Genomic DNA, 115,343 nt, shown 5'->3' on the forward strand with positions numbered 1-115,343 from the left:
AAAAATCAACTCCACCCAAACCGATTACGGAAGCGCCTATTACGACAACAAACTCGTATTTGCATCCGCCAGAGATACCGGAGGCATAGCCAAAAAAACATTCAAATGGACCAATAAATCCTTCACCAACCTATACACCGCCGAAATAAAAGCCGATGGAACACTAGGAACACCAGAGCGATTTCAAAAGAACATCAATTCCAAATTCAATGAATCCACACCCGTTTTCACCAAAGACGGAAAAACAATGTACTTTACAAGAAACAACTACCTGGAAGGAAAAAGAGGCAAAGACAACCAAAAAATCACCCTGTTAAAACTCTATAAAGCAGAACAAATCGATGGCAAATGGACCAACGTAAGCGAACTACCATTTAATAGTGACCAGTACAGCACCGCACATCCAGCACTAAGCAATGACGAGAAAAAACTATACTTCGCCTCCGATATGCCAGGAACCCTGGGCCAATCCGATTTGTATAGCGTAACGATAAACAGCGACAAAAGCTTTGGAAAACCAGAAAATCTAGGAAAAACAATCAATACCGAAGGCAGAGAAACCTTCTCGTTTATAGCAAACGACAACCAGCTATATTTTGCCAGCGACGGACGACCAGGACTAGGCGGACTCGATGTATACGTTACCAAAATCAATGATAACAACAGCGATAAGAACAACAACGATAACACCTTTACAACAGTACAAAACGTAGGCGCACCAATAAATAGCAAACAAGACGACTTTGCATTTATCATCGATAGCGAAACCCAAAAAGGATACTTTACCTCCAATCGAGAAGGAGGAAACGGCAACGATGATATTTACAAATTAACCCAAACCAGAAAACTAAACTGCGAGCAAACCCTAAAAGGAATAGTAATAGACAAAGAAACCAACGCCATATTAGAGAACGCCAAAGTAACCCTGCTCGACGAGCAATTTAAAACGATAGGCGAGATTACAACAGTAGCAAACGGAACATACAGCTTTAAGATAGATTGTAACAAAACCTATCATGTACGAGTAGCCAAAGAAGATTATGAAACGATAGAAACTCCAGTAATCATAAAAGAACAATCAGGAGAAACAGAGCTAAATATAAAATTAGAAAAACGCATCAAACCAATCACAGTAGGAACAGATTTAGCTAAAACACTAAACATACCTATCATCTATTTTGATTTAGATAAATCCATCATCCGCAAAGATGCCGCCTTCGAACTAGAGAAAATCCTGGCGGTAATGCAGCAATACCCAAAGATGAAAATCGATATCCGCTCCCATACCGATAGTCGTCAAACAGCCAAATACAACCTGGCATTATCAGACAGAAGAGCCAAATCAACCCAACAATGGTTGATAAAAAACGGAATTAAATCTAATCGATTAACCGCCAAAGGATATGGCGAGAGTCAGTTAGTAAATCACTGTTCCGATGGAGTTCCTTGCACAGAAGCAGAACACCAATTGAACAGAAGAAGTGAATTTATCATCATCTCGATGGAATAATATTCAGTACATCTAAATAATAAATACCATATTTAAAAGCAATGCTCTTTTTGAAATTTCAGAAAGGGCATTGTTTGTTTTATATTTAGATAGTTAGTGATGAGTAAATATTCGTTAAATGTGTTATAAAAACAAATAAAACTCTTTATTTTTCTGGTTTTGATAGCTAATTAAATAATTTTTTAAGTTAAAAAGATAAAATAATGTTATTCGTAACTTGTTTTTTTTTAAATTTATAGTTCTTAAAAATATCAGATATGACTGTTAATCAAATACTAAGCACGAAAGGAAAAGAAGTTTATTCAGTACTTTCATCGACTACCGTTTACGAGGCTTTAAAAGTAATGGGAGAAAAAAACATTGGTGCCATCTTAGTAATAGATGGAACAGAGCTAAAAGGTATATTGTCAGAAAGAGATTATGCACGAAAAATTGTCTTAAAGGATAAATCTTCAAAAGAGACATTTGTTCATGAAATCATGGAAAGCAATGTGATTACAATAAGTTTGTCTGATAATTTAGACTCCTGTATGGAGTTAATGAGTAGTAAAAGAATTAGACATTTGCCTGTTGTAGATAATGGTATTGTGGTAGGAATTATTTCTATAAGTGACGTTGTGAAATCAATAATAGAAATTCAAAAGGACACTATTAATCACTTAAATTCCTATATATCACAATAGAATATGGTGTGAAAGAATAGCAAAAAATAGCCTAATTAATTTCAGGTTATTTTTTTTGGATTAAAAATAAAGCTGGTTTTTTGAAAAAAGAGTAATATAAAAGAATAAAAGAATAATATAAAAGCTTCCTTTTTAAGCCAAGTCTTATATCTTTGTAAGCTAGAATAAAATCTAAAAACAATGAATAAAGATAGTAAAAGAAGCGAGGCGTTATTGTACCATTCAAAGCCTACTCCAGGTAAGATTCAAGTAGTTCCAACCAAAAAATATGCAACCCAAAGAGATTTATCTTTGGCATATTCACCAGGTGTTGCCGAACCATGTTTAGAAATTGCAAGAGATGTAAACGAAGTATATAAATACACTGCAAAAGGGAATCTTGTTGCTGTAATCACTAATGGAACCGCAGTTTTAGGCTTAGGAGATATTGGTCCTGAAGCATCAAAACCAGTAATGGAAGGGAAAGGATTGTTATTTAAAATATTTTCTGATATCGATGTTTTTGATATTGAAATTGGAACAAAAGATATTGAAGAATTCATTCAAACCGTAAAGAATATTGCTCCAACTTTTGGAGGTATTAACTTAGAAGATATTAAGGCACCAGAATCTTTTGAAATAGAAAGAAGATTGGTAGAAGAGCTTAATATTCCGGTAATGCATGATGATCAACACGGAACTGCAATTATATCTTCGGCAGCTTTGATAAATGCTTTAGAGTTAGCAGATAAAAAAGCAGAAGATGTAAAAATGGTAGTTTCAGGAGCAGGATCTGCTGCTTTGGCTTGTGCTGATTTGTATGTTTTATTAGGAGTGAAAATTGAGAATATCTTAATGTATAACAGTAAAGGGCTTTTAACTAAAAATAACCCTGCATTATCTGCTTTACAATTAAAATATGCTAAAGATATTGAACCAATTGGTTTAGAAGAAGCTTTAAAAGGAGCGGATATATTTTTAGGATTATCATCAGGGGATATCATGACAGCTGATATGTTATTAGGAATGGCTGAAAATCCAATCGTTTTTGCAATGGCAAATCCTGATCCGGAAATCAATTATAACCTAGCAATTGCAACTCGTAAGGATGTTATTATGGCTACGGGGCGTTCTGATTATCCTAACCAAGTAAATAATGTATTAGGATTTCCTTATATTTTTAGAGGAGCTCTTGATGTAAGAGCGACTAAAATTAACGAAGCAATGAAAATGGCTGCTGTTAGAGCGTTAGCTTCATTAGCAAAAGAGTCAGTTCCAGAGCAAGTAAATGTTGCTTACGGAGCGACTAAATTAGGATTCGGAAGAGAATATATAATTCCAAAACCTTTCGACCCAAGATTAATTACCGTAGTTGCGCCGGCAGTAGCCAAAGCAGCAATGGAGTCTGGAGTAGCTTTAAATCCAATAACTGATTGGGAAAAGTATGAAGAAGAACTTTTGGCTCGTTTAGGAAATGACAATAAAATGGTTCGTTTGATTACAAACAGAGCAAAAATGGATCCAAAAAGAATCGTTTTTGCCGAAGCAGACCATTTAAATGTATTAAAAGCGGCCCAAATTGTATATGAAGAAGGTATTGGTTTTCCAATCTTATTAGGAAATAAAGAAATCATTCTAGAGCTTAAAGCTGAATTAGGATTTGATGCAGATGTTGAGATTATTGATCCTAAAACGAAAGATCAAGAAGAAAGAAGAAACCAATTTGCATCTTCTTACTGGTCAACAAGAGAGAGACGTGGAATATCTTTGCTAGATGCTCAAAAATTAATGCGCGAAAGAAACTATTTTGCTGCAATGATGGTTAATGAAGGAGAGGCAGATGCATTGGTAACAGGTCATTCTAGAAGTTATCCATCGGTTGTAAAACCAATGTTACAACTTATAGAAAAAGCACCAGGAGCTTCACTTGTCGCTACGGCAAACATGATGATGACGAATCGTGGGCCAATGTTCTTATCAGATACTGCGATTAATATCAATCCATCAGCAGATGATTTGGCTAAAATAGCTGTTATGACAGCTAAAACAGCTAAAATGTTTGGAGTAGAGCCTGTAATTGCAATGGTTTCATATTCTAATTTTGGTTCTTCGACAAATCCAGGAGCTGCCAAAGTGAGAGAAGCAGTAGCTTACTTGCATAAAAATCATCCTGAATTAGTTATCGACGGAGAAATTCAAGCTGATTTTGCTTTGAACCCAGAAATGCTACAGGAAAAATTTCCTTTTTCTAAATTAGCAGGAAAGAAAGTTAATACACTTATTTTTCCTAACTTAGAATCGGCAAATATTACTTATAAATTATTGAAAGAATTGAATAAAGTAGATTCAATAGGACCAATAATGTTAGGTATGGGTAAACCAGTACATATTTTCCAATTAGGGGCAAGTGTAGAAGAAATGGTTAATATGGCAGCTATTGCTGTTATTGATGCTCAGGAAAAAGAAATTAAAAAGAATAATTTGATTAAATAATTTCAGGTAAAAAAGTATTGTTTAAAAATTGTGGTATTTTTACTTCAAATTTTACTATATTTGGCGCTGTTAACATTATATTATGATTGCACATTTGCAAGGAAAATTAGTTGAAAAGACGCCTACCGAAGTTGTTATCGATTGTGGTGGAGTAGGATATCATGTAAATATATCTTTACACACTTATTCGTTAATACCAAATAGTGATTTTATAAAATTGTATACGCATCTTCAAATAAAAGAAGATGCGCATACATTATTTGGTTTTATAGAAAAATCCGAAAGAGAAATTTTCAGGATGTTGTTATCGGTATCTGGAATTGGAGCTAATATTGCCAGAACTATGTTATCTTCATTAGATCCGAAACAAATTATTAATGCAATAGCATCGGGAGATGTGGGTGTAATTCAATCAATAAAAGGAATTGGGAACAAAACTGCCCAACGAGTTATCCTTGATTTGAAAGAAAAAATTGTTAAATTGTACGATTTAGATGAAGTTTCAATGCTTCAAAACAATACAAACAGAGATGAAGCGTTATCTGCTTTAGAAGTTTTAGGATTTGTCAGAAAAACATCTGAAAAAGTGGTTGAAAAAATCATAAAAGAAGATCCTGAAGCGACTGTTGAGTCAATAATTAAGAAGGCTTTAAAAAGTTTATAAAAAAAAAACGTACTTTAAAACACACGGACTATATGCATAAAATTTGTATTTTTTTGCTGGTTTTATTTTGTGGGTTTGTATCGGAGGCTCAGGTAAAACAGGAAGCTCAAGATACAACTAAAACAGGGTATTCTGTTGGTAAAATACAAATAAAAGATCCACAAAGTATTCTTTCCGCATATACTTACGACCCTATTACAGATCGCTATATTTATACCAATAGCGTAGATGATTTTTCGATTAATTATCCCATTATTTTAACGCCAGAAGAATACGAAGCTTTAATATTAAAAGAGTCTAGAAGAGATTATTTTAAGAAAAAAGCAGATGCTATTGATGGTAAAAAAGATGGAAGTGAATTAGCCAAAAAAGATTTACTACCTAGATATTATATTAGATCTGGACTTTTCGAATCTATTTTTGGAAGTAATACCATCGATGTAAAACCAACTGGTTCTGTCGAAATAGATTTAGGGGTTCGTTATACCAAACAAGACAATCCTTCCTTTTCTCCTAGAAACAGATCAAATCTTTCTTTTGATTTTGATCAGCGTATCAGTATGAGTTTACAAGGAAAAGTAGGTACTCGATTAAATGTAAATGCTAATTATGATACTCAATCAACATTTGCATTCCAAAATTTAATAAAATTAGAATACACACCATCAGAAGACGATATCATTCAGAAAATTGAAGTTGGTAACGTAAGTATGCCGCTTAATAGTACTTTAATAAGAGGAGCACAAAGTTTATTTGGGGTAAAAGCCCAATTACAATTTGGTAAAACTACAATTACGGGAGTTTTCTCAGAGCAAAAATCCCAAAGTAAAAGTGTAGTAGCCGAAGGAGGAGGTACAGTTCAGGATTTTGATTTGTATGCTTTAAATTATGATAATGACAGGCACTTCTTTTTATCTCAATACTTTAGAGGTAAATATGATTCGTCTTTAAGAAAATATCCTTTTATAGATAGTAGAGTTCAAATAACAAGATTAGAAGTTTGGATTACTAATAAACAAAATAGAGTAAGTACTACAAATAACAATTTAAGAAACGTTATAGCACTTCAGGATTTAGGTGAGGCACAATTATCAGGAGTCCCAGATAGTGAAGTTGTGGTGCTTAATCCTTCAGCGGGAATGTTTCTTAATCCAATAAATTCACCAGCGAATAATAGTAATAATAAATATGATCCAAAATTAATAGCAGGAGGAACAGGTTATTTGAATAGTAATATTCGTGAAATTGTTACTTCAAGCTCAGGATTTAATGGTATTACAGTAAGTGAAGGACAGGATTATTCGAAATTAGAAAATGCAAGAAAATTAAATTCTAATGAATATACTTTTAATCCACAATTAGGATATTTATCGTTACAACAACGATTGGCAAATGACGAGGTTTTGGCAGTTGCTTATGAATATACAATGGGAGATCAGGTATTCCAAGTAGGGGAATTTGGTAATGATGGTGTAGATGGTACAGTCGTAACAGGTAACAATCCTTCAAATCAAGCAATCATAACGCAAAGTTTGATTTTGAAAATGCTTAAAAGCAATTTGACAAATGTTAAGAATCCGGTTTGGAATTTGATGATGAAAAATATCTATCAAATCCCTGGAGCATATCAAATAAAACAAGAAGATTTCAGGTTTAATATTTTATATACAGATCCGTCTCCTATAAATTATATCACGCCAGTTTCAGGAACACCATTTCCTCCAAATCCTACACCAGATAATAAAGTAGAAGAAACACCTTTGCTTAAAGTGTTTAATTTGGATAAATTAAACTACAATAATGACCCACAAACGGGTGGTGATGGTTTTTTTGATTTCTTACCGGGATTAACAATGGATGCTCAAAATGGTAGAATTATATTTACAACCAAAGAGCCTTTTGGAGAATTGTTATTCTCTAAATTATCAAATAGTACAGGAGAGGACTATCGTAATACAAGTACTTATAATCCTAATCAAAGCAAGTATGTATTCCGTAATATGTATGCTAGTACACAATCTGCAGCTTTACAGGATAGTGATAAAAATAAATTCTTATTAAGAGGTAAATATAAATCAACAGGAGGTGACGGAATTCCTATTGGAGCTTTTAACGTTCCTCAAGGTTCTGTAGTTGTTACTGCTGGAGGACGTGTTTTGGTTGAGGGGATTGATTATAGTGTAAACTATCAATTAGGAAGAGTTCAGATTTTGGATCCTTCGCTTCAGGCATCAAATACACCAATAGAGATTTCATTAGAGAATAATTCTATTTTCGGACAACAAACCCGAAGATTTATGGGAATAGATGTGCAACATAAAATTTCAGAGAATTTTACTGTTGGAGGTACTTTTTTACAAATGACAGAGAAACCGTTTACACAAAAATCGAGTTATGGACAGGAATCTGTAAATAATATGATTTATGGTTTCAATACAAACTTCTCTACCGAGATTCCTTTCTTTACCCGATTAGTAAATAAGTTACCATTTATAGATACGGATGTTCCTTCTAATCTTTCGTTAAGAGGAGAAATAGCCTTCTTAAAACCAGGTACTCCAAAAGCAGATAATTTTGAAGGAGAATCAACTATTTACGTAGATGATTTTGAAGGGTCGCAATCAACAATAGATATGCGTTCGGCATATGCATGGAGTCTTGCATCTACGCCAGAGGAGAATGCTGTAAGTACCTATAATTTTAATGCCAAAGCCAATGATATGAGTTATGGTTTTAAAAGAGCAAAACTGGCATGGTACACAATTGATCCAGTTTTTTATTCTTCTAAACCATCAGGGATAAGTAATGATGATTTATCATTAAACTCGACCCGTAGAATTTATAGTGATGAGTTGTATCCATTAACTGATATTGCACAAGGACAATCGCAAGTGGTAAACACATTGGATTTAACTTACTACCCATCAGAAAGAGGACCTTATAATAATAATTTAAATTATGCCACAAACCCAAAAGATAATTTTGGAGGGATAATGCGTGCTTTGAGCTCAACCGATTTTGAACAAGGAAATGTCGAATATATTCAGTTTTGGGTATTAGATCCATTTGTGGGAGCAGGAGAAACAGATCAAACCAATACAGGTAAGGTTTACTTTAACTTAGGAGAGATTTCAGAAGATATTTTAAAAGATGGAAGAAAACAATATGAAAATGGTTTAGGGCCAGGTCAGATTGTGGTTAATCCCCAGCCTATGTGGGGAGATGTTCCAGCATCGCAATCTTTAATTTACGCATTTGACAACGATAGCGGTAATAGAGCCAATCAGGATGTAGGTCTTGATGGTTTACCAGACGCTAGAGAAGGGGCAGTTTATAATAATTTTGCCTCAACAAATGACCCAGCCGCGGATAATTATACCTATTACTTAAATGCTGATGGTGGTGTTTTAGATCGTTACAAGAATTATAACGGTGTTGAAGGAAACTCGAATGTAAATATAAACGATGCAAATAGAGCTTCGACAACACTTCCTGATGTTGAGGATATCAACAGAGATAATACCATGAATACGATTAATGCTTATTATGAGTATAGCATCGATATTAAGCCAAATATGGAAATAGGGCAAAATTATATTACAGATATAAAAAATACCCAAGTGACTATGGTAAATGGAGCAGTAACTGCTGCTAGATGGATTCAGTTTAAAATTCCAGTTTCGCAACCTCAGAATACAATTGGTAATATATCAGATTTTAGATCAATCCGTTTCATGAGAATGTTTATGACAGGATTTGAAAGTGATGTTACAGTTCGTTTTGGAGCATTAGATTTGGTAAGAGGAGAGTGGAGAAGATACACAAATACATTAGATCCTGCTGATGTTAATGTAGAAGACGATAATACGACTTTCGATGTTTCTGCTGTAAATATTGAAGAAAATAGTACTAGATGTCCAGTAAATTATGTTTCTCCTCCAGGAGTAGCGCGTGAGCAATTATATAATAATAATACCATTATTAATCAAAACGAACAGGCATTAGCATTACGAGTTTCTGGATATGGTTTGCAACCAAAAGATTCCAGAGCTGTATTTAAAAATGTAAGTGTTGATATGCGTCAATACAACAGATTAAAAATGTTTTTGCATGCTGAATCATTACCAAATGAGCAGGTGTTGCAAAATGGACAAATGGTAGGTTTTATCCGTTTTGGAAATGACTTTACTCAGAATTTCTATCAAATAGAAATTCCTTTAAAAGTTACTATTCCGGTTTCTACGTCAGGTTCAGATTGTTCTCCTTTAAGCCCTGAAGTTGTTTGGCCAGAAGAAAATAATATTGATTTGGCTTTGTCATTATTGACACAAATGAAAATTGAGGCGATGAAAATTGACCCAAATACACTTCCTCTTGATGGAATTTATTATCCAGATGATGATATAACCAAGCCAGATGGTGATGGAGATAGTACTTTGCGATTAGGGATAAAAGGAAATCCGAATTTTGGATTGGTTAGGAATTTAATGGTTGGTGTGAAAAATGCAGATACACATCAGGATATTAAAGGAGAAGTTTGGTTTAATGAATTGCGTCTTGCCGAGATGGACAATAAAGGAGGTATGGCCGCAATCTTAAATTTAGATACTAATTTTGCCGATTTTGCTACGGTTTCTGCAACAGGTAGAAAAAGTACTATAGGATTTGGGTCTCTGGAACAAGGACCGAATGAAAGAAGTAGAGAGGATATACAGCAATACAATATTGTAACTAATTTGAATTTAGGTAAGTTATTGCCGCCTAAGTGGGGAATTAATTTACCATTTAATTACGCTGTTGGAGAAGAAGTAATTACGCCAGAATATGATCCATTTAATGAAGATATTAAATTGAAACAGTTATTGGATGTAACGACAGATGCTGCCGAAAGAGATAATATAAAAAACCGTGCAATTGATTATACAAAGCGTAGAAGCATCAACTTTATTGGAGTTAGAAAAGATAGAGCGCCAGAGCAAAAACAACACGTTTATGACCCTGAAAACTTTACATTCTCGCAATCATATAATGAAGTGCAACGTCATGATTATGAAATTGCGAGTTACCGAGATCAACAGTCTAGTACAACTGTAAATTATGCATACAGCTTTCAGCCAAAGACAATTGAACCGCTTAAGAAAAATAAATTCTTTAAGAAGAGTGACTATTGGAAATTATTAAGCGATTTTAATTTTAATTATTTGCCATCTAATATCTCGTTTAATACTAATATTATAAGACAATATAATCGTCAGGAATTTAGACAAGTAGAAAATGTTGAAGGTATTGGATTGGATCCAATGTATAGAAGAAACTTTGCTTTTAATTATCAGTATGGTTTTAATTTTAATCTTACGAAATCATTAAAAATAAATTATACAGCATCATCTAATAATATAGTTAAAAATTATATGAATGCAGATAATGAGCCAATTGAGAACTTTAGTATTTGGGATAGCTATTGGGATATGGGTACGCCAAATCAGCATATGCAACAATTGATTTTAAATTACGAAATTCCATTATATAAGATTCCTGTATTAGGATTCTTAAAAGCAAATTATTCCTATACGGGAGATTATAGCTGGCAACGTACTTCAGAGGCATTGTCTAGTTATGAGGATGGAAGTGGTAATTTTTATGATTTAGGGAATACAGTTCAGAATGCAAATTCGAATACATTTACGGCGACCATGAATATGAATACGCTTTATAAATATTTGGGACTTAATAATAAGGGAGGTGCAAAAGTTCCTAAGGCTAAACCAACTGTACCAAAACCAGGAGAGAAAGTAGTAAATACAAACCAACCATTGGTTGTAAATAGTGCATTTCATGATGGTTTAATGGGAGTACTAACAAGTATAAAAAATATTCAGGTAAACTATACTGTTAACAGCGGAACTGTTTTACCAGGGTATACACCAAGCGTTGGATTCTTAGGTTCATCTCGACCATCTTTAGGTTTTATTTTCGGAAGTCAGGATGATGTACGTTATGAAGCTGCTAAAAATGGTTGGTTAACAAACTATCAGGATTTTAATCAGAACTTCTCGCAAGTAACAAACAAGATGTTTAAAGCTACTGCTAATATCGATTTATTGCCAGACTTAAAAATTGATTTGAGTGCAGATCGTGCTTATTCAGCAAATTTCTCTGAACAATATGATGTTGATGAAACTGGATTGTATCATGCGAGATCGCCGTATAATTATGGTATTTTCTCAATCTCGACGATTTTAATAAAAACATCATTTGCTACAAGCGATGAAAATTCATCATCTGCATTTGATGATTTTAGAAGTAATCGTTTGATAATTGCAAATCGTTTGGCAGAGGGGTATTATGGTTCAGGAGTTGAAATTCCAAGATATGGTGATGCAAATAATCCTATTCCAGGGCCAACAGATCCAAAATATAATTTATTTGTTTCAAATCAAGGGTATCCAATAGGATATACAAAAAGTAATCAGGCAGTTTTACTTCCTTCGTTTTTGGCAGCCTATTCAGGAGGTGATGCATCAAAAAGCTCGACAGGTATTTTTAGAAACTTTCCGCTTCCAAACTGGAGTATTAAATATAATGGATTGATGCGTTATAAATACTTTAAAGATAAATTTAAGCGTTTCTCTTTGCAGCATAATTATAGAGCATCTTATACGATTAACCAGTATCGTTCTAATTTTAAATATGATCAGAGTCCAGGAGGATTGGATCCGGATAGTGGTAATTTCTATAATGCGACAATCATGTCTAATGTCAATTTAGTAGAGCAATTTAGTCCGCTTATTAGAATGGATTTCGAGTTAAAAAGTTCGTTGAAAGTACTTACAGAAATTAAAAAAGACAGAGCATTGTCGATGAGTTTTGATAACAATCTATTGACGGAAGTTAAAGGGATGGAGTATATAATAGGTTTAGGATATCGTATTAAAGATGTGATTTTTTCATCGACATTAGCTGATAGTCCTACAGGAGTTATAAAAAGTGATATTAATATAAAAGGAGATTTATCATATCGAAATAACCAAACGATGGTGCGTTATCTAGATTATGATAATAATCAACTTGCTGCAGGACAGAATATTTGGTCTGTAAAAATTACAGCAGATTATTCATTTAGCAAGAATCTAACGGCAATTTTTTATTACGATCATTCATTTTCTAAAGCAGTTATTTCGACTACGTATCCTTTAACGAATATTCGATCAGGATTTACAATTAGATATAATTTTGGAAATTAAATTTCAGATTCTAAAGCGGATTTGATTAGAAGATTGTTACATTTGCCCTATTAAAATTCAATTATCAATTATCAATAAGTATTTATTATGAATATACCAACAAGTTTAAAGTACACAAAGGATCACGAATGGGTTAGCATTGAAGGTGACGTTGCAACAGTAGGAATTACTCATTTTGCTCAAAAAGAATTAGGAGACATTGTTTATGTTGAAGTAGAAACTTTAGATCAAACGCTTGATAAAGACGAAGTTTTTGGAACAGTTGAAGCTGTAAAAACAGTTTCGGATTTATTTTTGCCATTATCAGGAGAGATTATTGCTTTTAATGACAGTTTAGAAAGTGCTCCAGAAACAGTAAACTCAGATCCTTACGGGGCTGGATGGATGATTAAAATTAAAATTTCTAACACATCAGAATTAGATTCTCTATTATCTGATGAAGCTTATAAAGAATTAATAGGTGCTTAAACAAATATTTTTTTTATGTTTGGCTTTATTGTGGACAGGAATTATCGTTTTTCTTTGTTTAACTGAGTCAAGTAATATCCCAACAATAAAAATTCCTTACATAGATAAATTAGTTCATTTTTGTTTTCATTTTGGTTTTACAATACTATGGTTTTTGTTTTTTAAAAAACAATTTAATAGCATAGATAATTATAAGCCGTTACTTGTTTCTTTTGTTTTTTCGATTTTTTTCGGACTTGTAATAGAGATTTTGCAAAGTAGATATACTTTAACAAGAAGTGCCGACATGATGGATTTTTTAGCGAATGCAATAGGAGCAACATCAGCAATAATTGCGGTGCTACTATTTAATAAGCTAATCTCTAAAATAGTAAATTAATAAATCCCACTTCGGTGGGATTTTTTGTTTTTAATATTTTTGGTAATGTAATATTTATGTTAGTGATTGTACTTTGTTTAGGCTTAATTAAAAGTAACAGTTTATACCAAACTTATCTCAATATAAAATGTATTTTTGCCAACCAGGATTTAATACAATTAATTTATTATACCCATGAATATTAGACAATACTTAGATTCAACATATTTAAAAACTGCTGAGCAAGCTAATTTGACTGAAGCAGAAAATACACAGATAGTTAAAGATGCAATTGAAGAGGCTATAACTGAGCGTTTCAAATTGATAATGATTCGTCCGGATAAAGTTAGTTTGGCGAAAGAAATGATCTCGAAGGCAGAATCAAATCTCTTGATAGGTACTGTGATCGACTTTCCTGAAGGCAAATCAAATTTAGAGGCAAAGCTTGCGGAAGCAAATGTAGCAATACAAAACGGAGCTGATGATTTAGATTTTGTATGTAATTATGAAGCTTTTAAAAATGGGGAAATTGATTTAGTAAAAAATGAGATTTTGCAATGTACACGTTTGGGATTGACCAATAAAAAAGTTGTGAAATGGATTATAGAAGTTGCAGCACTTAACGATACAGAAATTATACAGCTGTCGGCATTAATAAAAAACATAATCATTCAAAATTTTGATGAAAATGATTATTCTTCTGTTTTTGTAAAATCATCAACGGGCTTTTATAAAACAGAAAATAATTTGCCAAATGGAGCAACAGTTCCAACAATTATAATGATGCTTGAAAATGCTTCGCCGCTTCCTATAAAAGCTGCTGGTGGGGTAAGGTCATATAATGAGGCTTTCGAAATGATTAATCTTGGAGTGAAGCGTATAGGAACTTCAAATGCCAAAGCAATTGCAAACGGAGAAACTTCACAAAACCAATATTAAATTCACAACCAAAACCACCGTATGAACAAAGGTTTTTTGACTTTTATTATAGCATTTTACTCTTTAATGGCTGCTTCTCAAGAAGCAAATAATTTAACTGTTAAGTCTAGTTTTACTTCTGAAGAATTTCCAATTTTTCCAACTTGCGAGAATTTAAAATCGAAAGCTTTGGAAAATTGTTTCTATAGCGAGGTTCAGGATTTTGTATTTAAAAATTTTCAAATTCCTTCAAATTCAAAACAGAATAATTATAAAGGTGATGTAAAAGTCCTTTTTGAAGTGGACAGAAATGGAGAATTTAAGGTTATATATGTTAATGCTAATAATGATGAATTAGTTCAGGAAACAAAACGTGTTTTTGCTACATTTCCTAAAATTAAGCCGTCTACTTATGATGGAAAGCCAACGTATTCTAAATATACGATAGTAATTAATATACCATTAAAAACGGCAGGGCAAATTTCTGAGGAAGCAATAGCAGCGTCAAAGATCATTAAACCTGATACTGCACCTATGACAGAATTGGATAGTATTGTTTATAAAAAATATACAAATCCAGAGTTTGAAAGTAATTTAAATATTCCTTTTTCTCATAGTTATTACGCCCAATTTGATGGTGCTTTAAATAAAGTGGGGAGTAATAATCACACAGCTTCAAAGCCATACACATATGCCGAAGTTTCAAAATATTATAATCTTAAAGCGGTGAACGAATCGCTTAAAAAGAATGTTTCTGGTTGGTGGGGGCGCAAGCTTTGGAATGAAAGTTTAGTCGAAATAGAAGGAGAGGGATATTGGTTTACATTAAATGCTATTGTAGATCTACAAGTAGGTAAGGATACAAAAAGTGATATTTCTTATACTTATGTAAATACAAGAGCGCTTAATTTTAGAGGTGGTCTAGGTAAGCATCTTAATTTTACTACGACAGTTTTTGAAAGTCAGGGAAGATTTGCAGATTATTATAATAGTTATGCTGAATCGATAAAACCTTCGGGTGGAAATCCTGCTGTAATTCCTGGAATTGGAATTGCTAAAGCTTTTAAAACAGATGGCTATGATTTTCCTTCTGCGGAAGCAAATTTGACTTATAAGCCAGGTAAAATTTTTGATTTTCAATTAGGTTATGGAAGAAATTTTATAGGAGATGGATATCGTTCTTTATTAGAGAGTGATGGAGCAAGTCCGTATCCGTATTTTAAAATGAATACTACTTTTTGGAAAATAAAGTACACCAATACTTATATGTTTCTTAAAGATGTTAGACCCGATGCAACAGTAGATAAAACTTATGCCAGTAAATATATGGCAAACCATTATTTAAGCTTAAATGTTACAAATAGATTAAACTTAGGTTTCTTTGAGTCAGTAATCTGGACCAATAGTAATGACCGAGGTTTTGATATGGCTTTTGCTAATCCTATTATTTTTTACAGATCGGTTGAGTTTGCTTCTTCTTCTAGAAGCGGTAATGCTTTACTTGGTTTAACTGCAAAGTATAAATGGAATAATCAAATTAATTTGTATGGACAATTTCTTCTGGATGAATTTTCAGTTGGTGATATGGGAAGTGGAGAAAAAAGCTGGAAGAATAAATTTGGATATCAGTTAGGAGCTAAGTATTATAATGCATTTCATGTGCCTAATTTATTGATGCAATTAGAGTATAATCATGTGCGCCCGTATGTGTATTCTCATAGCGCTGTTATAACAAATTATGGTCATAATAATCAAAGTATTGGACATCAATGGGGAGGTAATTTTAGCGAATTTATAGCTATAGCTCGTTATCATAAAGGAAGGTATTTTGCAGATGCAAAAATTACTGTTGGAACCAGAGGTTTGGATTTTGATACTGCGGAAGATTCATTTAATTATGGATCGGATATTTATAAGAGTTATGATGTAAAAAGACCTTATAATACAGGTGTAGAAGTTGGGCAAGGGAATAAAACATCGGTTTTTATTACCGACATTCAGGCGGGTTATTTAGTTAATCCAGCTACAAACTTAAAATTCTTTGGAAGTTTAATTTATAGAAACTTTGATCCGACTAAAGATACTGCGGCAAATTTTAAGCAAAGTACAACATGGTTTACTTTAGGATTAAGAGCAGATGTCTTTAATTGGTATTTTGATTATTAAAATATTTAGTAAGATTTTTTGCAGATGATTCGGTTTTATCGTGAAATTGAAGCATGTTTAGTGCTTTCTATTGAAAAAATGTAATTTTATCGTCCTAAATTCTGCAATCTAATTTGTACATTTGCACCAGTTTTGAAAAAACCAAAATAACAACGCATTGGACGCAACACAAAATACACTTTCACTCAAATCTATTTTTAATGATTTCAAAGAAATCACAAAAGCAGGACTCGCCGTAAGTGTTTTGTTCTCTTCGATAGCTGGTTACCTACTTGGTTTTGATGATCAACATCCATTTCAATGGTCGGTACTTTTAGTTTTAGCAATTGGAGGATATTGTATGGTAGGGGCTTCAAATGCTTATAACCAAGTTATCGAGAAAGACCTTGATGCTTTAATGGACAGAACAAAGAATCGTCCAGTTCCTTCAGGAAGAATGTCGCCTAAAGTTGCTTTGCTTGTAGCGTGTTTACTTACAATTATTGGATTAACTTTACTTTATACAATCAATCCTAAAACAGCAATGTTTGGTGCGATTTCAATTTTTTTATATACCAGTGTTTATACACCATTAAAAACAGTGACTTCTTTGTCTGTTTTTGTAGGTGCTTTTCCAGGAGCGATACCATTTATGTTAGGATGGGTTGCAGCTACAGGAGATTTCGGTATTGAAGCAGGAACATTATTTCTAATTCAGTTTTTTTGGCAATTTCCTCATTTTTGGGCTATTGGTTGGTTCTTGTATGAGGATTATGAAAAAGCAGGGTTTTTTATGCTTCCAACAGGAAAGAAAGACAAAGGAACTGCATTACAGGTTATATTATATACGATTTGGCTTATTATAGCATCGCTTTTGCCATCTTTAGGATATACAGGTAAATTGTTTATTACGCCAATAGCGGCAATTTTAGTGTTCTTATTAGGGCTTTGGATGTTGTTTTATGCAGTTCGTCTGTATAAATTAAGAACGGCTAAAGCAGCTAGAACATTGATGCTGGTGAGTGTTTCTTATATTACCTTGTTGCAGTTGATTTTTATATTTGATAAATTTTTAAGATAGTTATGGAAATGACAATGACAAAAGATGAAGATAGAGCAAGAAGCGCTAAGTCATCTAAATTGATTTTATTGTTCGCAATGGTTAGTATGACCATGATGTTTGCTGGGCTTACCAGTGCGTTTGTGGTTAGTAAGTCAAGAACCGACTGGTTGAAGGATTTTCAGCTGCCTTCAGCGTTTTATTATAGTACTTTAGTGATTATTGGTTGTAGTGTTACTTTTTATTTAGCTAAAAGAGCTATTCAAAAAGACAATAGAAAAGCGACAACTAACTTACTTTTGACTACTTTAGCATTAGGAATTTTATTTGTGGTTTTACAGTTTGCAGGATTTGAACAAATCGTTGCAGATGGCTATTATTTTACAGGAGCGGAGAGTTCTATAACGACTACTTTTCTTTATGTTGTAACGGTTACACACTTGTTTCACCTAGCTGGAGGGATTATTTCTCTTTTAGTTATTATTTATAATCATTTTAAACAGAAATACAATTCGACTCAAACTCTTGGAATAGAACTAGGTGCAATGTACTGGCACTTTCTTGATTTCTTGTGGGTCTATTTATTTTTATTTTTATATTTCTTTAAATAAGAAAAAAACGTAAATTTGGGAACTTTTTAACGAATATCTTTTATGGAAGCGACAGTTACTACTGCAAATAACGAAGAAAAAACTTGGGGAGGCGGCAATGAGCCATTAGGAGCAAGTTATGGTAAAATGATGATGTGGTTTTTTATCGTATCAGATGCCTTAACGTTCTCTGGATTTCTTGCGGCTTATGGTTTTTCTAGATTTAAATTTATTGAAACTTGGCCATTGGCTGATGAAGTGTTTACTCACTTCCCTTTTATGCATGGTGTTCCTGCACCTATGTATTATGTCGCATTAATGACATTTATTTTGATTTTCTCATCTGTAACAATGGTTTTGGCTGTTGATGCAGGACATCAAATGAAAAAAAGCAAAGTTGCAGTATATATGTTTTTAACTATTATTGGAGGTTTGATTTTCGTTGGGTCACAAGCTTGGGAATGGAAAAATTTTATCAAAGGTGAATACGGAGCTGTTGAAACAAAAGGAGGAAGTTTACTTCAGTTTGTTGATAAAGACGGGAAACGTGTTGCTCTTGCAGATTTTGCAGTAAAATTACCAGAAGGTAGAGAAGCATTAACTAGAGACAAAGGAAAATGGTTTATGAGCGATGCAGAAACATTGCCAACATATTCTGTTGCCGAAGTTCAAGCTGGTTTTAAAGCACATCCTGAATTGTTAGTAAGAACAGAAGTCCTTACTAAGGAAAAGAAAAAAACTGTTCTTTCTAGAGAAGAGTCTGAATTGAGATTAAGTCAGGCACATTACGTTGTAGAAGGTGCTAATTTGGTTAGAAACGAATACGGAAATAAATTATTTGCTGATTTCTTTTTCTTTATTACAGGTTTCCACGGATTTCACGTGATTTCTGGGATTATCATCAATATCATTATCTTTTTTAATGTGTTGTTAGGTACTTATGAAAAAAGAAAGAGCTACGAAATGGTAGAGAAAGTTGGTTTATACTGGCACTTTGTCGATTTAGTTTGGGTATTTGTATTCACGGTTTTCTACTTAGTTTAATTTTAGATCTATATTATTATGTCACACGAATATGTATCACATACAAAAAGAATCTGGTTTGTTTTTGCACTACTATCAGCTGTAACAACAGTAGAGGTTATTTTAGGAATCTACAAGCCAGGAGTATTAGAGTTTAATCATTTTATAGGTTTAAATTTATTGAATTGGATATTTTATATCTTAACAATATATAAAGCTTATTATATAGTATGGGCATTTATGCACATGGAAGGTGAAAAAAGCAGCCTTAGATGGTCTGTAGTTTCAACGGTTATTTTCCTAGTTTTATATTTATTGTTTATTCTTTTAACTGAAGGACATTATATTTATGGGGTTTTTAAAGATTCTACTATTAAATGGAATTTTTAACATGATATTAATTCAAAAAGAGGGTACGCATTGCGTACCTTTTTTTATTTTTGTACTTTAAATTTTTCCCTTCTATAATGAAAAAAAATATAGTCCTTTTCGTTCTCTTCGTTTTGCCTATAGTTGCTTATCTCTTTTTTGCTTCTGGCGTGAATGGTTTTACTACTTTGCCTGTTATAACACCTAAAGTTGCCGACTTAGGAAACTGGGAATCCTTGAGAGGTGAAAAAGTAAGTCTGGATAACAAAATAACAATACTCGGTTTTTCTGGAACTGAGATTTTAAAAAATCGTGGAAATTATTTTAATTTAAACGAAAAAATTTACCAACGCTATCACACTTTTCAAGATTTACAATTTGTTGTAATTTGTCCTTTGGGAACTGAAGAAGATACTCGTAAAGTAGTAGATGCTTTAGCTGCTTTTACAGACGTATCACAATGGCATTTTGTTTTTGCTTCACCAGACGAAATCAATACGTATTATAATCAATTGCATTTAGTTGGAAAACTAGATCAGCATCTAGGTACGCCTAATGTCTTTATTGTTGATAAGGGACGTAATTTAAGAGGTAGAAAAGAAAAGAAAGATTACAAGGAAGGATATAATACTTTTCATCCATCTGAACTAAGTAACGAAATGCTCGATGATTTTAAGATAATCCTTTACGAGTATCGTGCGGCCCTTAAGAAGAATCATAATGCAACCAAACAACTTTAAAATTATATTGCCATGTTTAAAAACAAATCATATATCGGAATCTCTTTTATAATATTGATTTTTGGTATTTATGCTATTCCTAAAATTATCGATAGAGTAAAAAATGATACTGTTGTAAAAGGGAGTCGTTTGGATAGTGTTAATGCAAAAGAAGCGAAGGATGATGGTAAATTAGTAAAAATTGGTCCAGCTCCTAAATTTGAATTAACAAATCAGGATAACGTTAAAATTTCAAATGAAACGTATAAAGGAAAAGTATATGTTTTAGAATTTTTCTTTACCACTTGTCCATCAATTTGCCCTAAGATGAATTTGAGTATGTTAGAAATCGAGAAAAAGTTTTTTGGGAATCCTAACTTCGGAATTGTATCTATAACTATTGACCCTGCTCATGATACGCCACAAGTATTAAAAGATCATGCTAAAATGCTAGGAGTTAAATCGTCTAATTGGAATTTTTTGACAGGAGATAAAAATGTTATCATGGATTTATCTAATAAAGGATTTAATCTATATGCTGGAGCAAATAGTAAAGTAAGCGGAGGATTTGAACATTCTGGTTTATTTGCTTTGATTGACAAAAATGGTAATATTCGTTGTCGTAAAGATGATTTTGGAAATCCAATTCTTTATTATGACGGATTAGATAAAAAAGGAGTTAGAGATATACAACAAGATATAAATATATTATTAGAAGAGTAAGATGGAGGATAATTCATTAGAAAAAAAATACAATAAGTACATCATGCTTGTTTCAATCGTAATTCCAGTTGTAGTTGCTATTTTATTTGGAGTTAAACTTAAAGATTTTGGATATAATGTTGAGCCGCTTTCTTTCTTGCCGCCTATTTATGCTACAATAAATGGTATTACAGCATTAGTTTTGATTATTGCTGTAATGGCTATCAAAAAAGGAAATCGTAAGCTTCACGAACGCTTAATGACTACGGCAATTGCACTTTCGTTAGCGTTTCTGGTAATGTATATTGCATATCATATGACATCAGATTCTACCAAATTTGGTGGAGAAGGTGCAATTCGATATGTATATTTCTTTATTCTGATCTCACATATTTTATTATCTATTGCAATTGTTCCATTGGTTTTAATAACGTATGTTCGTGCAATCGCAAATACATTTGACAAGCACAGAAAAATTGCAAGAATCACATACCCGCTTTGGTTATATGTTGCTATTACCGGAGTAATTGTTTATTTAATGATTTCCCCTTATTATGTTTAATATAAATACAAACAACAAGAAACAAGGTGTTTCTAGACTAGCAAAGATTAGTTTCTTGTTGGTTATTTTTTTCTTTAATTTATCTGTCAATGCACAATGCGCAATGTGTCGCGCTGCTCTGGGCGGAGATGAAAATACTAAGCAAGCCGAAGCTGTAAATGATGGAATTGTTTATCTTATGGTAGTTCCGTATTTGCTTGTTGCAGTAATTGGTTACTTGATCTACAGAATGTATCAGTCTAAAAAGAAGAACGCGTAAACTAGGATTTATTTCAATCCATTTACCGAAACATTCACTGTTCCATTAACTTTTATAAAAGCAATAATGGCTTGATTTGTCAATTCTACTTTTTGGAATTCTATGTCTTCCATTTTTCCATTTACATAAACGCCAGGCATAGGCGAATAGTTCTTAAGATAATTAAGCATACTTTGTTTTCCTTCTTCTAAATTAGGTTGAATAGAATAACGGCAGCTTTCTTTCATTTTGTTTAAAATAAATCCTTGTAATAGCCAGTTAGCAGTACGAGTTAGTCTGCTTTTTGTATCAAGAACATAGTCTAGTTGATCAAAATAAAGTTCTTTAGTTTGCGGGTTGTATTTAGGGAAACCATTTAGATATAAAGTTCCATTTACAGCACCTAGGACATCTAAGGCAATAATCATTTTACCATCTTTGTGCCAGATTTCAACATTCTTAACAGTTATTTTTTTGCTTCCAGTACCAAACTCTTGCCCTGCAAAATTTTTAGTCATTATTTTAGATGCGTCTTTGTAACTAGACACGGCAGCGATATTAGCTGTAATTTGTTTTGGGATTTTAGATACTGGTTTCAAAACTATTTTAGAAGCACTAAATTTGGTTTCAGGTTGTTTACCAATTATAGTCTCCATATTACATTTCATTCCCATTTCTAGTAAGAAAGAATCATTTTTTAATTTAGCATCAGAAGAGTATATTTCAATAGGTACAATTCTTAACCAGCTGTCATATTCTTGATTCATCTGGAATGGAGTACATATTTTTTCTAAGGCAGCCAAAACATTTGGTTTAAAGTCCATTGACTTTTCTATTGCAGCATCGATACTTTTTTCTAATTTTGATTTGAAAATAGAAATGGCTGGATTTATAAGATAAGTTACAGGCATATTCTTTCCAAAAACACTCATAGTTGGGCTCTCATTCCAATCTAATGATTTTAATTCGGTTTTAGTGTTCAATTTCCAATTGGTCAGCCCCACTGAGCTAACTAATGTGATTACTCCATTTAAATTAAATTCTCTGGTATCGTATAGCTCTACGCCTAATTGTTTGGTTCCTATTCTATATTTTACAAGTGCTTTTAGAGGTAGAATAGTCTTGATTTTCTTGTCAGGATTTGCAGGATCATTCTCAATTCTTATAGGAGCCAATTTCCATATTTTGATTTCGATATCGTCATCTTCAATATTGTTGTCTTCGTAAATTAAACCAGTAAGTAAAGTATTAGTTTGGTTTTCAATGTCTTTTAGCTTTACGGTAATAGGCAAGTTTATGAATGAAGGAGTGTTGTCGTATATTAATGGGCTAGCATCATCGGGCTCAGGCTTTAATGTTGCTAATTTTTGAGAAGAAGAACAGCTAGTTATAAAAGTGATAACTATTGAGAGGGCTAGAAACGATATTAATTTCTTCATTATATTTTTTTTAAGATGCAAAATTAAGAAAACAAATATATTTTAAGATTAAAGTGTAACATTTTGATAGAGATTTAGTCTTATTAGTGTAATAGGTTAAAACTATTAACATTTCATTATATTGAATTACTTGGCAAAATAAGTATTATTGTTTTAAAATTAACAAACCATGATTGAAATTAAAGACTTGCATAAATCCTACAAAATGGGAAAATCTGAATTACATGTGTTGAAAGGAATTAATTTCAATATTAAAGAAGGAGAGTTGGTTGCTATAATGGGGTCATCTGGTTCGGGGAAATCAACATTGCTAAATATTTTAGGAATATTGGATGAAGCCGATTCGGGAGAATATATTCTGGATAATGTGCCAATTAAAAATCTTAATGAAACAATTGCATCTAGATACAGAAATAAATTTTTAGGTTTTGTTTTTCAATCCTTTAATTTAATTAATTATAAAACGGCATTAGACAATGTTGCTATGCCATTATATTATCAGGGTATAAAAAGAAAAGAACGTTATGAAATTGCCTTGGCTTATTTAAAAAAAGTTGGTTTGGATTCGCATTCACACCATTTACCAAGCGAACTTTCAGGAGGGCAAAAACAGCGTGTGGCAATAGCCAGAGCATTGGCTTCAAACCCTAAAGTATTATTGGCAGATGAACCAACCGGAGCTTTGGATACAAAAACATCATATGAAGTAATGGAACTGATTCAGGGAATCAATGACGAAGGAAAAACAATTTTGATTGTAACACACGAGCCAGATATTGCAGCAATGTGTAAAAGGAATGTAGTCTTGAAAGATGGACTAATTATCGATGATAAATACGTAGAACAAGTAAGAGCATCAGCTTATGTTTAATATTGAGCGTTGGCAGGAAATATTTGAAGCAATTTCCAAAAACAAATTAAGAACCTTTCTTACAGGGATTTCTGTTGCTTCAGGAATTTTTATATTGGTTATTCTTCTAGGTGCGGGTAAAGGACTTCAGAACGGAATCGAAAAACAATTCGAACGTGATGCTGCAGGTATTATAGAGGTTTGGACAGGTGTTACTACAAAACAATATAAAGGACTAAACCCAGGGAGACAAATTCAGTTTAGAAATAGCGATTATTCACAATCAGTTCAAAAATTTGAAAATCAGTTAGATAAACGAGCTTCAACTTATAATTTTTGGGGTGCATCTGTAACTTATGGTAAAGAATCTTCAAGTTATCAGTTTAGAGGTGTAGATCCGGATTATTTAGGAATCGAAAATGCTACCATTGTAATGGGAAGATTCATAAATAGCAAAGATTTGGCTAATTATGAAAAAGTCGCAGTAATTGGGATGAAAATAAAAACAGACTTATTTAAGGATAAAAACCCGCTTGGAGAACAAATTTCTATAAACAATATCAATTTTAAAGTTGTTGGAGTTTTTACTGATCCGGCTGGAGAAAGAGAGGAAACCAGAGTTTATTTGCCAATGACTACAACTCAAAGAGCTTATGGAATTGGTGACAAAGTAAGTAATTTGTTTTTTACATTAAACAAAAAAGCTTCATATGAAGAAGCATTGGCAGAATCTGAAAAATTTACTGCGGATTTAAAGCAACTTTTAAAGACTAAAAATGTTGTAGCTCCAGATGATGATAATGGTATTGGGGTTTACAACTCAGTTAAAGATGCAAAACAAGTTTATGACTTGAATCTTTATATCAGACTGTTTTTTTGGTGGGTAGGGATTTGTACTATAATAGCAGGTGTTGTGGGAGTTAGTAATATTATGCTAATTATTGTAAAAGAAAGAACGAAAGAAATTGGGATAAGAAAAGCACTTGGAGCTTCGCCAATATCGATAGTTGGAATGATATTACATGAGTCTATTTTTATCACTACAATTGCAGGTTTTATTGGTTTATTGGCAAGTTTATTATTACTAGAAGTAGTAGGGCCAATGATAAAAAGTGAATTCTTTTTAAATCCAGAAGTTGATTTTAATGTGGCGTTGACCACTTTAGTTTTGCTCGTATTTGCGGGAGCAATGGCTGGTTTTTTTCCAGCATACAGAGCAGCAAAAATAAGACCTATTGTAGCACTTAGAGACGAATAATTATGTTTGATAGAGATAATTGGGAAGAGATTTTAGAAGCTTTAACGGCTAATGTGTTTAGAACAGTGCTTACCGCTTTTGGTGTGTTTTGGGGAATATTCATTTTAGTAATCTTACTCGCAGCAGGAAATGGTTTAGAGAATGGTGTTAAAAAAGGATTTGATGGTATTGCAACAAATACGATGTTTATGTGGAGTCAAACTACATCAAAACCTTACAAGGGATTGCCTAAAACACGACGTTATGATTTTAAAAATAGTGATGTTGCAGCTTTAAAAGAGGCTTTGCCAGACTTATTATATGTGTCTCCTCGTAACCAATTAGGAGATTCTAATGATGGTGTTAATAATGTTGTTCGAGGTACTAAAACTTCTGCGTTTACTATTTTTGGTGATTATCCGGAGCTTATTAAACAACAGCCTATGGATATTATAAAAGGGCGTTTTATAAACCAACAAGATATTAAAGAAAATAGAAAAGTTGCCGTTATCGGGAAAGGAGTTATAAGTGGACTTTATGGAAAAGCCGAAGAAGTTATAGGGACTTACATTAAAGTGAATGGTGTAAATTTTATGGTAGTAGGGGTTTATTATTCTAAAAATCAGAATAATGGAAACGCTGAAGCGGAACAAAAAAATATATTTGTTCCTTTTACAACCTTTCAGCAAGCCTTTAATTACGGAGATAAAGTAGGATGGATGGCGCTTACTGCAAATGATAAAGCCTCCATAACAGATTTAAAACCAAAGATCATAGAAATAATAAAAGAAAGACATTCTATTAATCCTATTGATGATAGAGCAGTTGGGAATTTCGATTTGTTTGAACGATTTAATCAAGTGCAAGGATTGTTTACAATCTTAACATTCATTGCTTATTTTGTAGGTACCTTAGTTTTAATTTCTGGAGTTATCGGAATTTCTAATATTATGCTTATCGTGGTAAAAGAGAGAACCAAAGAAATAGGAATTCGTAGAGCATTGGGAGCAACACCTGGAGCCATTCGCAGACAAATACTTTCGGAATCTATATTCTTAACTATTATATCTGGAATGTTAGGTATTGCTGTTGCAACTGGGGTTATTGCAATTCTTAATATGGTATTGGCTTCGATGCCTCAAGAAGGAGAAACGATGTTTGCGAATCCAACGGTAGACTTAAGAGTTGTTTTTGTAGCATTATTAATATTAGTAGGGTCAGGTTTGCTGGCAGGATTTATTCCGGCACAAACTGCAATAAATGTAAAGCCAGTAGATGCTTTGCGAGCAGAATAAATTATCAATCAATAAAATAATCGATTAAACAAAAAACAAAATGAAAAAAGGAGTAACCATAACCGTTTTAATTTTTATCGCAGTAGTTTTCTTCGGGGCTTTGTATTACTTGTATGCAAAAAATCAAGAGTCGCCAATTGTTTATCAAACAGAAAAAGCTGAGATAAAAACGATAGTTAAAAATACAATTGCGACAGGGAATATTCAGCCTGATGAAGAGGTACTTATCAAACCTAATATTTCGGGAATTATCGAAGCTGTTTATATAAAAGCAGGAGAGACTATAAAAGCAGGAGACATGATTGCTAAGATTAAAGTTGTTGCAAATGTTTCGAATGTAAGTAATACTCAAAATCAAGTTCAGACAGCTAAGATTGCATTAGATAATCAAGAAAAATTATATCAAAGACAAAAAACATTGTTTGATAAAGGGGTAATTTCTGCAAATGATTTTGATGCTGCACAAGTGGCTTACAAACAAGCAAAACAAACTTATTTATCTTCTAAACAAAGTTTTGATATTGTAAAAACAGGAACTACATCTGGATTAGGAAATTATGCTAATACTTTAATTCGTTCAACAGTAACGGGAATGGTACTAGATGTACCTGTAAAAGTAGGTAATCAGGTTATCGAAAGTAATAACTTTAACGAGGGAACTACAATTGCAAGTGTGGCAGATGTGGGAAGAATGATTTTTGTTGGAAAAATTGATGAATCTGAAGTTGGGAAAATCAAAGAAAAAATGCCAATTGAAATTACCGTTGGAGCCATAGAAAACAAAAAATTTGATGCAATTTTACGTTATATTGCACCAAAAGGAGTGGTAGAAAATGGAGCGATTCAGTTTCAAATAAAAGGGTCACTTGAAAATAGAGATGATACATTTATTAGAGCAGGTTTAAGTGCAAATGCATCGATTATATTAGATAAAGCAGAAAAAGTTTTGGCTATAAAAGAATCATTGGTACAATTTGATAAAAAAACTCAAAAGCCATATGTTGAAGTAGAAACTGCGCCACAAAAATTTCAGAGAAAAGACCTTGTTTTAGGCGTTAGTGATGGAATTTATGTTCAGGTGAAAAGTGGTATTACAGCTACAGATAAAATAAAAATTTGGAATCAAGGCTTGATAAAAGAAGAAGAGAAAAAATAAGTAGCAGTTAGAAAAAAAGAATTTTTGGTTTTTAAAGAATGTTAAATTTGTATAGTATCTTTGCTATGCTTTGATTCAAAGTTTATGAAAAATAATAAATATATTTATTTTGTTTTTGTCTTGCTATTTGGAGCGTCAATTCAGGCGCAATCTAAAAAATGGACGTTAGAAGAATGCGTAAAGTATGCATTGGATAACAATATTTCGATTAAACAATCGGAATTAGATACCAGAAGTGCTACTATTGATAAAAAATCTGCTATAGGAAATTATTTGCCTACGGTAAATGCCAATGCTTCACACTCCTGGAACGTTGGTTTAAATCAGAATATTACAACGGGATTACTTGAAAATCAAACCACACAATACTCTTCTGTTGGAGCAAGTGTAGGTGTTGATATCTATAAAGGATTACAAAATCAGAATACATTACGTAAAGCTAATTTATCTATTGTTGCATCAAAATATCAATTGCAAAAAATGCAAGAAGATATTTCGCTTAATGTAGCAAATGCATTTTTGCAAGTACTTTTTAATAAAGAAAATTTAAAAGTACAACAAGAACAACTTGCAATTAGTGAAAAACAATATACACGTTCAGACGAATTGGTAAAAGCAGGAACAATCCCAAGAGGAGATTTATTAGATATTAAAGCTACTGTTGCAACTGGTAAACAAAATGTTATCATTGCAGAGAATACGTTGCTAATTTCTAAATTAAGTTTGGCACAGTTGTTACAACTAAAACAATTTGAAGATTTTGATGTTGTTGACGATACCAATATAAATGATGGAAATTCTATTTTGTCACAGTCGGCAAGTACAATTTATGAAAAAGCAAAAGAAGAAAGAACAGATTTAAAAATTGCTAAAACGAATCTGGAAATTGCTGAGAAAAATGTCTCTATTGCCAGAGGTGCTTATCAGCCTACTTTAAGTGCATTTTATAATTTTAATACCAGAGCAAGTTACTCAGATATTGTTACAGGGGCAGTTCCAGATGCAAATAATCCTACTAAGCAAATTGGTTTTGTACAAGGGACAAATCAAAGTGTATTGCAAAATAATTTTTCGCCAGTTTTAGGAAATGCAGCGCCAATTTTGGATCAGTTTAAAGATAATAAAGGACAGTCGTTTGGTTTCCAGTTATCAGTGCCAGTTTTTAATGGTTTCTCTGCAAGAAATAACGTAGAACGTTCAAAAGTAAGTTTAGAGAAATCTAAGATCGAATTAGAACAAAAAAACTTAGATTTACAGCGTAATGTTTATACTGCTTTTACAGATGCAAAAGGAGCGTTAAATGCACATGAAGCATCGGTTGTGGCATTAGAATCAAGACAAGGAGCTTATGATTATGCTAAAGAAAAATTTGCAGTAGGATTAATGAATGCATTTGATTTTAATCAATCACAAACATTACTTACTAATGCACAGTCGGAAGTTATTAGAACGAAGTACGACTATATATTTAAAATTAAAATATTAGAATTCTATTTTGGAATTCCAATTGTTAAAAACTAGTTCATTATGTCAAAAAAAACAATTTATTTCTTATTAGGCGGCGTAATAGTTGTCATTGCAGCATTAGTTTGGTTTAAGAAAGAAGGTGTAATAGGAAATAAAGATGCTGGTACAGAAATAGAAGTTGCAAAAGTAATGGCATCGACTATTGTAGAAACTGTTTCGGCAACAGGAAAAATTCAGCCAGAAATTGAAGTGAAAATTTCATCAGAGGTTTCAGGAGAAATTATTGCACTAAATGTAAAAGAAGGGCAAGTTGTTAAAAAAGGAGATTTATTGGTAAAAATAAATCCGGATTTATATACATCCAGTTATGATCGTACCGTTTCTAATTTGTCTGGAGCCAAAGCTGGTTTAAGTCAATCAGATGCTTCTTTTAAAGAGGCAAAGGCTAGTTATGAAAGAAATAAAAAGTTATTTGAAAAAGGAATTATTTCCAAGTCAGATTGGGATAAAGCAATAGCTTCTTTTGAAGTTGCCAAAGCAACCAAGCAAAATTCTTATTTTGCTGTACAAAGTGCTTCAGCATCTGTAAATGAAGCTAAAGATAATTTAAGACGTACTACTATTTATGCTCCTGCAGATGGAACAATTTCTGTGCTTAATGTAGAGCTTGGAGAGCGTGTTTTAGGAACCCAACAAATGGCTGGAACTGAAATTTTAAGAGTTGCCAACCTGAACAATATGGAAGTTGAAGTTGATGTAAACGAAAATGATATTGTAAAAATAAAAGTTGGAGACGAAGCAAATGTTGAAGTAGATGCTTATTTAAAAAAGCAATTTAAAGGTATCGTAACAAGTATCTCTAATTCGGCAAGCAGTACATTAACATCTGATCAGGTAACAAACTTTAAAGTTAAAGTAAGAATTTTAAAAGAATCGTATCAGGATTTATTGGAAGGGAAGCCAGAAGCATATTCGCCTTTTAGACCAGGAATGACAGCAACAGTTGATATTATAACAAACACAAAAAAGAATGTGTTAGCGGTGCCAATAAGTGCCGTAGTTGTAAAATCTGATACTACAGCTGTAAAAGAAATTAAAATTGAAGATCCAAATGATAAAAAAGTAGCTCCTAAAAACGACAAAAAATTCGAATGTGTTTTTGTAAAAGTAGGAGATAAAGCTAAAATTAGAATTATCAAGACAGGAATTCAAGACGATACAAACATCGAAGTAATGTCTGGACTGAAAGCCGGAGATGTGGTAATTACAGGGCCATACACAACAGTTTCGAAAGATTTGAATTCAGGAGATAAGGTTAGCCTTAAATCCGATAAAGAGAAAAAATAATAATGACAAGACAATCTAGTTCTATAGTAGAATTAGATTGTTTTTTGTTTCCATAAAATATAAAATTAGTTTGGCTTACATTCTTAATATTGAAACCGCTACAAAGAACTGTTCTGTTGCTTTAGCAAAAGAAGGAAAAATTATTCTGCACAAAGAAATCTCTGAAGAAGGCTATTCTCACGCCGAAAGATTACATGTTTTTATCGAAGAATGTATTCTGGAAGCAGGAATTACTTATAAGGATTTATCTGCAATTGCAGTTAGTCAGGGACCTGGATCTTACACAGGATTGCGTATAGGGGTTTCGGCTGCAAAAGGGTTATGTTTTGCATTGAATATTCCATTAATAGCTGTAGATACATTACAAACATTAGCTTCTCAGGCAAATGTTACAAATGGCTTAATTGTTCCGATGCTGGATGCTAGACGAATGGAAGTGTATAGTGCTGTGTTTAACTCAAAGTTAGAAAAGCAAAGAGAAATTTTGGCTGAAATTATTACCGAAAACTCTTTTGAAGAATATACCGAAACAATTTATTTTGTTGGAGATTGTGCCGAAAAATGCAAACCAGTTTTAACAAAAGAAAATTTTATTTTTCTAGAAGAAGTTAAATACCCATCGGCAAAAGAAATGAGTACTATAAGTTTTGATAAATTCAAAATAAACGACATTGTGGATGTCGCTTATTTTGAACCTTACTATTTGAAAGATTTTATGGTTACAACTCCCAAAAAGCAATAAAAACTATTTTATTTTTGAAGAGTATAAGGCTGAACGGAAATTCCTGCTTCGTCTAAAGCAATTTTGCAATTTTCTAAAGTCTGAGAAATAACAGTTCCGAAATTTTCATTTTTTGCCCAAGGACGCACTGCAAATTCTACAGAACTAGTTGTTAGGTTTTTTACGAAAACTTCTGGCGCAGGATTCTTAAGCACATTAGGATTGTCTACTAATATTTTTTCAAGAATATCTTTTGCCTTTTTAATATCAGCATCATAAGCAATTGCAAATGTTAAGTCAGCTCTACGTTGACCTTGCATAGAATAATTAATAATTGTGCCATTAGATAAAGCTCCATTTGGTACAAATACAGTTTGATTGTTTGCGGTAAGCAACTTAGTTACAAATATTTGTATTTCAGAAACGGTTGCAATAATACCTTGTGCTTCAATTGTATCACCAACTTTAAAAGGTTTAAATACAATTATAAGCATACCTCCGGCAAAATTAGAAAGGGAACCTTGTAGTGACAAACCTACTGCAAGACCCATGGCACCAAGAATAGCTACAAATGAAGATGTTTCAATTCCTAGTTTGGAGATAAATGATACAAATAGTAATATGCGTAATGCCCACAATAAAATATCCGCAAGGAATTTAGATAAGGTAGGGTCGAGGTTACGTTTTACCATTATTCGACGCATTACTCTATTTACAACACGAATAATGTAGAGTCCTACAAATAAAATAAGAAAAGCTGAAATTAGTTTTGGAGAATAATCAACTAATATTTTTATAAATTGATTAACGTACTCACTAATTTGTTCTGGATTTAGATTCATTTTTTTTAATATAAAAAAACCTTCTCATAGAGAAGGTTTGAATTAGTTTGACAAAGATAAAAATTAATTATTTTATTAATTAAAAATCGAGATCATCTTTAACTATTTATTTAATGCTTTATCCGAAGCTTCATCGGCTGCGTCAGTTGCATCGGCTGCAAGAGATTTTGTTTCTTCTGTAACAGTTTCGGCTGTTGTTGAAGCAGTTTCTTTAACCGAATCAACTGCTTTTTCGATAGCATCCGAAGCTTTTCCAGCATATTCGCTCACGGTATCTTTTGCTTGATTTACATAATCTTCAGCGCTGTCTAGTATTGGGGCAGAAACTTCTTTAACCTTTTCGAAAGTTTCTCCAGCAAATGTTTCCGCTTTTTCAAGATATGGAGCCGATGCTTCTTTAACCTTGCCTATGGTTTCTTCGGCAAATGTTTCGGCTTTTTCAAGATAAGGAGCAGCAGCTTCTTTTGCTTGTTCAAATGTACTTTCGGCTTGGTCTGCTAATTCTGTAGCAGACTCCTTGGCAGTGCCGAACAAATTCTTAAAAAATGTTGATAATCCCATAATAGTTCTTGTTGATTAATTTAGATTACAATATTAATCTTTTTTTAAAGAAATATATTATTTACGGAGTAATAATTTATTGATAATAAGTAGTTTGTGTTTTAATTTTCGTTTTTTTACGACAATAAAAAAGCGCTCCGATTGAAGCGCTTTTTTAAATTTTTTATAGAAATGAAGGGTTATGCATTTACAGCTTCTACTTTTATGTTATCGTCATTTAGCATACTTTTTAGCATATTTTCGATACCACTTTTAAGTGTAAACGTTGATGACGGACAACCGCTACAAGCTCCTTGTAAAATCACTTTTACAGTTTTATCCGTTTCATTATAAGAATCAAAAGCAATATTTCCACCATCGGCAGCTACCGCAGGTTTTACATACTCTTCTAATATATTGATGATTTGTTGTGATGTTGTATCCAGTTTATCAAAAGCTTCATCTTTAGTAACATCATTTTTAGTTGCTACTTCGATTAGACTTTCGTCTAAAACAGTTCCTCCGTTTTCAATATATTGTTTAATGAAAGTTCTTAGCTCAAGAGTAATTTCTTGCCAATCATTAATCTCATATTTAGTTACCGAAATATAATTTTCATCTATAAAAATCTCTTTTACATAAGGAAATTTAAATAATTCTTGTGCTAATGGAGAAGATGCAGTTTGGTCAATATTTTTGTATTCTATTGCATTTTTAGTCAACATTCTGCTTACTACAAATTTTAGGGCTGCAGGATTAGGAGTCGATTCACCATAAACAGTTATTGGCTGCTTTTTAGGTTTATTTTCGTCAATACTTATTATTACTCCACCATCGTTTACAAAAGCTTCGATTTGTTCAGCTACAGCATCTTTTACATCATTCCATTCAACAATGCTATATCTTTCGATAGCAATAAAATTACCTGAGATATATACAGTTTTTACAAATGGTAAATGAAAAAGTTTTTGAGCTAATGGAGAGTTTTTAGCTTCATCAATATTTTTAAATTCAAAGCTCTCATTCTTAGTTATAAAGTCAGGAAATTCGAATTTTAGTATAGTAGGATTTTGTGTTTCTTTTATAGTGAGTTTTGTCATGATTTAGTAATTTTTTACAAATTTACTAAAGTTATTTTCTACTAATAGTTATATTTGATATTTAATATGAAAATAGCGTATTATTTCCTCAATCTTAGGAATTTTTACCATATTTTAATACTAAAATAAAATTTTAACACCTACTTTAATAAACCTGCCCCCAATGTATAGTAAAATTAAATATTCAGTTTTTCTATTATTTATATTTTCTTATTCATACTCTCAAGAAGGGATTCCTGTTTATTCAGATTATTTATCGGATAATTATTACTTGATACATCCTTCGATGGCTGGTGCGGCAAATTGTGCAAAACTTAGGCTAACAGCGCGTAAGCAATGGTTTGGTCAGGATGATGCGCCAACATTGCAAACTTTAAGTTTTAATGGTCGAATTGGAGATAGTAGGTCAGGAGCTGGAATTATAGTTTTTAATGATAAAAATGGTTACCATTCTCAAAAAGGAGTTAAACTTACTTATGCATATCATATTCTTTTTTCTAGAGATGAGATTGATTTAAATCAGCTTTCATTTGGTATGAATGTAGGTGTGATTCAGAATCAGTTAGACGAAACAGCTTTTGAAGCATTTGATCCAATTGTTGTTGGAGATATTCAAAAGGATACTTATTTTAATGTAGATTTTGGAGCATCATATAACTATCTTAACTTTTATGCCCATGCCACAGTTCAAGGAGCTGTTGAATCAAGACGAGAAATATATACAGAATTTGAAAGTGATAATCTGAGAAAATATCTTTTGAGTGCAGGATATGTCTTTGGAAATAAAAAGAAATTATTGTGGGAACCTTCAGTTCTTTTTCAATTATTTGATAAAACAAAAGAGAAGTTAGTCGATATTAACCTGAAAGCATATAAGAATATGGATTTTGGTAGTCTTTGGGCTGGGTTATCATATAGAAGAAGTTTTGATGGAGCCCAATATTATAATGGTTCCGGAATATCTACTCAAAAATTACAATACATAACTCCTATCTTAGGGGTTAATTATAAAAACTTCATGTTTGCTTATACATATTCGCAAGTTACGGGTAATGTAAAGTTTGATAACGGAGCATACCATCAGATTACTTTGGGACTTAACTTATTCTGTAAGCGTGAACGATATGATTGCGATTGTCCTGCAATAAACTAATTATAATTCATTTTAAAAATAAATTTCATGTTGATAAAATCTGTAAACGGAAAAACACCTAATATTCCAGAGGATTGTTATGTAGCCGAAAATGCAACGATTGTAGGAGATGTTTCTTTTGGGGATTCATGCAGCGTTTGGTTTAATGCTGTGATTAGAGGAGACGTAAATTTTATTAAAATCGGGAATAAAGTAAATATTCAGGATGGTGCTGTTATTCATTGTACTTACCAAAAGCATCCAACGATTATAGGAAATAATGTTTCAATAGGGCATAATGCAATTGTACATGGTTGTACGATACATGATAATGTATTAATAGGAATGGGAGCAATCGTAATGGATAATTGTGTTGTCGAGAGCAATGCTATTGTAGCTGCTGGCGCTGTAGTAACACAAAATACAGTTGTAACCTCTGGTAGTATTTATGCTGGAGTTCCTGCAAAGAAAGTAAAAGATATAGACCAATCTGATTTTGCTGGCGAAATAGAACGTATTTCTAATAATTACGTAATGTATTCCAGCTGGTTTAAAGAAGAGTAGAGGTAGTTACAAATTTATTTTTTCGAAGAAAGCATTTTTATAGCTTTCGCTGATAGGAATTCTTTTATCTCCAATCAAAGCTTTATTTTTTTGAATTGATTTTACGTGTTTGATATTAATAATGTACGATCGGTGAATTCTGGAAAAACCTTTATTCGAAAGTAAATTTTCAAGTTTTATAAGGCTTATTAATGTTAAGGTGTACTTATTGTCTGTAGTATAAATTTTTACATAATCTTTTAATCCTTCAATAAATAAAATATCCGAAAAGTTTAGTTTTATATTCTCATATTCGGCTCTTACAAACATGAAATCATGGTTGATTTCGGGAGCCGAAATAGGATTTACACTTGCAGGAATATGCAACGGATTAAATAATTGTTGTGCTCTTACAACCGATTTTAAAAAACGATGAAACGGAATTGGTTTTACTAAATAATCTACAGCACCAAGATTAAATCCTTCAACAGCATAATCAGAATAAGCTGTTGTAAAAATGACTAAAGGTTTCTTTTCGATAGCATTTAAAAAATCTATTCCTGAAAAATGAGGCATTTCAATATCCAGAAATATCAAATCAATACTCGTTTGATTTATAATAGAAATAGCATCAATTGCGTTATTGAAAGTACTTACTAACTCTAAAGAATCGACTTTACTCACAAAATCCTTAAGTAACTCGACTGCCAGAGGTTCATCATCTATAATTACACATTTCATTTGCCGTCTTTTTTAGATAAATTTATGATGCGAAAATATAACTTGACCACTAAAGACAAGTTAAAATTAGATTTTCAATAGTTAATTTCCTGTTATAGTATATTGCTATCTAGACTATTATTAACTTAATCTTAAGTGATAGCAGTTTGTATTTCGTCTAGTTTTAAGTTGAGATGTACGTTATAAAATTTCTTTGTTTCGGTTATTTTAAGTTCGTGTGCATCTGGATAAAGAAGGTTTAGGCGACTTTGAATATTAGTTAATCCAATTCCAGAATTTTCAGGGTCTTTTTTATAGTTTTCTACTTTGTTTTCTACCCAAAAATCCAAGCTGTTTTGTCCGATAACTATTCTAATTTTTACAAAAGAAGCTCCTTTATAATCTGTTCCATATTTAAAAGCATTCTCTACAAATGAGATTAACAATAATGGTTCTATAAATTTGTTTTTAGGTTCACCATGTACATTAATAGTAATGTTCTCGATGTTGTTTAGTCTTAATTTTTGTAACTCAATGTAATTCTGAATGTAGTTTATCTCTTTCTCGAGAGCTACCGTTTTATTGTCAGTCTCATACAACATATAGCGCATCAATTCAGACAATGTTACGATTGCATCTGGAACTAAATCAGATTTTTTATGTGCTAGAGAATAAATACTATTTAATGAATTGAACAAAAAATGAGGATTTGTCTGTTTTCGCAAATAAATCAACTCAGTAGTTGTACGATGTGTCTCGGCTATTAATTTATTTTGTTGGTTATTATAAAACTCTGATAATGTCTTAATAATGGCACTTATAGTTACTATTAAAATATAAAAAAACGAAGGAGCTATTTTAAAAAACAAGGGCTGAGTAACCATTGTAGTTCTAAATTTAATATTCTTAAAATGCACAGGAGGTCCTTCACTAGGAACTGTTTTCATCGGAGGCATTCTCCTGGCTAGTTGTATATCGGGTATGAAATAACTATCCCGAATGATTATAAAAGTGACAATTAGAGCTATAATAAATACGGAATAGAGCCAGTACCTTTTTTGTAAAAGCAATGCTGGAACTAAATAGAAATAGTTTAGATAAAATAATATAATTCCAGTAATCCATTGAACATAAAAATCAGGCGTTATCTGGAACGGGCTTTCGTAAAATTGAATCAATGAGGTTAAGATAAAGAAAGTCCATATAACACTATGAAATAGTATTTTGTTAGAACTAGTATTCTTGATTATTTCGACGTTCATTTAGATAGTTATATCTAATAAAATTAAATCTTTTTTTGTTACCGTTGGTGATAAATTAGCTTCAAGCTTTTTTACTACCAAATTCCCAGTTTTTAAGGCTTCTTTTTCGGTAGTAAAGCTCTTGTTATTATCAATAACAGGAATTATGGTTTGTTTGATTATGATTTTTTCATCATTAGCAATTGTGTATCCCCAACCAGTAGCGGTTTTTATAGATTCTACATGATATTTCTCTTTTTTATTGCAGGCTACAAGTAATAAAATAGTAATTACTGCAATGATTTTTGAGACCGAAGAATAAGAATTCTTCTGGATTTTTGCCCAGAAGAATCGATTTTTGATATTAATTGTCATCATCATTTTGTTCTTCCAGAGGTTTAAATTCCCATGCATCATCATAATAAGACGAACCAGATCTGCCTAATAAAACAAACCCTCTATCATTAATAGCGAAACCAACAGCGTCAGTTCTTGAGGCACCTTCTAGCGAGGTTCTTTCTTGCCATAAATCAGTAATTGGGTTGTATTCCCAGATTGTTTTTGAGCCTTCTCCACAAACAATATATCCTAAACCATTCATAGTAAAACTAGAGGAATTTGAGCGCATTATTGAGTATGTTTCATGGTCATCTTCGCTATCGTCGAGATTTCTTTTTTTAGTCCAAAGATCAGTGCCTGGATCAAACTGCCAGAAATCATTTTGATTCGAACCGCTATTTACTCCAGTTCCTAAATATGCTTTGTTATTAATTACAAAAACGGTTGCATTTCTTCTTTTGTTTCCACTAAAACCATTTACCTGAGTCCAGGTATTAGAGTTTTGATTATACTGATAAAAATCTTTTAGATAATTACCATCGTAACCTGTGCCGAAATAGGCTTTTCCGCCAACTTGAAATCCTACTGCCGAATAACGTGCCGTACCTGCAAATTCTGCTTTTTGTTCCCAAACATTCGTTGCGGGGTTGTACTCATAAAAGTCTTTTAATTTATTGGTACCATCATAACCAAGACCAATGTAGCCTTTTCCGTTTAACTCAAAAGCAGATGCAGAGCTTCTTGCAACTCCTGGAAATTGTGCTTTTTGCTCCCAATAATCTCCTATAGAATTGTACACCCAAAGATCTTTTAGATACTCATCTCCAGTATATCCTGTTGCCACATAAGCATATGCTCCAATTACAAAACTTGCAGCACTAGATCTTGCAGGACCATCAAAAGCAGATTTTTTGATCCAGTTTCCCATTAATTCGTCATCGGAATTATCATTACTACAGCCTACAAAAGAGAGACTCGTAATAAATGTTGCGAATAATATTCCTTTTTTTAAACTATTCATAATGTATTATATTTATTAGTGTTTGTATTTTATACCAATGTTAAGAATGTAGCTGTTGCCAATATTAAAATCATAAACGTTATCGTTATCATGATTTGATAATTGATATTTTTTATTAAAATCATACCCGGCTTTAAAATTTACAAACCAATTTCCATCCATGTTTCTCTCATATTCTAATGCAGTAGTAATTTGAGATAAACTCGCTTTTGTGGCTGTATTACCGTCTAAATATTTAGTGTTATCCAGATTAAAAAAATCTCCATTAAAACTATTTGTCAGCCTAAATACATTTCTTTCATTGTTAGAATATGTTATTGCTGAATTAGGAAAACCAATAGTCATTGTAGCAGCTTCACTTATTTTATGATAAAAAGAAAATGTTGGAGTTATTTTAGGTAATCCTAAGGCATTAGTCCTTTTTACTCCAATATTTATAGTGTTGTTTTTATCAATAATCTTATTAATCTCTAATCCTCCTAAAACCGATAAATCTGAAAGATTAAGGTTTTGCTGAAAATTTAATGTTGGTTCTATTTCTAGGTTCAACGTTGTTTTTTGTGTTAATAGATGTGTAACTATTAATGTGTTTTTAATACTGTTATATGGATTATAATTGTACTTAAAATCATAGTTTTCTATGTTATACTTAACTCCGATATTTTTGTATTGTAATGTATTTGTAATCTTGTTTTTGGTATCAATGTTTTTATAAGCCGAAATTCCGATGCTTGTTTCGTTTAATGTAATTTTATCTGCAGGTTCTGTCTTTATGTTCAAATCCACGTTATAGCCATTTTGAGCATAAATTGTAAATATCGGAACCATAATAAGTAAGGATAGTAAAGTTTTTATTTTCATTATTTATTTATTGGTTCAAAAGTAGTTATGATATTATTTTAAAAAAAAGAAGATATATATATCGGCACTTCCAATAGACTAAATGGCAAATTTTAGTGCCGAATGATGTATTTGTTATCGCTTAGTGCTTATAGATTGTTTTGTTCTATTTATAGATACAAAAGCCTAGACTGTATATGTTGTGATGTTCTCTAGAAAAGTGCATTTTATATTTGTTCAAAAAATATTTATGTACAAGTTATTGTTACCGTTGTTTCTGGGAGTTTTTATGACTTCCTGTAATTCGGATAGAGATGCCGGAGAATTTGTAGTTGGGTCGGATTATTTATCGATAGGGAATAAAGTAATTTTAATCGATACCTTGACTGTTGATATGTCTACTATCAATTTTGATTCATTGGTTACATCTAGTCAAAAAAGGATTTTGGTAGGAAACTATGTAGATCCTATTTTTGGGAAGGTAAAATCGGATAGTTACCTCCAATTAATTGCAAATAATTATAACTTAAATACAGGAGGTTCAGATACGAATTTGCCAAATTATGTATTTGATTCCATTGCAATGGTTCTGAGATATGATAATTATTTTTTTGGAGATACAACCCAAACTCAGACATTCGATATTCATCGATTAACTCAAAAAGTTAAGCCAAATAAGGAGGATAAAAATTTCTACAATAATTCGACTTTAACTTATGCTCCTGAAAGTTTGGGGATGATTTCATATAAACCTCGACCAACTGAAAAAGACTCTATTAATATAAGAATGAGTGATGTTTTTGGTTCAGAGCTCTTTCAGAAATTAAAGAAAAAGGAAGTTACCAATTTTGATGAATTTACAGAATACTTAAAAGGAATGGTTCTTACATCATCTACTGCAAATTCATCGAGTGTTATCGGGTTTAATCAAGCAACAAGTGTAGTGCGGCTTTATTACTCAATATATCAAGGGCAATCTGAAACTTCTCTAATAAAAGATTTCTCTATTCTGGATGCTTCCAAGCAGTTTAATAATATCTCATTAGACAGGACAGGTACACTTATTGAAAACTTGCCAGTTTCTTCAAGTAAATTGCCAAGTTCCCAAACGGAGAATAAGGGCTTTATTCAGTCAGGAACAGGAATTGCTTGTAGGATTGATTTTCCAGGTATAAAGAAACTTAAATATATAGCCGAAAAAGGAGCAATTGTAGACGCTCAATTGATAATAAAACCAGTTGCCAATTCTTATTCTAAGATATATCCACTGGCTGATTCATTACGTGTGTATGTAGGAGATAATTTAAACAGAATTAGTGGTACGCTTAATAATTCGTCGGGCGCGGCCATGTATGCCTTATTAAATAAAGCTAGTGATGAGTTTAATGAAAATGTAGCATACAAAATTGCGATAGGAGGTTTTTTACAAAAAGAAATGTTGAAACAGTCTGATCTGAAATCCTCATTAATCATTACGCTGCCTAATATAAATAAAGCAGTTAATCGACTTGTTTTGGGAAATCAGAAATTACAAAGCAATAAAATGGAATTGAAAATTTATTACATCACTTATTAAATGAAAAATAAAATAGCGTTTGCAAGTTTACTAGTTTTAATGTCGTTGACATCGTTTTCTCAAAGTATTTCTAGTTCTCCATATTCACTTTACGGATTGGGTAGTTTATATGATTCAGATTTTGGGTCAATTCCTTCTATTGGCTCTTTGGGAATTGCATTACCATCTAGTGAATTTATTAATAATCTTAATCCAGCTTCATTAGGATTTATGTATCAAAACCATTTTTTGTTTGATGTTGGAGGTAAATTTATCGAAACCACATATCAAAATAATTCAAAATCCGAGAATCGTAACAATGCTCAGTTTTCTCATATTGCATTTGCTTTTCCACTTACACAAAAGTCGGCTTTTAGTGTAGCTCTACGGCCTTATTCGAGTGGAGCATTTAAGATTTCAAATCTTAAAATTCCAATAGAAAATAGTCAGGATAAGTATAATTTAGATGTAACAGGAACAGGAGGTTTAAATAATTTTGATTTCTCGTATGCCTACAAAATCAATAAAAAACTGTCTTTGGGACTTTCTGCGGCTGTACTTTTTGGTAGCACTACAGATGATAGGTATTATACGGTAATGAACTCTATTACTAATATTAACAAAAAAACTAATTACAACGGGCTAAGGCCAACTCTTGGAGTTCAATATCAAATAGATTCTACATTAGCAATTGGGTCAACCTTTAAATCACCATCAAGAATAAAAGCTTCTAAAGTGCAAAGCGTAACAATTGTAGGAGATTCGGGTACAATAACCACAGATTCTGATACGGCTTCAGACGTTGATGATTTTTATTTGCCTACAGAAATTGGAGTAGGGGTTAGCAAGGTTTTTAAAAATAATTTGACCATGTCTTTTGATTATGAAAAGAGCCTTTGGAATGACACTAAGCAATCAGAATTGTATGGAGATTTTGTAAATCAAGACCGATTTGCATTCGGAGTTTCTTATAAGAGTAAAAAGAATGCTCGTAAATACGTAGATCGTATTGGGTATGGAACAGGAATAAATTATGATACCGGTTATCTGGAAGTCGACAATCAGAGGGTTAAAAACGTGTCTTTTTCGCTTGGATTAACGCTTCCTTTAGAGAGCAACTCTTTTTCTACTTTAAATATTTCGTACTCTTACGGACAAAAAGGGAAAATTGGCGATGGACTCATAAAAGAGAATTACCATAAAATATCTCTCAATTTATCATTGGATGGTTTATGGTTTGTTAAGAGAAAAATTGATTAATAGTTAAAAATCTTTCTCTTCAACTTTGTATTTATTCTCTAGTATATCCGATAAAACTTTTGGATTACCATTGGTATAAAATATAGGTTCATCTACAGGGCCATTATTAAATCCTGTTTTTTCGCGTAATATATTTTGCGTTTGTTTTGCAACAGCTTCACCTGAATCTATAATATGAATGTGTTCGGGTAATATTTTTTTTATCTGAGGTATTAAATATGGATAATGACTACATCCTAATACCAAATAATCAATATTAGCCTCAATCATTGGTCTGAGGTAAGATTCAAGAAGTTGAGCCATCTCAGGAGAATTTAAATCTCCATTTTCAATTAATTGTACTAAACCATGACCTACTTGTTCAATAATTTTGGTGTCTTGGTACATTTCGGTTGCTTTGTTAAAAAGCTCACTGTTTAAAGTACCTTGAGTAGCCAGGATTCCAATAGTCTGCGTTTTTGAATTTGTTGCAGCTGGTTTTATAGCAGGTTCTATTCCTATAAATGGAACAGTGTATTGTTCTCTTAATTCTTTAATGGCATTTGTAGTTGCGGTATTGCATGCAACAACAATTAGTTTACAACCCATATCTAGTAAAAAATCTACATTTTTTTTACTTAAGTCCACTATTTCCTGTTTAGTCTTTTGACCATAAGGAGCATTTTTAGTATCTGCTAAATAGATTGTCTTTTCGTTAGGGAGTAACTGATGAATTGCAGTCCAAATAGAAGTGCCACCAATGCCTGAATCGAAAACGCCTATGGGATTATTGTTTGTCATAAAAACAAAGTTAAGTATTTTTTGGAATCAAAAAAAAGCCTTTAACTAGGATTTTTGAGTGGAATAAAATTAATTTTTATGTATAAAAAAAAACTGCTCGAACCATTTTATTGGCGAGCAGCTTTTTATTTTTTATAAGACAGTTTTTTAGAAACCTAAGTCTTTTTTTACATCAGCAGTTACGTTTGGACCGTCAGCTAACAAAAGAGTAGAACCATCTAAAACATATTGGTATCCTTTTGCTTTTCCAACTTTTTGGATAGAAGCTCTCACTTTTTCCATTAATGGTTTAACGATATCAGATTCTTTTTGTTGTAATTCTTTTTGAGCGTTATCTCTAAAGTCTACAATTCTTTTTTGCATGTCTTGAACTTCTTTAGAACGTTCTCCGTTAACTGCATCAGTAACTGTAGCTGATTCTGCTTCGTATTTTTTTAATTTTGCTTGGTATTCTTCTACCATTTTTTTGTAATCTGCATCATATGTACCGCTTAATTTCTCAAGTTGTTTTTGTGCGTCTATCATTGCTGGCATTTTAGACATAATTTCGCTTACATCAACGTGAGCTACTTTTGCTTGAGCATTCATTTGGTTTGCTCCTAAAACTAGTATTGCAGCAATTAGTAAAGTTTTGATTTGTTTCATCATCATTTTAAAATATTAATTAATTATTGGTCGTATTTCCTTGTTTTTCTTTGTCCTCTTTAGCCTTTTGCTCTCTTGCTTTTTTGGCAGCTTCTCTTTCTTCTAAAATCTTATTTCTTCTTTCTTCTAAAGCTTTTTTGCGTTCGTCATACAGTTTTTGTCTGTCATCAACCATTTTCTGTTTGTCTTCGGCTAATCTTTGTTTGTCTTTAGCTTCATCAGTTGCAGCTGTTTTTGCTGCTTCCGTTGTAGGAGTCGCAGTTGTTGAAACACCTTCTTTTTTTACTGTTTCAGAAACCGTGCCATTTTTTTTAGCTTCTCTTGCGTCTCTAATTGCTTTCTTATTCTCTTCGTATACTCTTATCTTTTCTTCCTGAGCTGCTTTCCTGTCTTCCAGTATTTTATCTCTTGCAGCTTTTCTTTCATCTAAGACTTTTTGTCTTTCTTGTAAAGCTGGACTTTCATCGATTGCAGCTTCTTTATTTTCTTTCGCTTCTTCTATAGCGAGTTGTTTTTTCGTAAGCTGTTCTCTTTTGTCTGTTCTGGTAATAACTCGTAAAACCTGATCGCTAACATCGTATCGCTTTGCTGCAAAAAGCATCGTTAAATCAGATGATCTATCAAAGATAAAATCATATTTTTTTGCTTCAGCAATATCTTGAACAGCAGTAAAAACTTGATCTTGTATTGGTTTTGCCAACGACGATTTTTGTCTAATTAAATCACCATTAACACCAAATCGTTGTTGTTGATAATTTAACATTTCAGTTTCAAGAAACTTAATCTCTGTTTCTCTTTCGTCAATTAGCTCATTCGTTAATAAAGCTTTTTCGGCTTTCAAAGCATCTTTAAGTTTATTGATGTCTAATTTCTTAGTCTCAATTTCTTGCTTCCACTTTTCTGCTTTTTGCTCTAATTGCGTTTGAGCCTCTTTATAGTCAGGGACATTTTGTAAAATATACTCCATGTCGATGTACCCTATTTTTGTCGATTTGGTTTGTGCCTGACTTGTAATTCCTACAATCAGGGCCAAAAATATAAATAAAAATTGTTTTCTCATAACATTAATTTATTTGAAATTTTTAACCAATACGATTAAAATTGTTGTCCAATAATAAAGTGTGTGCGTAAACCGCTTGGTTTTGTTTGTCCTGGCAATTCATCAAATCCGTAACCAAAGTCAATTCCTAATAATCCAAATGCAGGCATGAATACACGTAAACCAGCACCGACAGAACGGTATAAATCAAATGGATTATAATCTCTAAAGGTTGGATAAGATGAACCCGCTTCTGCAAATGTAAGCACATAAATTGATGCCGATTGCTTCAGTGTTATTGGGTAACGTAATTCCATAGAGAATTTATTATATATCGTTGCTCCAATTTGTTCACCATATCTAGGATTGGTTCTGTCTTCAATTATAGGTGTTAATGAGTTATTTTCGTAACCTCTTAACGCTACTGTTTCTCTACCATCCATAGAGTAATTAGCCATTCCATCACCTCCCATATAGAATCTTTCAAAAGGAACTACACCTCTAGCTTGGTCATAAGCTCCTAAGAAACCAAATTCAGTTAGCGTTCGGAGTACTAATTTACCATAAATTTTCGTGTACCAGTCAGCTTTGAACTTAATTTTGTAGTATTCTAGCCAATTAAATTTCTTTTGATCCACTTTTCCTTGGTCTGTAGCGGCAAGAGTATAGTCGCTAACCTTGTTTCCGTTTGCATCAATATAGTCACCTATTTGTACAATGTTTCCATTTGCATCAGGAACATTTGATCTATCAACAGTATTTTGTAATTTGTATTCTTTCTCATTTCCTAAGTTAGCATAGTCAATTCCGTTGAATAAAGAATAAGGCGGAGTTACTTTTGCCGAAATACTAAATTCAGAACCGTATGTTGGGAATATTGGGTTAACCCCTTTATTACTTCTTGTTAGTCCAATAGTATATGCTAAGTTTCTTGATGTTCCATTACCGAAAGTAAATAATCCAGTGTTGTAATTATGTAAATCGTAATGTTGGTAACTAATCGATTGTGATAGTACAAAGAAGTCATCTGGTACAGATAATCTTTTGGCTTTACCAACAGATAACGTCAAGATGTTAAAACTCTTACTCTTATCTACTTTTTGTGTAACATAGTTATTTAAAAACTGTGTACTGTAAGATATCGATGTACTAAATTGTACTGGTTTTTTTCCTCCAAACCAAGGCTCAGAAAACGATACACTATAAGTCTGGAAATAAGTACTTCCTTGTAAACGAAGGGCTACTTTTTGTCCATCACCCATTGGTAGTGGTTTGTAAGCGCTTTTGTTAAATAAATTTCTAGCAGAGAAGTTGTTGAATGAAAGCCCTAAGGTTCCAATAAAACCTCCACCACCGTAACCTCCTTGAAGTTCTATCTGGCTAGATCCTTTTTCTACAAGATGATATTCAATATCTACAGTTCCTGCAGCAGCATCAACATTTTTGAATTTTGGGTCGATTGCTTCAGGATCAAAGAATCCTAATTGTCCAATCTCACGAATAGTTCTTACTAATAAGTCTTTACTGTATTTTTCACCTGGCTTAGTTCTTAGTTCACGGTAAATTACTTTATCGTTTGTTTTGTCGTTACCTACAACTGAGATTTTATTAAAATATGCAATTGGACCTTCAGTAACTCTAATTTCAAAATCAATGGTGTCATTTACGGTTTTTACCTCTACAGCATTAATGTTAGAAAATAAATACCCATTGTTTTGGTATAAATTGGTGATGTCTTCTGCATCAGGTTTCGTCTTATCAGCAATCCTTTTTTCTAAAAGGACACCATTATAAGTCTCTCCTTTTTTAATACCTAAATAACGATTTAATTGTTGGTCTGAGTAAACGGTATTTCCTAAGAATTTGATATCACCAAAGTAGTATTTGTTACCTTCTTCAATATCTACTTTTATCGCTAATGTGTTTTTCTTTTTATCGTACGTAATAGAGTCATGCAATATCCTTGCATCTCTATATCCTTTTTCTTTGTAGTTAGCGATAACTTTATCTAAATCAGCTTTGTATTTGTCTTTAATGAATTTTGAAGCTTTAAAAATACGGATAGGATTTTTTTGCTTGGTGTCTTTCATTGCACCACGTAAAGACGCATCAGATAATGCTTTATTGCCTTCAAATTCGATTTTGCTAATTTTCACCTTATCACCTTTATCTACACGCACCAGCATGTTTACTTGGTTTGTTGAGGTTGTATCGGCAGTAGTAGTAATAGTTACTTTTGTATTAAAGTAACCTTCTTTTTTGTATTTATTTTCAATATAATTCTTGGTTGTCGTAATTAAATTTTCGTTTACAATTTTGTTTTTTGTTAAACTGTTGTCTTTAATTAATGCTTCGACTTTACCTTTCTTAATACCAACAAATTTTACTTCGTTTAATTTAGGAAGCTCTACAATGTCTAAGTCCAGGTATATACTATCGTTTTCTATCCTATTTACATAGAATGAAATTTCATCGAAAAGACCAAGCTTTCCCAGTTTTTTGATGGCTCCACTTATTTCTTCTCCAGGAACTGTTATTTCTTGTCCTTTCTGTAGGCCAGAAAAGGTAACAACTGTTTGTTCATTGAAACTTATTTTACCAATTACAGATACGTCGGCAAGAATATATTTTTTCCCTTGGTCAAAAGGAATTCTTTCTTGCGCTTTTATTTGTGAAAAACTACCAAAAACCAATAGGGTAAGTACTATTTTTATTCTTTTTTGTAACACTAAAAAATCATTTAATTTGTTCACTTGTTTTTCCAAATCTACGTTCTCTTTTTTGATAACTAATGATAGCCTCATATAAATCCTTTTCTTTAAAGTCTGGCCATAAGACATTAGTAAAATATAATTCTGCATAGGCAATTTGCCACAACAAAAAGTTACTTATTCTATGTTCTCCACTTGTTCGTATTAATAAATCTACATCTGGTAAATTTTGCGTGTAAAGATGCTCATTTATAATTGAATCGTCAATAGTGTCTATTGAAATTATATTATTTTTAACTTTATTACTGATGATTCTAACAGCGTTTACAAGTTCTTCTCTAGAACCGTAACTCAAAGCTAATGTGAGCGTAAGCCTTGTGTTATTTTTTGTTTTATCAATAACATCCAAAAGTTCTTTTTGAGCAGATTGAGGTAACTTTTCTAAGTTTCCAATTGCATTAAGTTTGATGTCGTTTTTTTGTAATGTACCAAGTTCTTTCTTTAATGAGTTTATAAGTATCTTCATTAAAGTTTCGATCTCTAACTTAGGTCTGTTCCAATTTTCTGTAGAAAAGGCGTATAATGTTAAATATTCGATTCCTAGCTTGGCGCAAGATTCAATGGTTTCTTTTACTGATTTTGTTCCGTTTTCATGACCAAAAGCTCTTAGGAAACCTTGTTGTTTTGCCCAGCGTCCATTTCCATCCATAATAATGGCTAAATGTCGTGGTAAGTTTGTTTTATCTAATGTGTCTAAATTCATTTTTTTTAATAAGGGCAATAGCAAGGTTTGTTTCCAAAGGTATACGTTAAAGTTACTCCCGAGAAAACATACCAGTCATTATTATTTAAGTTTCCAAAACGTAATGATTTTAAATTATCATTATCTGGATTACTACCATCAAGGTTGTCTGTAAAGGTATATCGCGCTCCAACCTCTAATCCTAAGATAAAATTTGTGGTTAAATTTGTTTTTACACCTAATATCATAGGAATTGCAAATGAACCTGAATTCTTTTCTTTTTCTGTTTCGCCCGATTGAATGTATAACTGTTCGTATCTAAAATAGTTAATTCCTGAAAACACATACGGAGTAACCTTTCTTTTGGAATCATGTAAATTGAAGTCAAAAAAATTGAATTCAAGTCCCGCAGAAAGTTCTCGGATTGTGTTATCAAAACGATATCCTCTTTGTTTTCGACCACCTTCTTTTGAATCTGAATCATTTCCAGTGATTGTTGATTGTGTGTACGAAAAGCGATATGCATGTCTCGGACTTTGATTCCATCGGTACAATACGCCAAAGGCAAGCTTTTCTGGCGCAATATACGTCGTGCTTCCCACATCTCCAACATAGTTACTACCTCCTAAAAAAACACCTACCTCATGTATCTGAGCGTTCATGCTTACAAAGGAGAAGAAACATAACAATAAATTAAAAATTTTGTTCATTTAATTAAAAATTGCGTGCAAATATAATAATTATCAATACGAATCAATGCTGATTAAGTTAAATCTGTCTTTTTTTGAATTAAAGATGAAATATCTCAACAATTACTGGATATTCGATACTTGCAAAACGAGAAAAAAACTACAAAAGTATGTCGTATGTTTAAAAAGAACTTAATTTCTTTTGTCTTCGCCCCAAAGTAGTTTGTTACGTAAGGTCTTCAAAAAGGTTTCTCCTGGGATTTCGACCATATTTATTTTAAAATCTGTTTTCTTTATGGTTAAAATAGACTCGTTTTTAACTGATGCTATTCTTGAGTCTAAAGATATAAGATAATGATCTTCTCTTCCTGATATGCGAAGTTTAATTTCGGTATTATCTGGAATTATAAGCGGTCTAGCTGTTAAATTATGGGGTGCAATAGGTGTAATTACAAGACTATTTACATCTGGAGTTAATATCGGGCCACCACAACTTAGTGAATATCCCGTTGAACCTGTTGGTGTTGATATAATTAATCCGTCTGCCCAATAAGAATTTAAATATTCACCATTTAAATAAGTGTCTACTGTTATCATCGAAGTAGTGTCTTTTCTGCTTACTGTTACTTCATTCATTGCGAAATTAAGTTCTTCGATAGCTTCATTTCTTGGCTCGGTTGTTAAACTTAATAAAGTTCTTTCGGATACAGTGTATTTTTTGTCGATTACAAATTGCATAAATGCAGCTATGTTTTCTTTTTGTACAGTAGCAAGAAATCCTAATCGTCCTGCATTAATTCCTAAAATAGGAACTCCAGAATTACGAATTAAGGTTGCTGCTCTTAAAATAGTTCCATCACCACCAATGCTTATAAGCATTTCAAAGCTACTGTCTAATTCTGTATGAGATGAAAAAGTTTTGTATTCTTTTTCGATTATCTTTTTTTCGTGAAGCATCTTCAGGAAATTGGCTTCGATAACCATTTCGACATTATTAGAAGTAAAAAAAACAAATATGTCTTTAATAATTGGGTCTGTACTATTTAGATAGTATTGTCCGTAGATAGCTACTTTCATTTGTTGCGTGGTCTTTATTGTCTTATCGTAAACGATTTTAGGTCTAATTTTTTTGTGCAAATTTCTATTAAGTGATCTTGATTAGGGTCTAAATAAAAATTTAAATTATTGTAGACTAAGATATAGCTGTCAATCGCATAGTCAAAACCTCCATGAGATAAATCATCAATTAATTCGTAATCCGGTTTTCCGTGATACTTAATTATATTTTCTCGATTAAAATTAATTATTGGTTCAATATATTTTTTTGTTAATGTAAAATTTGAAATTTTTTGATCTTTAACACTGCAAGAAAGTCCGCCAGCAAAATGTATGTATCCGTTTAGTGTTTTGAGTTTTTCTAGTCTTTCTTTAAATGTAAGATTTGAATTTTCAAAATTATAACCTTCAATGCCAGGGTTATTAATGTAAATTTCGATGATTTCAAAGATGTCAATAGTACTGTAATGATTTCCTAGTTTTATAAAGTCAATTTCTAATTCTTCAACCGAAATTTCATTTTGCACTAGTTTTGTTAGTTGGCTATTGTCAAATGCTATCATCCCGCTTTTTTCTATAGCTATATATTAAGGTACTTGTCTAAATAATCAGAGCGTTCCTTTAAATTATTGATATATGTGTCTTCTTGGTGTTCTGATATAATTTCGTAATTGTATCTTCGGAAGGTTTGAATAATTTCATTCATCGCTCCTAAACTAATTTTAATGGTTATCTGAACACTATCTGCGCTAGCATCAGAAACAAATATACCTAAAAGCCTGCCGTTGTTACTTTCTACAATTTGAGTAATCTCACTCATAGAGTAATCCAGAAGTCCTTTTTTTACAATTATAATTCCTCCTGGTTCTTTTAAAAAAGGGGTTTCGTGAAAAAACTTAATGATATCGGTTATTTCATAAAAACCAAGATAGGTGTTGTTTTCGTCTAAAACAGGAATTAAATTGGTGTGGTTTTTAGCAAAAACTTCCAATACATCTAGCCAGATCATATTACTTCGAGCAAAAAAATGTTCGAGAGTATATTTATAATCAATTACTTTCTTGTCGCTATCAAAGGTTTCAATATCGTCGGATGCAATACTACCAATGTAAACACCATCTTCCAGAACTGGAAAATGAGAGAAACTCAAATCGGCAAAGAAATCCTGAACCGAAGCTATGGTTTCCTGGCTATTGATTGCTCTAAAGTCATTGGTAATATAATTTGTAATGTCTGTCATAAATTAATCAGCAATATTTGATGCAAAATAATCAAAAAATAGCAAAAACTCCTAAGTTTTACTTTGTATTTTTGTCGTAACAAATATAGTGTTACTAGAATTAATATCCATTTATATGACAAAGTTAAGTGTAAATATCAATAAAATTGCAACGTTGCGTAATGCGCGAGGAGGAAATGTACCTGATTTATTAAAAGTTGCTACCGATATTCAGAAGTTTGGAGGAGAAGGAATCACAATACATCCTCGTCCAGATGAACGCCATATCCGTTATCAGGATGCACGTGATTTAAAAGCGATTGTATATACCGAATATAATATTGAAGGGAATCCTCAACATAATTTTATCGATTTGGTTTTAGAATGTAAGCCAACACAGGTAACATTAGTTCCTGATGCTATTGGAGCAATTACATCTTCTGCAGGTTGGGATACTATAAAAAATCAATCATATTTAACCGAAGTTATTCAGGAATTTCAGCGTAACGGAATCAGAACGTCGATTTTTGTCGATCCAGTTTTAGAAATTATTGAAGGAGCTAAGAAAACAGGAACGGATAGAATTGAATTATATACCGAAGCTTTTGCACATCAATACAGTTTAGGTAATAAAAATGGAATAAATCCATATGTTGCTGCTGCAAAACTGGCAAACGAACTTAATTTAGGGATTAATGCAGGCCATGATTTAAGTTTGGATAATATTGAGTTTTTTAAACAAAATATCCAAGGTTTATTAGAAGTTTCTATTGGGCATGCTTTGATTTCTGAAGCTATTTATCTTGGTTTAGATAATGTAGTTAATATGTACTTACGTAAACTAAAATAACATAGTAATTAAAACAATTATAACCTGATGTAATTGGGTTATAATTGTTTACTTTCGCACTTTTCTTATTAAAATTAAGTGTTGAGACTAATTATTTTATTTTGTTTACTCTGTTTTTCTAACCTATTTTCACAATCTAAAGCTATAATAGCAGGAACTGTGAAAACATTAGAAAATGAAAGCCTAATTGGAGTAAACATTTCTTTTAAAGTTAATAATAAATACTACTATTCTACGAGTGATACTTTGGGTCACTTTACCCAAAATCTTCCATTGGGATTAGTTAAACTTACTGTTAGTCATTTTGGATATCTAGAAAAATCTATCAGTTTTGATTGTAAGAGTGATACAATAATCGCTATTGAGTTAAAAGAAGATATTTCTCTTTTAAAAGAAGTTGTGATCGCTAATGATAAAAAAAAGGCAATTACGAATCTTACCGGTAGTAAGCTATCTTTTAGTCCTAAAGAACTATCCACGGTTCCAACTGTTTTAGGAACAACCGATATAGTTAAGATTTTACAGCTAACACCCGGAGTGCAGAATTCTGGTGACGCAAATGGATATTTGTATGTAAGAGGAGGAGATCCTGGGCATAACTCTATGTTATATGATGGAACACCGATTTATGGAATGTCGCATTTATTAGGTGTTTTTCCGTTTTATAATACAGATCATATACAAGAAGTTGAATTTGATAAATCAAGTTCTAATTCAAAATATGGAGGGCGCTTAAGCTCGACAACTTTATTAATTCCTAATAAAACAATCCCTTCAAAATTTACAGTTCAAGGAAATGTTGGTTTGCTGGCATCACAAATTACATTAGGTATTCCGATTAGCGAAAAAACCGGAATTACTATCTCAGGAAGAAAAACGTATATCGACGAAATAATTGCTCCGCTGGTTAGTTCAAATTCTAAGGATGAAGATGTTCAGGATATGAAATACGGGTTTTCGGACGCTAACTTAACTTTTGTTACCGAGATTTCTAAAAACAACTTATTAACTGTTTCGGCTTTTACAAGTGCCGACAAATTACGAATAAATGACTCTAATCTGGCTTTGGATGCGAGTTTAAAATGGAGTAATTTTAATATATCGCCTACTTTAGTTTCTAAGTTATCTTCTGATGTAACAATGTCTAATGCTATTTATTATACGCGATATACAAATGAGTTAGATATGGAGCAATCGACGATACAAATGGAGATTTCATCATTTGTAGAAGATTTTGGATTTACCAATTCGGTTGATTATTCGATAAAAGGAATTCCTTTTGAATCAGGTCTACAATATGTTCATCATAATTTGCAGCCACAAAAAATTGAGATAGAAAATTTAAGTTCTGCGAATAATGCTAACCAAAATAATCTAATTAAAGCTAATGAACTGGCGGTTTTTACAACAGCAAAACCAAAGTTATTAGATAATTTAATTGCAGAATTAGGTTTAAGAATTAACTATTATAATTCGGGATCAAAATCGTATTTGCATTTTCAACCACGTGCTGTTCTTAATTATTATATGAATAAGAATCTCTCGTTTTATGCTTCTTATAATAGACAAAATCAATATTTAAATTTAATAACAACTTCGAGTGTAGGGATTCCTACTGATTTTTGGATTGCGAGTACCGATGGAATTCCTGCACAATCTTCAAACGAATTTGCTTTAGGTTCAAATCAAACAATTTCGAAAAGTTTTAGTTCTTCGTTTGGGGCATTTTATCGCTCGATGAAGCATTTGCTTGAATATCCTTATGGAGTTACACAGTTCAATCAAATTTCGACACTAAAAAATGATTTGTTAGAAGGGAATGGAAAAGCATACGGATTAGAGTTTATGCTCAAAAAAAGTAGTGGTAGGTTTAAAGGATGGATAAGTTATACCTTAAGTTGGTCTGATAGAAATTTTGATAAGCTTAATAATGGGAATACTTATTATGCAAAATATGACAGACGCCATAATTTGGCATTGGTAGGAACGTATGATTTAAGCACAAAATGGAATTTTGGAGTTACTCAAATTTTTAGTTCAGGTAATCGTTTTACTATGCCAACATCTTGGTACTTTATAAATAATAATCCGGTAAAGGAATATTCTGAGTATAATAATGCACAAATGCCAAATTATATTCGAACAGATTTTTCGGTTAATTATTATTTTACAAAAACTGCTAGAAAGGAAAGTGCTCTTAATTTTTCTGTATATAATACATTTAGTGTTGAGAATCCTGTTTATGTGGTGTTAAGTGTGATTATGAATGAAGATAAAAATAGTGTAATTGTTAAGCCAGAGAAAAAGGTTTTGTATCGAATACTTCCTTCTATAAGTTGGAGATTTAAATTTTAAACGATGAAAAAGTATATTTTATTTCTTTTGATAATTGTAGTGTGTAGTTGTAATAACGATACTTTTAGTGACGGAATTAAATTAGAATCGAAACTAGCCGTTGAAGGTTGGATTGAAGAAGGAGATGGGCCACAGGTAATATTATCGAGAACGATACCAATAAATGATGTTATTGATTCTACCAATGTTTTAGATCATGTAATACGTTCGGCTAAGATAACAGTATCGGATGGGGAAACAACAGAGGTTTTAAGAGTTAGGAATGATGATGACAGAGTTCCACCATTTGTATATTTTGGTAGCGATATAATTGGGAAAGCAGGAAAGACCTATACATTAAAGGTTGTATATTTAAATAGGGTATTAGAAGCTACTACAAGTATTCCTAAAACAGTACCAATAATAAGTGCAACATACGAGAAGAAGAATGTAAGTGATACTACAGGATATGCTTTTATAAAGTTTGATGATCCTGTAAATGAAAAGAATTATTATCAAATTGCCACAAGAATAGATAAGAAAGAGCCAATTTTTGTTCCTGCTTTTTATGGGAATCTAGATGATGAAAAATTTGAAACTCATTCTGTTTCTATGCAAATAAACAGAGGGATTTTACTTTTTCCTAAAACTAAATTCACGCCGTATTTTACCGATGGAGATTTAATTTTTGTAAAACTAAGAACGATGAACAAAGAGGCATTTGATTTCTGGAACAGTTGGCAAAACGAAATAGTAAACAGCAAAAACCCAATTTATCCCTCTAATACAAGTCTAAAATCGAATATTAAAGGAGGGGTAGGTATTTGGGCTGGTTACGGACAAAGTACCGTTCAGGTTAAAACGGTTCTAAAAAAATAAAGCCGATTTGAAAATTATTCAAATCGGCTTTAGATTAATTATTTTAAAGGTAAATTATCTTTTAAAGCTTCCTAAAAATTTATCGAAGTCCGCTTTTATATTTTCAAATCCTTCTGAGAAATAAACGCTCATTGCTACTTGAGTATTGTCATTGAATTTTAAATAAGATACTTCTTCGTATTCTTGATTAGTAAATATCTCTGGATTGTTTTCCCAGAATGACCAATATCCACCTTCAGGATAAGAATTGCCTGTACGAGCTACCCAAACAGGTAATTCTGAGGTGTAGCTATACCCTTTTTCAGAACGTTGAATAATGTCTGCAATCTTAGTTCCGTCTTTTTTAGATACTAAAATTAGTTTGGTGTTTTTATTTGAATTATTTACATTGCCTTCAGATAGCTTTTGACGGTATGTGTTCATTGCTATGCGATATCCTTTGTAATCACTATTACGTTTATAGCTGTCATTAGGATAGTCAGGATAAACTAAGCTTTTCTCTAAAGCTTCATCATCTTTTGCTTCTCCTTCGTTATCTGTATTGGCAACAATAATAAAATTATCCATTATTTTTGCTAATCCATTCGCTTTACCTCTGTATTGCGCAAGTGGTTCTTCTTTTAATAAACCATCAATATCTGCAGTACTTCCTGCAGTAAATTCTACTAAATTCTTTCCGTTATATGTAAATGAACCTTTACCAGTGTTGTCAGTAGCTTTTTTGTTACCAGTTACTTCAAGAGTATATCCATCGTTTAATACCATTTTGTAGCTAGCTTGGTCTGGAGCTACGATTCCGTTAGTGTATTTTGCATTAGTTACAAAAGTCGCTGCCTGATTACCACCAATTGTTAAAATTGCATCTGCAGATGTAGGTAAAAAGAAGTAATCATTTATTGTTGGAGTTTGAATCATTTCTTCTTTTATTGGGTCATATGACCAGCTTCCGTAAGTATCTGTAAACGCTACTTTTATGTCAGAAGAAACACTTTTAGCAGAAAATATTGCGTTGTTTTCTGTTCCATTTGCTTTAGCAGGGAAAACAAATTTTAACTCTGTACTTGAAGATGCTTTAGTCCAAATTTTGTCAGTGTTGTTCCAAGTATAAATACCGTAAACATCAGCTACTTTTAAAATGTCTTCTACTTCATTTCCATTTTTTCCGCCAAAAATATCAGCTGGGCTAAGACTTAGTAAATTTCCTAAATTTTGGATAGCTTCGATTGCACCAGAAGTTTTCGTTTTCTCCATTTGTACAAGCATTTCATTTGCTTCAACCTCAAGTTTTACTTTTTGGTCAGCAGGAGCTAAAGAAGAGTAAGGTAATTTGCTAATTCTAGCAATTTGTTCTTGTAATGTTTCTTCTTTTGTAATAGGATCTGGATCGGTAATAGTTTCGTCGTCATTACTTGAACACGAAATAGTAAGCTGCGAAAGAATCACAGAGGCTAAAAATAATTTTTTAATCATGGTAAAGGGTTTAAGTTAAGGGTGTCTAATTTATTAATTTTTAATAATCGACTTGGTAGAATTTAAAATTTAAACTTTTTGTTAAAAGAAATAAATTTCGTGCAAAATTACACTTATATAACGATGTCGCAATACCTGATTTTAGTGATTTTCGCTAGGTTAAATTAGTTTTTTACCTTTGTAATATGATTTAGTCAATTAAAAATAAAATTATATTAAATGTTATACTCAAAAATAGAAGGCGAAGGCAAGCCGTTATTGATTCTTCATGGATTTTTAGGGATGTCTGATAATTGGAAAACACTTGGAACGCAATTTGCAGCCGATGGTTTTCAGGTTCATATTTTAGATTTACGTAACCACGGGCGTAGCTTTCATTCGGATGTATTTACTTATGAGGCGATGGTGCAAGATGTTTTAGAATATTGTCAAGCCAACAATTTGGATAAAGTCGATATCATTGGGCATTCGATGGGAGGTAAAACGGCTATGTTTTTTGCAGCAACACATCCTGAAAAAGTAAATAAATTAATTGTTGCCGATATTGCGCCTAAATATTATTCGCAACATCATCAGGATATTTTGGCTGGATTAAATGCAGTCGATTTTTCGCTAAAACCAAGTCGTAATGATGTCGAAGCTATTCTGGCAGAGTATATATCTGATTTTGGAACAAGACAATTCTTAATGAAAAATTTGTATTGGCTCGAGCCGGGACAATTAGCATTTCGATTTAATTTACCAGTTTTTAATACAAACTTAGAGGCTATTGGTAAAGAACTAGATGCTAATTTGATTTTTAATAATCCTACTTTGTTTATTAGAGGAGGCGCTTCAAGATATATTTTAGATTCAGATTTTGAGAATATCAAACAGCATTTTCCAGACTCAAGTATCGAGACAATTCCTAATGTTGGACATTGGTTACATGCCGAAAATCCTAAGATGTTTTACGAACTATCCATTGAGTTTTTGAAGAAATAATTATTCTTTTGATGAAAATTTTATTACTTTTAAATGAATTTTAAAACGAAAAAATATGAAATTACTACTCAGAATATTGATTACCGCAGGTTTAGTATTGCTAATTGCTCATTTTATGCCAGGCGTTCACGTAGCTAGTTTTACTATTGCTTTAATTGTTGCTGTGGTATTAGGATTGCTTAACGTTTTTATAAAACCACTGTTGGTATTGTTCACGTTGCCAGTTACTTTACTTACGTTTGGGTTGTTTTTATTAGTTATCAATGCGCTAATTATTTTGCTGTGTACTAAAATTGTTGGCGGGTTTACAGTCGACTCATTTTGGACAGCATTAATTTTTAGTATCGTACTATCTATACTGCAGTCGATTACATATAAAGTGTTAGGAGAGGATAAATAAATGAGTAATAAGAAAGTGTATTAAAAAGCACTTCTTATCAATATATTAAAAAGCTTGGTTGGGTTGCAAAAATTTTATAATTTTGCAACCCAATTTTATTATGTAAATTAAAGAAGAAGATGGATATTAAAAGAGTCGCAATAAACGCAGTAAATGAGACAATTGTATTGAACGTTGTTCATATGGATTACAAAGGTCAAGTAGCAAAAAGAATAAACGAAAAAATGCCATTGGCAACTGTAAAAGGTTTTAGAAAAGGTCAGGTACCAAAAGACCTTGTTGAAAAACAATACGGGAAATCTATTAAACAAGAAGAAGTTAAAAAAGTAGTTGATTTGGCTTTGGAGCGTTATATTCAATCTGAAAGATTAAATCTTCTTGGAACTCCACTTGCTAAAGAAAACGAAAATTTTGATTGGGATGCTGAAGAATTAGTATTCGAATACGAAATTGGTTTAGTACCAAACTTTGAAATTAATCTTGAAGCTAAAAATGATATCGTAAAATATATCGTTACTGCAGATGATAAATTAATTGATGGTCAAGTTGAGCGTATCCAAAAACAATTTGGAAAAGCAATTCCTCAAGACGTAGTTGTAGCAGATTCTGATATTACAGGAACTTTTACAAACGAAGAAAAAGGAATCAACAATACTACAACAATTTCACTTTCTATCTTTAAAGACAAAAAAACTGCGGATAAATTCATCGGGAAAAAAGTTGGAGATATTGTAACTGTAAACACTAAAGGTTTATTTGAAGACGATCACCAATTAATGGATTACTTAAAAGTAAGTCATGATGACGTTCACGGTCTTGAAGTAGATGTTAATTTTACTATCGAAGCTATCAACGGTGCAGAATTGGCAGAATTAAACCAAGAATTGTTTGATAAACTTTTTGGTGAAGGTAAAGTAGCTTCATTAGAAGATTTGAAAGCAAAAATTAAAGAAGATGCAGAGCTTCAATTTGCACAACAAGCAGATCAAAAATTATTATTAGATGTTCAGGATTTCTTAATCGAGAGCACTAAATTTGAATTGCCAGCTGAATTCCTTAAAAAATGGTTGCAAACTGTAGGTGAGAAAAAATTATCTCCAGAAGAAGCAGAAGTTGAATACACAAGATCTGAAAAAGGATTGCGTTTTCAATTAATTGAAGGAAAAGCAATGGCTCAAAGTAATATCCAAATTACATTTGAAGACTTGAAAGCATTTACAACAAACGCTATCAAACAACAAATGGCTCAATTTGGACAAACAAATCCAACTGACGAAGAAGTTCAGGCAATTGTAGCAAGAGTATTATCAAACCAAGAAGAAGTAAAAAGACTTTCTGAGCAAGTTGTTGCAGAGAAGTTATTGGTATTGTTTAAAGAAAAAGCAAACCCAACAACTAAAGAAGTAACTTACGAAGAATTTATTGCAGCTTCTTACGGAGAATAATTTCTAAAAAAAATAAGTATATTTGAGCGTCAAAAGAATATTTTTCTTTGACGCTCTCTTTTTTTAGATTTCAAATTTAAAATAAGACATATTGGCATTGTTTATAAAGAGGTATGACCTTTGATGAAATAAAATATACAATATAGTAACGTACAACTTAGAACAAAAAAATATGAACTACGGTAAAGAATTTAAAAAATTTGCTACAAAGCACCAAGGAGTGAATGCTATGTATTACGATAAAATCGTAAGTGCAATGAATCCAACTAATATGACTCCATATATTATCGAAGAACGTCAGTTGAATATTTCACAGTTAGACGTTTTTTCAAGATTAATGATGGATAGAATCATTTTCCTGGGAACAGGAATCGATGATCAAATTGCAAATATCGTTCAGGCACAATTGTTATTTTTAGAAAGTGCAGATGCGTCTAAAGATATTCAGATTTACTTAAACTCTCCAGGAGGAAGCGTTTATGCAGGATTAGGAATTTATGACACAATGCAATACATCAAGCCAGATGTAGCTACAATTTGTACAGGAATGGCTGCTTCTATGGGAGCTGTTTTATTGTGTGCAGGAGCAGCAGGAAAACGTTCGGCTTTACCACATTCAAGAGTAATGATTCACCAACCATCAGGAGGAGCTCAAGGAGTTGCTACCGATATGGAAATCAATTTACGTGAAATGTTGAAATTGAAAGATGAATTATACAACATCATTTCTCAACATTCAGGACAAACTTTTGATAAAGTACATAAAGATAGCGAGCGCGATTACTGGATGATTGCTGATGAAGCTAAAGAGTACGGAATGATTGATGAAGTTTTGAGAAGAGGATAAATTTTTAAAGGTTCAAAGTTGCAAAGGCACTAAGTTACAAAGTGCATTATTTTGTGAATTTGAAGATGAAAATTTAGGTTAAATAAAATCAGTTTACAGTTTTACAGTCACAGTTTTCAAAACTGAGAACTGAGAACTGATACTGAAAACTAAATATAGATGGCAAAAGTAGTATTAGAGTGTTCGTTTTGTGGGAGAAAAAAGCCAGAGACCAATTTATTAATTGCTGGTATTAATGCACATATTTGTGATAAGTGTATCGAACAAGCACACGGAATTGTTTTAGAAGAATTAAAATCAAGCGGAAGCGCTAAACTAGTTGGTGATTTAATATTAAAGAAACCAAAAGAAATTAGAGCATTCTTAGATCAATATGTAATAGGTCAGGATCAAACCAAAAAAGTAATGTCTGTTGCGGTTTACAATCACTACAAACGTTTAATGCAACAACAGTTGGATGACGAAGTAGAGATAGAAAAAAGTAATATCATTATGGTTGGTCAAACAGGAACAGGAAAAACATTAGTAGCGAAAACCATTGCAAAAATGTTAGACGTTCCTTTGGCAATTGTTGATGCTACCGTTTTAACCGAAGCAGGATATGTTGGAGAAGACGTAGAAAGTATTTTGACACGTTTGCTTCAAGCTGCCGATTATGATGTGGCCAAAGCCGAAAGAGGAATCGTTTTTATTGATGAAATAGATAAAATTGCTCGTAAGAGCGATAATCCATCAATAACACGTGATGTTTCGGGCGAAGGAGTTCAACAAGCATTATTGAAACTTTTAGAAGGAACAGTTGTAAACGTACCACCAAAAGGAGGACGTAAGCACCCAGACCAGAAATTTGTTGAGGTAAACACACAAAACATTTTGTTTATAGCTGGAGGAGCTTTTGATGGAGTAGAACGTATTATTTCAAAACGTTTAAACCGTCAGGCAGTAGGTTATAGTACATCAAAAAATGTGGATAATATCGACAAAGACAATCTATTGCAATACATCATTCCAAAAGATATAAAAGACTTTGGATTGATTCCTGAAATCATTGGTCGTTTACCAGTTTTAACGCATATGGATCCTTTAGATAGAGAAACATTGCGTGCAATTCTTACTCAGCCTAAAAATGCATTAATCAAACAATATCAAAAATTGTTTTTAATGGATGAGGTAGAGTTTACAATTACCGATGAAGCTTTAGATTTTATTGTTGATAAAGCTTTAGAGTATAAATTAGGAGCACGTGGATTGCGTTCGTTATGCGAAGCAATCTTAACCGATGCGATGTATGATTTACCAAGTTCAGATGTTAAAACATTAGAAATTGATCAAGATTACGCTAAAGAAACATTGAATAAAAATTTATTGAAACGATTAGAAATCGCTTCGTAATGTTTTAAAATAAATTTGTCAAAGTCTAAGACCCAGACAAAGATTAAAAATTAAAAATCCCGGCATTGCTGGGATTTTTTTTATCTCACTCTAAACTTCTCCCGATATTCTATCGGTTTCATTCCGACCATTTTATAAAAAACTTTTCTAAAAGATTTAGGGTCATTATAGCCAGTTTTTTCGATAATCTCCGATATAGAAAGCTGTGTTTGCTCGAGATACTTCTTCGAACTTTCTACACGAATGTTCTGCAAATACTCTATAGGAGGAATTCCAACTACTTGTTTAAATCTTCGAGTCATATTACGGTTACTAGTTGGGATATCTTTAGTGACCTCTTCCAGTTTTTCTATTGTACTGTATTCGTTTTCTATCTTGTGCTGTAATTGGGCAACAAGAGTATCATTGTGTAAATGATTAGGTCTAAAAGTGCTAAAATAACTTTGTTTGTGACGGTTTAAATCAATAGCAAATATCTTGGCAATTTGTACAGCAACTTCATTTCCGCAATATTTCTGAACCAAAAGAATCAGTAAATGAAAAGACGAAGTAGATCCGCCACTTGTATAAAGCGTTCCATCTGCGGTAAGTGTTTCTTCGGGTTTTAAATTGACTAATGGAAATGATTGATTAAAAGCACTACAAGCATCAACATGAGTTGTTGCCAGTTTTTCATCTAATAATCCCGAAGCACCAAGCAAGAAAGCACCAGTACAAAAACTAGCTATTTCTGCTCCAAGCAAATGTTGTTTTTTTAGCCAAGGAATAAAATTGCTGTTTTTTGCAATCATTCCCCTCATATCATCTGTGGTAAATGCAGGAATTAAAACCAATCCAAGTTTTTCTTCGGAAGATTGGATAGAATTAACTTTATAATTAAATAATTTTTCTTGCTCCATTTGTTCAGATGATTGAAAAACGAATATTTCAAATGGTTTTTCACCTTCAGGATGCAATTTATTAGCAGTTTCAAAAACTTCAAGAATAGCTGCAATACTCAATAATTTATAGTCATGCGGAACGATTAACCCAACTTTTTTGCTCATTATTTCTCTTTTTTAATGAAAATGACTTATACAAAAATAGTTTTTTTGTCTTAAATGACCCCAAAAATGACTTTTATTGTGGTCTAAAGGCTAGACGATTACTTTAAATTTGCTTTAAATAATTTGTAAATTTATATAAAAATGAAAACAGAAATTTTCTTAAATCTTCCAGTAAAAGATTTAAATCGCAGTATGGCTTTTTTTACAGCATTAGGTTTTACATTCAATTTAAATTTCACAGATGATAAAGCAGCTTGTTTAGAAATCGGAGAAAATATATTTGCAATGCTTTTGACAGAAGAGTTTTTTAAAACTTTTACTAAAAAACAAATTTGTAATACAGCAACAACAACCGAAATCTTAATGGCGTTATCTGTTGATAGCCGGGAAAAAGTAGATGAAATAATTACAGCAGTAGTAAAAGCTGGCGGAACCGAATATATGGAAGCTAAAGATTACGGCTGGATGTATCAAAAAGCTTTTTTAGATATAGACGGACACCATTGGGAAATCTTTTTCATGGATGAAAGTCAAGCACCAAAAAAATAAAAATCAATTTATAAAGTATAATTTTAATCAATTGAATATGATAACAGTACAAAGTACAGTAAAAGCTCCAATAGCAAAAGTTTGGGAAATATGGACAACACCAAAACATATACAAGAATGGAATAATGCTTCCCCAGATTGGCATACGCCATATGCCGAAAATGATTTAAAAATAGGAGGTAAATTTAAATCGACAATGGCAGCCAGAGACGGAAGTGTGAGTTTTGATTTTGAAGGAGAATATACCTTGGTAAAAGAAAATGAAGCTATTAAATACGCAATGGCCGATGGAAGAAAGGTTGAAATTAGTTTTAAAGAAACACCAAACGGAGTAGAAGTAATAGAAAGTTTTGATCCTGAAACACAAAATCCAGAAAACTTCCAACAACAAGGATGGCAAGCAATTTTAGATAATTTCAAAAGTTATGTAGAGAGTAATTAAGGAAGGTTCAAAGGCGCAAAGGTTCAGAGAGGCAAAGGCTCTAAGGGTTTTCTAAAATATGGTTTAAAAATAATAACTTAAAATATTAAAAATGACAAGACAAATATGGCTTAATCTGCCAGTAAAAGATGTAGCAAAATCGAAAGCCTTTTTCTCAAAAATTGGATTTTCATTTAATGAAGAACACGACACACCAAACTCAACTTGCATGCTTGTTGGCGATGGTAAATTTGTAATAATGCTTTTTGAAGAGAATATCTTTACAGACTTCTCTCAAAATAAATTAACAGATACAAAAACAAGTTCAGAGGTTTTAATTTCTATAGATGCCGAAAGTAAAGAAGAAGTAGATGCACTTGCTCAAAAAGTTCAGGAAGCTGGAGGAAATGTTTTTGCAGCTCCTGCAGAAAGTCGTGATTGGATGTATGGTTGTGCTTTTGCAGATTTAGATGGACACCGTTGGAATTCTTTATTTATGGATTTTAGCAAAATACCAAAATAAAATCTCATGGAAACTTTAGAGTTTGCAATTAGAATTAAAGCTCCAGTAGAAAAAATCTGGTCAGTTTTATGGGAGGACGAAACCTACAAAAAATGGACAAGTGTTTTTTGCGAAGGTTCACACACTATAAGTGATTGGAATGAAGGCGATAAAATACATTTCATGTCGCCTAACGGAGAAGGAATGTATAGCGTTATCGAAACTAAAATTCCAAATGAATATATGGCTTTTAAGCATTTGGGTGAAATAAAAGACTTTAAAGAATTACCCATCGATGAAGCAACAAAAAAGTGGAGTGGAGCAATGGAAACCTATCGATTGACCGAAGAGGATGGTTTTACAGTTCTCGAAGCTAAAGTTGATACGCTCGAGAAGTATATAGATTATTTTAAAGAAGTTTTTCCGAAAGGATTAGAAATGGTAAAAGAATTATCAGAAGAAAAATAATAAAAACACTAACAATAAAAATAAAATATCATGGCAGCAGTAAATCCCTATTTAATATTTAATGGAAATTGCGAAGAAGCATTTCTATTTTATAAATCAGTTTTTGGAGGTGAATTTGCATTTATTGGAAAATTCAAAGATATGCCTGCAGACGAGAATTGTTCTCAAGTATCTAAAGATAGTGAAGAAGCAGAAAAAATTATGCACGTTAGTTTACCAATTGGACAAACCATTTTAATGGGAAGCGATAGTACCGAACAATCAGGAAAGGTGACTTTTGGAGGGAATTTTTCAGTTTCAATTAATGTCGAAAGTGCACAAGAAGGTGACAGAATCTTTAACGGACTCTCAGCAGGAGGGAATCCATTTATGCCAATGGGTAAAACTTTTTGGGGAGCTTATTTCGGAATGTTTACTGATAAATTTGGAGTAAACTGGATGGTGAATTTTGATGAAAATATGCCAAGTAGCTAAATTAAATTATTACCTCGAGATAATTAATTCAGGAGATTATTTAGAATAATTTTAGAACAAGACTTGCTTGTTTTTTCAGTTGTTCTAAATAATCTTTTTTTGTTAAAAGTTACTTCTATACAAGTTGTTTTAAGTATTAGAACAAAACATTAAATTATTTAAATAAATCATATTGATTTGTGTTTTTTCTTTACAAGAAAACAAAGCATATTCTTTTTTATCAACAATAGATTGCCGATTTTTGTCACTTCTAAATCAATAAAGATAAAATGACAACAGAAGATAAAGAGATTATTTTATTAAAAGTTTCAGGTCATGATAAACCAGGTGTAACAGCAGGATTAACAGCAGTATTGGCAACTTACGATGCCGTTATTCTAGATATAGGTCAAGCCGATATTCATGACACACTTTCTCTGGGGATTTTGTTCGAAATCCAAGCTGGTTCAACTTCAGGACCAGTTCTAAAAGATTTGTTGTTTAAAGCTTATGAATTAGAAGTTAAGGTAAAGTTTATCCCAATCTCTATCGAAGATTATGAAAAATGGGTAAAAACACAATCTAAGCAACGTTATATTGTTAATATTCTAGGAGAGGAATTAGCTGCTTCGCAGTTGGCAGCAGTAGCTAAATTATTATCTGATCAAAACCTAAATATCGTTTCTATAATAAGATTAACTGGTAGAACATCAGTAGTCGAAAAAGAAGAATATCCTCGCTCATGCATACAATTATCACTAACGGGAGATGTTGTAGATAAGATTGCCATGACGGCAAGTTTTATGGAAATTTCCAGAACCTTAAATGTAGATATCTCATTTCAGGAAGATAATATTTATAGAAGAAACCGACGTTTAGTTTGTTTCGATATGGATTCAACATTAATCCAAACCGAAGTAATTGACGAATTGGCAGAGCTTAATGGAGTAGGAGAGCAAGTAAGAGCAATTACAGAGTCGGCTATGAACGGTGAGATAGATTTTAACGAAAGTTTCAAGCAACGCATGGCATTGTTAGAAGGTCTGAGTGAAGATGTATTACAATCCGTTGCCGAAAAATTACCAATCACCAAAGGAGCACATCGCTTAATGAAAGCCCTAAAATATTACGGATATAAAACCGCTATATTATCAGGGGGATTCACCTATTTTGGAGATTATTTACAAAAAGAATTAGGTATAGATTATGTTCATGCCAACCGATTAGAGATTAAAGACGGTAAATTAACCGGTAAATATTTAGGCGAAATTGTAGATGGCCAAAAGAAAGCCGAATACCTAAGAGCCATAGCCGAAAAAGAAGGAATCCACATTAATCAAACCATAGCGGTAGGAGATGGAGCAAACGATTTACCAATGCTAAATTTAGCAGGTCTGGGAATCGCCTTTCATGCAAAACCAACAGTAAAAGAAAGCGCATCAACTTCTATTTCCAGTCTAGGACTCGATGGAGTTTTGTACCTATTAGGATACCATGACCGCTATATCGATATGATTGTTTAGATTATTTATAATAATGTCATCCTGAGCGGAGTCGAAGGCTTATGAGTAGGAATGGGCTTCGACTCCGCTCAGGATGACAAAAAAAACAAACCTTAGTTTTAATTTAAGCTGAGGTTTTTTTATGGGCATGCCCCGCAGAAAAAGCGGGTCGGGCTATACATGATTGTGTTCACGAGCGAGACGCTCGCGATAGCTGTGAGGATAATTATGGTTTAGTTTCTATTTCAAAGTTTTTGTTATACCTAATCGTACCTTCATTCTCATTTATTTCTAGCATATTAAGTTCAATCAACTTCTGTAATATGTCTTTTAAGAAATCATTGTATTTGTTTTCTGTCCATTGAATCCACAAGTATCCAGGGAAGTTGTCAGTTTCAAATAAACTTAATTCAACGGCAATGTGATGAATAGCTATATCCATATCCGTCCATTTATTTAGTTTCTTTTTTAAATTCATTTTAAATTTTATCTTTGAACTATAATTTGTCCAGTTAAAAAAAATGAATGCCAAGTTGCAAACGATAAAACGAATTTGTCAGTTTGTGATTGATTTTTATTGTGGTTAAAACTTGTGTTCATTTCAATTTTATAAAGTTGATTTGAATTTGTTAATTTAGTTTTCCAGCATTCAATAATTTTATATGCTACTTCTCTTGGTTGTAAATCTTTGTTAATGAGTTTACATTTTATCAACATCATGCACTCTAAATTTCCAGTCATTTCAAACTCAATGTTTTTAATTATTTCTGTTTCGATTAACCAATTTTCAAGGTCCATGCGAAATTTAAGGAAATCATTAGCATCAGAATATGGCTCAATACTTTTATCAAGTGATTTTAGAAAGGTAGAGCCATCCCAGTAATTAAAGTCTGGTCTTATTATACGGGTAATTTTTCCTTTACCAACTATTTTAGCACCTTCTCTCGTCTCAAATTCCTGTCCAACAAAAAAATGTCCAATATGAAAGTCAGTACTTAATGTTTGTAAATAAACTTTAACGGTCTCACCTAGATTACAAGTTTCTTTGTCTATGAATTGTTGTGGAGCATCCCAGTCTTTTCCGTTATAGTAGAATTGACCACGATATCCATTGTTAACAGCAGTTTTGCGTCCACCCTCTTGTTCAGTTAAGTAGTAAATCTCGGCTTCAAGTTGAGGTTCTCTAAGTTCGTATTTATTGATGTTGCTCATCACATCCCTTTCAATTGCTCCAAATAATCTCTTTGGTTCGAGAGTCTCGGAATTTTATGTTGTCCGCCTAATTTGTCTTTTTCTTTTAACCAATCGTAAAATAAATTTTCTCTGGCAACATTAATTACCAAAGGATTTAGTGTCATATTATTGTAACGTTTGGCTTCGTAATCGGAGTTTAGGGATTGTAAGGTTTCGTCAAGAGCTTTTTGAAATTGCGAAATATCAGCAGGTTTTTTCTTAAACTCAATCATCCATTCGTGTGCACCTTTTTCTTTGTCTTGCATAAATATTGGAGCTACAGTATAATCTATAACTTCAGTATTTGTTAACTGGCACGCTTTGGCAATAGCCTGATCGGTATTTTCGACCATAAGTTCTTCACCAAAAACATTAATATGATGTTTAGTTCTTCCTGTAACACGAATTCTATAAGGGTCTAATGAAGTAAAACGAACCGTATCACCAATTAAATAACGCCATAAACCAGAATTGGTAGTAATTACGATTGCATAATTTTTATTCAATTCGACATCTGCCAATCGAATAACTTTTTGCTCTGGTTTCCCAAAAGTCTCCATCGGGATAAATTCATAGAAGATTCCGTAATCTAGCATTAGCAATAAATCACTGGAATTATTCAAATCCTGAATGGCAAAGAAACCTTCAGAAGCATTGTATATTTCGTAGTATTTAAAATCTTTTTTAGGTAATATGTTTTTGTATTGTTCTCTGTAAGGAGAAAAACTTACACCTCCATGAAAGTAGACTTCCAGATTTGGCCAGATTTCAAATAAATTTCCTTTTCCAGAATCTTCCAGAACACGATTCATTAAAACCAACATCCATGAAGGAACACCAGCAAAACTGGTTACGTTTTCATTTTTAGTTTCATTTATAATAGCAGCAATTTTGGTTTCCCATTCGCTCATAAGCGAAGTTTTATTGCTAGGTGTGCTACTAAATTCTGCCCAAATAGGCATATTCTCAATCAAAATAGCCGATAAATCTCCGAAGAAAGTATTGTTGTTTTCATAAATCTGAGAACTTCCGCCTAAGCGAAGACTCTTGCCCAGAAACAATTCCGAATCTTCATTATTATTCAGGTATAAACACAATAAATCCTTACTTCCTTTATAATGACAATCCTCCAGAGCTTCATTACTTACAGGGATAAATTTGCTTTTAGCATTTGTAGTTCCGCTAGATTTTGCAAACCATTTTATTGGAGTCTCCCAAAAAACATTTTGCTCGCCTTGACGGGTGCGTTCAATTAAAGGTTGTAATTCTTCGTAAGTTGCAATAGGTAATCTTTCAGAAAAAGTTTTGTATGAGTTTATCGAAGCAAAATCATATTGTTTTCCAACAATGGTATTTTCGGCAGCCAATAATAAATTATGAAGGAGTTCTTCCTGAACTTCATTTGGATATTTAAGAAAAAGTTCTATTTGATGAATTCTTTGTTTAAGAACCCAAGAGGCAAATGAATTGATTATTGATAGAGGCATGGAGAAATCTTAGATTTTAATTTTTAGATTGTTGTCCCGAAGCTTCGGGATTAGATTTTAAATTTCAGATAGTACAATGGATGTAAAATCAAGAAATTTAAAATTTGAATATCGACGCACAAATATTAACTTTGTCGTTGTATCAAAAATAGTGTTTTTTTATAAATGACAATTCTATTTATGGCAAAGATTCCACTTCAAAAATGGAGTTTTAACAGTATCGAGATTTAAATTCTTATGAACGAATCTAAAATCTAAAATCAACTTCCGATAGCTTCGGGACTAAAAATTAAAATCTAATGCAATATCAGGGCGTACTTACAAAGATGCAAACCGAAATGGGGAATCCAATTCAATATTATTTGGTTTTTGAGGACAGTTTTATCAACGTTAATCAATTATTGAATAAAGAAATTGAGATCAGTTTTGTAGGCTTTCAATGTTTGAATTGTGGTAAGAAGAAGAAAATATTCCGTCAGGGATTTTGCTATGATTGTTTTTATTCAAGTCCAGCTGTTGGAGATTGGATTATGAAACCAGAATTAAGTACGGCACATTTAGGAATTCAGGATCGTGATTTGGTATACGAAGAAAAAGTACAATTACAACCACATATTGTATATCTGGCTTTATCTAGCGAAGTAAAAGTAGGAGTGACCAGAAAGACACAAGTGCCTACACGTTGGATAGATCAGGGAGCGACACAAGCCTTATCGATTGTAGAAGTTCCGAATCGTTACTTAGCAGGAATTACCGAGGTAGCGTTAAAGAATCATTATGCAGATAAAACAAATTGGAGAAAAATGCTTCAGAATAATATCGAAACTGTTGATTTGATTCTTGAAAAATCTAAAGTAGAAAGTTTGATTCCTGACGAAGTTCGCGAATATTTTTATCCTGAGAAAAATGATTTGTACGAACTACATTATCCTGTTCTTGAATATCCGAAAAAAGTAGCAAGTTTAAGTCTGGATAAAACACCAACTTTTCAAGGAAAACTTACTGGAATAAAAGGACAGTATTTATTGTTTGAAGACGGAACAGTTTTTAATATCCGTGGATCCGAAGGATATGTAGTGACAATAAATGTATAAAAATATTAGTTTCTTATTGTCGATTCCCTTTCAATAATAAGTGTTGGGAGTTCGATAGTTTGATGAATAACAGGAAGATGTTCTTTAATTTGAGCAATTTCATTTATTAATATAGCAGCAGCACGTTGACCAATATCATAACCAGGTTGGTCAATCGTGGTAAGCTTTGGCGAAATTACGGTAGACATAAACCAATTGCTAAAACCAAAAACGGCAATTTGCTCCGGAATCTTAATATGCATATCGTTGAGGTATTTTATAATACCAATAGCTACCAAATCGGTGATGGCAAAAACGGCATCAACATCTTTGTGTTCCTCAACTAGTTTTTGAGCATTGGCATAACCATCTTCAAAATCGGAGTTGTGATCACATAAATAAACCAGCGTAGGGTCATAAGGAATATTATGATCTTCGAGTGCTTTTTTATATCCAAGAAAACGGTCAATAGAATTTTGAGGAGTATAAGAACCTCTGAAATGAGCAATTTTTTTATATCCCTTATTTATTAGATACGTTACTGCATCATAAGCAGCTTTTCGGTCATTGATAATCACTTTTGAACAATCGACCAATTTGGCTATTTTGTCAAATAAAACCACAGGAGTATTCTTTTTTATAGCATCATTTATATGAGAGAAATCATCAGTTTCATTTGATAGCGAAATCAAAATTCCATCAACCCTTTTTTGCTGCAGCAAAGCAATCTGCTTTTTTTCAAGCTCATACTTTTCATTAGATTGCAAAATAATCACAAGATAACCTCTGTTTTCGGCCTCGTCTATAATACCATTTAAAACACTCGAAAAGAAATGATGTACCATCGTAGGGATAACAACACCAAGAGTTTTGGTTTCGTTAGTTCTAAGGTTTACCGCATTGGCATTGGGTTTGTAATTCATTGTTTCTACCATTTCAAGAACCCTTGCTCTGGTATTTTCGCTAATATCAGTGTACCCTTTTAACGCTTTTGAAACTGTTGTAACAGAAATTCCTAAAGCAGCAGCAATGTCTATAAGTCTGGTATCATTCATTGAATAAATGTAATAAAACTAATTGATAATTAATTAAATTTAATTAATCGAAAACGTTTTCGGTAAAATCGAAAACGTTTTCGGCGAAAATCTTCATTGATATAAATAAATAGGCAATAGTTTTACCCTAACTAATAACCTAACCAAATAATAAATCATGAAAAAGTTTAATTCTAGCTCAATAATGTCGTTCTGGATGTTATTGCTATTTATTCTTCCAGCAATGGTTTTTTCGCAAGAAAAAAGCAGTATTTCTGGACAAGTATTCGATGAAAACGGACAAACAGCACCGGGAGCAAATGTTGTTATTCAAGGCACTTCACAAGGAGTGAGCACAGATGTAGATGGAGCATATACATTTCCTAATCTTATTGCAGGAAGTTACATTATTTTAGTTACAAACGTAGGATATAAATCAACTCAAAAGAGCATTACAATTAAGGACGGAGAAAATTCAAAAGCCGATTTTCATTTAGAGGCCGAATCACAAAGTTTGAAAGAAGTAGTCGTTACAGGATCATCAAACCCAAGGTCAAAACTAGAATCGAGTATTGCAATTACTACTTTAGGAGCAAAAGCAATCGAGAGCAGAGCGCCAATAAGTACAGCAGATATTCTCCAGACTATTCCGGGATTTGTTGTAGAAACATCGGGAGGAGAAGTAGGAAATAACCTTTTTGCAAGAGGAATTCCATCGGCAGGAGCTTATGAATATGTGCAAATACAGGAAGATGGTTTAGCCGTTTTTGAAGATGGAGCTTTACAATTTGCAAATGCAGATAATTGGTACAGACTAGACGAAACAGTAAGTAAAATGGAAGCAGTTCGAGGAGGTTCAGCATCAATTTTTGCATCGAATGCACCAGGAGGAATTGTCAATTTTATTTCGAAAACAGGACAAAATGAGTTTCAGGGAAAAGCAAAACTTACTGTTGGAGATTATGGATTGTTTCGTACCGATCTTAATTTAGGAGGAGCATTGGTTAAAGATAAATTGTTTTTTAATGTAGGAGGATTTTATAGAGCCGATGACGGAATAAGAAAAACTGGTTTTACCGCAAACAAAGGAGGACAAGTAAAAATGAACCTTACCTATAAGTTTGATGACGGAGGATATTTAAGATTAAATTACAAAAAACTAGATGACAGGAATACATTCTATTTACCAATTCCATTAAAAAGCAATAACGGAAAAGTAGAAGGAGTAGCTGGTTTTAATCCAAATTATGGAACGCTAACTTCTGCCAACTTTTCTCATTTAAGCGTACCACAATATGGAGGTGGAACTTTCAATGCCGATTTAGAAGATGGAGTTCACCCAGTTGTAGATGCTATTGGAGCCGAATTTAAAAAGAAAGTCGCTGATAAAGTTACCATAAAAAACGCATTCAGAAATACTAAAATAGACTTGAATTACAATGCGATTTATAGTAGCGGAGGACCATGGACACAAGATGGTTATGCAACAGATATACAAAAATTAGCTCCAGCAAACACAGGAGATTTAAGTTATACTTACGTAGATAATAATACAGCATTAGATCCAAATGCATTAATTATGAGAGCAGATCATTGGTACATTCACAAACAAATGGAGAATTTTGCTAATAACCTGTCTTTTAATTTCGATTTAAAACCTGTTAATCTTACTGTTGGGTATTATTACTCTAACTGGAAATCGAAACAATACTGGAACTGGAGTAACTATCTGGTAGATGTTACCGATAATCCAAGATTAGTAAATGTAAATAATACGGCAAGCGGAATTGCACATACTTGGAACGGAATAGAAAGAATTACCTGGCTTGAAAGAGATGCAGAGACAAAAGGAAAATTAAATGATTTTTATGTTGATGCCGAAATCCAAGCTACAGATAATCTAACATTTAACGCTGGCGTGAGATATGATAAAAATGTGTATTCAGGATATAGAGATAATGCACGTTTTGGTGCAGAGAATCTAGGAGTTCTGGATAATAATACTGCCGATGATGCAGTAACTACAATACAAGGAAATCCTTATACATACTGGAAATATGATGTAAGCGAGTTTTCATATACAGCAGCAGGGAATTATAAGTTTAATGAAAACATGGCTTCTTATATAAGATACAGTCACGGTTTTAGATCACCAATAGAAGAGTCATTTTATGACAATGCTAAAGATTTGAGTAAACTAGAAAATACGTTTGTAAACCAATTAGAGTTGGGGTATAAATATGCTAATTCATTCCTTTCGGTAAATGCTAATTTGTTTCACATGAATTTAAAAAATGTTGCCTTTACAGATATATTGGCAGATGGAACATCTGAAAATAAATTCGCCGATGTAAACAATTTAGGTTTAGAAGTAGAAACTAATTTAAGATATAGTATTGCAAGATTGAACTTTAATTTTACAGTTCAAAATCCAGAGTATGATAATTTTACAGGACAAAATGCCGATGGAAGTACGTTTAATTTTAACGGAAACACGGCTCGTAGAATTCCTAAATTCTTTTGTGTAATAAGACCAGAAGTTGATATAACCAAAAGATTATCAGGATATGTTCAGTATTCTTATTTTGATAAAAAATATACAAATCAGGACAACGAACAAGTTTTACCAGCTTTTAAAGAAGTTGGAGCAGGTTTAAGCTACATCGTTAACAATTTAAGATTTGCTGTTGATGGAACTAATTTATTCAATGAAATTGGTTTGACAGAAGGAAATCCAAGACAATCAACATCAGATACAGATGTGTTTTTGGCAAGACCTATTTTAGGACGCGCTTTCAGATTTTCTGTAGCAATCAACTTTTAGTTTATATATTAATTAGTTCAGCCAAATGCTGTTTTAATAACAGCATTTGGTTTTTTGTTACATTCGTTAGTAAATCAATATGTTAAGATGAAAAAAGCAGGAATAACAGCAGTATTATATCTCAATTACTTTGTATTTGCAATATTACTAAACAGCGTTGGGATAGTGATTTTAAAAGCGCAAAAAAATTATGGCGTAAATGAATTACAAGCTAGTATTCTAGAAGCTTTTAAGGATTTGCCTATTGCAATTGTATCGTTTTTAATAGCTTCATTTTTACCAAGAATAGGCTATAAAAAAGCAATGCTTATCGGGTTAGGATTGGTAACTTTTGCCTGTATTGCCATGTATTATGGCAACTCTTTTAATTATGCTAAATTGCTTTTTGCAACCGTTGGAGTTTCTTTTGCTTTGATAAAAGTATCCGTTTATTCGCTTATTGGTACAGTAACCAATAATCAGAAAGAGCACAACGCTTTGATGAGTAGTGTAGAAGGTGTTTTTATGATAGGAATTGCACTGGCATATTTTTTATTTCCAGCTTTTAATAATGATACTAATCCCGATTCCTGGCTTAATGTATATTGGTTTTTAGCTTTATTGACATTACTATCATTTGGCTTTTTATTCTTTATAAAAATAGAAAAACCTGTAGAAATTTCTGGGGCTAATCTTGCTGATGATTTTGTGCAAATGATAAAACTAATGGCAAAATCATTAGTTATAGTTTTTGTAGTAAGTGCTTTTTTATTCGTAATGATTGAGCAGGGAATCATGTCTTGGTTGCCAACATTTAATGATAAAGTACTTCACCTATCAGAGAATAATAGTATAATGATGGCAAGTATTCTGGCTATTTCATTGGCAATAGGAAGAATCTTGGCGGGAGAAATCACCAAAAAAATAAACTGGATTTGGGTATTGAGTTTCTGTATTATATGCGCTATGCTCATTGTGATTTTTGTATTGCCAAAAGCAGTAGGACTAGAGGTGAAAACGATTCATTCCTTTAGTGAAATTCCATTAATAGGTTTTGCATTTCCGCTCGTAGGGTTATTTATTGCACCTATTTATCCATTGCTCAATTCGGTTATATTAAGTGCTTTGCCTAAAAAGTTACATAGCTCCATGACCGGATTAATTGTAGTGTTTTCTGCATTGGGAGGAACAATAGGTTCAAGGATAATAGGATGGCTATTCCAAAATCAAGGACCACAAAATGCATTTTATTACACATTGATTCCGATGTCATTATTATTGGTCTCATTCTTTATATTAAAAAAAATAACTACTAAAAATGAAATTTAAACTAAACATAAATCAGACGCTTCAGAGATTATTAGCACAAGAAGATACGGATGGTGATAAAAAAATTACGATTGACGATAATGGGCCAAAAAGTTTTTTATTAGAAGACGAAAATGGAAATTCTCTAAATGTTGAAGGAACTTATTATTTGTCTAATTTATTACAGGAATTGGCATTGGCTAAAAAAAGCAATTCAGAATTTGCAGAAATAGATAGTGCCGAAATAATAGAGAATCCTGTAAGCCGTATTTCCAGAAAAATAAAGGATTTATATTGGAATGGATTAACGAGAACTATCGATGCAAAAGGCGTTGCAAAAATTGTAGAAGATGAAAAAATAGAAAATGCAATTTCTTATTTATATGTTCCCGCAACAGATGCTGTAGCTTTTGAGTATTTTAAAAATTTAGAAGCATCCATTCCGAAGTTAAAAGTGGTTCAGCTAGCCGAAAATATTTCATCAGAATATGTTTTGACTTTAAATAAAAAACCTGGGATTTTGGCTCTGGCATTGCAACAAGATAATAAGGAGATGAAAGGTATTCCGTTTGTAGTTCCGGGAGGCAGGTTTAACGAAATGTATGGTTGGGATAGCTACTTTATTGCTATTGGACTTTTACTAGATAATAAACCAGAACTTGCGGTAGGGATTGCCGAGAATTTTAAATATCAAATAGACCATTATGGCAAGATTCTTAATGCCAATAGAAGTTATTATTTAACGAGAACACAACCACCGTTATATACTTCTTTAATTGTTGCGATTACAAAAAAATCTAAGCCAGAAAAAGACTGGATTACAAGACATCTTCATACTGCAATAAAAGAATATCAAACCGTTTGGATGCAAGAAGGGAAGAGGCTTACGCCAAATGGACTAAACCGATATAAAGCGGAAGGAATTGGACTTCCGTTTGAAGTTGAGGTAGGACATTTTGATGATGTTCTGGAAAAATACGCGTTGTTATATAATTTACCATTAAGAGAATTTGAAAAGAAATATCTTGATAGAGAAATTACCGATGCAAGTCTGGATGCTTATTTTGTTCACGATCGCAGCATGCGAGAAAGTGGTCATGATACAACCAATCGATTTGTAAATGTTTGTGCCGATTTAAACACGATAGATTTAAATAGTTTACTTTATAAATACGAAACGGATATTGCTTTCCTGATTGAAACAGAGTTTGATAATCAATTTACAGATGAGAAACACACAACATATTCTAGTGAATATTGGAAAGAAAAAGCAGCTTTAAGAAAAGAAAAAATTAATGAATTGCTTTGGGATAAGAATGCAGGGATTTATTATGATTATAATTTTATAAAAAATGAACCGCATCCATTTGATGCAGCAGCAACATTTTATCCGCTTTGGGCAAAATTATGTAGCAAAGAGCAAGCGGAAGTTTTGGTAAAAAAGGTGTTGCCTAAATTTAAATTAAAAGGAGGAATCGCAGGAAGTACCAAAGAGGCAATTGATGATCTAGATGTAAACTCGCCACAACGACAATGGGATTACCCTTTTGGATGGGCGCCACATCAAATGTTTTTATGGGAAGGATTACTAAACTATAATTATATAGATGAAGCTCAGGAAATGGTTTATAGATGGTTATGGCTTATTACTCGCAATGCGGTAGATTATAACGGAACTATTCCTGAGAAATTTAATTTAGAAACCAGTTCTCTTAAAATATTTGCCGAATATGGAAATGTAGGTACAGCATTCGATTATATTACCGAAGAAGGTTTCGGTTGGATGAATGCTTCATATCAGGTTGGATTAAGTATTTTAAAAACAGATTTAAAAGGTGAGTTAGATAAACTAACAGATCCAGATACATTGTTTTAGAACAAATAACAAAGAGGCTGTCCGAAAAATAATTTTCAGATAGTCTCTTTGTTTATTGAGATAATGCCTATTTTTTTAAAATTATTGATGAAGAAAGTCCCAGCGGGACGTTATATTTATAGTAATTTTAATTGTAATCAAAAGAAACCCCATCGAGGTGACATATATAGCAATCTAAAGGAAAATCAAAATATCGCTACGCTGTAGCAATTATCTATCATATCTTCTGAAAATTTCAAAAAAATAAAAGAGCCTAAGAATATTAATTCTTAGGCTCTTTTTTAATGTAATAATGAAATTTTATGGAGTCGTTGCTGGCTCTTCTTTTTTCTTTTTCTTAAACAAACCGTTTAATAAATCACTCGCTTTATTAGTTACTTCTTGAGTGGTTTTTTCTTTATTTGCAGCACCCGCTTTAGTCGTATCTTTCGATTTGGTGTTTTTATTAATCAAATCAGTTAAAGCATTTGTACCTTGTTTTGTGAGCTTATCTTTTTGCTGATTTACCAATTGAGTGGTTAAACTCGTAACGGCACTTTTCATATCAGTAGAAACTTTCGGGTTAGAAAAATTCCCAGTCAATAATGCGTTAATCGGGATATTTTGCAATTTAGCAGCATCGGCAGGAGACATTTTAGCAATAAAAGCATTTGCCTCAGATCCAAGATATTTTGCAGGAACATCTAATTTGATATTATAGTTCATGGTTTGGTCAAAACCATGAGTTCCGCCAACAGTGATTTTAATATCTTGATATTTAATGTCAAATGGTTTTACATTTACTTTTCCATTGTCAAAAGTTAGTGCCGCTTTAATATCATTCAAATTCACTTTATTCATATCGATGAATTTAATATTTGAAGTTAAAGCATTTAATACAGTTGAATTTTTAGAGTTTATAGTAGTCGAAAGTAATTGTCCTAATAAATCTCCTGAAATCGAATTTAAGTCGGGAGTTAATTCCTTCGCATCTAGATTTCCGTTAAGTTTAATAGTCGAATTTAATTTACCATTGATGATTCCTGCTATCGGAGCAATTTTTTTCATCATATCTAGTTGCGTAAAAGTCTGTGCAATATCAACCTGATTAAATCCTAAATTCATATCAAAAGTAGGCACTTTGGCTTTTGTAGAAACAGTTCCGTTTACACCAATTGTACCTCCAAAAATTGATGTTTTAAAGTTTTCTAAAGTTGCTTTTTCGTCCTTTACAATTATCTTTCCGGATACATCTTTCAATTTTAAATTATCATATACAACCGTATTTGCTTTAGCCGTTAATGAACAATTTAAGAAAGCCGGAATTTTCATTGCTTCAGCTGGTTTTGCCTTAGCTTTAGTCTCAGTTTCTGTTTTAGCTGGAGCAGGTTCTCCTGTAGTCATAAAGTCATCAACAACCAATTGGTTTGAACTCATGTTGAAGTTTCCTCTTAACTCTTGTTTCTTAAACATAAAACCGTAGAAGTTTTCAAGAACACCATTAATGCTAATATCACTTTTTCCAGTTGTAGCATCAAATTGTTTTAAGTTAATCGTACTAGGATTAAACTGAACCAATGCAGTACTAATATTCATCGATTTGTTGTTCTCATCTGTATATTTAAAACCAGATAAGCTCATTGTACCCGCATTTTTTATGTTTTGGTATTGACTTTTTTCAACCGAAGCCATATCAAAATTAGTAGTTACATCGGCTTTTAAAATTCCAGCCAATGGTTTATCCATTTTTATAGGATACGCTTTAGAAAGGTTGGCTAAGTTAATAGTTCCTTTTAAGGCAGCATCTACAATAGGGTTTACAGTAATGTTTTTGATATTTGCTTTAGCATTAAAAACATCCTGATCAATCTTGAACGAAAGTTTATCTAAATTTACATAAGTATCATTTAAAATCCCCGTTTCGTTTATAATCTTAGTATCGATTACAATGTTTTGAACTGATTTTGGTAAGTTTGGATATTTAAAAGAAGCATTGTTGGATGCAATTGCAACATTAAATTTAGGAACAGTAGTGTCAGATAATAATCCTTTAGCAAATCCTGCAACAGTAAAATCTCCTGTAGTTTTTACACCATCTAATCCAGATGCATATGCAGAAGGGATTAAACCTAAGAAGTTTGTAAACGATGAGGTTGGAGTCTTAAACTTCAAATCATATTGTTGACCTTCTTTAAGCATTTGGATAAAACCATCAAATTCTAATGGTAATTGATTAATTAAAGCTTTGTTCTCTTTAAAGGTATATTTACTTTTATCTAAATCGATACCTAAAACCGCATCAAGAGTTAATGATACATTTTTCATGTAATTTATCTTGTCCATATCCAAGGATACTTTTGCAGTCGATTTTGTAGTTAAGTCCAATTGTGAAGCTGTGAAATCTCCTTTTCCTTCGTGGTTTAAACTATCGATAACCATTTTAATTTTAGAACCCTGATCAAAATATCTAAAAGTGAAATTTTCGATTTTATACCCTTTTATTTTTAAAGAAAGAGGCTTGCTATCTGTTTTGTCTTCCTTTTTAGAGTTGTTTTTTATAGCAATGTCAAAATTTCCAACACCATTTTTGTCGAATATAATATTCACTAATCCGTTTTTGGTATCAATTCCTTGAATGCTCAAAGGTTCGTCTTTTCCTTTGAAAAGTTCTTTGATGCTCATTTTTAAATTCAACTCACCTAAAGAAATAAGTGTATCTCCCTCAAAAGGAGCTTTGTTTATAATCACTAATTTTTCGATAGAAACGTTAGCATTCGGGAAGTTTTTAAATAAACTCAAATCGGCATCAACAAAACTAACCTTAGCGTCAACACTCTCATTGATAGCTTCGGATATTTTGGCTTTTATCTGATCTTTAAAAAAATACGGAATGGCAAATAGTGTTGCAATCAGTAAAACAATTACTATTCCTGCGATTTTTAGAATTTTCTTTACATTCATATACTGAGTTATTTGGATTCAATTATTGCAAGCAAATTTTATGCCTGCTTCTTGCAAAAATAGACTTTTATGCGTAATCCTCTTTGTAATTTTTTCATAAAAAGGAATTTCAACATAATTATTTGTGGGATTTATCTGTTTTTTAACTGCAAAAAAAATAGCCTACTGCATATCGAGGGGCGACTATGAGTAAGCTATTCAAAAAAATAAACAGGTTATATTCGTTAAGAACTTTACCTGCGTAAAGTGTCTTAAATACTTGTATAAGTATACTTCTAATATTTTGCTAAAGTAGCTACAACATATACTTACATGTGTTACCAGTAAATTAAACCTGAGTTAACTTTAAGCGATTTAAGTAGCAACTATTGTATAATGTCGTGTTTGAAAATTTGACAAAATAAAACAACAGATTGATTTCAAACTATTATTCCCAATATTGATTCTTTTGACTTTACGACATTTAAACTTTTGACTTACTTATGTAAAATAAAAAATCCGTTTAAGTTAGACTCAAACGGATTGTAGTTATAATGAAGTTGTAATTATTGAATGTTAATTTGAAACGGAATCATGGCTTGTACGCCTTTCTTGTTTTGTAACCTTTTTATTTGTTCAATAATAACATAATTGTCTTCGCCTATTTCTTCTTTAAGGAAAGCTTCTTTAGATTTTGCAAATGGTAAGTTTTGCAACATATCATTAAATTTCTTATCGTATTCTGGATAGTTTTGTGTACTGAAACTTTTTATTTTAGCCAGACTTGCAGCTTCGGCAATAGCGTCATTTAAACCACCAATTTTATCTACAAGACCAATTTTTACAGCCTCAGAACCAGACCAAACTCTTCCTTGTGCAATAGCATCTACTTGCTCAAAAGTCATTTTTCTTCCTTCGGCAACATGAGATACAAATGTTTTGTAAATATGTTCAACGCTTTCTAGTGTTACGGCTTTAAAGTTTTCATCCATAGGCACAAACGGACTATATCTGGCTGAGTTTTCGTGAGTTTTTACTTGTTCAGTATTAATTCCTAGTTTAGTTGCTAGAGGAGTAAAGTTTGGTAACACACCAAAAACTCCGATAGAACCTGTTATTGTATTGCTTTCGGCAAATATTTTATTAGCGTTACATGCAATATAATATCCTCCTGATGCAGCATAATTACCCATAGAAACAACTACAGGTTTTACTTTTTTGGTTAATTCTATTTCTCTCCAAATCAAATCAGAAGTTAAGGCACTTCCACCCGGACTGTCGATTCTTAATACAATTGCTTTCACATCTTCATTTTTGCGAGCTTCTTGCAAAGAACGACGCATAGATCCTTCGCCAATAACGGTAACATCACCTTCGCCACTTTGTATTTCTCCTTGTGCATAAATAATCGCTATTTGGTCGCCAGAAGTGTCTGAACTCATTGCAGTAGTAATAATGTTTTGAGTATAATCAGAAATAGAGATTTTATTATAATCTTCATCACCAGTTACTTTTAATGCTTTTTTGATGGCATTATGATACACATCTTCGTAAGCGATAACATCTATAAGACGTTCTGCTTTTGCCATTTCAGGAGTTCTGGCCAAAAGACCATTTGCGATTTCATTTAATCGCGTAACTGGAATGTTTCGGCTTTTAGAAATATCAGCAACTACAGAGCTCCATATTGAGTTTAATAAAGCGCCAGTTTGTTCTCTGTTGGCATCACTCATTTTATTTTCAAGAAATGGTTCAACAGCACTTTTGTATTTTCCATGACGAATTACTTCCATATGGATACCTGATTTATCCTGAAAATCTTTAAAGAACATAATTTCTGATGATAGTCCTTTAAAATCTAAATCTCCAACAGGATTTAAATAAATAGTATTCGCAACGGAGTTTAAATAATATTCTTTTTGCGAATAAGCATTAGAATAAGCCATTACAAATTTTCCTGATTTTTTAAAACTTTCAAGAGCATTACGTAATTCTTTACTTTGTGCCATTCCTAAAGAAGATACATCATTAAGGATAGAGATTCCTTTTATGTTTTCATCAGTTTTTGCAACTTCTATAGCATTAATAATATCTGTTAAGCCAATGCTTTTTTGCTCTGAAAAAATAGTAACCCAAGGGTCTTTATATTTCCCTGCATAATCATTTTGTATTTTTCTTAAATCGAGCTCAATTACAGAGTCACTTTTTATTGTAACAGCATTACTGTCGCCACCAAAAACTGCGGCTAATAACATTATTCCGAAAAAGGATAGCATGAAAAAAACAAAAATACCGATTACGGTAGCTAGTACATTTCCTAAAAATTTCATAATTACATTTTTTTAATAAGTAGCAAAAAAGCTAAAATGTTACAAATCGCGACTTTATATTTTTTTATTTTGTTATAAGTCGTTACACAAATATATTGCTATTTCTAAAATACTTTTAGTTAATTTGCATCTAATTATGAAATCACAGCATCAGGTCGTTTTATCACTAGGAAGTAACCAGGGAAACAGGTTAGAAAATATCGAAAACTGCATTAATTTGATACATCAGGAAATAGGAACTGTTGTTCAGGTTTCGAGATTATATGAAACACCTGCTTGGGGTTTTGAGAGTGATGCGTTCTATAATTGCGCTTTGGTTTTACACACAAATACATCGGCACAAAAAATATTAAATCAGGTTTTAAAAGTCGAAAAGCAATTAGGGCGTATTCGTTCAGAACAACAAGGATATCAATCCAGGCTTATAGATATTGATGTGATTATTTTTGAAGATGAAGTTATTGATACTGATAAACTTCAGATTCCACATCCTTTGATGCAAAACCGAAATTTTGTTTTGTTGCCTATTCAGGATTTAAACTTAAACTGGAAACATCCGATTCTTCAAAAAACAATTCCAGAATTAATTGCAATAACACCCGACGATAGTGTTTGTACGGTTGTTCAGAATCTGAAAAATCCATTGCAGGAAATTCCGATGCAGCGATTTAATTATATTGCTTTTGAAGGGAATATTGGTGCAGGAAAAACAACTTTGGTTCATAAAATAGCCGACGATTTTAATGCCAAAACCGTATTAGAACGTTTTGCAGATAATCCCTTTTTACCTAAATTCTACAAAGATCAAAACCGATATGCTTTTCCGCTCGAAATGTCTTTTCTTGCAGATCGTTATCAGCAATTATCAGATGATTTAGCTCAGTTTGATTTGTTTAAAGATTTTATCGTAGCCGATTATCATATTTTTAAATCATTAATTTTTGCCAAAATTACACTTGCCGAAGATGAATATCGCTTGTATCGCAACTTGTTTGATATTATCTATAAGGAAATGCCAAAACCAGATTTGTATGTTTATTTATATCAAAATACAGAGCGGTTACTGCACAATATAAAAAAACGTGGCAGAAGTTACGAGCAAAATATTTCGGCAGATTATTTAGATAAAATCAACAATGGATATTTAGAATATATTAAATCACAACCAGATTTAAATGTACTGATTATTGATGTTTCAGATCGTGATTTTGTGAAAAGACATGAAGACTATCTTTTTGTTTTGGAAGAAATTCAGAAGAAAATAGGGTAGTTATTCTTTTCTTAGCCAACCCAAAATTCGATCATTGCCAATTATCCATTTGCCTTCTTTTTCAATTAAAGAAAAAACTTCTCTCGATTTGCTAAACGGACCTGGATTTTGCTGTATTATTTCAATCTCATTATCAGTAACATTCGAAACAATTGCAACGTGTCCAAATCGGTTAAAGATGGTTCCGCTATAAATTAAAAGATCATCAGCTTTTGGTTTGCTCACACTAGGGTTGGTATATTGTACCAAATCTCTCTTTTCGTTTCTTTGGCCATCTTTAAGATCTGCGTTAAAAAAGTCTTTGGCATGACCGTAACTATCAGGCATTTTATGGTTAAAATGTTCGTAATAATATCTTTTTACAAATTCTACACATTGGTATTTTAAACCAAGATTGTAATTGTCTGTAGTAAGATTTCTATCAGTAACATTATTTACTCCACCATTGTAATATACGCGAACACCATTTAAGCTATCCAGAGGTTGGCCTATGGTATGTTCTGTATTAAAATTGAATTTTTTAAAAGCCCATATTCCAGAGAAAAGAAATATCGATACTCCAATTAAGATATAAGTCCTGCGTTTAAGTTTCATTGTAATAGTAATGTCGTTGTTTTTATTTTGGCCAATTCATTTTCTGGAATAAATCCCAAACAACGATCCCTGCACTTACAGATATATTAAGGGAATGTTTAGTTCCTAATTGCGGAATTTCAATACAACCATCGCAAATGGCAACGGCTTCCTGAGCTACGCCATATACTTCGTTTCCAAAGACCAAAGCGTATTTTTTACCCTTTTCAACTTCAAAATCTTGTAGAAAAATGGCACTTTCTACTTGTTCGATAGCCAGAGTTGTAACGTTTTCTTTTTTTAGATTTTCAATTACTTCCAATACATTTTCATGATGTTCCCAAGTAACAGTTTCGGTTGCTCCAAGTGCCGTTTTATGGATTTCTTTGTTTGGTGGAGTAGCAGTAATACCACACAAGATTATTTTTTCTATCAAAAAAGCATCAGCAGTACGAAAAACAGAACCTATATTGTGTAAACTACGAATGTCGTCTAATACTAATATAAGAGGTGTTTTGTCTGAATTTTTAAAGTCGGCAATGGTTTTTCTTTCGAGTTCGCTGTTTTCGAGTTTTCTCATAATTGTTTTAAATTCTAGTAATAAAAAAAGCTTCCAAATATTAAGGAAGCTTTTCGTTTATTTTGTGTTGTTTTACGATTTAGCTTTTTGGAGCTTCATCTGCTAAAACTGTACCTTTAATAGTAAGTATTTTAGTTGGCTGTCCAGCTGCATTAGATGTAACTGTTACAGTTTTTGTAAATGCACCAACTCTGTCAGTAGCATATTTTACACCAATAATACCTTTAGCTCCTGGAGCGATAGGCTCTTTTGGAGAAGTTGGTACTGTACAACCACAAGAACCTTGTGTGTTAGTGATGATTAATGGTTTGTTACCGTTGTTAGTAAAAACAAATTCACGTTTTCCATCTGCATTGTGTGCAATTGTACCGTAATCTATAACTTCATTAACGAAAACCATTCCAGCACCATCAACTTTAGCAGCCTTAGCTTTAGCTTGAGCGTTAGATGTAGCAACACTTAACACTGTAAACATTGCAAGTAAAATTATTTTTTTCATTTTTAGTTTTATTTTTTAATTATTAACAAATTTATATAAAATAATGAAAACGAAACTTAAAATTGCCTTAAAAATATTTTAATTTTTTCAGGGATTCTTTATTCGCTTTAAAATTTATAAATTCGCTGTCATAAAATTTCATTTAAAAACATAGTAATTTGGCAGCGAAAGAGAAAGTGGTGAAAGAAACACCTTTAATGAAACAGTACAACGAAATCAAGAGAAAATATCCTGATGCATGTCTGCTTTTTAGAGTTGGCGATTTTTACGAAACCTTTGGGGAAGACGCTATTAGAGCTTCTAAAATTCTAGGAATAACATTAACGAAACGTGGAGCGGGTTCTGAAACCGAAACAGCTTTGGCTGGTTTTCCGCATCATTCTATTAATACATATTTACCAAAATTGGTAAAAGCAGGACTTCGTGTAGCGATTTGTGATCAGCTGGAAGATCCTAAAATGACCAAAACAATCGTAAAAAGAGGAGTTACAGAACTGGTTACTCCGGGAGTTTCTCTTAACGATGAAGTATTACAGTCGAAAACTAATAACTTTTTGGCATCGGTTTATTTTACTAATAAAAATATCGGTGTTTCATTTCTGGATGTTTCTACAGGAGAATTTCTTACTGCGCAAGGAAATGCGGAGTATATAGATAAGTTATTGCAAAATTTCAATCCAAGTGAAGTTTTAGTTCCAAAGCATAATAAGAGTGATTTTAAAGATGCCTTTGGAGAAGATTTTCATAGTTTTTATTTAGAAGATTGGATTTATAAGGAAGATTACGCTTTTGAGATTTTGACGAAACATTTTCAAACCGTTTCCTTAAAAGGTTTTGGAATCGAAGAGTTAAAAGAAGGAATCATTGCTTCGGGAGCAATCTTGTATTATTTATCCGAAACACAACATAATAGAGTACAGCATATAACTGCAATTCAGCGTATTGCCGAAGATGCTTATGTGTGGATGGATCGTTTTTCGATTCGTAATCTGGAATTGTATCATAGTTATAATCCAAATGCAGTTACGCTTTTGGATGTTATTGATAGAACGCTTTCGCCAATGGGTGGGCGTTTGCTAAAACGATGGTTGGCATTGCCTCTTAAAGATAGTAATAAGATAAAAAGCCGTCATGAAGTAGTAACGTATCTAAAGGAGAATCAAGAAGTATTACACGATATTCAGTATCAAATTAAGCAAATATCCGATTTAGAACGTTTGATTTCTAAAATTGCGGCGGGGAAGGTTTCTCCTCGTGAGATTGTTTATTTAAAGGAATCTCTGGATGCTATAATTCCGATAAAAGAACTTGCGCTTAAAAGCCCGCAAGAAGCGGTAAAAGTAATAGGAGATAGTTTGCATAGTTGTGAATTATTGCGTGAGAAAATTAAAACGACCTTAAATCAGGAATCAGCACCAGTATCTATTAATAAAGGAAATGCTATTGCAAAAGGGATCAGCGAAGAACTGGATGATTTGCGAGCAATATCGACTTCAGGAAAAGAATATTTAGAAGGGATTGAAACCAGAGAATCGCAAAGAACAGGAATTACTTCTTTGAAGATATCATTCAATAATGTTTTTGGGTATTATATAGAAGTTCGTAATACGCATAAAGATAAAGTACCTGCAGAATGGATTCGTAAACAAACGTTGGTAAATGCAGAGCGTTATATAACTGAGGAATTAAAAGAATACGAAACTAAAATTTTAGGAGCCGAAGAGAAAATTCATAAAATAGAGTTGGAGCTTTTTGAGCAATTAGTCTCTTGGATTACAACATATATCAAGCCCGTGCAAATGAATGCAAGCTTGGTAGCACAATTAGATTGCTTGTGTTCGTTTACGCAACTAGCAATCGAGAATAAATACGTTTGTCCGGAAATAGATGAAACTTTCGAATTAGAAATTAAAAACGGAAGGCATCCTGTTATCGAAAAACAATTACCAGTTGGAGTACCCTATATCGCTAATGATGTTTTCTTAGATAGAGAAACACAACAAATAATAATGATTACTGGACCCAACATGTCTGGTAAGTCTGCTATTTTGCGTCAAACAGCTTTAATTGTGTTGCTGGCTCAAATGGGAAGTTTTGTTCCTGCGGATAGTGTTAGGATGGGAATGGTTGATAAGATATTTACCAGAGTAGGAGCGTCTGATAATATTTCGATGGGAGAATCGACTTTTATGGTCGAGATGAACGAAACTGCTTCTATCCTGAATAATATCTCAGACAGAAGTTTGGTCTTGTTAGATGAGATAGGAAGAGGAACTAGTACTTATGATGGAATTTCGATTGCATGGGCAATTGCTGAGTTTTTACATGAGCATCCGTCAAGACCTAAGACTTTATTTGCTACGCATTATCACGAGTTAAATGAAATGACTGATTCGTTACCAAGAATCCAGAATTATAATGTTGCTGTAAAAGAATTAAAAGATACTGTCCTTTTTATCCGAAAACTGGTAAAAGGAGGTAGCGCACATAGTTTTGGTATTCATGTGGCAAAAATGGCTGGAATGCCTCAAATTGTAATCTTGAAAGCACAGAAGCTTTTAAAGAAACTAGAGAAGGATCATTCGAGCGATGCGTTAAACGGAGTTAAATCAGATAGTGATGAGATGCAAATGAGTTTCTTTAATCTGGATGATCCATTATTAGAAGAGATAAAAGAAGAGATCTTAAATCTTGATATAAATGCGATAACCCCAGTAGAAGCGCTGATGAAGCTTAATGAGATAAAAAGAATGATTACGAGGAAATAATTTCAATTTTTAAAGAATACGTTATCAGAATGTTATGTTTTTTGTGTAATTTTTTTTCAAAAAAGGCTTGTTTAATTCAATAAATGTCCTAAATTTGCACTCGCAATACAGAACAATTCAAGTGTTGTAGTTCTTAAATAAAAATGAAATGCGAAAATAGCTCAGTTGGTAGAGCGCGACCTTGCCAAGGTCGAGGTCGCGGGTTCGAGCCCCGTTTTTCGCTCAACACCACATAATGCTCGGATGGTGAAATTGGTAGACACGCTGGACTTAAAATCCAGTGAACAGCAATGTTCGTGCGGGTTCAAGTCCCGCTCTGAGTACTAAAAACCTCTTCTTTTTGAAGGGGTTTTTTTATTTTACAAAAGTTTGTAATCTTAAAAGTAAACTTAATAATACTTGATTATGAGTTTTGAATAAATCTTCGTTGGTTTTGAAATCAGTAATCTAGAAGTCTGGGGTTTTTAATCAACAATCTAAAAATTTAAAATATAAATGGGTGCTTTCGTGATAAGTAAGAGGTTTAATGATGAGTATAAATTTGTGTTTACTTCCAGAAAAGGCAAAGTGATATTTACAAGTTTGAGTTACGAGTTGAAGTTTGAGGGTGAAGAGGATATTGAGAAGTTTAAGGCAAATATTGATCAGGCTAGGTTTTTGAAATTTAAAGGTTCTGGTGGTAAGTATTTTTTTAAATTGATGTTGGGTGAGGTTCATTTTGCTACAAGTCGAAAATACACTACGGAATTGCTTTTGCAGAAAGGGGTTAAGGAAATAGTAACTTATGCTGCGAGGTCTGAAACTTTGGATTTTTCATCAAGTGAATCTATTTTTGAAGATGAAGTTGTTGAGGAGGAGATAGAAGATTAGGAAAGCGATAAATTCCAATAAAAAGAAATCCCAAATTCCAATACTGTAAAAGGTTGGGATTTGGGATTTTTTTTACTTTTTAAATTCTATTGCTTGAATTTGGACCCGGGCGATAGCGAACAGGCGAAGTAATTTTAAAATATTAGAATTTCAAAAATTATAAGCATAAAAAAAACCATCTCAAGGATGGTTTTAAAAATTTTAGAATCTAGGTTCTAATTATTTTTTTGCAGCTTCAGTTGCAGTTTTAGCAGCATCAGTAGCAGTAGCAGCAGCAGAATCAACTACAACAGCAGCAGAATCAACTACAGCAGCAGCAGAATCAACAACAACAGCAGCAGAATCAACTACAGCAGCAGCGTCGTCAGCAGGAGCAGCGTCAGCTTTTTTACAAGATACAACAGTTAAAACAGCAACAACAGCTAAACTTAAAAATACTTTTTTCATCTTACTTTATTATAAAAGGTTAATTATTAATTCGTGGCAAAGATATAAATTTTTTAATATGTAAAATATTTTTTTATTTTTTTTTTAAAATATTCTTCGTTGCCTACGTTTATCTTATTATCAATTAACGTGCCAAAAACGTTAAAAAGCTTTTAGAGGTAATGAATTAATGTTTAAAGGGGTGTTTTTTAGTAAAAGGTACTCGGCAAGACTAGTAAATACGGTACTTTTTTATTTTTTATTGGATTAATCTCTGTAGAAATGGATTGATATTGGTTGTGAAAATTTGAAATTCTAATTTATTTTATCTGGAAACAGTCGAAAAATTATGATTTGAATAACATGTTTTATGATAATTTAGGGAGAGAGATTAAATAGTACTCATAATTTTATCGGTAGCTCCCTTCTTGTTTTGAACGTAAAACTTGCAAATTAATCCTTTCTCGTTAAGGTGGTTTTTATCTGTAATAAGGTTGTTGAATTCAGTTTTCAGTTCTTCCGTAGTAGTAATAGATATGCAGCCTCCTAATTGTACAAGTTCTGTGGCTTCGGCAAAATGAGAATAATTTGGTCCAATTATAATAGGAAGGCCAAAAGTTGCAGGCTCGAGAATATTATGAACGCCAGGATTTCCGAAACCACCGCCTACATAAGCAATCGTTGCGTAGCTATATATCTTGGTTAGTATTCCGACAGTATCAATTATAAATACATCATAATCTGCTAGGTTCTTGTCTTCTTTTTCAGAAAACAGAATTGTCTTCTTAGTAATAGATTGTTGTAGCGCAGTAATTTGTTCTGGTTTGATGTTATGCGGAGCGATAATAAATTTTACACGCTCTTGGGTAGTATTGATATATTCAGTTAGTAAAACTTCGTCCTTAGGCCATGAACTACCAATAACAATAGTAGTTGTGTTGTTTTTAAACTCAGTAATAAAATCTAAAGTATTATCACGTTCTAAAATAGCAACAACACGATCAAATCGGGTATCACCCGAAATAATTACGTTCTTATATCCGATAGATTCGATTTTGTTTTTGGAGCTTTCGTTTTGAACAAAAAAATAAGTAAAGGCATCAAGCGCTTTTTTATAAAAACCACCATACCATTTAAAGAATATCTGATTGTCTCTAAAAATTCCCGAAACTAAATAAGTAGGGATATTGTTTTTCTTTAGTTCATTAAGGTAGTTTAGCCAGAACTCATATTTGATAAAGAATACCATTTCTGGGTGAGCAAGTTTTAGAAATTGCTTAGCATTATATTTAGTGTCCAATGGCAAATAAAGCGTTACATCAGCAACAGTATTATTCTTTCTGACTTCATAACCTGAAGGAGAAAAGAAAGTAACAATGATTTTATGAGAAGGGTATTTTTCTTTTACTTTTTCAATAACGGGTAATCCTTGCTCATATTCGCCTAGAGAAGCAGCGTGAAACCAAATCGTTTTGTCTGAGGGTTTTATCTTTTCTTTAAGGATAGTAAAAACATCTTTTCTTCCGTTTACAAAAAGTCTGATTTTTGGACTAAAAAGGGCTACTATTTTTAATAAAAAGGCTACAACAAAAACGATTAGATTGTATAGAAAAAGCATAGTTAAATATTTGGGGCTAAAATACGTTTCTTTCAATTATTTTCATTGGTTTAAACTCATTAAATAACTATTTTTGTTGCTCGTTTTCGGAAGTATTATTTTGAAGGTCAATAGAAATGTGGCTTTCTTTATTCGGGAACGCAAACTTTAAATTAGAATATCGAAATGAAAAAAATTCAAATGGTTGACTTAAAAAGTCAATATGATAAAATAAAAGTAGCTGTAAATGCTTCAATTCAAGACGTTTTAGATACAAATACATATATTAATGGGCCATTAGTTCATGAATTCCAAAAAAATCTTGAAGCCTATTTAGGAGTAAAACATGTTATTCCTTGTGCAAACGGTACAGATGCATTGCAAATCGCAATGATGGGGTTGGATTTAAAACCAGGAGATGAAGTTATTACTGCCGATTTTACTTTTGCTGCCACTGTAGAGGTGATTGCTTTGTTGCAATTAACTCCAGTTTTAGTAGATGTTGAGATGGATAGTATGAACATTTCTATCGATGCAATTAAAAAAGCAATTACTCCAAAAACTAAAGCAATCGTTCCGGTACATTTGTTCGGACGTGCTGCTAATATGGATGCAATTATGGATCTTGCCAAGGAACATAATTTGTATGTAATCGAAGATAATGCACAAGCAATAGGAGCTGATTATGTTTCTAAATCTGGTGCTAAAACTAAAGTAGGAGTTATGGGACATGTAGCTGCAACTTCTTTCTTTCCATCTAAAAATTTAGGTTGTTATGGAGATGGTGGAGCAATTTTTACAAATGATGATGCTTTGGCACACATTATTCGTGGAATTGTAAATCACGGAATGTATGAGCGTTACCATCATGATGTAGTGGGTGTAAATTCACGTTTAGATAGTATTCAGGCAGGAGTTTTAAATGTAAAACTTCCATTATTAGATGAATATAATAAAGCACGTCGTGAAGCAGCAACAAAGTATAATGCTGCATTAGCAGGTCATGCTAACATTATTACGCCTTCATTTAATGCTAACGAAAACGACCACGTTTTTCATCAATATACTTTGCGAATTATAAATGCAGACAGAAACGGATTGTTGCAACATTTACAGGATAAAGGAATTCCTTGTGCAATTTATTATCCAATTCCGTTGCATTCACAAAAAGCCTATGTTGATGTACGTTATAAAGAAGAATATTTTCCAGTAACTAATCAATTGGTACAAGAAGTATTGTCGTTGCCAATGCATACTGAGCTTGACGATGAGCAAATTAAATTCATTACCGATAGTGTAATTGAGTTTTTAAAATAAACCAGACTAAATAAATAGCCAAAAAATAACCAAGAAATGAAAGTATTAGTAACAGGGGGATTAGGATTTATCGGTTCACATACCGTAGTCGAATTGCAAAATGAAGGCTTTGAAGTTGTAATAATTGATAATCTTTCTAATTCTTCAGAAGATGTTTTAAAAGGTATTGTAGCCATTACAGGTAAAACGCCTTTATTCGAAAAATTAGATTTAAGAGAAAAGGCTGCAGTGCAAAACTTCTTTAAGAAATATAATGATGTTACTGGGGTAATTCATTTTGCAGCATCAAAAGCGGTTGGAGAAAGTGTTGGAAATCCACTTTTGTACTACGAAAACAATATTAGTAGTTTGGTGTACCTTTTACAAGAGTTACAGCAAAAACCAGAGGCTAGTTTTATATTTAGTTCTTCTTGTACGGTTTACGGTCAAGCCGAAAAAATGCCAATTACAGAAGATGCTCCTGTGCAACAACCAATATCTCCTTATGGAAATACCAAGAAAATTGGTGAAGAAATTATCAGAGATACTGCAAAAGCAACTAATATCAATGCTATTTTATTGCGTTATTTTAACCCGATTGGAGCGCATCCATCAACAGAAATTGGAGAGTTACCGATTGGAGTTCCTCAGAATTTAGTTCCTTTTATTACACAAACCGGAATCGGATTGCGTCAGGAATTATCAGTTTATGGAGATGATTATCCTACAACTGATGGTACTTGTGTTCGTGATTATATCCATGTCGTCGATTTAGCAAAAGCGCATGTTGTGGCTCTGCAAAGATTACTGAATAAAAAGAATCTGGATAAAGTAGAAACATTTAATCTGGGTACAGGAAAAGGAAGTTCTGTTCTTGAGGTGATTACAAGCTTTGAAAAGGTAAGTGATAAAAAATTACCATACAAAATTGTAGCGCGAAGAGAAGGTGATATTACCGAGGCCTATGCAAATACAGCAAAAGCTAATGATGTGCTGGGGTGGAAAGCTCAATCAACGCTTGATGAAGCGATGAAGAGCGCTTGGAAATGGGAAGAAAAGATAAGAAATAAAGTTTCTTAATTTAAAATAGATAGTATTTTAAAAGTCCCAAATTATAGTATTATAATTTGGGACTTTTTTATTTAAAAGACATAGTATTAGCGATGCAACAAAAGCCAGATTATAAATTATATCTCTGTATGGCAACAGTAGGGATTGTGTGGGGGACAACTTTTTTAGGAATCAGGGTTGCGGTAGAAACAATTCCGCCATGGTTTGTAACTTCTATTCGTCAGGGGTTAGCAGGATTAATAGCAATGACTATTTTACTGTTTAAAAAAGAATTAAAATGGATTGGTTGGGAGAATTTTAAACACCAATTAATTCCAGCTTTATTAATGATTGTAATTGCAAATGGTTTTACTACAGTTGCGGAACAAACTTTACCGAGTGGGTTAGCATCTATAATGAGTGCTTTATCACCTGTACTTATTTTTATAGGAAGTGTTTTGTTCGGATTGCAAAAACCAAGCTTAAAAGGTGTTATAGGAGTAATAATTGGTTTTACAGGAGTTGTTTTTATTTTTAAAGATGGACTTGGTTCATTTTTAGATTCTAATTACCAACACGGACTTATATTTATGAGTTTAGCAATTTTAGGTTGGGCGGCAGGTACAATTTATACAAAGACTCATGCTCATAAATCGAATAATATTACGCTGAATTTATTTTATCAGTTTACTATCGCTACTTTGGTTCAGTTGGTTTTGGCATTTATTTTTTCTCCAAATCCAGATGTGAGTTTATGGAGTACGAGAAGTATTTTTGCAGCTTTGTATTTGTCTGTTTTTGGATCAATACTTGCTTTTTTCTCCTATCATTATGCTTTAAAACGAGTTACGGCTATTCAGGTTTCTATTTTGTCTTACTTTAATACTATAATTGCAGTTTTTCTGGGGTGGTTATTGTTGGACGAAGTAATTACTGTCGATTTTATTATAGCTACAGCGCTTATTATATCAGGAGTTTTTATTATCAACTATAAAAAGAAAGAAAAAAAGATTGTATAAAAATCTTATTTCTAATTAAATAGAAATCCCAAATTATTATTTATGATAGTTTGGGATTTTTTGTTTGGTGTAAAATGTTGTAAATTTGACTGTTAAATAAATTTATCATGAATGCTAAAAAAGAAAACTCCAAAATAAACAAAGTCGAAGAGCCTTCGGTTGAATATGAGATTTCTAAAGCTAAATTTAAGGGAATCGACAAGACTACTTTTGATTTTGATGAAGAGATGAAAAAAGGGTATACGACCGAAGAAGCAAAAGCAGAATCTATTAAACGAATACGTGAGTGGTGGGGAAAATAAAGCTTGCTTACACATCACATGTAATTAGTTATTTAGATGATTTGGTTCGTGTTTTATATAAAAATGACTATTTTGGTTTTATAGAAACAGCTGAAGAGTATGTTTTGAATATTTATGATTTTGTTTCTGGAAATATTAAATCAAGTCAGCATAGAATAACTCCTAAAAGAATACAATATTTAGGTTCAAACTACATTTTCTATAAAGTAAATAAAAGAACTACATGGTTTATTTTCTTTGAAAAGCAGAATGAAAACTTCTTGATTACGGGAATTTTAAATAATCATTGCGAAGAAGCAAATGTTTTGTAAATCTATTTTTATTGTAAAATTATATAACTGATACTTAACTCAGTGCTAACGTTTGTTGAGTGAAAATGGCATTTATTTGCTAAAAATATAAACTATGAACTCATTTCAAATTTTAAAAAGTACAATTTTCTTAAGTGCTGTAATTTTGTTATTGGCTTGTGATATGAATGATGATAATCAAACGTCCGAAAATGGAAAATATCCAACTTTAACAGGGGCAAATCCTATTGTAGTAGCTCATCGTGGTGCATCGGGTTATTTGCCAGAGCATACAATCGAAGGATATACAAAAGCGATAGAAATGGGTGCCGATTTTATAGAGCCCGATTTAGTAATGACGAAAGATGGGCAACTAGTAGTGCGTCATGAACCAATGTTATCTGGAACTACAAATGTGTCAGAAATTCCAGCTTTTGCTTCTAAAAAAACTACCAAAAATATTGATGGTGCAATGATTACCGATTGGTTTGTTTCTGATTTTACTTTGGCAGAAATAAAACAATTAAAAGCAAAACAAGCTTTTGCGGAGCGTTCTCAAGTGTATAATAATAAATATTCGATTCCAACATTTGCAGAAGTTATTGCTTTGGCAAAACAGAAATCAGCACAATCAGGACGTGTTATAGGGATTTATCCTGAAACAAAACACCCTTCTTTTCATGAAGCATTAGGTTTAAAAATCACAGATAAATTATTAGAGATGTTAACTGCCGAAGGTTGGAACAGTGCTTCATCTCCAGTTTATATTCAGTCGTTTGAGGTTTCTAATTTGCAATATATCAGAAGTAAATCAACAGTTAAAATTATCCAGTTGTTAAGTTGCTATGATGTGGCTTTAAATGGTGATTTGATTTTTACAGTTCCCGAAGGAGAGATTATTTCTGATGGAAAACCGTATGATTGGCATTTAAAAGGAGACACTAGAGATTACGGATTTTTTAGAACTCAGGAAGGTTTGGATTTTGTTAAAACATATGCAAATGGTATCGGTCCTTGGAAACCTTTTATTATTCCTTATAAAGGAACAGATGTAAATAAAGATGGAAAGGCTGATGATATAAATGCCGACGGTAAAGTAGATGATGTAGATAAAGAAGCGTTGTCGCCAACAACTTTAATTTCAGATGCGCATAAAAAAGGATTGTTAGTACATGCTTATACGTTTAGAAATGAAGAGAAACGATTGTTGAGTAATTATAAAAATAACCCAACTTTAGAATATCAGGCTTTCTATAAATTAGGATTGGATGGTGTGTTTTCTGATTTTACAGATACGGCCGTTCAGGCGAGATAATTTGCTTTTTGATATGAACTCTAATTCTGCAAGGTGTTTTTTAAGTCTTGTAGGTATGATATAATGTATATTTTAAATACCTAACAGGTTTTTAAAACCTGTTAGGATAATGTAGAGTTGTTATTTCGGATCGAAAGTTTGCGGGATTTTTTGGTTTTCTTTTTCTTTATCAAAAATCCAGGATATAATCCACCATCTTCCTTCGTTATAGTAAAGTTGTATGCTGTTAATGCCTCTTCGGGCAACAGGACCATTTTTTACTAATCGAGTTTCGTAAGTGCTCCAAACGTGCGCAATATTTCCAAACACACGAACTTCTCTGTTTATTTCATTTTCATAGAAAGCTGTTTTCGCAACCATATCATCCGTTTCTTTGTGAAACTCTTTAAGAGTCATAGTAGTGTGTTGTAGTTTTCCTACGGCGTTTTCTAATGGAAAAGAATAGATAGCATTTGAATCATGAAGTGAAAGGTCACGTTCCCATTGTCTTTTTTCGCCAGCTTCTCCAGAAACTGCCTCATAAGTAGCTTTCATAATTCCATTAATAGTAGCTACATCTTCCTTTAGAGGATATTTTTGTGCATTCGAAATTTGTGTAGTCATAATAATAGTAAATGTGATTTTTAAAATTGCTTTAATCATTACTGAATTGTTTAATGTTCAGGTAAATGAAAACAAAGTATAAAGCACATGAAACTATTTTATACAGTAGTGTGTAAATACTACACATACTGCTTGTTTTTTTATGTAGATGGTTATAGCATAAATTTATCGAGAGCAGTATTTAGACATTCTTTGTAGGTTTTGCCAATGGTGATTTTGTTTCCCTTGGCAATAATATGGTTATCTTCTATGCTGTCGATATTAGTTAAATTGACTATTGATGAATTATGAACTCTCATAAATTCTTTGGGTAATACATCTATTAATTCTTTTAGAGATTTGTAATAGGTGTATTTTGTGTTATCTACAGTTATTATTTGTACATAATTCCCTAAACCAGTAATGACAGCGATAGTATCAAAGTATAGTTTAATTATCTTTTTATCGGTTTTTATGAAAGTAAATTTTTCAGATGTCATTGTGGTTTTGTGATTTGTGTGGATTTTCAAAATTACATAAATACTATTGTATTGATGGTGTGGACAATACAAAAATCCCCACAAACATATGCTTGTGAGGATTCTATTTGTATTGACAATTTTTAGACTGAATACAGAAAACTGTGACTGAATACAAAAAAATTATGCATTTGCAGTAGCGGCTTCTTTATCGATTTTTCCGATTAATCCAGCTAAAACTTTTCCTGGGCCTACTTCTGTAAATAAAGTAGCACCATCGGCAATCATTTGTTGTACAGATTGTGTCCATTTTACAGGAGCTGTAAGCTGAATGATTAAATTCTTTTTTATTTCATTTGCATCAGAAACTGCACTTGCAGTTACGTTTTGATATACTGGGCAAATAGGAGTAGAGAAAGTTGTTGCTTCAATCGCAGCAGCTAATTCTTCTCTTGCAGGCTCCATCATTGGTGAGTGAAAAGCTCCACCAACAGGTAATATTAAAGCACGTTTTGCACCAGCAGCTTTCATTGCTTCACAAGCTTTTTCAACAGCAGTAGTTTCTCCAGAGATTACTAATTGTCCAGGACAGTTATAGTTTGCAGCAACTACGATTCCGTCTATCGAAGCACAAACTTCTTCCACTACATTATCTGCTAATCCTAAAACTGCAGCCATTGTAGATGGAGTAATTTCGCAAGCTTTTTGCATTGCCAAAGCACGTTGAGAAACTAATTTTAATCCGTCTTCAAAAGACAAAGTACCGTTTGCAACTAGAGCAGAAAATTCTCCTAAAGAGTGACCTGCTACCATTTCTGGTTTAAAATCTTCTCCCAAAGTTTTGGCTAAAATAACCGAATGCAAGAATACAGCAGGCTGAGTTACTTTGGTTTCTTTTAGTTCTTCGGCAGTACCTTCGAACATGATATCTGTGATTCTGAAACCTAATATTTCATTAGCTCTTTCAAATAATTCTTTGGCTAAAGCCGAATTTTCATATAAGTCTTTGCCCATTCCTGTAAATTGTGCGCCTTGACCTGGAAATACGTATGCTTTCATTTCTTTTAATTTAAAAATTTAGTGATTCTAAGATTGAAAAATTAGTTTCAATTGAAAGACAAAAATACTATTTTTTTTAGCTTGAATAATTCTTAAACATATAAATCCACAACAATCTCGAAAGTCGGATATTAAAGAAAGAAAAAGCAATAATCACTACGGCAATAATTGGAATGATTCTTAAATCGAAATTTTTTTCAAAGAAAAATTGAGCAATGCAATAAGTAGCAATACCTTGTGCTACAGTTAGTCCATAGCTCATATACATGGCGCCAAAAAAGAAACCAGGTTCTTTCTCGAATTTAAAACCACATTCACTACAAGTTTTGTGCATTTTTGGAAATTTGAATGTGAAAAATATATTTTTCTCATCTAGAACTTTTCCTTTGTGACAATTAGGACATTCATTTCTTAAAACATGGGTGATCATATATGACATAATTGATTCATTTTTTATTATATACAAAGATACCGCGCTGGTTTTCAATTCTGTTTTTATATCTTCGCTTATTATAGCACAATAAAGACATTTATGGCCATGAAAAAGTATCCAATTTATAGCGTTACCAATTTTAGTTGTAATGATACGAGGAGTGATTTTTATGTTAATTCGTTTACCGAACATTTAAAAACACACAGTTTTGTCGAGAAGCCACATCGTCATGATTCCTATTTAATGGTTTTGTTTACGGATGGTTCTGGAATTCATGAGATTGATTTTGATAGATTTGATATAAAAAAAGGAAGTTTGTTTTTGCTTCAGCCAGGGCAAATCCATTTTTGGAGTTTAGCACAAGATATTGAAGGATATGTTGTAATCTTCTCTCAGGAAATGTACAACCTGTATTTTGGTCAAAAAAAAATCAATGATTATGCTTTTTACAGTTCGATAAATAATAAACCTCAAGTTTATTTTGATGCCGATTCTATAAAAGGAATTGCACCTTATTTTGAGTTGTTAATGCGGGAAAGTAAGCAGAAGAATAAATACCAGTTGGATAAAATGCTTAATCTTTTAGATTCAATTCATATAGAAATTGCAAGGAAATATGATGATTCTGATGTTCATGAAGTACATCCTTATAACATAAAAATAAAGAAATTTGAAGAGCTTTTGGAATTTCATTTTAAGACTAATAAATCGCCTTCATTTTATGCAGAACAATTACATATTACCTTAAAGCATCTTAATAGAATATGTAATGATATTTTAAAAAAAACTGCAACAGAAGTAATTACAGACCGAGTTGTTTTGGAGATAAAAAGAATGCTAATTGATAAACAACTAGCGGTAAATGAAATTGCCGAAGAAGTTGGGTATGATGATTATTCGTATTTCTCCAGAGTCTTTAAAAAATATACCAACTTATCGCCAACCGAGTTTAGGAATTTGAAAAAGTAGTTTTTTTTGAAAGGTGAGAGAAGCAAGATGTAAGAAGCAAGATGTAAGAAGCAAGATGTTAGAAGTAAGATGAGATGAGAGATGCGATAAGCTAGATGTAAGGTGAAAACGGTTGTCAGGCTGAGCGTCCCGATCCCGAAACTTCGGGACGGGAGAAGCTCCGCAAACATTCGGTGTTGTTTAGAAAACACAAAAAAATAACACCCTATACTTCTTTCAAAGCATAGGGTGTTAACCAAATTAAATACTAAAATTTATGTAGGGGTAATTATTGTTTTGCAAATTGCAATTCAATGTTCAAACGAACATCATCGCTTACTAAAACTCCACCAGCTTCTAATGCTGAGTTCCAGTTTAATCCCCAATCTTTACGGTTGATTTTTCCTGTAATATTTAAACCAACTTTTGTGTTTCCCCATGGGTCAGTCATGATTCCGCTAAATTCTACCGGAAGTTTAACTTGTTTTTCAACACCTCTGATGTCTAAATTACCAGTAAGTTCATAATTACCATCGTCTATTTTTGTAAAAGCGGTAGATTTAAAAGTCATTTTTGGACTGTTTTCTATATCAAAGAAATCAGCACTTCTTAAATGATTATCTCTATCTGTGTTTCCAGTATCAATAGATTTGATGTCTGCAGAAAAAGTAATCGCAGCGTTCTCAAAGTTATTCTCATTGCTTGCAATAGTAGCTTCATAGTCATTAAACTTACCTGAAACATTAGTAAACATCATGTGTTTTACTTTAAAACCAATTTCTGAGTGTGTTGGGTCAATTGCCCATTTTGTAGTTGCCATAATTTTTTGTTTTTATTTATTAAATAATAGTTTTATATAATGTTGAATTAATAATTTACTTGCATCGGAATTTCCATTAATAAAAATTCCGCATCGGTATTTGCTGTAATAGTTGCTGTTTTAAAATCTTTGATTCCTATAGCATCACGAGTATTTAATTCTTGCCCGTTGATGGTTACGTTTCCTTTTAAAATAAAAGCATATAAACCGTTTCCTTCTTTTTTAACCGAATATTCTGTTGTGGTTCCAGCGTCAAAATTCCCCATATGAAACCAAGCGTCTTGATGAATCCAAACTCCAGCATCATCAGGATTCGGAGATAATACTTGCTGTAATTTATTATGTCTGTCTTCTGTTTTTAAAGAAATTTGTTGGTAACGTGGAGTTACATTGCGTTTGTTTGGGAACAACCAAATCTGTAATAATTTAGTTTGTTTATCTGCGTTTGGATTAAACTCACTATGTTGGATCCCTGTTCCGGCACTCATTACCTGGATATCTCCATGTTTAATGATTTCGGTATTTCCCATGCTGTCTTTATGAGCTAAATCTCCTTCTAGCGGAATGGTAATAATCTCCATATTATCGTGAGGATGCGTGCCAAAACCCATTCCTGCTGCAATAGTATCATCGTTTAAAACGCGAAGTGCTCCAAATTGTATGCGCTCTGAATCGTAATAGGTTGCGAAACTAAAACTGTGATATGCATTTAACCAACCGTGGTTTGCATTTCCACGAGTTTCGGCTTTGTGTATTATTATATTTTCCATGATTGTTTGTGTTTGTTGTTATTTGATAGGGCAAATTTACAACCAAAGGAAAGGGAGAGCACTTAACCTAGATTAAGAAATGAATTTTTTTGAGGTTCAGAGGTTTTTTGAGAGGTTCAGAGGGGCAAAGGTTCGAAGAGGCAAAGGTTTTGAGTTGCTGAGGCTCTAAGGTTCTGAGTGATAAAGAAACAAAGGCTTGTTTTTACCGCATAAAGCAGCCATAAACTGACTGCAACATTGTCATCGGATCTCTACGGGTAACTCGATAATCTGGGAATGTTTTCTATCTAAAATGTAAGATTGAGTATTTACTCTATTTTTGGAGAAACTAACTATAATCTTGTCTTTTGAGGCAAAGTCGAAAAATAACATCAAATAGTTCGACTATCTGTGAATGCTTTGTGTTAGTTTCTTGTGGAGATCTTTCCTTTGCGAGATGACAAGATTGTGTGAAAATCTAAGAAGTCTAATGTCTAAGAAGTCTAATGTCTAAGAAGTCTAGAAATCTAATTTAACTATATTTCGCTATATACTGTTGTACAACTAAATCGGTGTTTTCGTGGCGTTTTTTGTTTTCTAATTGTGTTGGAGGTGAGGCTCTTTCTAAGCAGTTTTTTACAGCGCAAGTTTCGCAAGTAACACCAACTATTTGTTTTACGATTGGTTTAGCTTCTATAAACTTGAATTTCTTTTTCATGGCTGGAGTAATCAAAATTCCAACCGAAATACTTCGGATGCAGTTTTCTACAAAAGGATCTTTGGTAGCCGATGAAAAAACCAAATATTCGTTTCCGCTATTCTCATAACTCGAAATTTGAGCGTCAAAGAAATGCGCTTTGTTTTGTTTAATCGCTTCGTCAATTGTTTTAATAGAAACCCATCGACGGCAATAATGCTCATTCATTTCATTGGCATGAGGTTCTTGCTGATTGGTAATATGAAGCTCTTTTTTTATTTGATACGTTCCCGAGCCTATATGATGGGACATTCTCAGGAAGAATAAATTCTTTAGATGAAAATCCTTTGGTAAAAGATTGGTTAATCTTTGGTAGAATGATTCTGGCGAAACATTAAATTTTTCGATTAAGGCAACAAATTCTTCTGGTCTTGGTTGTTCTTTGGTTAAGAAAAGATTAATGTCGTCTATTAATAATTTTCTTGGTAATAATAATGCTCCAGCAAAATAAGAAGCATAGAAATTATGCAAGACTTGATCAAAATTATCAAACTTAATCCAACTGAAGGTTAGTAATCTGTCGGTTATTTCTAGGTAATTATACGCTATTTCTTTGGCTAATATAAAAGCTCTTTGTGGATCGTCTATTTCTTTAGAGAGTAATAATGTTTTGCTTTTAGGAACATAAATAGATCGTAAATCTCCCAAAGCTTCTTGGTCTTTAAAAAGGAGTTCTTTAATTGTATAACCGTATTCTTCTTTTAGAATGGCACTTAATTCCAAAGTTGAAATTTGATTCTCAAGATTAATCTGGAATGATTTTGAGAAAGCAACTACTTTATTTTCTAAATCTTCAAAGTAATTTGTGTGCGCTTCTTGGTAGGAACGCAATGATGCCAAGAAAAAACTTTCCCTACTTAAATTATAGTGTTGAGCAATTTCTATTATGGTACTAATAAAAGCATTGACTTTTGCGGGAGCATTAGCAATAATATCAATTAAATCATTTTCATGGATTCCAAAAAGCTCTAACGGAATTTCTTTTAAAATACCAGATTTTAAAATTTCGCCTATCGGTGCCAAGTTGTTATCTAGTTTCAAAGAAACCATTTGATCGTAACTTATGTCAAGATTTTCGCACAAGAGTAAAATCTTATCAGTCTTCGGATATTTCTTTCCTTTTTCTATTTCGTTCAAATAGGATTTAGAAAGGTTCGTGAGTTTGGCTAAGCCAAATAACGAAAGGTTTTTTTGCGTGCGAACCTGTCTTAATTTAAGTCCGAAAATTAGCTTGATATAGTCTTTTTCAATGTCCATAACTCAAAAATACGCATTATAAAAATAATCGCCAAAAAAATATTTTCAATATTTAGCGAACGTTCGCTTGTTTTGTAATAATCTTTTTTATAACATTGTAGTATAAAATGTATTAGCTATGAAAAACCAATTGGAAATTACAGAGACGGCAATGGAGTTTTTAGCCGAAAAAAACAATTCTTATACTGCTATCTGGACAGATGAAGCAGTAGCTTTTATAACAGAATTGCATCGAAAATTTGATTCTCAACGTAAACTATTACTGTTTCAGAGAGAGCAGAAACAAATTTTATTTGATCAAGGTGTCATGCCAACTTTTCCAGTTGAAACTAAATTAGTCAGAGAAGATAATTGGACAGCAGGATCCATTCCTAAAGATTTATTGGATAGGAGAGTAGAGATTACAGGGCCAGTTGATAGAAAAATGATTATCAATGCCCTTAATTCTGGTGCGAAGACATTCATGGCCGATTTTGAAGATAGTACTTCTCCAACATGGGGAAATTTAATGAGCGGACAAGTAAACTTAATCGATGCTGTAAATAAAACTATCAGTTTGACTGATGAGGTTAAAAACAAAACCTATCAGTTAAATGAAAATATCGCGACTTTAATTGTTCGACCTAGAGGAATACATCTTAATGAGAAACATGTTCTGGTAGAAGGCAAGGAAGTTTCGGGATCATTGGTAGATTTTGGTTTGTATGTTTTTCATAATCATAAAAAATTACTTGAAAACGGAACAGCTCCTTATTTCTATATTCCAAAATTAGAACATTATCTAGAAGCACGTTGGTGGAATAACGTGATTGAGTTTACTCAGAACTATTTAAGAATTCCTCAGGGAACGATTAAAGTTACGGTTCTTATAGAAACGATAACGGCAAGTTTTCAGTTGGACGAAATTATATTCGAATTAAAAAATCACATCGTTGGATTAAACTGTGGTCGTTGGGATTATATTTTTTCATACATAAAAAAATTCCACAAGCATCCTTCGTTTTTAGTTCCAGACAGGGATCAGGTAAATATGACTTCGCCTTTTATGAAAGCTTATTCTAGTCTGGTAATTCAGAGATGTCACAAAAGAGGAATCCATGCAATTGGAGGAATGGCAGCACAAATTCCGATAAAGAATAATGATGAGGCTAATGCTATCGCTTTCGCGAAAGTAAAAGCCGATAAAGAGCGTGAAGTGCACAATGGACATGACGGAACATGGGTAGCACATCCGGATTTGGTTTCATTAGCAAAAGAGATATTTGATGCAGGAATGCCAACACCAAATCAGATTCATATACCAAGACCACATCTTACAATTACCGAACAAGATTTGCTTGAAGTGCCACAAGGTACTATAACTGAAGAAGGAGTTCGAAAAAATATTAATGTGGGAGTTTTGTATTTGGCTTCTTGGCTTAACGGACAAGGTGCAGCGGCTATACATAATTTAATGGAAGATGCGGCAACAGCAGAGATTTCGAGATCTCAATTGTGGCAATGGTTATATAATAAAGTGGTTTTGGATAATGGAAAACAGTTGAATCTTGCCTATTATCACAAATTAGCTTTAGATGAATTCAGTAAAATTAAAAAGGAATTGGGCGAAGAAAACTATGAAAAACGCTGGTTTCCTTTGGCTGAAAAAGTATTAGAAAGACTTGTTGTAACGCTCGACTTTGAAAACTTTCTTACTATACCGTGTTATAAATATCTATAAAAATTGCTTACTAACAACCCAAATAACTATACTATGAAAACAACAGAAGACAGAATTCAGGAATTGATCAACGATTGGTTAACAAACCCAAGATGGGCAGGAGTAGAGAGACCTTACACAGCAACTGAGGTGGTTACTTTACAAGGGTCTTACGAAATAGAACATTCTATTGCCAAAATGGGAGCTCAAAAATTATGGAGAAAACTTAAAAGTCAAGATTTTGTAGCAGGATTAGGTGCTTTAACCGGTAATCAGGCAATACAAGAAGTTGATGCAGGTTTAGAAGCTATTTATTTGAGTGGATGGCAAGTCGCTGCAGATGCAAATTTGGCTGGCGAAATGTATCCTGATCAATCTCTTTATCCTGTAAATAGTGTGCCTATGGTGGTTAAGAAAATAAATAACGCTTTATTGAGAGCTGATCAAATTCAGGTTGTTAATGGAGTTCAAGATAAAAAAGATTATTTAGTACCTATTGTTGCTGATGCCGAAGCTGGTTTTGGAGGAAACCTAAATGCATTCGAACTGATGAAATCTATGATTGAGTCTGGAGCTTCTGGAGTTCATTTTGAAGATCAATTGAGTTCTGCTAAAAAATGTGGACATCTTGGAGGAAAGGTTTTGGTGCCAACTCAAGAAGCGATTAATAAATTGGTAGCAGCAAGATTAGCAGCAGATGTTATGGGAACGCCAACTCTTATTGTAGCAAGAACTGATGCTGATGCGGCAAATTTATTAACGAGTGATGTAGATCCTAGAGATGCTCCGTTTATTACTGGCGAAAAAACGAATGAAGGTTTCTTTTATGTAAATAGCGGAATTGACCAAGGAATTGCAAGGGGATTAAGTTATGCGCCTTATGCTGATTTAATCTGGATGGAAACCAGTAATCCGGATTTGGTATATGCTAAAAAGTTTGCTGATGCCATGCGTGCGCAATTTCCTGATAAAATGCTTGCTTATAATTGTTCTCCATCATTTAATTGGGCGGCTAAATTATCTGTTGCAGAAATGGAAACATTTAGAGAAGACTTGGCTGCAATGGGATATAAATTCCAATTCATCACTTTGGCAGGTTTCCATGCTTTAAATACAAGTATGTTCGAATTGTCTAAAGCATATAAAGAAAGAGGAATGGCTGGATATTCTGAATTACAGGAGAAAGAATTTGCTTTGCAAAGTAGTGGATTCCGCGCTGTAAAACACCAGGCTTTCGTAGGGACTTCTTATTTTGATGCGGTACAAAATACAGTAACAATAGGAAAATCAACAACAACAGCAATGAAACATTCTACTGAGGTTGAGCAGTTTTAATTTTTAATTCAAAATAGAAACACGGTTCTTAGTTGAGCCGTGTTTTTTTTTTTGCCACAGATTTAACAGATTAAAGTGATTTAAATAAAATGTTGCCGCAAATTTCACAAATTCACGCGAATTTTAATTCAATGTTTGAGCCATTTTAATTTGTGAAAATTTGTGAAATTCGTGGCAAAAAAAAATCATTTTAATCTGTTAAATCTGTGGCAAAAAATATTATTTACTTTTCAAAAGTCTTGCTTTCATTTTACTAAAAAACTCGGGTGTAACGCCAATGAAAGAAGCAATTTGTTTTTGGGGTACTTTCTGGATTAGTGTTGGATATTTGGCACAGAATTTCTCGAAGCGTTCTTCGGCAGATAAACTTAAATTATCCATTAAACGTTGCTGATTGGCTACCAATGAATTCTCGGTTAAAATTCTGAAAAAACGTTCTAATTTTGGAATATCAAAATACAATTGTTCTTGGTTTTCTTTGCTAAGTACAACAACTTCTGAATCTTCTAAAACTTCGATAAATAGTTGTCCTGGTTTTTGGGTAATAAGACTATACATATCACTTATCCACCATCCTTGACAAGAAAAACTCAATACGTGCTCTACAATATTATCATTGATATTAAAGCTTCGAATAATTCCTGAGTTTATAAAATAAGATTCTTTGCAAACATTTCCTGCGTTTAATAAAATCGTTTTGGCTTTATAGAAACGGGTTTCGGTTTTGGATAAAAAATGAGCTTGTTCTTCGGGAGTTAGCGAAACATGTTTGGCAATGTTTTCTAGAATTAAATCCATTATTTTTCTTTTACCAATGTAAACGTAGTTACTTTATAACGATTGTTTTCTATTTTTCCAGTAACTGCTGCTTTACGGATAGTGTTGCAAAAACCATCTTTGGCATGTGCATCACCATGTTCGTCTATAGAGGTTCCGTCTACAAAATAAGATTTTCCGTCTATGCGAACGGCTAAATCACAGCTATTGCCTTTCATCCCAAATTGACATTCTCCACAAGCTGTTTCTACAATTTGAGGTTTTTCGGTAGTTTTTTTGTCTTGTGCATTGATTGTGATGCTCAAGAATAGAAATGCTATGAATACTAATTTTTTCATCTTTTATAATTTTACGGTTATTAATTGTGCGGTTTTTTTTGCTCTTTCAACTACTTCTTCAATTGGAGTTTCCAGAATGTCGTTTGACAAAACAACTCCCATACGACGGTAAGGTCTAGAGGTTGGTTTTCCAAAGATACGGAAGTCGGTTTTAGGTAATGCAGCAACTTTTTCGATTCCGGTATAAGTTGGATTATTAGATTCTCCTGAGGCTAGAATTACGGCACTTGCTCCAGCTTTTTCTAGGGTTATTTCAAAAATTGGTAAACTTAAAATAGCTCGTAAGTGCAATTCAAATTCATTGAAGTTTTGTGTTCCTGCTAAAGTTACCATTCCGGTATCGTGTGGGCGAGGAGAAAGTTCTGAGAAATAAACTCCTTCGTTGGTTAGAAAAAATTCTACTCCAAAAAGCCCTGCGCCTCCCAAAGCTTCGGTTATTTTCTCAGCCATATCTTGGGCTTCGTATAAATCTTTGTCGGATACTCTAGCGGGTTGCCAACTTTCCTGATAATCACCGCGTTCTTGTCGGTGACCTATTGGTGCGCAAAATAAGGTTGGGTTATTATTTTGAGTAATTGTTAAAAGTGTAATCTCTGAGTTGAAGTTTACAAATGCTTCTACAATTACTTCGATAACATCTCCGCGTGAACCTGCTACAGCGTAATCCCAAGCTTTTAGGATATCTTCTTGAGTTTTTATAGTGGATTGTCCTTTTCCTGAAGAGGACATTAAAGGTTTTACAACGCATGGCATTCCTACTTCCTGTACGGCTTTTTGCAGTTCTTCGGCTGAGGTTGCATATTGGTATTTGGCAGTTTTAAGGCCAAGTTCTTTGGCTGCCAAATCACGGATTGCTTTACGATTCATGGTGTAGTTTGCTGCTTTCGCAGATGGAACTACTGTAATGCCTTGTTTCTCGTAATCGTAAAATCGTTCGGTACGAATGGCTTCTATTTCTGGAACTATAAAATCGGGTTTGTGTTTGGCAACGATTCGGTCAAGAGCTTCGCCATCTAGCATATTGATTACTTCAAAGCTATGGGCAACTTGCATTGCAGGAGCATTTTCGTAACTATCTACAGCAATTATGGTTTGTCCGATTCGTTGTGCAGCGATGGTGAATTCTTTGCCTAATTCGCCTGAACCTAGAAGTAGTATTTTCATTGTGTTTTATTTAATGTTTGAGGGTCTTGACTTAGTTTTACAATTATCAAACTACTAATAAAAGTCATTATCATTAATAAAAAAGATAAAAATAATATCATTAGTATCGAAAGAATAACTTGATCATAGATCTGGGAATGTAATACAACCGAAATTCCATTAACAAACTGTCCAATTATATAAAGTGTAAAAAGTGCTATTATGATTTTTAAGCTTACAGCAAATGAGAATTGTGAGCAAGCTTGAAAGTATGTTATTTGATTTAATGAATGGCTTATTTTTTTACCAGAACTCCAGAATAGAAAAACGAGGAATAACGGAAATAATACTCCCCAAAAGATAGGATTCCAAAAAGCACCAAAATCGGATATTTTGATACAAAGGTCAACAAAATAGCTTTCTGAAAATATTAGTAACGGAAATATAGCACACACACAAACTCCAGCAATAATCGAATGTTTTGTTATGCTATTGTTTAATGCCATTTGGATTTAGTTTTGAGAGTAAAGATAAAAAAATGGAATTTATTCTCACGCAGATTTTGCAGATTCGATAGATTTAATTGTTGGTTGTATTGTAATACTGTGTGTAGACGCACTGCGGTGCGTCTCTACAGTTGGAACGTGAAGATAGATGGTTTTAATTATTGACAATCAATGAGTGTAGAGACGCACCGCAGTGCGTCTACGCAATCTATATCTATAATCTATATTTTTGGATTGCGTTGATTTAACCGCAAAGTTCGCAAAGGTGTAGGCGAAGGGCGCAAAGTTTTGTTTTAGTTAAAATAAGGTCCGCAAAGGTTTCACGCAGATTTTGCAGATTCGGCAGATTTAATTGATGTTTGTGTTGTAATACTGTGTGTAGACGCACTGCGGTGCGTCTCTACAGTTGGAACGTGAAGATAAATAGTTTTAATTATTGACAATCGATCGCTGTAGAGACGCACCGCAGTGCGTCTACGTAATCTGAATCTATAATCTATATTTTTGGATTGTGTTGATTTAACCGCAAAGTTCGCAAAGTTGTAGGCGGAGAGCATAAAGTTTTTGACGGGAAGTTAAAATAAGGTTCGCAAAGGTTTCACGCAGATTTTGCAGATTCGGCAGATTTAATTGATGTTTGTGTTGTAATACTGTGTGTAGACGCACTGCGGTGCGTCTCTACAGTTGGAACGTGAAGATAAATGGTTTTAATTATGATAATCAATTTGTGTAGAGACGCACCGCAGTGCGTCTACGCAATCTATATCTATAATCTATTTTTTAGGTTACGTTGATTTAATTGCATAGTTAGCAAAGTTTTTATGGTGTAATTTTTTGTTAATAATTATACTTATAACTGATTTGAAACTTGTTTTAAAGCGATACTATATTTATATATTTGCCGGCTTATAAAAAATAATTATAATTTAAAAGAATGAAAATAAAATTTTACTTAATAGCAAGTGCTTTACTAATGTCTGCATTAGTACATTCTCAGTCTGGTGGGATTACATTTAACTTGGGAATGGGAGAGCAAAAAGCTGATGCAATTGTTTTTAAAAAAGACAAACAAAAAATTAGTGGAGTAGTTAAATTTCCGGGGTTAGCTGATAAAAAGGTAAAAATTAAAGTAGGTGATGAAAATGAAAAATATGCAAGTAAAGACATAGATTCAATTCAGATTTTTGACCAGAATAAAAAACTGTCTTATGTTTTTGTATGGACAAAAACAAAAGTGTACAAAAAAAAGGGTACGGAGTTTAAGGTTATTGATGAAAGCTGGATATGTAAAATAATTAATGGAAATGTATCTTTATATTTAGGTGGTGAGGAATACGGGATAAAAGAGGTTAAGGTTGAAGATGAAAAGACTAAAGAGAAGATAAAAGAGAATAAGATGAAAGTTGTCTCTAAAGATGTTAATCATTACATGAAAAGGAGTAAGGAAGATTATCCTGTATTGGTTTCTATAAGTTCAAACGCTCTTTCTGCAGGATACAATGCTTTTTTTAGAGAGTATGGAGTTTATTATTTTGGTGATGATTCTGAAATTGCTAAGAAAATAGAAGATAAAGAATATAAATATTATGATATTGAGGTTGTTGTAAATTTGTATAACAAAAAACGAGAGCCAAAAGTTGAACCAAAAGTTGAGCCAAAAACTACGAAAACTACAAAACCAAAGACAACTAAAAAAACTACCAAGAAAAAATAAGCAATAAAAAAAGCGATACTTTATTTTAAAAAGTATCGCTTTTGTGTTTTTAATGAAAGTGGTCTTCTTCGATTTCAAATTCGGCATCTTTCTCCCAAATTTCCATTTCGCAAGGTTTACAGTTGAATTTTAGTTTGTATTCTAGTTCGCCTTGTTTTAATACCAATGGTTCTTTTACTTTAACACCCATTATGTCTTTTTGATGTATTGGGCATTTTTTTAATTCGTATTTGATACAATATTTGGTAGTCATTACGCGCGATTTTCCTGGATCCCATTGTAATTCAAATGCTTTTTCGATTTCGGTTACGCCATGACGTTCGTAGAATTTACGTGCCGTTTTGTTTGAAACGTTGTACATGAAATCTAATTTGGTTTCAGGATACGGATGCGATGTTTTTACCAATTGGTGTTCTTCACGCTTGTAATTTGCTAAACGAATCTCGGTTAATTGGTCGTAAACGGTTCTTCTCATTTCGTTGATTTTTGAAATAGGAAGGAACCAGTTTTGAGAAAACATTACATTGATTTCGTCAGCATTATAAGGTGTGAAACCTGTTTTTGCCAATTGCGTTTTGATGTTTTCTTCTATAGATTCGCCAGTTTTAGTTTGTTCTTTAGCATGTTCTAAAGTAACAATACTTACATTTCCGTCTTCGTCGGTTGCGATTAATTCAAAGCCAGTTTCGTTTTCAGTAAGTAGTAAAGTGGTGCTTAGTTTACGAACGGCACTGTCTTCTCTTTCTACAATTTTGATGAAAGCGGCGTCGTTATTACGGTAAATAAAAGTTCCGTCTTTTACTTCTTTTAAAACGTTTGGATATATTTTTCCGTTTTCGGCTTTATTTACATAAATTCCGTCGGCTTCGTTGTTTTCATTGATAAAACAAAGTCCGTCGCCGTTGTTTAATAATTCGCCATTTTCGATTTCGTAAGCGTTTCCGACAGTTCGGATTAGTTTACCAATATATTGTCCTTTTGATTTTGGGCTTTCCCAAGATCCAATACTATGATTTCTATCGTTTACAAAATAGTCGGTATATCCACGATTGAAAGTTCTGTTTAAAGAAGAATCAAAAGTATAGGTACATTTTCCAGAAGAAGCTTTCATGTATTTATCATTTCCTTCTGCTTCTAGAAAACTATCTAGTTTTTGGCGTAAAAAAGACACGTTGTTTTTTACGTAAACGACATCTTTTAATCTTCCTTCGATTTTAAAAGAAACAATTCCTGCTTCAATTAAATTCGGAATTTGATCTGATATATCTAAATCTTTAATCGACAGTAAGTGACTGTTTTTGATTAATGTTTCTCCGTTTCCGTCGATTAAGTTATAAGGTAAACGACAGTTTTGTGCGCATGAACCACGATTGGCACTACGTTCTCCGTTGGCTACACTCATATAACAGTTTCCGCTGAAGGATACACATAAAGCTCCGGTTACGAAAAACTCTAGTTCAACATCTGCTTCGTCATATATCGTTTTAATTTGGTGCAAGTTTAATTCGCGGGCTAATACCACACGTTTAATTCCGGCATCTTTTAGGAATTTAATTTTATCAGCATCACGATTATTTGCTTGTGTGCTGGCGTGAAGTACGATAGGAGGTAGCTCCATCTCCATGATAGCCATATCCTGAATAATTAATGCATCTACACCAATATCGTATAACTCATAGATCATTTGGCGACAAGTCTCAAGTTCGTTATCGTACAAAATGGTATTCATTACCACAAAAACCTGAGCATTAAATAAGTGGGCATATTTTACTAATGCCGCTACATCTTCAAGAGAATTGTTAGCGTTAGAACGTGCTCCAAATTGTGGTGCACCAATATAAACTGCATCGGCTCCACTATTTATAGCTGCCATTCCTCCGATTAAATCTTTAGCTGGAGCTAAAATTTCGATTTTCTTCTTCATTTTTAAGACTTTAACATTCTGTGGTATTCACGGAAAAAAGTTTGCAAAGTTCTTATAAATAATTCGAGTTTGCTAATACAGAAGTGACTTTTTTTGAAATAGTTAATTAATAGGGGGTGATAAGGTTTTGGGGTTGTTTTTTTATTTGTTTGATTCGTAAGTAAGTTGCACTACTCCAGATTTGAATGCATTGGTTTTAATCAGTTTTAGTTCTACTCGTTCTGTTAAGTTTTCAAACAATGGTTTTCCGCTACCTAAGGCTATTGGATGCACGGATATTCTGTAAGTATCAACAAGACCTAATTGAATAAATGTTTTAATAAGACTTGCTCCACCATATAACCATATATCTTTTCCGCCCTGTTTTTTTATTTCTGTTACCTTATTAACGATGTCTGTATTTATGAAAGTGGATTTGTCATCGTGTTTGTTTTGGTTTGAAAAAACAAATTTTTCTTTTGAATGTACTGCTTGCCATAGTGCTTGTTCTGCTGGACTTGCGTTTGTTTCTGGCTGATAATTCCCCCACATATCATAACTTACTCTGCCGTAAAAAATAGTATCTATGCTTGATAAAAAACCATCAAAATCCATATCATCGTCCATAATGCACCAATCAACTTCTCCGTTTGGTCCTTCGATAAAGCCATCTAAGGTTACGGCTAAATCTAAAATTACTTTCTTCATCTGTAAAATATTTAATGTTTGTCTTGTCTTGGTTTTCGGATATAAAAATATCGTTTTTCAAGTTATATAAATAAGAAAACTACTTGGTTTATCAACTAAGTAGTTTTGAATTTTTGTTTAACATGAAAGTTTATTAATCTATAGGAAATGTATATCCTGCTGTAAATGCACCGAAACCTTGTTCGCCAGATAGATTTCCGTAAAAGGTAACTCCAATTTCTATGTTGTTTTTTGGACCTAATGCAAGTCCTAAGCTAATTGGAATATGTGGAACTATACCACTTTTTTTCTCATTGACTTGATTTGTATAGGTTTCAAAAGAACCGATAGCAGCTCCAACACCAGCCTCTATAAATGGGGCAACCCAAGGTATGGGAGCACAAAGACGAACTTTACCTCCTAGTAAAAACGCATTAGTTTCTACTTTGTAGTCTTTTGGGTTTTTAACGGGATCTTCGCTAGTTGAGGTAAAAATAAAGCCAGCATAAGGTCTTACGCTAAACCATTTGGTAACTCCTATTATATATTCTCCTTGGGCAAAAAAACCAGTGCCATCTATGATTTCCGGATTTTCTTCTTCGTAATTTGAAGTGCTTGATCCATAGCCGATTGAAACTTTAATGAAATTCCCTTCTGTTTGGGCTTTTGCCAGATTAGATGAGAATAGTGCAAAAATAGTAATGATAAAGATTTTCCGAAATACAGAATTCATAATTAGTTGGTTATTTGGTTTGTAATGGTTTTTTATTTGCGGGCTAAAAATACTAATAAAATGATTTGTAAAACAAGGTTTGTTTGTAGAGTAATAATATAAGGATGTAAGGAACTTAGTTATGAGCTTGCAGACATGAGTAGTAATAGAAAATAAAGCTCATTATGTTTTTCATTTTTTAAATTCTATCCTGTTTTAATTATAGCTCACGGTTTCAACCGTGTGATGCAGATTGCGATTATACATTGCGATCCAACGGTTGAAACCGTTGGCAATGCTTACAATATGCTAAATCCGTTGTTTATTAGTAAAGTTGATAGTGATTAGCTTTTGGGTTAGGGATAGGAGCGATATCCTTTTATTTTTTTCTTTAAAAAATAAAAGATATAGTCGGATAGCCCGACCGGAGGGAACCCCATAAAAAACTATTTAAGGTGTAAAAGATGAAATTTTAGACTCTAAGCTGTTTTAGTATGTTGTTTTTTGTGTTGTAACCAAAAGGTTGTCGATGCCGTCAAAGCTTTTATCAATCATTAATCAATCAGAAAATGAAAACAATCTTAAAATCTTTTATTGTGCTATTTTTAATTTCGAATTCAGTACTATTTGCTCAAAATCTGGATAGGAAAATAGATAGTTTGATAACTTCAAAATTTAAACCTGAAAGTCCTGGGGCTGTTTTTATGGCTGTTAAAAAAGGAAAAGTGATATAT

105 protein-coding genes and 2 tRNA genes (1 of these 107 running past the window's edge) are annotated in these 115,343 nt (G+C 32.6%); 62 read left to right on the forward strand and 45 right to left on the reverse strand.

The window, feature by feature from the left end; genetic code table 11:
* The 17 genes from SHI72_RS00005 to SHI72_RS00085 all read left to right on the forward strand — a co-directional run.
* Window positions 1-1,510, forward strand: a 1,510-nt coding sequence (locus tag SHI72_RS00005; RefSeq protein WP_323488651.1) for an OmpA family protein, incomplete at its 5' end; no start/stop codon positions are given.
* A 257-nt stretch (window positions 1,511-1,767) separates the two neighbouring features.
* Window positions 1,768-2,193, forward strand: coding sequence for a CBS domain-containing protein (locus SHI72_RS00010; RefSeq protein WP_039114892.1), 426 nt, complete (start codon window positions 1,768-1,770; stop codon window positions 2,191-2,193).
* Window positions 2,194-2,373: 180 nt separating this feature from the next.
* Entirely contained in the window at window positions 2,374-4,665 is a 2,292-nt protein-coding gene (locus SHI72_RS00015; RefSeq protein WP_323488652.1) for an NADP-dependent malic enzyme, read from the forward strand.
* Between the two features lie 82 nt (window positions 4,666-4,747).
* Window positions 4,748-5,329 (forward strand): Holliday junction branch migration protein RuvA, encoded by a 582-nt coding sequence (gene ruvA / locus SHI72_RS00020; RefSeq protein ID WP_035617819.1) that lies wholly within the window; start codon window positions 4,748-4,750, stop codon window positions 5,327-5,329.
* 32 nt (window positions 5,330-5,361) lie between these two features.
* Entirely contained in the window at window positions 5,362-12,573 is a 7,212-nt protein-coding gene (gene sprA, locus SHI72_RS00025; RefSeq protein WP_323488653.1) for a cell surface protein SprA, read from the forward strand.
* An 87-nt stretch (window positions 12,574-12,660) separates the two neighbouring features.
* Entirely contained in the window at window positions 12,661-13,041 is a 381-nt protein-coding gene (gene gcvH / locus SHI72_RS00030) for a glycine cleavage system protein GcvH (RefSeq protein WP_039114886.1), read from the forward strand.
* Window positions 13,034-13,420: a VanZ family protein gene (locus tag SHI72_RS00035; RefSeq protein ID WP_323488654.1), complete on the forward strand. Its 387-nt coding sequence runs from the start codon at window positions 13,034-13,036 to the stop codon at window positions 13,418-13,420. The genes gcvH and SHI72_RS00035 overlap by 8 nt, the downstream gene beginning before the upstream one ends.
* Window positions 13,421-13,594: 174 nt before the next feature.
* The gene (gene deoC / locus SHI72_RS00040) at window positions 13,595-14,338 is read left to right on the forward strand and encodes a deoxyribose-phosphate aldolase (protein WP_323488655.1); all 744 of its coding nucleotides are present in this window, start codon (window positions 13,595-13,597) and stop codon (window positions 14,336-14,338) included.
* Window positions 14,339-14,359: 21 nt separating this feature from the next.
* The gene (locus SHI72_RS00045) at window positions 14,360-16,483 is read left to right on the forward strand and encodes an energy transducer TonB (protein ID WP_323488656.1); all 2,124 of its coding nucleotides are present in this window, start codon (window positions 14,360-14,362) and stop codon (window positions 16,481-16,483) included.
* Between the two features lie 157 nt (window positions 16,484-16,640).
* Window positions 16,641-17,543: a heme o synthase gene (gene cyoE, locus SHI72_RS00050; RefSeq protein WP_323488657.1), complete on the forward strand. Its 903-nt coding sequence runs from the start codon at window positions 16,641-16,643 to the stop codon at window positions 17,541-17,543.
* A 2-nt stretch (window positions 17,544-17,545) separates the two neighbouring features.
* Window positions 17,546-18,133, forward strand: coding sequence for a cytochrome c oxidase subunit 3 (locus SHI72_RS00055; protein ID WP_039114879.1), 588 nt, complete (start codon window positions 17,546-17,548; stop codon window positions 18,131-18,133).
* A gap of 42 nt (window positions 18,134-18,175) precedes the next feature.
* Window positions 18,176-19,156, forward strand: a complete 981-nt coding sequence (locus SHI72_RS00060; protein ID WP_039114878.1) for a cytochrome c oxidase subunit 3 — start codon at window positions 18,176-18,178, stop codon at window positions 19,154-19,156.
* 18 nt (window positions 19,157-19,174) lie between these two features.
* Complete coding sequence (locus SHI72_RS00065; RefSeq protein ID WP_039114877.1) at window positions 19,175-19,525, forward strand: cytochrome C oxidase subunit IV family protein; 351 nt, start codon at window positions 19,175-19,177, stop codon at window positions 19,523-19,525.
* A 77-nt stretch (window positions 19,526-19,602) separates the two neighbouring features.
* Window positions 19,603-20,244: a hypothetical protein gene (locus SHI72_RS00070; protein WP_039114876.1), complete on the forward strand. Its 642-nt coding sequence runs from the start codon at window positions 19,603-19,605 to the stop codon at window positions 20,242-20,244.
* Between the two features lie 12 nt (window positions 20,245-20,256).
* On the forward strand, window positions 20,257-20,946 hold the full coding sequence (locus SHI72_RS00075; protein WP_323488658.1) for an SCO family protein: 690 nt from the start codon (window positions 20,257-20,259) through the stop codon (window positions 20,944-20,946).
* 1 nt (window position 20,947) lies between these two features.
* Window positions 20,948-21,487, forward strand: a complete 540-nt coding sequence (locus tag SHI72_RS00080) for a DUF420 domain-containing protein (protein ID WP_323488659.1) — start codon at window positions 20,948-20,950, stop codon at window positions 21,485-21,487.
* The gene (locus tag SHI72_RS00085) at window positions 21,480-21,746 is read left to right on the forward strand and encodes a hypothetical protein (RefSeq protein WP_323488660.1); all 267 of its coding nucleotides are present in this window, start codon (window positions 21,480-21,482) and stop codon (window positions 21,744-21,746) included. Before SHI72_RS00080 ends, SHI72_RS00085 begins: the two co-directional genes overlap by 8 nt.
* Window positions 21,747-21,754: 8 nt before the next feature.
* Here the strand turns inward: SHI72_RS00085 and SHI72_RS00090 are convergent, their stop codons facing one another.
* Window positions 21,755-23,164, reverse strand: coding sequence for a DUF4403 family protein (locus SHI72_RS00090; RefSeq protein ID WP_323488661.1), 1,410 nt, complete (start codon window positions 23,162-23,164; stop codon window positions 21,755-21,757).
* Window positions 23,165-23,333: 169 nt separating this feature from the next.
* Here SHI72_RS00090 and SHI72_RS00095 point away from each other — a divergent pair, with 169 nt between their 5' ends.
* The 7 genes from SHI72_RS00095 to tsaB all read left to right on the forward strand — a co-directional run bounded on the left by SHI72_RS00095 (window position 23,334) and on the right by tsaB (window position 31,258).
* Window positions 23,334-24,035, forward strand: coding sequence for an ABC transporter ATP-binding protein (locus SHI72_RS00095; protein WP_035617842.1), 702 nt, complete (start codon window positions 23,334-23,336; stop codon window positions 24,033-24,035).
* On the forward strand, window positions 24,028-25,272 hold the full coding sequence (locus SHI72_RS00100; RefSeq protein WP_039114869.1) for an ABC transporter permease: 1,245 nt from the start codon (window positions 24,028-24,030) through the stop codon (window positions 25,270-25,272). The genes SHI72_RS00095 and SHI72_RS00100 overlap by 8 nt, the downstream gene beginning before the upstream one ends.
* 2 nt (window positions 25,273-25,274) lie before the next feature.
* On the forward strand, window positions 25,275-26,546 hold the full coding sequence (locus SHI72_RS00105) for an ABC transporter permease (protein WP_039114867.1): 1,272 nt from the start codon (window positions 25,275-25,277) through the stop codon (window positions 26,544-26,546).
* 40 nt (window positions 26,547-26,586) lie between these two features.
* The gene (locus tag SHI72_RS00110; protein WP_039114865.1) at window positions 26,587-27,702 is read left to right on the forward strand and encodes an efflux RND transporter periplasmic adaptor subunit; all 1,116 of its coding nucleotides are present in this window, start codon (window positions 26,587-26,589) and stop codon (window positions 27,700-27,702) included.
* 84 nt (window positions 27,703-27,786) lie between these two features.
* On the forward strand, window positions 27,787-29,223 hold the full coding sequence (locus SHI72_RS00115) for a TolC family protein (protein WP_039114863.1): 1,437 nt from the start codon (window positions 27,787-27,789) through the stop codon (window positions 29,221-29,223).
* Between the two features lie 6 nt (window positions 29,224-29,229).
* Window positions 29,230-30,516, forward strand: coding sequence for an efflux RND transporter periplasmic adaptor subunit (locus SHI72_RS00120; RefSeq protein WP_323488662.1), 1,287 nt, complete (start codon window positions 29,230-29,232; stop codon window positions 30,514-30,516).
* Between the two features lie 70 nt (window positions 30,517-30,586).
* Window positions 30,587-31,258: a tRNA (adenosine(37)-N6)-threonylcarbamoyltransferase complex dimerization subunit type 1 TsaB gene (tsaB, locus tag SHI72_RS00125; protein ID WP_039118372.1), complete on the forward strand. Its 672-nt coding sequence runs from the start codon at window positions 30,587-30,589 to the stop codon at window positions 31,256-31,258.
* An 8-nt stretch (window positions 31,259-31,266) separates the two neighbouring features.
* On the opposite strand, the gene SHI72_RS00130 is transcribed toward tsaB, so the two are convergent.
* From SHI72_RS00130 to SHI72_RS00140, 3 genes are all read right to left on the reverse strand, one after another.
* On the reverse strand, window positions 31,267-32,079 hold the full coding sequence (locus SHI72_RS00130; RefSeq protein ID WP_039114858.1) for a mechanosensitive ion channel family protein: 813 nt from the start codon (window positions 32,077-32,079) through the stop codon (window positions 31,267-31,269).
* A 102-nt stretch (window positions 32,080-32,181) separates the two neighbouring features.
* A complete protein-coding gene (locus SHI72_RS00135) occupies window positions 32,182-32,640 on the reverse strand; it encodes a YtxH domain-containing protein (RefSeq protein ID WP_323488663.1) in 459 nt (152 codons plus the stop codon).
* 179 nt (window positions 32,641-32,819) lie between these two features.
* On the reverse strand, window positions 32,820-33,719 hold the full coding sequence (locus SHI72_RS00140) for a NifU family protein (RefSeq protein ID WP_323488664.1): 900 nt from the start codon (window positions 33,717-33,719) through the stop codon (window positions 32,820-32,822).
* Between the two features lie 163 nt (window positions 33,720-33,882).
* Between SHI72_RS00140 and SHI72_RS00145 the strand changes: the two genes are divergently transcribed.
* Together SHI72_RS00145 and SHI72_RS00150 are read left to right on the forward strand one after the other, a co-directional pair.
* A complete protein-coding gene (locus SHI72_RS00145) occupies window positions 33,883-34,872 on the forward strand; it encodes a type IX secretion system membrane protein PorP/SprF (protein WP_039114851.1) in 990 nt (329 codons plus the stop codon).
* Between the two features lie 27 nt (window positions 34,873-34,899).
* Window positions 34,900-35,415, forward strand: coding sequence for a gamma carbonic anhydrase family protein (locus SHI72_RS00150; protein ID WP_039114849.1), 516 nt, complete (start codon window positions 34,900-34,902; stop codon window positions 35,413-35,415).
* Between the two features lie 6 nt (window positions 35,416-35,421).
* Here SHI72_RS00150 and SHI72_RS00155 read toward each other — a convergent pair whose 3' ends face one another.
* The 5 genes from SHI72_RS00155 to SHI72_RS00175 all read right to left on the reverse strand — a co-directional run bounded on the left by SHI72_RS00155 (window position 35,422) and on the right by SHI72_RS00175 (window position 39,576).
* Window positions 35,422-36,135 carry a LytTR family DNA-binding domain-containing protein gene (locus tag SHI72_RS00155; RefSeq protein ID WP_323488665.1) on the reverse strand — a complete coding sequence of 238 codons (714 nt, stop codon included), beginning with the start codon at window positions 36,133-36,135 and terminating at the stop codon, window positions 35,422-35,424.
* Between the two features lie 131 nt (window positions 36,136-36,266).
* Complete coding sequence (locus tag SHI72_RS00160) at window positions 36,267-37,376, reverse strand: sensor histidine kinase (RefSeq protein WP_323488666.1); 1,110 nt, start codon at window positions 37,374-37,376, stop codon at window positions 36,267-36,269.
* A complete protein-coding gene (locus SHI72_RS00165; RefSeq protein ID WP_240474752.1) occupies window positions 37,377-37,736 on the reverse strand; it encodes a DUF4907 domain-containing protein in 360 nt (119 codons plus the stop codon). It abuts the gene before it with no gap.
* On the reverse strand, window positions 37,720-38,715 hold the full coding sequence (locus SHI72_RS00170; RefSeq protein ID WP_323488667.1) for a galactose oxidase: 996 nt from the start codon (window positions 38,713-38,715) through the stop codon (window positions 37,720-37,722). The genes SHI72_RS00165 and SHI72_RS00170 overlap by 17 nt, the downstream gene beginning before the upstream one ends.
* Window positions 38,716-38,730: 15 nt before the next feature.
* Window positions 38,731-39,576 carry a DUF6268 family outer membrane beta-barrel protein gene (locus tag SHI72_RS00175; RefSeq protein WP_323488668.1) on the reverse strand — a complete coding sequence of 282 codons (846 nt, stop codon included), beginning with the start codon at window positions 39,574-39,576 and terminating at the stop codon, window positions 38,731-38,733.
* Between the two features lie 229 nt (window positions 39,577-39,805).
* Between SHI72_RS00175 and SHI72_RS00180 the strand changes: the two genes are divergently transcribed.
* Together SHI72_RS00180 and SHI72_RS00185 are read left to right on the forward strand one after the other, a co-directional pair.
* Window positions 39,806-41,131 carry a DUF4270 family protein gene (locus SHI72_RS00180; RefSeq protein WP_323488669.1) on the forward strand — a complete coding sequence of 442 codons (1,326 nt, stop codon included), beginning with the start codon at window positions 39,806-39,808 and terminating at the stop codon, window positions 41,129-41,131.
* Window positions 41,132-42,370, forward strand: coding sequence for an aromatic hydrocarbon degradation protein (locus SHI72_RS00185; RefSeq protein ID WP_323488670.1), 1,239 nt, complete (start codon window positions 41,132-41,134; stop codon window positions 42,368-42,370).
* A gap of 3 nt (window positions 42,371-42,373) precedes the next feature.
* Here the strand turns inward: SHI72_RS00185 and murI are convergent, their stop codons facing one another.
* The 9 genes from murI to SHI72_RS00230 form a co-directional block, all read right to left on the reverse strand.
* Complete coding sequence (gene murI / locus SHI72_RS00190) at window positions 42,374-43,150, reverse strand: glutamate racemase (protein WP_323488671.1); 777 nt, start codon at window positions 43,148-43,150, stop codon at window positions 42,374-42,376.
* 147 nt (window positions 43,151-43,297) lie between these two features.
* Window positions 43,298-43,795 (reverse strand): OmpH family outer membrane protein, encoded by a 498-nt coding sequence (locus tag SHI72_RS00195; RefSeq protein ID WP_035617878.1) that lies wholly within the window; start codon window positions 43,793-43,795, stop codon window positions 43,298-43,300.
* A 19-nt stretch (window positions 43,796-43,814) separates the two neighbouring features.
* Entirely contained in the window at window positions 43,815-44,855 is a 1,041-nt protein-coding gene (locus SHI72_RS00200) for an OmpH family outer membrane protein (protein WP_039114835.1), read from the reverse strand.
* Window positions 44,856-44,890: 35 nt separating this feature from the next.
* Entirely contained in the window at window positions 44,891-47,638 is a 2,748-nt protein-coding gene (bamA, locus tag SHI72_RS00205) for an outer membrane protein assembly factor BamA (protein WP_039114833.1), read from the reverse strand.
* Complete coding sequence (locus SHI72_RS00210) at window positions 47,571-48,308, reverse strand: isoprenyl transferase (protein WP_039114832.1); 738 nt, start codon at window positions 48,306-48,308, stop codon at window positions 47,571-47,573. The genes bamA and SHI72_RS00210 overlap by 68 nt, the downstream gene beginning before the upstream one ends.
* A 5-nt stretch (window positions 48,309-48,313) precedes the next feature.
* Window positions 48,314-48,997 (reverse strand): DUF6089 family protein, encoded by a 684-nt coding sequence (locus SHI72_RS00215; RefSeq protein WP_039114829.1) that lies wholly within the window; start codon window positions 48,995-48,997, stop codon window positions 48,314-48,316.
* A gap of 171 nt (window positions 48,998-49,168) precedes the next feature.
* Window positions 49,169-50,053, reverse strand: coding sequence for an NAD kinase (locus tag SHI72_RS00220; RefSeq protein ID WP_323488672.1), 885 nt, complete (start codon window positions 50,051-50,053; stop codon window positions 49,169-49,171).
* A 14-nt stretch (window positions 50,054-50,067) separates the two neighbouring features.
* A complete protein-coding gene (locus SHI72_RS00225) occupies window positions 50,068-50,595 on the reverse strand; it encodes a hypothetical protein (protein ID WP_323488673.1) in 528 nt (175 codons plus the stop codon).
* 17 nt (window positions 50,596-50,612) lie between these two features.
* Window positions 50,613-51,272, reverse strand: a complete 660-nt coding sequence (locus SHI72_RS00230) for a CBS domain-containing protein (protein ID WP_039114823.1) — start codon at window positions 51,270-51,272, stop codon at window positions 50,613-50,615.
* A 115-nt stretch (window positions 51,273-51,387) separates the two neighbouring features.
* On the opposite strand from SHI72_RS00230, the gene SHI72_RS00235 reads away from it, so the two are divergent.
* The 3 genes from SHI72_RS00235 (at window position 51,388) to SHI72_RS00245 (ending at window position 55,314) form a co-directional block, all read left to right on the forward strand.
* Window positions 51,388-52,101, forward strand: a complete 714-nt coding sequence (locus SHI72_RS00235) for a pyridoxine 5'-phosphate synthase (protein ID WP_323488674.1) — start codon at window positions 51,388-51,390, stop codon at window positions 52,099-52,101.
* A 159-nt stretch (window positions 52,102-52,260) separates the two neighbouring features.
* Window positions 52,261-54,456 (forward strand): TonB-dependent receptor, encoded by a 2,196-nt coding sequence (locus SHI72_RS00240; RefSeq protein WP_323488675.1) that lies wholly within the window; start codon window positions 52,261-52,263, stop codon window positions 54,454-54,456.
* 3 nt (window positions 54,457-54,459) lie between these two features.
* Window positions 54,460-55,314: a DUF4249 domain-containing protein gene (locus SHI72_RS00245; RefSeq protein ID WP_323488676.1), complete on the forward strand. Its 855-nt coding sequence runs from the start codon at window positions 54,460-54,462 to the stop codon at window positions 55,312-55,314.
* Window positions 55,315-55,368: 54 nt separating this feature from the next.
* Here SHI72_RS00245 and SHI72_RS00250 read toward each other — a convergent pair whose 3' ends face one another.
* Window positions 55,369-56,784 (reverse strand): hypothetical protein, encoded by a 1,416-nt coding sequence (locus SHI72_RS00250; RefSeq protein ID WP_323488677.1) that lies wholly within the window; start codon window positions 56,782-56,784, stop codon window positions 55,369-55,371.
* 219 nt (window positions 56,785-57,003) lie between these two features.
* Between SHI72_RS00250 and SHI72_RS00255 the strand changes: the two genes are divergently transcribed.
* The 5 genes from SHI72_RS00255 (at window position 57,004) to clpX (ending at window position 61,852) form a co-directional block, all read left to right on the forward strand.
* Window positions 57,004-57,768 (forward strand): alpha/beta fold hydrolase, encoded by a 765-nt coding sequence (locus SHI72_RS00255; RefSeq protein WP_323488678.1) that lies wholly within the window; start codon window positions 57,004-57,006, stop codon window positions 57,766-57,768.
* A gap of 55 nt (window positions 57,769-57,823) precedes the next feature.
* Entirely contained in the window at window positions 57,824-58,168 is a 345-nt protein-coding gene (locus tag SHI72_RS00260) for a phage holin family protein (RefSeq protein ID WP_086895011.1), read from the forward strand.
* A gap of 119 nt (window positions 58,169-58,287) precedes the next feature.
* On the forward strand, window positions 58,288-59,613 hold the full coding sequence (locus SHI72_RS00265) for a trigger factor (protein ID WP_323488679.1): 1,326 nt from the start codon (window positions 58,288-58,290) through the stop codon (window positions 59,611-59,613).
* A gap of 172 nt (window positions 59,614-59,785) precedes the next feature.
* The gene (gene clpP, locus SHI72_RS00270) at window positions 59,786-60,460 is read left to right on the forward strand and encodes an ATP-dependent Clp endopeptidase proteolytic subunit ClpP (protein WP_039114814.1); all 675 of its coding nucleotides are present in this window, start codon (window positions 59,786-59,788) and stop codon (window positions 60,458-60,460) included.
* A gap of 159 nt (window positions 60,461-60,619) precedes the next feature.
* The gene (gene clpX, locus SHI72_RS00275; protein WP_039114812.1) at window positions 60,620-61,852 is read left to right on the forward strand and encodes an ATP-dependent Clp protease ATP-binding subunit ClpX; all 1,233 of its coding nucleotides are present in this window, start codon (window positions 60,620-60,622) and stop codon (window positions 61,850-61,852) included.
* An 80-nt stretch (window positions 61,853-61,932) separates the two neighbouring features.
* Here the strand turns inward: clpX and SHI72_RS00280 are convergent, their stop codons facing one another.
* Window positions 61,933-62,898, reverse strand: a complete 966-nt coding sequence (locus SHI72_RS00280; protein ID WP_323488680.1) for a GlxA family transcriptional regulator — start codon at window positions 62,896-62,898, stop codon at window positions 61,933-61,935.
* 141 nt (window positions 62,899-63,039) lie between these two features.
* On the opposite strand from SHI72_RS00280, the gene SHI72_RS00285 reads away from it, so the two are divergent.
* From SHI72_RS00285 to serB, 6 genes are all read left to right on the forward strand, one after another.
* Entirely contained in the window at window positions 63,040-63,447 is a 408-nt protein-coding gene (locus tag SHI72_RS00285) for a VOC family protein (protein WP_086895014.1), read from the forward strand.
* A 37-nt stretch (window positions 63,448-63,484) separates the two neighbouring features.
* Window positions 63,485-63,889 carry an SRPBCC family protein gene (locus SHI72_RS00290; protein WP_323488681.1) on the forward strand — a complete coding sequence of 135 codons (405 nt, stop codon included), beginning with the start codon at window positions 63,485-63,487 and terminating at the stop codon, window positions 63,887-63,889.
* Window positions 63,890-63,980: 91 nt separating this feature from the next.
* Window positions 63,981-64,391 (forward strand): VOC family protein, encoded by a 411-nt coding sequence (locus SHI72_RS00295; RefSeq protein ID WP_039114807.1) that lies wholly within the window; start codon window positions 63,981-63,983, stop codon window positions 64,389-64,391.
* A gap of 6 nt (window positions 64,392-64,397) precedes the next feature.
* Window positions 64,398-64,838 (forward strand): SRPBCC domain-containing protein, encoded by a 441-nt coding sequence (locus SHI72_RS00300; RefSeq protein WP_039118394.1) that lies wholly within the window; start codon window positions 64,398-64,400, stop codon window positions 64,836-64,838.
* A gap of 30 nt (window positions 64,839-64,868) precedes the next feature.
* The gene (locus SHI72_RS00305) at window positions 64,869-65,312 is read left to right on the forward strand and encodes a VOC family protein (protein ID WP_039114804.1); all 444 of its coding nucleotides are present in this window, start codon (window positions 64,869-64,871) and stop codon (window positions 65,310-65,312) included.
* A gap of 269 nt (window positions 65,313-65,581) precedes the next feature.
* A complete protein-coding gene (gene serB, locus SHI72_RS00310; protein WP_039114802.1) occupies window positions 65,582-66,814 on the forward strand; it encodes a phosphoserine phosphatase SerB in 1,233 nt (410 codons plus the stop codon).
* 205 nt (window positions 66,815-67,019) lie between these two features.
* Here the strand turns inward: serB and SHI72_RS00315 are convergent, their stop codons facing one another.
* From SHI72_RS00315 to SHI72_RS00325, 3 genes are read right to left on the reverse strand one after another with little or no spacing between them, the layout of a single operon-like run.
* Window positions 67,020-67,271, reverse strand: coding sequence for a hypothetical protein (locus tag SHI72_RS00315; protein WP_323488682.1), 252 nt, complete (start codon window positions 67,269-67,271; stop codon window positions 67,020-67,022).
* A gap of 8 nt (window positions 67,272-67,279) precedes the next feature.
* Window positions 67,280-68,005 (reverse strand): hypothetical protein, encoded by a 726-nt coding sequence (locus tag SHI72_RS00320; RefSeq protein ID WP_323488683.1) that lies wholly within the window; start codon window positions 68,003-68,005, stop codon window positions 67,280-67,282.
* Window positions 68,005-69,513 (reverse strand): GH3 auxin-responsive promoter family protein, encoded by a 1,509-nt coding sequence (locus SHI72_RS00325; RefSeq protein ID WP_039114800.1) that lies wholly within the window; start codon window positions 69,511-69,513, stop codon window positions 68,005-68,007. Before SHI72_RS00325 ends, SHI72_RS00320 begins: the two co-directional genes overlap by 1 nt.
* 299 nt (window positions 69,514-69,812) lie before the next feature.
* Here SHI72_RS00325 and SHI72_RS00330 point away from each other — a divergent pair, with 299 nt between their 5' ends.
* Window positions 69,813-70,607, forward strand: coding sequence for a DUF2797 domain-containing protein (locus SHI72_RS00330; protein ID WP_039114799.1), 795 nt, complete (start codon window positions 69,813-69,815; stop codon window positions 70,605-70,607).
* 5 nt (window positions 70,608-70,612) lie between these two features.
* Here the strand turns inward: SHI72_RS00330 and SHI72_RS00335 are convergent, their stop codons facing one another.
* Window positions 70,613-71,641, reverse strand: coding sequence for a LacI family DNA-binding transcriptional regulator (locus SHI72_RS00335; RefSeq protein WP_039114797.1), 1,029 nt, complete (start codon window positions 71,639-71,641; stop codon window positions 70,613-70,615).
* 157 nt (window positions 71,642-71,798) lie between these two features.
* On the opposite strand from SHI72_RS00335, the gene SHI72_RS00340 reads away from it, so the two are divergent.
* The 3 genes from SHI72_RS00340 (at window position 71,799) to SHI72_RS00350 (ending at window position 77,607) form a co-directional block, all read left to right on the forward strand.
* A complete protein-coding gene (locus tag SHI72_RS00340) occupies window positions 71,799-74,444 on the forward strand; it encodes a TonB-dependent receptor (protein WP_323488684.1) in 2,646 nt (881 codons plus the stop codon).
* A gap of 87 nt (window positions 74,445-74,531) precedes the next feature.
* The gene (locus tag SHI72_RS00345) at window positions 74,532-75,752 is read left to right on the forward strand and encodes an MFS transporter (RefSeq protein ID WP_323488685.1); all 1,221 of its coding nucleotides are present in this window, start codon (window positions 74,532-74,534) and stop codon (window positions 75,750-75,752) included.
* Window positions 75,742-77,607: an alpha,alpha-trehalase gene (locus SHI72_RS00350; protein ID WP_323488686.1), complete on the forward strand. Its 1,866-nt coding sequence runs from the start codon at window positions 75,742-75,744 to the stop codon at window positions 77,605-77,607. Before SHI72_RS00345 ends, SHI72_RS00350 begins: the two co-directional genes overlap by 11 nt.
* A 300-nt stretch (window positions 77,608-77,907) precedes the next feature.
* On the opposite strand, the gene SHI72_RS00355 is transcribed toward SHI72_RS00350, so the two are convergent.
* Both SHI72_RS00355 and sppA read right to left on the reverse strand, forming a co-directional pair.
* Complete coding sequence (locus SHI72_RS00355; RefSeq protein WP_323488687.1) at window positions 77,908-80,547, reverse strand: AsmA-like C-terminal region-containing protein; 2,640 nt, start codon at window positions 80,545-80,547, stop codon at window positions 77,908-77,910.
* Between the two features lie 545 nt (window positions 80,548-81,092).
* The gene (gene sppA / locus SHI72_RS00360; protein WP_323488689.1) at window positions 81,093-82,856 is read right to left on the reverse strand and encodes a signal peptide peptidase SppA; all 1,764 of its coding nucleotides are present in this window, start codon (window positions 82,854-82,856) and stop codon (window positions 81,093-81,095) included.
* Between the two features lie 136 nt (window positions 82,857-82,992).
* Between sppA and folK the strand changes: the two genes are divergently transcribed.
* Entirely contained in the window at window positions 82,993-84,126 is a 1,134-nt protein-coding gene (gene folK / locus SHI72_RS00365; RefSeq protein WP_323488690.1) for a 2-amino-4-hydroxy-6-hydroxymethyldihydropteridine diphosphokinase, read from the forward strand.
* On the opposite strand, the gene SHI72_RS00370 is transcribed toward folK, so the two are convergent.
* The 3 genes from SHI72_RS00370 to SHI72_RS00380 form a co-directional block, all read right to left on the reverse strand.
* A complete protein-coding gene (locus SHI72_RS00370; RefSeq protein WP_323488691.1) occupies window positions 84,127-84,720 on the reverse strand; it encodes a CHAP domain-containing protein in 594 nt (197 codons plus the stop codon).
* 22 nt (window positions 84,721-84,742) lie between these two features.
* Window positions 84,743-85,279 carry an RNA methyltransferase gene (locus SHI72_RS00375; RefSeq protein ID WP_039114787.1) on the reverse strand — a complete coding sequence of 179 codons (537 nt, stop codon included), beginning with the start codon at window positions 85,277-85,279 and terminating at the stop codon, window positions 84,743-84,745.
* A gap of 79 nt (window positions 85,280-85,358) precedes the next feature.
* On the reverse strand, window positions 85,359-85,778 hold the full coding sequence (locus tag SHI72_RS00380) for a DUF1573 domain-containing protein (RefSeq protein WP_039114786.1): 420 nt from the start codon (window positions 85,776-85,778) through the stop codon (window positions 85,359-85,361).
* A gap of 158 nt (window positions 85,779-85,936) precedes the next feature.
* Here SHI72_RS00380 and mutS point away from each other — a divergent pair, with 158 nt between their 5' ends.
* The 4 genes from mutS (at window position 85,937) to SHI72_RS00400 (ending at window position 89,416) form a co-directional block, all read left to right on the forward strand.
* A complete protein-coding gene (mutS, locus tag SHI72_RS00385; RefSeq protein ID WP_323488692.1) occupies window positions 85,937-88,546 on the forward strand; it encodes a DNA mismatch repair protein MutS in 2,610 nt (869 codons plus the stop codon).
* A 150-nt stretch (window positions 88,547-88,696) separates the two neighbouring features.
* Window positions 88,697-88,769, forward strand: a tRNA-Gly gene (locus SHI72_RS00390).
* A gap of 14 nt (window positions 88,770-88,783) precedes the next feature.
* Window positions 88,784-88,869 (forward strand) — tRNA-Leu (locus SHI72_RS00395).
* A gap of 172 nt (window positions 88,870-89,041) precedes the next feature.
* Window positions 89,042-89,416 carry a DUF1508 domain-containing protein gene (locus SHI72_RS00400; RefSeq protein ID WP_323488693.1) on the forward strand — a complete coding sequence of 125 codons (375 nt, stop codon included), beginning with the start codon at window positions 89,042-89,044 and terminating at the stop codon, window positions 89,414-89,416.
* A gap of 219 nt (window positions 89,417-89,635) precedes the next feature.
* Here the strand turns inward: SHI72_RS00400 and SHI72_RS00405 are convergent, their stop codons facing one another.
* A complete protein-coding gene (locus tag SHI72_RS00405) occupies window positions 89,636-89,863 on the reverse strand; it encodes a hypothetical protein (protein WP_035617948.1) in 228 nt (75 codons plus the stop codon).
* A 370-nt stretch (window positions 89,864-90,233) separates the two neighbouring features.
* Entirely contained in the window at window positions 90,234-91,460 is a 1,227-nt protein-coding gene (locus SHI72_RS00410; protein WP_323488694.1) for a 3-deoxy-D-manno-octulosonic acid transferase, read from the reverse strand.
* 165 nt (window positions 91,461-91,625) lie between these two features.
* Here SHI72_RS00410 and SHI72_RS00415 point away from each other — a divergent pair, with 165 nt between their 5' ends.
* From SHI72_RS00415 to SHI72_RS00440, 6 genes are all read left to right on the forward strand, one after another.
* Complete coding sequence (locus tag SHI72_RS00415; protein WP_039118508.1) at window positions 91,626-92,756, forward strand: DegT/DnrJ/EryC1/StrS family aminotransferase; 1,131 nt, start codon at window positions 91,626-91,628, stop codon at window positions 92,754-92,756.
* A gap of 36 nt (window positions 92,757-92,792) precedes the next feature.
* Window positions 92,793-93,815, forward strand: a complete 1,023-nt coding sequence (gene galE, locus SHI72_RS00420; protein WP_323488695.1) for a UDP-glucose 4-epimerase GalE — start codon at window positions 92,793-92,795, stop codon at window positions 93,813-93,815.
* Between the two features lie 83 nt (window positions 93,816-93,898).
* Window positions 93,899-94,804: a DMT family transporter gene (locus tag SHI72_RS00425; protein WP_039118506.1), complete on the forward strand. Its 906-nt coding sequence runs from the start codon at window positions 93,899-93,901 to the stop codon at window positions 94,802-94,804.
* 107 nt (window positions 94,805-94,911) lie between these two features.
* Window positions 94,912-95,106: a hypothetical protein gene (locus tag SHI72_RS00430; protein ID WP_323488696.1), complete on the forward strand. Its 195-nt coding sequence runs from the start codon at window positions 94,912-94,914 to the stop codon at window positions 95,104-95,106.
* Window positions 95,091-95,417: a hypothetical protein gene (locus tag SHI72_RS00435; RefSeq protein WP_323488697.1), complete on the forward strand. Its 327-nt coding sequence runs from the start codon at window positions 95,091-95,093 to the stop codon at window positions 95,415-95,417. The genes SHI72_RS00430 and SHI72_RS00435 overlap by 16 nt, the downstream gene beginning before the upstream one ends.
* Window positions 95,418-95,511: 94 nt before the next feature.
* A complete protein-coding gene (locus tag SHI72_RS00440) occupies window positions 95,512-96,711 on the forward strand; it encodes a glycerophosphodiester phosphodiesterase (protein WP_323488698.1) in 1,200 nt (399 codons plus the stop codon).
* Window positions 96,712-96,831: 120 nt separating this feature from the next.
* Here SHI72_RS00440 and SHI72_RS00445 read toward each other — a convergent pair whose 3' ends face one another.
* From SHI72_RS00445 to SHI72_RS00460, 4 genes are all read right to left on the reverse strand, one after another.
* The gene (locus SHI72_RS00445; RefSeq protein WP_323488699.1) at window positions 96,832-97,353 is read right to left on the reverse strand and encodes a hypothetical protein; all 522 of its coding nucleotides are present in this window, start codon (window positions 97,351-97,353) and stop codon (window positions 96,832-96,834) included.
* A 113-nt stretch (window positions 97,354-97,466) separates the two neighbouring features.
* The gene (locus tag SHI72_RS00450; protein WP_323488700.1) at window positions 97,467-97,793 is read right to left on the reverse strand and encodes a LytTR family DNA-binding domain-containing protein; all 327 of its coding nucleotides are present in this window, start codon (window positions 97,791-97,793) and stop codon (window positions 97,467-97,469) included.
* A gap of 162 nt (window positions 97,794-97,955) precedes the next feature.
* On the reverse strand, window positions 97,956-98,831 hold the full coding sequence (gene fabD, locus SHI72_RS00455; protein WP_323488701.1) for an ACP S-malonyltransferase: 876 nt from the start codon (window positions 98,829-98,831) through the stop codon (window positions 97,956-97,958).
* A 76-nt stretch (window positions 98,832-98,907) separates the two neighbouring features.
* Window positions 98,908-99,270, reverse strand: coding sequence for a DUF983 domain-containing protein (locus tag SHI72_RS00460; protein ID WP_039114773.1), 363 nt, complete (start codon window positions 99,268-99,270; stop codon window positions 98,908-98,910).
* A 99-nt stretch (window positions 99,271-99,369) separates the two neighbouring features.
* On the opposite strand from SHI72_RS00460, the gene SHI72_RS00465 reads away from it, so the two are divergent.
* Complete coding sequence (locus SHI72_RS00465) at window positions 99,370-100,233, forward strand: AraC family transcriptional regulator (RefSeq protein ID WP_323488702.1); 864 nt, start codon at window positions 99,370-99,372, stop codon at window positions 100,231-100,233.
* Window positions 100,234-100,501: 268 nt separating this feature from the next.
* Here SHI72_RS00465 and SHI72_RS00470 read toward each other — a convergent pair whose 3' ends face one another.
* From SHI72_RS00470 to SHI72_RS00480, 3 genes are all read right to left on the reverse strand, one after another.
* Entirely contained in the window at window positions 100,502-101,032 is a 531-nt protein-coding gene (locus SHI72_RS00470; RefSeq protein ID WP_039118501.1) for a YceI family protein, read from the reverse strand.
* A gap of 47 nt (window positions 101,033-101,079) precedes the next feature.
* Window positions 101,080-101,802, reverse strand: a complete 723-nt coding sequence (locus SHI72_RS00475; protein ID WP_323488703.1) for a pirin family protein — start codon at window positions 101,800-101,802, stop codon at window positions 101,080-101,082.
* A gap of 511 nt (window positions 101,803-102,313) precedes the next feature.
* Window positions 102,314-103,795 carry a helix-turn-helix domain-containing protein gene (locus tag SHI72_RS00480; protein WP_323488704.1) on the reverse strand — a complete coding sequence of 494 codons (1,482 nt, stop codon included), beginning with the start codon at window positions 103,793-103,795 and terminating at the stop codon, window positions 102,314-102,316.
* A 118-nt stretch (window positions 103,796-103,913) separates the two neighbouring features.
* On the opposite strand from SHI72_RS00480, the gene aceB reads away from it, so the two are divergent.
* Window positions 103,914-105,515 (forward strand): malate synthase A, encoded by a 1,602-nt coding sequence (gene aceB, locus SHI72_RS00485; protein WP_323488705.1) that lies wholly within the window; start codon window positions 103,914-103,916, stop codon window positions 105,513-105,515.
* Window positions 105,516-105,548: 33 nt separating this feature from the next.
* Window positions 105,549-106,829: an isocitrate lyase gene (aceA, locus tag SHI72_RS00490; RefSeq protein WP_323488706.1), complete on the forward strand. Its 1,281-nt coding sequence runs from the start codon at window positions 105,549-105,551 to the stop codon at window positions 106,827-106,829.
* A 219-nt stretch (window positions 106,830-107,048) separates the two neighbouring features.
* Here the strand turns inward: aceA and SHI72_RS00495 are convergent, their stop codons facing one another.
* From SHI72_RS00495 to SHI72_RS00510, 4 genes are read right to left on the reverse strand one after another with little or no spacing between them, the layout of a single operon-like run.
* Entirely contained in the window at window positions 107,049-107,627 is a 579-nt protein-coding gene (locus SHI72_RS00495; protein ID WP_035617977.1) for a Crp/Fnr family transcriptional regulator, read from the reverse strand.
* Window positions 107,627-107,944 carry a DUF6370 family protein gene (locus tag SHI72_RS00500; protein ID WP_323488707.1) on the reverse strand — a complete coding sequence of 106 codons (318 nt, stop codon included), beginning with the start codon at window positions 107,942-107,944 and terminating at the stop codon, window positions 107,627-107,629. The genes SHI72_RS00495 and SHI72_RS00500 overlap by 1 nt, the downstream gene beginning before the upstream one ends.
* Window positions 107,945-107,947: 3 nt before the next feature.
* Window positions 107,948-109,108, reverse strand: a complete 1,161-nt coding sequence (gene purT / locus SHI72_RS00505; protein ID WP_323488708.1) for a formate-dependent phosphoribosylglycinamide formyltransferase — start codon at window positions 109,106-109,108, stop codon at window positions 107,948-107,950.
* On the reverse strand, window positions 109,105-109,593 hold the full coding sequence (locus SHI72_RS00510) for a hypothetical protein (RefSeq protein ID WP_323488709.1): 489 nt from the start codon (window positions 109,591-109,593) through the stop codon (window positions 109,105-109,107). The genes purT and SHI72_RS00510 overlap by 4 nt, the downstream gene beginning before the upstream one ends.
* 934 nt (window positions 109,594-110,527) lie before the next feature.
* Here SHI72_RS00510 and SHI72_RS00515 point away from each other — a divergent pair.
* Entirely contained in the window at window positions 110,528-111,307 is a 780-nt protein-coding gene (locus SHI72_RS00515; RefSeq protein WP_323488710.1) for a hypothetical protein, read from the forward strand.
* A 49-nt stretch (window positions 111,308-111,356) separates the two neighbouring features.
* On the opposite strand, the gene SHI72_RS00520 is transcribed toward SHI72_RS00515, so the two are convergent.
* The 3 genes from SHI72_RS00520 to SHI72_RS00530 all read right to left on the reverse strand — a co-directional run bounded on the left by SHI72_RS00520 (window position 111,357) and on the right by SHI72_RS00530 (window position 114,630).
* The gene (locus SHI72_RS00520) at window positions 111,357-113,231 is read right to left on the reverse strand and encodes a U32 family peptidase (RefSeq protein ID WP_323488711.1); all 1,875 of its coding nucleotides are present in this window, start codon (window positions 113,229-113,231) and stop codon (window positions 111,357-111,359) included.
* Window positions 113,232-113,372: 141 nt separating this feature from the next.
* Entirely contained in the window at window positions 113,373-113,918 is a 546-nt protein-coding gene (locus tag SHI72_RS00525; RefSeq protein WP_323488712.1) for a dihydrofolate reductase family protein, read from the reverse strand.
* Window positions 113,919-114,051: 133 nt separating this feature from the next.
* On the reverse strand, window positions 114,052-114,630 hold the full coding sequence (locus SHI72_RS00530) for an outer membrane beta-barrel protein (RefSeq protein WP_323488713.1): 579 nt from the start codon (window positions 114,628-114,630) through the stop codon (window positions 114,052-114,054).
* A 548-nt stretch (window positions 114,631-115,178) separates the two neighbouring features.
* On the opposite strand from SHI72_RS00530, the gene SHI72_RS00535 reads away from it, so the two are divergent.
* A protein-coding gene (locus tag SHI72_RS00535) for a serine hydrolase domain-containing protein (RefSeq protein WP_323488714.1) crosses the window boundary here: on the forward strand, window positions 115,179-115,343 show its beginning. Its footprint extends 894 nt past the window's final position; only the first 165 of its 1,059 coding nucleotides appear in the window; its start codon is at window positions 115,179-115,181; its stop codon lies off the right edge, out of view.

The organism is Flavobacterium sp. PL02, from assembly GCF_035013205.1.
Taxonomy (GTDB): Bacteria; Bacteroidota; Bacteroidia; order Flavobacteriales; family Flavobacteriaceae; genus Flavobacterium.

Excerpts from the sequence above, each read along its gene's own strand:
- SHI72_RS00010 (WP_039114892.1), top strand. The coding sequence starts at position 1,768 with ATGACTGTTAATCAAATACTAAGCACGAAAGGAAAAGAAGTTTATTCA.
- SHI72_RS00015 (WP_323488652.1), top strand. The coding sequence starts at position 2,374 with ATGAATAAAGATAGTAAAAGAAGCGAGGCGTTATTGTACCATTCAAAG.
- ruvA (WP_035617819.1), top strand. The coding sequence starts at position 4,748 with ATGATTGCACATTTGCAAGGAAAATTAGTTGAAAAGACGCCTACCGAA.
- sprA (WP_323488653.1), top strand. The coding sequence starts at position 5,362 with ATGCATAAAATTTGTATTTTTTTGCTGGTTTTATTTTGTGGGTTTGTA.
- gcvH (WP_039114886.1), top strand. The coding sequence starts at position 12,661 with ATGAATATACCAACAAGTTTAAAGTACACAAAGGATCACGAATGGGTT.
- deoC (WP_323488655.1), top strand. The coding sequence starts at position 13,595 with ATGAATATTAGACAATACTTAGATTCAACATATTTAAAAACTGCTGAG.
- SHI72_RS00045 (WP_323488656.1), top strand. The coding sequence starts at position 14,360 with ATGAACAAAGGTTTTTTGACTTTTATTATAGCATTTTACTCTTTAATG.
- SHI72_RS00055 (WP_039114879.1), top strand. The coding sequence starts at position 17,546 with ATGGAAATGACAATGACAAAAGATGAAGATAGAGCAAGAAGCGCTAAG.
- SHI72_RS00060 (WP_039114878.1), top strand. The coding sequence starts at position 18,176 with ATGGAAGCGACAGTTACTACTGCAAATAACGAAGAAAAAACTTGGGGA.
- SHI72_RS00065 (WP_039114877.1), top strand. The coding sequence starts at position 19,175 with ATGTCACACGAATATGTATCACATACAAAAAGAATCTGGTTTGTTTTT.
- SHI72_RS00070 (WP_039114876.1), top strand. The coding sequence starts at position 19,603 with ATGAAAAAAAATATAGTCCTTTTCGTTCTCTTCGTTTTGCCTATAGTT.
- SHI72_RS00075 (WP_323488658.1), top strand. The coding sequence starts at position 20,257 with ATGTTTAAAAACAAATCATATATCGGAATCTCTTTTATAATATTGATT.
- SHI72_RS00080 (WP_323488659.1), top strand. The coding sequence starts at position 20,948 with ATGGAGGATAATTCATTAGAAAAAAAATACAATAAGTACATCATGCTT.
- SHI72_RS00085 (WP_323488660.1), top strand. The coding sequence starts at position 21,480 with ATGTTTAATATAAATACAAACAACAAGAAACAAGGTGTTTCTAGACTA.
- SHI72_RS00090 (WP_323488661.1), bottom strand. The coding sequence starts at position 23,164 with ATGAAGAAATTAATATCGTTTCTAGCCCTCTCAATAGTTATCACTTTT.
- SHI72_RS00095 (WP_035617842.1), top strand. The coding sequence starts at position 23,334 with ATGATTGAAATTAAAGACTTGCATAAATCCTACAAAATGGGAAAATCT.
- SHI72_RS00100 (WP_039114869.1), top strand. The coding sequence starts at position 24,028 with ATGTTTAATATTGAGCGTTGGCAGGAAATATTTGAAGCAATTTCCAAA.
- SHI72_RS00105 (WP_039114867.1), top strand. The coding sequence starts at position 25,275 with ATGTTTGATAGAGATAATTGGGAAGAGATTTTAGAAGCTTTAACGGCT.
- SHI72_RS00110 (WP_039114865.1), top strand. The coding sequence starts at position 26,587 with ATGAAAAAAGGAGTAACCATAACCGTTTTAATTTTTATCGCAGTAGTT.
- SHI72_RS00115 (WP_039114863.1), top strand. The coding sequence starts at position 27,787 with ATGAAAAATAATAAATATATTTATTTTGTTTTTGTCTTGCTATTTGGA.
- SHI72_RS00120 (WP_323488662.1), top strand. The coding sequence starts at position 29,230 with ATGTCAAAAAAAACAATTTATTTCTTATTAGGCGGCGTAATAGTTGTC.
- SHI72_RS00130 (WP_039114858.1), bottom strand. The coding sequence starts at position 32,079 with ATGAATCTAAATCCAGAACAAATTAGTGAGTACGTTAATCAATTTATA.
- SHI72_RS00135 (WP_323488663.1), bottom strand. The coding sequence starts at position 32,640 with ATGGGATTATCAACATTTTTTAAGAATTTGTTCGGCACTGCCAAGGAG.
- SHI72_RS00140 (WP_323488664.1), bottom strand. The coding sequence starts at position 33,719 with ATGACAAAACTCACTATAAAAGAAACACAAAATCCTACTATACTAAAA.
- SHI72_RS00145 (WP_039114851.1), top strand. The coding sequence starts at position 33,883 with ATGTATAGTAAAATTAAATATTCAGTTTTTCTATTATTTATATTTTCT.
- SHI72_RS00150 (WP_039114849.1), top strand. The coding sequence starts at position 34,900 with ATGTTGATAAAATCTGTAAACGGAAAAACACCTAATATTCCAGAGGAT.
- SHI72_RS00155 (WP_323488665.1), bottom strand. The coding sequence starts at position 36,135 with ATGAAATGTGTAATTATAGATGATGAACCTCTGGCAGTCGAGTTACTT.
- SHI72_RS00160 (WP_323488666.1), bottom strand. The coding sequence starts at position 37,376 with ATGAACGTCGAAATAATCAAGAATACTAGTTCTAACAAAATACTATTT.
- SHI72_RS00165 (WP_240474752.1), bottom strand. The coding sequence starts at position 37,736 with ATGATGATGACAATTAATATCAAAAATCGATTCTTCTGGGCAAAAATC.
- SHI72_RS00170 (WP_323488667.1), bottom strand. The coding sequence starts at position 38,715 with ATGAATAGTTTAAAAAAAGGAATATTATTCGCAACATTTATTACGAGT.
- SHI72_RS00175 (WP_323488668.1), bottom strand. The coding sequence starts at position 39,576 with ATGAAAATAAAAACTTTACTATCCTTACTTATTATGGTTCCGATATTT.
- SHI72_RS00180 (WP_323488669.1), top strand. The coding sequence starts at position 39,806 with ATGTACAAGTTATTGTTACCGTTGTTTCTGGGAGTTTTTATGACTTCC.
- SHI72_RS00185 (WP_323488670.1), top strand. The coding sequence starts at position 41,132 with ATGAAAAATAAAATAGCGTTTGCAAGTTTACTAGTTTTAATGTCGTTG.
- murI (WP_323488671.1), bottom strand. The coding sequence starts at position 43,150 with ATGACAAACAATAATCCCATAGGCGTTTTCGATTCAGGCATTGGTGGC.
- SHI72_RS00195 (WP_035617878.1), bottom strand. The coding sequence starts at position 43,795 with ATGAAACAAATCAAAACTTTACTAATTGCTGCAATACTAGTTTTAGGA.
- SHI72_RS00200 (WP_039114835.1), bottom strand. The coding sequence starts at position 44,855 with ATGAGAAAACAATTTTTATTTATATTTTTGGCCCTGATTGTAGGAATT.
- bamA (WP_039114833.1), bottom strand. The coding sequence starts at position 47,638 with ATGAGGCTATCATTAGTTATCAAAAAAGAGAACGTAGATTTGGAAAAA.
- SHI72_RS00210 (WP_039114832.1), bottom strand. The coding sequence starts at position 48,308 with ATGAATTTAGACACATTAGATAAAACAAACTTACCACGACATTTAGCC.
- SHI72_RS00215 (WP_039114829.1), bottom strand. The coding sequence starts at position 48,997 with ATGAACAAAATTTTTAATTTATTGTTATGTTTCTTCTCCTTTGTAAGC.
- SHI72_RS00220 (WP_323488672.1), bottom strand. The coding sequence starts at position 50,053 with ATGAAAGTAGCTATCTACGGACAATACTATCTAAATAGTACAGACCCA.
- SHI72_RS00225 (WP_323488673.1), bottom strand. The coding sequence starts at position 50,595 with ATGATAGCATTTGACAATAGCCAACTAACAAAACTAGTGCAAAATGAA.
- SHI72_RS00230 (WP_039114823.1), bottom strand. The coding sequence starts at position 51,272 with ATGACAGACATTACAAATTATATTACCAATGACTTTAGAGCAATCAAT.
- SHI72_RS00235 (WP_323488674.1), top strand. The coding sequence starts at position 51,388 with ATGACAAAGTTAAGTGTAAATATCAATAAAATTGCAACGTTGCGTAAT.
- SHI72_RS00245 (WP_323488676.1), top strand. The coding sequence starts at position 54,460 with ATGAAAAAGTATATTTTATTTCTTTTGATAATTGTAGTGTGTAGTTGT.
- SHI72_RS00250 (WP_323488677.1), bottom strand. The coding sequence starts at position 56,784 with ATGATTAAAAAATTATTTTTAGCCTCTGTGATTCTTTCGCAGCTTACT.
- SHI72_RS00255 (WP_323488678.1), top strand. The coding sequence starts at position 57,004 with ATGTTATACTCAAAAATAGAAGGCGAAGGCAAGCCGTTATTGATTCTT.
- SHI72_RS00260 (WP_086895011.1), top strand. The coding sequence starts at position 57,824 with ATGAAATTACTACTCAGAATATTGATTACCGCAGGTTTAGTATTGCTA.
- SHI72_RS00265 (WP_323488679.1), top strand. The coding sequence starts at position 58,288 with ATGGATATTAAAAGAGTCGCAATAAACGCAGTAAATGAGACAATTGTA.
- clpP (WP_039114814.1), top strand. The coding sequence starts at position 59,786 with ATGAACTACGGTAAAGAATTTAAAAAATTTGCTACAAAGCACCAAGGA.
- clpX (WP_039114812.1), top strand. The coding sequence starts at position 60,620 with ATGGCAAAAGTAGTATTAGAGTGTTCGTTTTGTGGGAGAAAAAAGCCA.
- SHI72_RS00280 (WP_323488680.1), bottom strand. The coding sequence starts at position 62,898 with ATGAGCAAAAAAGTTGGGTTAATCGTTCCGCATGACTATAAATTATTG.
- SHI72_RS00285 (WP_086895014.1), top strand. The coding sequence starts at position 63,040 with ATGAAAACAGAAATTTTCTTAAATCTTCCAGTAAAAGATTTAAATCGC.
- SHI72_RS00290 (WP_323488681.1), top strand. The coding sequence starts at position 63,485 with ATGATAACAGTACAAAGTACAGTAAAAGCTCCAATAGCAAAAGTTTGG.
- SHI72_RS00295 (WP_039114807.1), top strand. The coding sequence starts at position 63,981 with ATGACAAGACAAATATGGCTTAATCTGCCAGTAAAAGATGTAGCAAAA.
- SHI72_RS00300 (WP_039118394.1), top strand. The coding sequence starts at position 64,398 with ATGGAAACTTTAGAGTTTGCAATTAGAATTAAAGCTCCAGTAGAAAAA.
- SHI72_RS00305 (WP_039114804.1), top strand. The coding sequence starts at position 64,869 with ATGGCAGCAGTAAATCCCTATTTAATATTTAATGGAAATTGCGAAGAA.
- serB (WP_039114802.1), top strand. The coding sequence starts at position 65,582 with ATGACAACAGAAGATAAAGAGATTATTTTATTAAAAGTTTCAGGTCAT.
- SHI72_RS00315 (WP_323488682.1), bottom strand. The coding sequence starts at position 67,271 with ATGAATTTAAAAAAGAAACTAAATAAATGGACGGATATGGATATAGCT.
- SHI72_RS00320 (WP_323488683.1), bottom strand. The coding sequence starts at position 68,005 with ATGAGCAACATCAATAAATACGAACTTAGAGAACCTCAACTTGAAGCC.
- SHI72_RS00325 (WP_039114800.1), bottom strand. The coding sequence starts at position 69,513 with ATGCCTCTATCAATAATCAATTCATTTGCCTCTTGGGTTCTTAAACAA.
- SHI72_RS00330 (WP_039114799.1), top strand. The coding sequence starts at position 69,813 with ATGCAATATCAGGGCGTACTTACAAAGATGCAAACCGAAATGGGGAAT.
- SHI72_RS00335 (WP_039114797.1), bottom strand. The coding sequence starts at position 71,641 with ATGAATGATACCAGACTTATAGACATTGCTGCTGCTTTAGGAATTTCT.
- SHI72_RS00340 (WP_323488684.1), top strand. The coding sequence starts at position 71,799 with ATGAAAAAGTTTAATTCTAGCTCAATAATGTCGTTCTGGATGTTATTG.
- SHI72_RS00345 (WP_323488685.1), top strand. The coding sequence starts at position 74,532 with ATGAAAAAAGCAGGAATAACAGCAGTATTATATCTCAATTACTTTGTA.
- SHI72_RS00350 (WP_323488686.1), top strand. The coding sequence starts at position 75,742 with ATGAAATTTAAACTAAACATAAATCAGACGCTTCAGAGATTATTAGCA.
- SHI72_RS00355 (WP_323488687.1), bottom strand. The coding sequence starts at position 80,547 with ATGAATGTAAAGAAAATTCTAAAAATCGCAGGAATAGTAATTGTTTTA.
- sppA (WP_323488689.1), bottom strand. The coding sequence starts at position 82,856 with ATGAAATTTTTAGGAAATGTACTAGCTACCGTAATCGGTATTTTTGTT.
- folK (WP_323488690.1), top strand. The coding sequence starts at position 82,993 with ATGAAATCACAGCATCAGGTCGTTTTATCACTAGGAAGTAACCAGGGA.
- SHI72_RS00370 (WP_323488691.1), bottom strand. The coding sequence starts at position 84,720 with ATGAAACTTAAACGCAGGACTTATATCTTAATTGGAGTATCGATATTT.
- SHI72_RS00375 (WP_039114787.1), bottom strand. The coding sequence starts at position 85,279 with ATGAGAAAACTCGAAAACAGCGAACTCGAAAGAAAAACCATTGCCGAC.
- SHI72_RS00380 (WP_039114786.1), bottom strand. The coding sequence starts at position 85,778 with ATGAAAAAAATAATTTTACTTGCAATGTTTACAGTGTTAAGTGTTGCT.
- SHI72_RS00400 (WP_323488693.1), top strand. The coding sequence starts at position 89,042 with ATGGGTGCTTTCGTGATAAGTAAGAGGTTTAATGATGAGTATAAATTT.
- SHI72_RS00405 (WP_035617948.1), bottom strand. The coding sequence starts at position 89,863 with ATGAAAAAAGTATTTTTAAGTTTAGCTGTTGTTGCTGTTTTAACTGTT.
- SHI72_RS00410 (WP_323488694.1), bottom strand. The coding sequence starts at position 91,460 with ATGCTTTTTCTATACAATCTAATCGTTTTTGTTGTAGCCTTTTTATTA.
- SHI72_RS00415 (WP_039118508.1), top strand. The coding sequence starts at position 91,626 with ATGAAAAAAATTCAAATGGTTGACTTAAAAAGTCAATATGATAAAATA.
- galE (WP_323488695.1), top strand. The coding sequence starts at position 92,793 with ATGAAAGTATTAGTAACAGGGGGATTAGGATTTATCGGTTCACATACC.
- SHI72_RS00425 (WP_039118506.1), top strand. The coding sequence starts at position 93,899 with ATGCAACAAAAGCCAGATTATAAATTATATCTCTGTATGGCAACAGTA.
- SHI72_RS00430 (WP_323488696.1), top strand. The coding sequence starts at position 94,912 with ATGAATGCTAAAAAAGAAAACTCCAAAATAAACAAAGTCGAAGAGCCT.
- SHI72_RS00440 (WP_323488698.1), top strand. The coding sequence starts at position 95,512 with ATGAACTCATTTCAAATTTTAAAAAGTACAATTTTCTTAAGTGCTGTA.
- SHI72_RS00445 (WP_323488699.1), bottom strand. The coding sequence starts at position 97,353 with ATGATTAAAGCAATTTTAAAAATCACATTTACTATTATTATGACTACA.
- SHI72_RS00450 (WP_323488700.1), bottom strand. The coding sequence starts at position 97,793 with ATGACATCTGAAAAATTTACTTTCATAAAAACCGATAAAAAGATAATT.
- fabD (WP_323488701.1), bottom strand. The coding sequence starts at position 98,831 with ATGAAAGCATACGTATTTCCAGGTCAAGGCGCACAATTTACAGGAATG.
- SHI72_RS00460 (WP_039114773.1), bottom strand. The coding sequence starts at position 99,270 with ATGTCATATATGATCACCCATGTTTTAAGAAATGAATGTCCTAATTGT.
- SHI72_RS00465 (WP_323488702.1), top strand. The coding sequence starts at position 99,370 with ATGAAAAAGTATCCAATTTATAGCGTTACCAATTTTAGTTGTAATGAT.
- SHI72_RS00470 (WP_039118501.1), bottom strand. The coding sequence starts at position 101,032 with ATGGCAACTACAAAATGGGCAATTGACCCAACACACTCAGAAATTGGT.
- SHI72_RS00475 (WP_323488703.1), bottom strand. The coding sequence starts at position 101,802 with ATGGAAAATATAATAATACACAAAGCCGAAACTCGTGGAAATGCAAAC.
- SHI72_RS00480 (WP_323488704.1), bottom strand. The coding sequence starts at position 103,795 with ATGGACATTGAAAAAGACTATATCAAGCTAATTTTCGGACTTAAATTA.
- aceB (WP_323488705.1), top strand. The coding sequence starts at position 103,914 with ATGAAAAACCAATTGGAAATTACAGAGACGGCAATGGAGTTTTTAGCC.
- aceA (WP_323488706.1), top strand. The coding sequence starts at position 105,549 with ATGAAAACAACAGAAGACAGAATTCAGGAATTGATCAACGATTGGTTA.
- SHI72_RS00495 (WP_035617977.1), bottom strand. The coding sequence starts at position 107,627 with ATGGATTTAATTCTAGAAAACATTGCCAAACATGTTTCGCTAACTCCC.
- SHI72_RS00500 (WP_323488707.1), bottom strand. The coding sequence starts at position 107,944 with ATGAAAAAATTAGTATTCATAGCATTTCTATTCTTGAGCATCACAATC.
- purT (WP_323488708.1), bottom strand. The coding sequence starts at position 109,108 with ATGAAAATACTACTTCTAGGTTCAGGCGAATTAGGCAAAGAATTCACC.
- SHI72_RS00510 (WP_323488709.1), bottom strand. The coding sequence starts at position 109,593 with ATGGCATTAAACAATAGCATAACAAAACATTCGATTATTGCTGGAGTT.
- SHI72_RS00515 (WP_323488710.1), top strand. The coding sequence starts at position 110,528 with ATGAAAATAAAATTTTACTTAATAGCAAGTGCTTTACTAATGTCTGCA.
- SHI72_RS00520 (WP_323488711.1), bottom strand. The coding sequence starts at position 113,231 with ATGAAGAAGAAAATCGAAATTTTAGCTCCAGCTAAAGATTTAATCGGA.
- SHI72_RS00525 (WP_323488712.1), bottom strand. The coding sequence starts at position 113,918 with ATGAAGAAAGTAATTTTAGATTTAGCCGTAACCTTAGATGGCTTTATC.
- SHI72_RS00530 (WP_323488713.1), bottom strand. The coding sequence starts at position 114,630 with ATGAATTCTGTATTTCGGAAAATCTTTATCATTACTATTTTTGCACTA.